Source organism: Rhizobium sp. G187, assembly GCF_051549525.1.
In the GTDB taxonomy this organism is placed as follows: domain Bacteria; phylum Pseudomonadota; class Alphaproteobacteria; order Rhizobiales; family Rhizobiaceae; genus Allorhizobium.
Genome location: NZ_JBPUGM010000002.1, coordinates 451,335 through 562,417, shown reverse-complemented (window position 1 = coordinate 562,417; position 111,083 = coordinate 451,335). Strand labels below are relative to the sequence as shown.

Annotated in this window: 110 protein-coding genes, 2 tRNA genes and 1 pseudogene (2 of these 113 cut by a window edge); 57 read left to right on the top strand and 56 right to left on the bottom strand. The window is 60.3% G+C overall.

Annotated features, from left to right (window positions below; genetic code table 11):
* Window positions 1-446: the 5' portion of a histidine kinase gene (locus ACSV9I_RS07545; protein WP_438328172.1), read on the bottom strand. 46 nt of this gene lie to the left of the window's left edge; the window shows 446 of its 492 coding nt (coding positions 1-446); the start codon lies at window positions 444-446; its stop codon lies off the left edge, out of view.
* A 443-nt stretch (window positions 447-889) separates the two neighbouring features.
* On the opposite strand from ACSV9I_RS07545, the gene ACSV9I_RS07540 reads away from it, so the two are divergent.
* The 3 genes from ACSV9I_RS07540 (at window position 890) to ACSV9I_RS07530 (ending at window position 1,896) form a co-directional block, all read left to right on the top strand.
* Window positions 890-1,099 (top strand): cold-shock protein, encoded by a 210-nt coding sequence (locus ACSV9I_RS07540; RefSeq protein WP_054156754.1) that lies wholly within the window; start codon window positions 890-892, stop codon window positions 1,097-1,099.
* Between the two features lie 207 nt (window positions 1,100-1,306).
* Window positions 1,307-1,546, top strand: coding sequence for a 30S ribosomal protein S21 (gene rpsU / locus ACSV9I_RS07535; protein ID WP_054156753.1), 240 nt, complete (start codon window positions 1,307-1,309; stop codon window positions 1,544-1,546).
* Between the two features lie 95 nt (window positions 1,547-1,641).
* Window positions 1,642-1,896, top strand: a complete 255-nt coding sequence (locus ACSV9I_RS07530; protein ID WP_438328171.1) for a hypothetical protein — start codon at window positions 1,642-1,644, stop codon at window positions 1,894-1,896.
* Window positions 1,897-2,110: 214 nt separating this feature from the next.
* Here the strand turns inward: ACSV9I_RS07530 and ACSV9I_RS07525 are convergent, their stop codons facing one another.
* The 4 genes from ACSV9I_RS07525 to ACSV9I_RS07510 form a co-directional block, all read right to left on the bottom strand.
* Window positions 2,111-2,893, bottom strand: coding sequence for a VOC family protein (locus tag ACSV9I_RS07525; RefSeq protein WP_438328170.1), 783 nt, complete (start codon window positions 2,891-2,893; stop codon window positions 2,111-2,113).
* Window positions 2,894-3,007: 114 nt separating this feature from the next.
* Window positions 3,008-3,784: a VOC family protein gene (locus tag ACSV9I_RS07520; RefSeq protein WP_438328168.1), complete on the bottom strand. Its 777-nt coding sequence runs from the start codon at window positions 3,782-3,784 to the stop codon at window positions 3,008-3,010.
* Between the two features lie 23 nt (window positions 3,785-3,807).
* Window positions 3,808-4,293 (bottom strand): DUF1579 domain-containing protein, encoded by a 486-nt coding sequence (locus ACSV9I_RS07515; RefSeq protein WP_438328167.1) that lies wholly within the window; start codon window positions 4,291-4,293, stop codon window positions 3,808-3,810.
* A 13-nt stretch (window positions 4,294-4,306) separates the two neighbouring features.
* Window positions 4,307-5,074, bottom strand: coding sequence for a DUF899 domain-containing protein (locus tag ACSV9I_RS07510; protein WP_438328166.1), 768 nt, complete (start codon window positions 5,072-5,074; stop codon window positions 4,307-4,309).
* A gap of 50 nt (window positions 5,075-5,124) precedes the next feature.
* On the opposite strand from ACSV9I_RS07510, the gene ACSV9I_RS07505 reads away from it, so the two are divergent.
* Complete coding sequence (locus ACSV9I_RS07505; RefSeq protein WP_438328165.1) at window positions 5,125-5,571, top strand: MarR family winged helix-turn-helix transcriptional regulator; 447 nt, start codon at window positions 5,125-5,127, stop codon at window positions 5,569-5,571.
* A 9-nt stretch (window positions 5,572-5,580) separates the two neighbouring features.
* Here the strand turns inward: ACSV9I_RS07505 and ACSV9I_RS07500 are convergent, their stop codons facing one another.
* Window positions 5,581-6,543 (bottom strand): helix-turn-helix domain-containing GNAT family N-acetyltransferase, encoded by a 963-nt coding sequence (locus ACSV9I_RS07500; protein ID WP_438328163.1) that lies wholly within the window; start codon window positions 6,541-6,543, stop codon window positions 5,581-5,583.
* A 289-nt stretch (window positions 6,544-6,832) separates the two neighbouring features.
* Between ACSV9I_RS07500 and ACSV9I_RS07495 the strand changes: the two genes are divergently transcribed.
* Together ACSV9I_RS07495 and ACSV9I_RS07490 are read left to right on the top strand one after the other, a co-directional pair.
* Window positions 6,833-7,486: a pyridoxamine 5'-phosphate oxidase family protein gene (locus ACSV9I_RS07495; protein WP_438328162.1), complete on the top strand. Its 654-nt coding sequence runs from the start codon at window positions 6,833-6,835 to the stop codon at window positions 7,484-7,486.
* 45 nt (window positions 7,487-7,531) lie between these two features.
* Window positions 7,532-7,675, top strand: a complete 144-nt coding sequence (locus tag ACSV9I_RS07490; protein ID WP_438328160.1) for a hypothetical protein — start codon at window positions 7,532-7,534, stop codon at window positions 7,673-7,675.
* A 41-nt stretch (window positions 7,676-7,716) separates the two neighbouring features.
* On the opposite strand, the gene ACSV9I_RS07485 is transcribed toward ACSV9I_RS07490, so the two are convergent.
* The 3 genes from ACSV9I_RS07485 to ACSV9I_RS07475 all read right to left on the bottom strand — a co-directional run bounded on the left by ACSV9I_RS07485 (window position 7,717) and on the right by ACSV9I_RS07475 (window position 9,434).
* Window positions 7,717-7,911, bottom strand: a complete 195-nt coding sequence (locus ACSV9I_RS07485) for a hypothetical protein (protein ID WP_438328159.1) — start codon at window positions 7,909-7,911, stop codon at window positions 7,717-7,719.
* Window positions 7,912-8,060: 149 nt separating this feature from the next.
* Window positions 8,061-8,831 carry a hypothetical protein gene (locus ACSV9I_RS07480; protein WP_438328158.1) on the bottom strand — a complete coding sequence of 257 codons (771 nt, stop codon included), beginning with the start codon at window positions 8,829-8,831 and terminating at the stop codon, window positions 8,061-8,063.
* A gap of 180 nt (window positions 8,832-9,011) precedes the next feature.
* Window positions 9,012-9,434, bottom strand: coding sequence for an organic hydroperoxide resistance protein (locus tag ACSV9I_RS07475; protein WP_054156743.1), 423 nt, complete (start codon window positions 9,432-9,434; stop codon window positions 9,012-9,014).
* Between the two features lie 144 nt (window positions 9,435-9,578).
* Here ACSV9I_RS07475 and ACSV9I_RS07470 point away from each other — a divergent pair, with 144 nt between their 5' ends.
* A complete protein-coding gene (locus tag ACSV9I_RS07470; RefSeq protein ID WP_054156821.1) occupies window positions 9,579-10,034 on the top strand; it encodes a MarR family winged helix-turn-helix transcriptional regulator in 456 nt (151 codons plus the stop codon).
* Window positions 10,035-10,080: 46 nt separating this feature from the next.
* Here the strand turns inward: ACSV9I_RS07470 and ACSV9I_RS07465 are convergent, their stop codons facing one another.
* Window positions 10,081-10,362 (bottom strand): hypothetical protein, encoded by a 282-nt coding sequence (locus ACSV9I_RS07465; protein WP_438328157.1) that lies wholly within the window; start codon window positions 10,360-10,362, stop codon window positions 10,081-10,083.
* A 190-nt stretch (window positions 10,363-10,552) separates the two neighbouring features.
* Here ACSV9I_RS07465 and bla point away from each other — a divergent pair, with 190 nt between their 5' ends.
* Window positions 10,553-11,416, top strand: a complete 864-nt coding sequence (gene bla / locus ACSV9I_RS07460) for a class A beta-lactamase (protein WP_438328156.1) — start codon at window positions 10,553-10,555, stop codon at window positions 11,414-11,416.
* A gap of 20 nt (window positions 11,417-11,436) precedes the next feature.
* Window positions 11,437-11,820, top strand: coding sequence for a hypothetical protein (locus ACSV9I_RS07455; RefSeq protein ID WP_438328155.1), 384 nt, complete (start codon window positions 11,437-11,439; stop codon window positions 11,818-11,820).
* Window positions 11,821-11,827: 7 nt separating this feature from the next.
* Here the strand turns inward: ACSV9I_RS07455 and ACSV9I_RS07450 are convergent, their stop codons facing one another.
* Both ACSV9I_RS07450 and ACSV9I_RS07445 read right to left on the bottom strand, forming a co-directional pair.
* Entirely contained in the window at window positions 11,828-12,508 is a 681-nt protein-coding gene (locus ACSV9I_RS07450) for a permease (RefSeq protein ID WP_438328153.1), read from the bottom strand.
* Between the two features lie 91 nt (window positions 12,509-12,599).
* Entirely contained in the window at window positions 12,600-13,613 is a 1,014-nt protein-coding gene (locus tag ACSV9I_RS07445; protein WP_054156739.1) for a sodium-dependent bicarbonate transport family permease, read from the bottom strand.
* A gap of 110 nt (window positions 13,614-13,723) precedes the next feature.
* Here ACSV9I_RS07445 and ACSV9I_RS07440 point away from each other — a divergent pair, with 110 nt between their 5' ends.
* Window positions 13,724-14,611 carry a LysR family transcriptional regulator gene (locus tag ACSV9I_RS07440; protein WP_438328152.1) on the top strand — a complete coding sequence of 296 codons (888 nt, stop codon included), beginning with the start codon at window positions 13,724-13,726 and terminating at the stop codon, window positions 14,609-14,611.
* A 159-nt stretch (window positions 14,612-14,770) separates the two neighbouring features.
* Window positions 14,771-15,175, top strand: a complete 405-nt coding sequence (locus tag ACSV9I_RS07435) for a host attachment family protein (protein WP_438328150.1) — start codon at window positions 14,771-14,773, stop codon at window positions 15,173-15,175.
* A gap of 101 nt (window positions 15,176-15,276) precedes the next feature.
* Here ACSV9I_RS07435 and ACSV9I_RS07430 read toward each other — a convergent pair whose 3' ends face one another.
* From ACSV9I_RS07430 to ACSV9I_RS07415, 4 genes are all read right to left on the bottom strand, one after another.
* Entirely contained in the window at window positions 15,277-15,993 is a 717-nt protein-coding gene (locus tag ACSV9I_RS07430; RefSeq protein WP_054156736.1) for a L,D-transpeptidase, read from the bottom strand.
* 161 nt (window positions 15,994-16,154) lie between these two features.
* Window positions 16,155-16,850: a L,D-transpeptidase gene (locus ACSV9I_RS07425; RefSeq protein ID WP_438328539.1), complete on the bottom strand. Its 696-nt coding sequence runs from the start codon at window positions 16,848-16,850 to the stop codon at window positions 16,155-16,157.
* A gap of 199 nt (window positions 16,851-17,049) precedes the next feature.
* Window positions 17,050-17,331 (bottom strand): cysteine rich repeat-containing protein, encoded by a 282-nt coding sequence (locus ACSV9I_RS07420; RefSeq protein ID WP_438328149.1) that lies wholly within the window; start codon window positions 17,329-17,331, stop codon window positions 17,050-17,052.
* Between the two features lie 64 nt (window positions 17,332-17,395).
* The gene (locus tag ACSV9I_RS07415) at window positions 17,396-17,698 is read right to left on the bottom strand and encodes a hypothetical protein (RefSeq protein WP_082352390.1); all 303 of its coding nucleotides are present in this window, start codon (window positions 17,696-17,698) and stop codon (window positions 17,396-17,398) included.
* A gap of 196 nt (window positions 17,699-17,894) precedes the next feature.
* Between ACSV9I_RS07415 and ACSV9I_RS07410 the strand changes: the two genes are divergently transcribed.
* Both ACSV9I_RS07410 and ACSV9I_RS07405 read left to right on the top strand, forming a co-directional pair.
* Window positions 17,895-18,602 carry a response regulator gene (locus tag ACSV9I_RS07410; RefSeq protein WP_438328148.1) on the top strand — a complete coding sequence of 236 codons (708 nt, stop codon included), beginning with the start codon at window positions 17,895-17,897 and terminating at the stop codon, window positions 18,600-18,602.
* Window positions 18,578-19,945 (top strand): sensor histidine kinase, encoded by a 1,368-nt coding sequence (locus ACSV9I_RS07405; protein WP_438328147.1) that lies wholly within the window; start codon window positions 18,578-18,580, stop codon window positions 19,943-19,945. The genes ACSV9I_RS07410 and ACSV9I_RS07405 overlap by 25 nt, the downstream gene beginning before the upstream one ends.
* Here ACSV9I_RS07405 and ACSV9I_RS07400 read toward each other — a convergent pair.
* On the bottom strand, window positions 19,920-21,521 hold the full coding sequence (locus ACSV9I_RS07400; RefSeq protein ID WP_438328146.1) for an MDR family MFS transporter: 1,602 nt from the start codon (window positions 21,519-21,521) through the stop codon (window positions 19,920-19,922). The two genes, ACSV9I_RS07405 and ACSV9I_RS07400, sit on opposite strands and share 26 nt — an antisense overlap.
* A 120-nt stretch (window positions 21,522-21,641) precedes the next feature.
* On the opposite strand from ACSV9I_RS07400, the gene ACSV9I_RS07395 reads away from it, so the two are divergent.
* Entirely contained in the window at window positions 21,642-22,208 is a 567-nt protein-coding gene (locus tag ACSV9I_RS07395) for a MarR family winged helix-turn-helix transcriptional regulator (RefSeq protein WP_438328145.1), read from the top strand.
* Window positions 22,209-22,387: 179 nt separating this feature from the next.
* Here the strand turns inward: ACSV9I_RS07395 and ACSV9I_RS07390 are convergent, their stop codons facing one another.
* Window positions 22,388-22,591 carry a hypothetical protein gene (locus ACSV9I_RS07390; protein ID WP_438328144.1) on the bottom strand — a complete coding sequence of 68 codons (204 nt, stop codon included), beginning with the start codon at window positions 22,589-22,591 and terminating at the stop codon, window positions 22,388-22,390.
* A 260-nt stretch (window positions 22,592-22,851) separates the two neighbouring features.
* On the opposite strand from ACSV9I_RS07390, the gene ACSV9I_RS07385 reads away from it, so the two are divergent.
* The gene (locus ACSV9I_RS07385) at window positions 22,852-24,687 is read left to right on the top strand and encodes a putative bifunctional diguanylate cyclase/phosphodiesterase (RefSeq protein WP_438328143.1); all 1,836 of its coding nucleotides are present in this window, start codon (window positions 22,852-22,854) and stop codon (window positions 24,685-24,687) included.
* 33 nt (window positions 24,688-24,720) lie between these two features.
* Here the strand turns inward: ACSV9I_RS07385 and ACSV9I_RS07380 are convergent, their stop codons facing one another.
* The gene (locus ACSV9I_RS07380) at window positions 24,721-25,272 is read right to left on the bottom strand and encodes a DUF2087 domain-containing protein (RefSeq protein WP_438328142.1); all 552 of its coding nucleotides are present in this window, start codon (window positions 25,270-25,272) and stop codon (window positions 24,721-24,723) included.
* Window positions 25,273-25,572: 300 nt separating this feature from the next.
* Here ACSV9I_RS07380 and ACSV9I_RS07375 point away from each other — a divergent pair, with 300 nt between their 5' ends.
* Entirely contained in the window at window positions 25,573-26,232 is a 660-nt protein-coding gene (locus ACSV9I_RS07375) for a glutathione S-transferase family protein (RefSeq protein WP_438328141.1), read from the top strand.
* 169 nt (window positions 26,233-26,401) lie between these two features.
* On the opposite strand, the pseudogene ACSV9I_RS07370 reads toward ACSV9I_RS07375, so the two are convergent.
* From ACSV9I_RS07370 to ACSV9I_RS07360, 3 genes and pseudogenes are all read right to left on the bottom strand, one after another.
* Window positions 26,402-26,593, bottom strand: a pseudogene (locus tag ACSV9I_RS07370) (DUF4160 domain-containing protein); the annotation flags it as partial.
* Window positions 26,594-26,676: 83 nt separating this feature from the next.
* Window positions 26,677-28,185: a lipopolysaccharide biosynthesis protein gene (locus ACSV9I_RS07365; protein WP_438328140.1), complete on the bottom strand. Its 1,509-nt coding sequence runs from the start codon at window positions 28,183-28,185 to the stop codon at window positions 26,677-26,679.
* A gap of 68 nt (window positions 28,186-28,253) precedes the next feature.
* The gene (locus tag ACSV9I_RS07360; protein ID WP_438328139.1) at window positions 28,254-29,261 is read right to left on the bottom strand and encodes an asparaginase; all 1,008 of its coding nucleotides are present in this window, start codon (window positions 29,259-29,261) and stop codon (window positions 28,254-28,256) included.
* Window positions 29,262-29,331: 70 nt separating this feature from the next.
* Between ACSV9I_RS07360 and ACSV9I_RS07355 the strand changes: the two genes are divergently transcribed.
* Complete coding sequence (locus tag ACSV9I_RS07355) at window positions 29,332-30,066, top strand: DUF3750 domain-containing protein (RefSeq protein ID WP_438328138.1); 735 nt, start codon at window positions 29,332-29,334, stop codon at window positions 30,064-30,066.
* A 1,390-nt stretch (window positions 30,067-31,456) separates the two neighbouring features.
* Here ACSV9I_RS07355 and ACSV9I_RS07350 read toward each other — a convergent pair.
* Together ACSV9I_RS07350 and ACSV9I_RS07345 are read right to left on the bottom strand one after the other, a co-directional pair.
* Window positions 31,457-32,482, bottom strand: a complete 1,026-nt coding sequence (locus ACSV9I_RS07350) for a hydroxyacid dehydrogenase (RefSeq protein WP_438328137.1) — start codon at window positions 32,480-32,482, stop codon at window positions 31,457-31,459.
* Window positions 32,483-32,656: 174 nt separating this feature from the next.
* A complete protein-coding gene (locus ACSV9I_RS07345; protein WP_054156722.1) occupies window positions 32,657-33,028 on the bottom strand; it encodes a hypothetical protein in 372 nt (123 codons plus the stop codon).
* 187 nt (window positions 33,029-33,215) lie between these two features.
* On the opposite strand from ACSV9I_RS07345, the gene ACSV9I_RS07340 reads away from it, so the two are divergent.
* On the top strand, window positions 33,216-33,521 hold the full coding sequence (locus ACSV9I_RS07340; protein WP_438328136.1) for a hypothetical protein: 306 nt from the start codon (window positions 33,216-33,218) through the stop codon (window positions 33,519-33,521).
* 77 nt (window positions 33,522-33,598) lie between these two features.
* Entirely contained in the window at window positions 33,599-33,979 is a 381-nt protein-coding gene (locus tag ACSV9I_RS07335) for a VOC family protein (RefSeq protein ID WP_438328135.1), read from the top strand.
* 31 nt (window positions 33,980-34,010) lie between these two features.
* On the opposite strand, the gene ACSV9I_RS07330 is transcribed toward ACSV9I_RS07335, so the two are convergent.
* The 6 genes from ACSV9I_RS07330 to ACSV9I_RS07305 all read right to left on the bottom strand — a co-directional run bounded on the left by ACSV9I_RS07330 (window position 34,011) and on the right by ACSV9I_RS07305 (window position 40,320).
* Window positions 34,011-34,808 (bottom strand): hypothetical protein, encoded by a 798-nt coding sequence (locus ACSV9I_RS07330; RefSeq protein WP_438328134.1) that lies wholly within the window; start codon window positions 34,806-34,808, stop codon window positions 34,011-34,013.
* Window positions 34,805-36,112 (bottom strand): hypothetical protein, encoded by a 1,308-nt coding sequence (locus tag ACSV9I_RS07325; RefSeq protein WP_054156718.1) that lies wholly within the window; start codon window positions 36,110-36,112, stop codon window positions 34,805-34,807. Before ACSV9I_RS07325 ends, ACSV9I_RS07330 begins: the two co-directional genes overlap by 4 nt.
* A 120-nt stretch (window positions 36,113-36,232) precedes the next feature.
* Window positions 36,233-37,234, bottom strand: a complete 1,002-nt coding sequence (locus ACSV9I_RS07320) for an NAD(P)H-quinone oxidoreductase (RefSeq protein WP_438328133.1) — start codon at window positions 37,232-37,234, stop codon at window positions 36,233-36,235.
* Window positions 37,235-37,387: 153 nt separating this feature from the next.
* Entirely contained in the window at window positions 37,388-37,777 is a 390-nt protein-coding gene (locus ACSV9I_RS07315) for a hypothetical protein (protein ID WP_054156716.1), read from the bottom strand.
* 202 nt (window positions 37,778-37,979) lie between these two features.
* Window positions 37,980-38,453: a GNAT family N-acetyltransferase gene (locus ACSV9I_RS07310; protein ID WP_438328132.1), complete on the bottom strand. Its 474-nt coding sequence runs from the start codon at window positions 38,451-38,453 to the stop codon at window positions 37,980-37,982.
* A 67-nt stretch (window positions 38,454-38,520) separates the two neighbouring features.
* Window positions 38,521-40,320 (bottom strand): bifunctional diguanylate cyclase/phosphodiesterase, encoded by a 1,800-nt coding sequence (locus ACSV9I_RS07305; RefSeq protein WP_438328131.1) that lies wholly within the window; start codon window positions 40,318-40,320, stop codon window positions 38,521-38,523.
* Window positions 40,321-40,508: 188 nt separating this feature from the next.
* Between ACSV9I_RS07305 and betI the strand changes: the two genes are divergently transcribed.
* Both betI and betB read left to right on the top strand, forming a co-directional pair.
* On the top strand, window positions 40,509-41,156 hold the full coding sequence (betI, locus tag ACSV9I_RS07300; RefSeq protein ID WP_438328129.1) for a transcriptional regulator BetI: 648 nt from the start codon (window positions 40,509-40,511) through the stop codon (window positions 41,154-41,156).
* A 106-nt stretch (window positions 41,157-41,262) separates the two neighbouring features.
* Window positions 41,263-42,726, top strand: coding sequence for a betaine-aldehyde dehydrogenase (betB, locus tag ACSV9I_RS07295; protein ID WP_438328128.1), 1,464 nt, complete (start codon window positions 41,263-41,265; stop codon window positions 42,724-42,726).
* A 104-nt stretch (window positions 42,727-42,830) separates the two neighbouring features.
* Here the strand turns inward: betB and ACSV9I_RS07290 are convergent, their stop codons facing one another.
* Window positions 42,831-43,202: a hypothetical protein gene (locus ACSV9I_RS07290; protein ID WP_438328127.1), complete on the bottom strand. Its 372-nt coding sequence runs from the start codon at window positions 43,200-43,202 to the stop codon at window positions 42,831-42,833.
* A 209-nt stretch (window positions 43,203-43,411) separates the two neighbouring features.
* Window positions 43,412-43,972, bottom strand: a complete 561-nt coding sequence (locus tag ACSV9I_RS07285) for a helix-turn-helix domain-containing protein (protein WP_438328126.1) — start codon at window positions 43,970-43,972, stop codon at window positions 43,412-43,414.
* A 90-nt stretch (window positions 43,973-44,062) separates the two neighbouring features.
* Here ACSV9I_RS07285 and betA point away from each other — a divergent pair, with 90 nt between their 5' ends.
* Window positions 44,063-45,712, top strand: a complete 1,650-nt coding sequence (betA, locus tag ACSV9I_RS07280; protein WP_438328125.1) for a choline dehydrogenase — start codon at window positions 44,063-44,065, stop codon at window positions 45,710-45,712.
* A gap of 3 nt (window positions 45,713-45,715) precedes the next feature.
* On the opposite strand, the gene ACSV9I_RS07275 is transcribed toward betA, so the two are convergent.
* From ACSV9I_RS07275 to ACSV9I_RS07250, 6 genes are all read right to left on the bottom strand, one after another.
* On the bottom strand, window positions 45,716-45,895 hold the full coding sequence (locus tag ACSV9I_RS07275) for a type II toxin-antitoxin system RelE/ParE family toxin (protein ID WP_438328124.1): 180 nt from the start codon (window positions 45,893-45,895) through the stop codon (window positions 45,716-45,718).
* Entirely contained in the window at window positions 45,892-46,014 is a 123-nt protein-coding gene (locus ACSV9I_RS07270) for a hypothetical protein (RefSeq protein ID WP_438328123.1), read from the bottom strand. Before ACSV9I_RS07270 ends, ACSV9I_RS07275 begins: the two co-directional genes overlap by 4 nt.
* Window positions 46,011-46,292: a prevent-host-death protein gene (locus ACSV9I_RS07265; protein WP_438328122.1), complete on the bottom strand. Its 282-nt coding sequence runs from the start codon at window positions 46,290-46,292 to the stop codon at window positions 46,011-46,013. Before ACSV9I_RS07265 ends, ACSV9I_RS07270 begins: the two co-directional genes overlap by 4 nt.
* A 64-nt stretch (window positions 46,293-46,356) precedes the next feature.
* Window positions 46,357-47,730 (bottom strand): virulence factor family protein, encoded by a 1,374-nt coding sequence (locus ACSV9I_RS07260; protein ID WP_438328120.1) that lies wholly within the window; start codon window positions 47,728-47,730, stop codon window positions 46,357-46,359.
* Window positions 47,731-47,759: 29 nt separating this feature from the next.
* On the bottom strand, window positions 47,760-49,100 hold the full coding sequence (locus ACSV9I_RS07255; protein ID WP_438328119.1) for a phosphatidylglycerol lysyltransferase domain-containing protein: 1,341 nt from the start codon (window positions 49,098-49,100) through the stop codon (window positions 47,760-47,762).
* Window positions 49,101-49,313: 213 nt separating this feature from the next.
* Window positions 49,314-50,459 (bottom strand): alpha/beta hydrolase, encoded by a 1,146-nt coding sequence (locus tag ACSV9I_RS07250; RefSeq protein ID WP_438328118.1) that lies wholly within the window; start codon window positions 50,457-50,459, stop codon window positions 49,314-49,316.
* 378 nt (window positions 50,460-50,837) lie between these two features.
* Here ACSV9I_RS07250 and ACSV9I_RS07245 point away from each other — a divergent pair, with 378 nt between their 5' ends.
* The 3 genes from ACSV9I_RS07245 to ACSV9I_RS07235 all read left to right on the top strand — a co-directional run bounded on the left by ACSV9I_RS07245 (window position 50,838) and on the right by ACSV9I_RS07235 (window position 53,797).
* Window positions 50,838-51,872 (top strand): TRAP transporter substrate-binding protein, encoded by a 1,035-nt coding sequence (locus tag ACSV9I_RS07245; RefSeq protein ID WP_438328117.1) that lies wholly within the window; start codon window positions 50,838-50,840, stop codon window positions 51,870-51,872.
* A gap of 72 nt (window positions 51,873-51,944) precedes the next feature.
* A complete protein-coding gene (locus ACSV9I_RS07240) occupies window positions 51,945-52,487 on the top strand; it encodes a TRAP transporter small permease (protein ID WP_438328116.1) in 543 nt (180 codons plus the stop codon).
* Complete coding sequence (locus ACSV9I_RS07235; protein ID WP_438328115.1) at window positions 52,487-53,797, top strand: TRAP transporter large permease; 1,311 nt, start codon at window positions 52,487-52,489, stop codon at window positions 53,795-53,797. The genes ACSV9I_RS07240 and ACSV9I_RS07235 overlap by 1 nt, the downstream gene beginning before the upstream one ends.
* Before the next feature lie 19 nt (window positions 53,798-53,816).
* Here the strand turns inward: ACSV9I_RS07235 and ACSV9I_RS07230 are convergent, their stop codons facing one another.
* Entirely contained in the window at window positions 53,817-54,059 is a 243-nt protein-coding gene (locus ACSV9I_RS07230; protein WP_438328114.1) for an Ada metal-binding domain-containing protein, read from the bottom strand.
* A 244-nt stretch (window positions 54,060-54,303) separates the two neighbouring features.
* Between ACSV9I_RS07230 and ACSV9I_RS07225 the strand changes: the two genes are divergently transcribed.
* Window positions 54,304-55,332: a hypothetical protein gene (locus ACSV9I_RS07225; protein ID WP_438328113.1), complete on the top strand. Its 1,029-nt coding sequence runs from the start codon at window positions 54,304-54,306 to the stop codon at window positions 55,330-55,332.
* A gap of 117 nt (window positions 55,333-55,449) precedes the next feature.
* On the top strand, window positions 55,450-56,127 hold the full coding sequence (locus tag ACSV9I_RS07220) for a DUF2161 domain-containing phosphodiesterase (protein WP_438328111.1): 678 nt from the start codon (window positions 55,450-55,452) through the stop codon (window positions 56,125-56,127).
* Here ACSV9I_RS07220 and ACSV9I_RS07215 read toward each other — a convergent pair.
* Complete coding sequence (locus tag ACSV9I_RS07215; RefSeq protein WP_438328110.1) at window positions 56,111-56,482, bottom strand: hypothetical protein; 372 nt, start codon at window positions 56,480-56,482, stop codon at window positions 56,111-56,113. The genes ACSV9I_RS07220 and ACSV9I_RS07215 overlap by 17 nt on opposite strands.
* A gap of 120 nt (window positions 56,483-56,602) precedes the next feature.
* Window positions 56,603-57,013, bottom strand: a complete 411-nt coding sequence (locus ACSV9I_RS07210) for an RrF2 family transcriptional regulator (RefSeq protein ID WP_438328109.1) — start codon at window positions 57,011-57,013, stop codon at window positions 56,603-56,605.
* A gap of 253 nt (window positions 57,014-57,266) precedes the next feature.
* Between ACSV9I_RS07210 and ACSV9I_RS07205 the strand changes: the two genes are divergently transcribed.
* The 5 genes from ACSV9I_RS07205 (at window position 57,267) to ACSV9I_RS07185 (ending at window position 63,604) form a co-directional block, all read left to right on the top strand.
* Window positions 57,267-58,013, top strand: a complete 747-nt coding sequence (locus ACSV9I_RS07205; protein WP_438328108.1) for a phosphoadenylyl-sulfate reductase — start codon at window positions 57,267-57,269, stop codon at window positions 58,011-58,013.
* A 209-nt stretch (window positions 58,014-58,222) separates the two neighbouring features.
* A complete protein-coding gene (gene cysD, locus ACSV9I_RS07200; protein WP_438328107.1) occupies window positions 58,223-59,179 on the top strand; it encodes a sulfate adenylyltransferase subunit CysD in 957 nt (318 codons plus the stop codon).
* 1 nt (window position 59,180) lies between these two features.
* Window positions 59,181-60,659, top strand: coding sequence for a sulfate adenylyltransferase subunit CysN (gene cysN / locus ACSV9I_RS07195; RefSeq protein ID WP_438328106.1), 1,479 nt, complete (start codon window positions 59,181-59,183; stop codon window positions 60,657-60,659).
* A gap of 153 nt (window positions 60,660-60,812) precedes the next feature.
* Window positions 60,813-61,721, top strand: coding sequence for a MerR family transcriptional regulator (locus ACSV9I_RS07190; protein WP_438328105.1), 909 nt, complete (start codon window positions 60,813-60,815; stop codon window positions 61,719-61,721).
* 197 nt (window positions 61,722-61,918) lie between these two features.
* Complete coding sequence (locus ACSV9I_RS07185) at window positions 61,919-63,604, top strand: methyl-accepting chemotaxis protein (protein WP_438328104.1); 1,686 nt, start codon at window positions 61,919-61,921, stop codon at window positions 63,602-63,604.
* Between the two features lie 97 nt (window positions 63,605-63,701).
* On the opposite strand, the gene ACSV9I_RS07180 is transcribed toward ACSV9I_RS07185, so the two are convergent.
* Both ACSV9I_RS07180 and ACSV9I_RS07175 read right to left on the bottom strand, forming a co-directional pair.
* The gene (locus tag ACSV9I_RS07180) at window positions 63,702-64,751 is read right to left on the bottom strand and encodes a LacI family DNA-binding transcriptional regulator (protein ID WP_438328103.1); all 1,050 of its coding nucleotides are present in this window, start codon (window positions 64,749-64,751) and stop codon (window positions 63,702-63,704) included.
* A 308-nt stretch (window positions 64,752-65,059) separates the two neighbouring features.
* Window positions 65,060-65,136 (bottom strand) — tRNA-Pro (locus tag ACSV9I_RS07175).
* A 313-nt stretch (window positions 65,137-65,449) separates the two neighbouring features.
* Between ACSV9I_RS07175 and ACSV9I_RS07170 the strand changes: the two genes are divergently transcribed.
* The 6 genes from ACSV9I_RS07170 (at window position 65,450) to ACSV9I_RS07145 (ending at window position 74,362) form a co-directional block, all read left to right on the top strand.
* Window positions 65,450-65,866, top strand: a complete 417-nt coding sequence (locus ACSV9I_RS07170) for a hypothetical protein (RefSeq protein WP_054156690.1) — start codon at window positions 65,450-65,452, stop codon at window positions 65,864-65,866.
* A 434-nt stretch (window positions 65,867-66,300) separates the two neighbouring features.
* Window positions 66,301-66,561, top strand: a complete 261-nt coding sequence (locus ACSV9I_RS07165; RefSeq protein WP_054156689.1) for a hypothetical protein — start codon at window positions 66,301-66,303, stop codon at window positions 66,559-66,561.
* 189 nt (window positions 66,562-66,750) lie between these two features.
* On the top strand, window positions 66,751-69,546 hold the full coding sequence (locus ACSV9I_RS07160; RefSeq protein WP_438328102.1) for an insulinase family protein: 2,796 nt from the start codon (window positions 66,751-66,753) through the stop codon (window positions 69,544-69,546).
* A gap of 85 nt (window positions 69,547-69,631) precedes the next feature.
* Entirely contained in the window at window positions 69,632-70,153 is a 522-nt protein-coding gene (locus tag ACSV9I_RS07155) for an RNA polymerase sigma factor (RefSeq protein ID WP_438328100.1), read from the top strand.
* A gap of 95 nt (window positions 70,154-70,248) precedes the next feature.
* The gene (locus ACSV9I_RS07150) at window positions 70,249-71,274 is read left to right on the top strand and encodes a FecR family protein (RefSeq protein ID WP_438328099.1); all 1,026 of its coding nucleotides are present in this window, start codon (window positions 70,249-70,251) and stop codon (window positions 71,272-71,274) included.
* Between the two features lie 124 nt (window positions 71,275-71,398).
* On the top strand, window positions 71,399-74,362 hold the full coding sequence (locus ACSV9I_RS07145) for a hypothetical protein (RefSeq protein ID WP_438328098.1): 2,964 nt from the start codon (window positions 71,399-71,401) through the stop codon (window positions 74,360-74,362).
* Between the two features lie 39 nt (window positions 74,363-74,401).
* Here the strand turns inward: ACSV9I_RS07145 and ACSV9I_RS07140 are convergent, their stop codons facing one another.
* A complete protein-coding gene (locus ACSV9I_RS07140; protein ID WP_438328097.1) occupies window positions 74,402-75,217 on the bottom strand; it encodes a phosphate/phosphite/phosphonate ABC transporter substrate-binding protein in 816 nt (271 codons plus the stop codon).
* Between the two features lie 56 nt (window positions 75,218-75,273).
* A complete protein-coding gene (locus tag ACSV9I_RS07135; RefSeq protein ID WP_438328096.1) occupies window positions 75,274-76,197 on the bottom strand; it encodes a fatty acid desaturase in 924 nt (307 codons plus the stop codon).
* 197 nt (window positions 76,198-76,394) lie between these two features.
* Here ACSV9I_RS07135 and ACSV9I_RS07130 point away from each other — a divergent pair, with 197 nt between their 5' ends.
* The 13 genes from ACSV9I_RS07130 to ACSV9I_RS07070 all read left to right on the top strand — a co-directional run bounded on the left by ACSV9I_RS07130 (window position 76,395) and on the right by ACSV9I_RS07070 (window position 93,318).
* Window positions 76,395-77,993, top strand: coding sequence for a site-specific integrase (locus ACSV9I_RS07130; RefSeq protein ID WP_438328095.1), 1,599 nt, complete (start codon window positions 76,395-76,397; stop codon window positions 77,991-77,993).
* A 254-nt stretch (window positions 77,994-78,247) separates the two neighbouring features.
* Window positions 78,248-79,234: a GDP-mannose 4,6-dehydratase gene (locus ACSV9I_RS07125; protein WP_438328094.1), complete on the top strand. Its 987-nt coding sequence runs from the start codon at window positions 78,248-78,250 to the stop codon at window positions 79,232-79,234.
* A 10-nt stretch (window positions 79,235-79,244) separates the two neighbouring features.
* The gene (locus tag ACSV9I_RS07120; RefSeq protein ID WP_438328093.1) at window positions 79,245-80,207 is read left to right on the top strand and encodes an NAD-dependent epimerase/dehydratase family protein; all 963 of its coding nucleotides are present in this window, start codon (window positions 79,245-79,247) and stop codon (window positions 80,205-80,207) included.
* 21 nt (window positions 80,208-80,228) lie between these two features.
* Window positions 80,229-81,014 carry an ABC transporter permease gene (locus tag ACSV9I_RS07115; protein ID WP_438328091.1) on the top strand — a complete coding sequence of 262 codons (786 nt, stop codon included), beginning with the start codon at window positions 80,229-80,231 and terminating at the stop codon, window positions 81,012-81,014.
* Window positions 81,015-82,253 carry an ABC transporter ATP-binding protein gene (locus tag ACSV9I_RS07110; protein WP_438328090.1) on the top strand — a complete coding sequence of 413 codons (1,239 nt, stop codon included), beginning with the start codon at window positions 81,015-81,017 and terminating at the stop codon, window positions 82,251-82,253.
* 2 nt (window positions 82,254-82,255) lie between these two features.
* Entirely contained in the window at window positions 82,256-83,116 is an 861-nt protein-coding gene (locus ACSV9I_RS07105) for an FkbM family methyltransferase (RefSeq protein ID WP_438328089.1), read from the top strand.
* Window positions 83,113-84,330 carry an FkbM family methyltransferase gene (locus ACSV9I_RS07100; protein ID WP_438328087.1) on the top strand — a complete coding sequence of 406 codons (1,218 nt, stop codon included), beginning with the start codon at window positions 83,113-83,115 and terminating at the stop codon, window positions 84,328-84,330. The genes ACSV9I_RS07105 and ACSV9I_RS07100 overlap by 4 nt, the downstream gene beginning before the upstream one ends.
* An 11-nt stretch (window positions 84,331-84,341) precedes the next feature.
* The gene (locus tag ACSV9I_RS07095) at window positions 84,342-87,260 is read left to right on the top strand and encodes a glycosyltransferase family 4 protein (RefSeq protein ID WP_438328086.1); all 2,919 of its coding nucleotides are present in this window, start codon (window positions 84,342-84,344) and stop codon (window positions 87,258-87,260) included.
* Entirely contained in the window at window positions 87,251-88,390 is a 1,140-nt protein-coding gene (locus tag ACSV9I_RS07090) for a glycosyltransferase family 4 protein (RefSeq protein ID WP_438328084.1), read from the top strand. The genes ACSV9I_RS07095 and ACSV9I_RS07090 overlap by 10 nt, the downstream gene beginning before the upstream one ends.
* A 95-nt stretch (window positions 88,391-88,485) precedes the next feature.
* Window positions 88,486-89,502, top strand: a complete 1,017-nt coding sequence (locus ACSV9I_RS07085; protein WP_438328083.1) for a glycosyltransferase family 2 protein — start codon at window positions 88,486-88,488, stop codon at window positions 89,500-89,502.
* Entirely contained in the window at window positions 89,489-90,112 is a 624-nt protein-coding gene (locus ACSV9I_RS07080) for a class I SAM-dependent methyltransferase (protein WP_438328081.1), read from the top strand. Before ACSV9I_RS07085 ends, ACSV9I_RS07080 begins: the two co-directional genes overlap by 14 nt.
* Window positions 90,105-91,043 carry a lysylphosphatidylglycerol synthase domain-containing protein gene (locus ACSV9I_RS07075; RefSeq protein WP_438328080.1) on the top strand — a complete coding sequence of 313 codons (939 nt, stop codon included), beginning with the start codon at window positions 90,105-90,107 and terminating at the stop codon, window positions 91,041-91,043. Before ACSV9I_RS07080 ends, ACSV9I_RS07075 begins: the two co-directional genes overlap by 8 nt.
* A gap of 55 nt (window positions 91,044-91,098) precedes the next feature.
* Window positions 91,099-93,318, top strand: a complete 2,220-nt coding sequence (locus tag ACSV9I_RS07070; protein WP_438328079.1) for a hypothetical protein — start codon at window positions 91,099-91,101, stop codon at window positions 93,316-93,318.
* Window positions 93,319-93,363: 45 nt separating this feature from the next.
* Here the strand turns inward: ACSV9I_RS07070 and ACSV9I_RS07065 are convergent, their stop codons facing one another.
* The 5 genes from ACSV9I_RS07065 to ACSV9I_RS07045 all read right to left on the bottom strand — a co-directional run bounded on the left by ACSV9I_RS07065 (window position 93,364) and on the right by ACSV9I_RS07045 (window position 99,717).
* Window positions 93,364-94,485 carry a glycosyltransferase gene (locus ACSV9I_RS07065; protein ID WP_438328078.1) on the bottom strand — a complete coding sequence of 374 codons (1,122 nt, stop codon included), beginning with the start codon at window positions 94,483-94,485 and terminating at the stop codon, window positions 93,364-93,366.
* A 74-nt stretch (window positions 94,486-94,559) separates the two neighbouring features.
* The gene (locus ACSV9I_RS07060) at window positions 94,560-95,987 is read right to left on the bottom strand and encodes a mannose-1-phosphate guanylyltransferase/mannose-6-phosphate isomerase (protein WP_438328077.1); all 1,428 of its coding nucleotides are present in this window, start codon (window positions 95,985-95,987) and stop codon (window positions 94,560-94,562) included.
* A 377-nt stretch (window positions 95,988-96,364) separates the two neighbouring features.
* A complete protein-coding gene (locus ACSV9I_RS07055; protein ID WP_438328076.1) occupies window positions 96,365-96,934 on the bottom strand; it encodes a hypothetical protein in 570 nt (189 codons plus the stop codon).
* A gap of 106 nt (window positions 96,935-97,040) precedes the next feature.
* Window positions 97,041-98,918, bottom strand: a complete 1,878-nt coding sequence (locus tag ACSV9I_RS07050) for a tyrosyl-tRNA deacylase (RefSeq protein WP_438328075.1) — start codon at window positions 98,916-98,918, stop codon at window positions 97,041-97,043.
* 40 nt (window positions 98,919-98,958) lie between these two features.
* Window positions 98,959-99,717 (bottom strand): hypothetical protein, encoded by a 759-nt coding sequence (locus ACSV9I_RS07045; RefSeq protein ID WP_438328074.1) that lies wholly within the window; start codon window positions 99,715-99,717, stop codon window positions 98,959-98,961.
* A gap of 785 nt (window positions 99,718-100,502) precedes the next feature.
* Between ACSV9I_RS07045 and ACSV9I_RS07040 the strand changes: the two genes are divergently transcribed.
* From ACSV9I_RS07040 to ACSV9I_RS07030, 3 genes are all read left to right on the top strand, one after another.
* Entirely contained in the window at window positions 100,503-101,315 is an 813-nt protein-coding gene (locus tag ACSV9I_RS07040; protein ID WP_438328073.1) for a hypothetical protein, read from the top strand.
* A gap of 246 nt (window positions 101,316-101,561) precedes the next feature.
* Window positions 101,562-102,458, top strand: coding sequence for a Ku protein (locus ACSV9I_RS07035; protein WP_438328072.1), 897 nt, complete (start codon window positions 101,562-101,564; stop codon window positions 102,456-102,458).
* Between the two features lie 16 nt (window positions 102,459-102,474).
* Window positions 102,475-103,290: a Ku protein gene (locus ACSV9I_RS07030; RefSeq protein WP_438328071.1), complete on the top strand. Its 816-nt coding sequence runs from the start codon at window positions 102,475-102,477 to the stop codon at window positions 103,288-103,290.
* A 29-nt stretch (window positions 103,291-103,319) separates the two neighbouring features.
* Here ACSV9I_RS07030 and ligD read toward each other — a convergent pair whose 3' ends face one another.
* From ligD to ACSV9I_RS07015, 3 genes are all read right to left on the bottom strand, one after another.
* Window positions 103,320-105,965, bottom strand: coding sequence for a DNA ligase D (gene ligD, locus ACSV9I_RS07025; RefSeq protein WP_438328070.1), 2,646 nt, complete (start codon window positions 105,963-105,965; stop codon window positions 103,320-103,322).
* A gap of 47 nt (window positions 105,966-106,012) precedes the next feature.
* Window positions 106,013-106,306, bottom strand: a complete 294-nt coding sequence (locus tag ACSV9I_RS07020) for a hypothetical protein (protein WP_438328069.1) — start codon at window positions 106,304-106,306, stop codon at window positions 106,013-106,015.
* A gap of 298 nt (window positions 106,307-106,604) precedes the next feature.
* Window positions 106,605-106,679: transfer RNA gene (locus ACSV9I_RS07015), tRNA-Gln, on the bottom strand.
* Window positions 106,680-106,849: 170 nt separating this feature from the next.
* On the opposite strand from ACSV9I_RS07015, the gene ACSV9I_RS07010 reads away from it, so the two are divergent.
* From ACSV9I_RS07010 to ACSV9I_RS07000, 3 genes are all read left to right on the top strand, one after another.
* Window positions 106,850-107,410: a type 1 glutamine amidotransferase domain-containing protein gene (locus ACSV9I_RS07010; RefSeq protein ID WP_054156664.1), complete on the top strand. Its 561-nt coding sequence runs from the start codon at window positions 106,850-106,852 to the stop codon at window positions 107,408-107,410.
* Between the two features lie 169 nt (window positions 107,411-107,579).
* The gene (locus ACSV9I_RS07005; protein ID WP_438328068.1) at window positions 107,580-108,611 is read left to right on the top strand and encodes a hypothetical protein; all 1,032 of its coding nucleotides are present in this window, start codon (window positions 107,580-107,582) and stop codon (window positions 108,609-108,611) included.
* 86 nt (window positions 108,612-108,697) lie between these two features.
* Window positions 108,698-109,687: a DUF1499 domain-containing protein gene (locus ACSV9I_RS07000; RefSeq protein ID WP_438328067.1), complete on the top strand. Its 990-nt coding sequence runs from the start codon at window positions 108,698-108,700 to the stop codon at window positions 109,685-109,687.
* A gap of 24 nt (window positions 109,688-109,711) precedes the next feature.
* Here ACSV9I_RS07000 and ACSV9I_RS06995 read toward each other — a convergent pair whose 3' ends face one another.
* From ACSV9I_RS06995 to ACSV9I_RS06985, 3 genes are all read right to left on the bottom strand, one after another.
* A complete protein-coding gene (locus ACSV9I_RS06995) occupies window positions 109,712-110,638 on the bottom strand; it encodes an MBL fold metallo-hydrolase (protein WP_438328066.1) in 927 nt (308 codons plus the stop codon).
* The gene (locus ACSV9I_RS06990; protein ID WP_438328065.1) at window positions 110,635-110,931 is read right to left on the bottom strand and encodes a cupin domain-containing protein; all 297 of its coding nucleotides are present in this window, start codon (window positions 110,929-110,931) and stop codon (window positions 110,635-110,637) included. The genes ACSV9I_RS06995 and ACSV9I_RS06990 overlap by 4 nt, the downstream gene beginning before the upstream one ends.
* A 90-nt stretch (window positions 110,932-111,021) precedes the next feature.
* Window positions 111,022-111,083, bottom strand: the 3' end of a protein-coding gene (locus ACSV9I_RS06985) for a helix-turn-helix domain-containing protein (RefSeq protein ID WP_438328064.1). The gene runs 802 nt beyond the window's last position; 62 of the gene's 864 nt are visible here — the last part of the coding sequence; its start codon lies off the right edge, out of view; its stop codon occupies window positions 111,022-111,024.

Here is a 111,083-nt window from a genome sequence, read left to right as displayed (position 1 = left end):
ATGTTGGCAGCTTCGGATTCCTTCGAGGCCCAGTAGGTGACGATGGCGACGTGTTCCGGCGACAGCGTGATGAAGCCGACGCCGATCGAGACCGGGCCGTCCTTGTCCGTGCCGCTCCAGTCGAGCGTTTCGAAGGGCATGCCGTTCAGCGTGTCCTTGGTTTCCTTCTGGCTGGCCGGATCCGGCACCACGCCATTTTCTTCGAGGAAAGCGAAGACCTGGGTCATGATGGCATCCATATCGCCTTCGCCGCCGACATCGAAGGAGATGTAGGTGCCGCCATCGGCAGAGGTGCCCTCGACGCCGTAGTCGGTTTCGGCAGGCTGCCAGCTGTCAGGGATATCGACCGTTGCGATCGGCGCATCCGGCGGGAAAGAGAAGTTGGCAGCGAAAGATGTAGAGGTGGCAGCGAGCAGGAGAGCGACGCCAGCGAGAAGCGATTTCATCGGAAGTAACCCATAACGTGCGTGAGTGTATCAGACCCGGCGACCCCTTGCCGCCCGGCACCGCGCCTTCTTATCAATTCAGACAGGGTCGTGCTGGACTGTTTTTGGTTCAACATCCAAGGAAAGGCCCTTAGCCATCGGATTCTACAATCCAGGACTGTAGACAGAATCATAGGGTATGAGCAAAAAACGGTCGCATACCTCATCCATTCGGATGATTATCGTTCCGCAGGCCCTTATTTTCCGGGGGTAGAGGCCATTGTTTTCGCAAAATCGAAAGCTGCAGCCTTGCCAATCCCTAGCCTCTTCATTATGTTGCGCCCATCGAAGATTGCGAGCGACTTTGCCTAAGCGCCTCTGGCGTACGACAGATTTCCTTCAACGACGATACACCGCCGGTCGAATGTCTCGCCGGCAAGCCCAACGATTGAAAGGAAATCGTTATGAACACAGGCACCGTAAAGTGGTTCAACAGCACCAAGGGTTTTGGCTTCATTCAGCCGGATGAAGGCTCTGCCGACGTTTTCGTTCACATCTCGGCCGTTCAGCGCGCCGGCATGCGTGACCTCGTCGAAGGCCAGAAGATCGCCTACGACATCGTCCAGGACAAGCGTTCGGGCAAGAGCTCGGCCGACAACCTGCGCGCCGCTTGATATCTGTCTCTCGCCCGACGACGGCACATGTGCTTTCGCGACGGGCTGAGTGATTTGGGAAGGTCGGGCCTTGCCCGGCCTTTTTCATTTGTCCCGACTCGTTCGGGAGTTTCGCCGGGTGCGGCGCGGTTTCTTCGCATCCACCCTCTCCGCAACAGCACATCATGGGTCCGGCCCGTTCAAGGCTGACACCCGAAAGGAGACGACTTGCAAGTACTCGTCCGCGACAACAATGTCGACCAGGCCCTCCGGGTCCTCAAGAAGAAGATGCAGCGCGAAGGCCTGTTTCGCGAAATGAAGGCCCGCAGCGCCTTTGAAAAGCCTTCCGAAAAGCGCGTGCGCGAAAAGGCTGAAGCCGTTCGCCGTCATCGCAAGCTGGCGCGCAAGAAGATGCAGCGCGAAGGCCTGCTGCCGGCACCGAAGCGCGCCGTGCGCCCCGCGCGCTGAACCGTCCGCTCAGAGAGTTTTCGTCCGCGTTTCGGCGCGGACGTCTCCTGCGGGGAAACCCGCATTGACAAGCCCCGTCCGGGAAAGCGCATATCATGACCGACACAGACGACATGACTGCCGAACCCGCATCCGAAACGCAGGCGCCAGTCAAGACACCCAAGGTTTCGCCGCAGGAACGCGCTGCCGCGACCGATGCCATTGCCCGCGAAACCATCGAATCCGAAGCCAAGGCCCGCATTCGCAAGACCGAAGCGCTGAAGGCGCTCCGGCTGGAACGTGAATTGCTGGAAGCGCAGGACGCCCCTGCCCCGAAGAAGAAGCGCGCGACCAAGCCCAAGATCGCCTGAGGCGATGGATAGCGCCTGTCCCTGGCCCTATCGGGCGCTCGGCCCCCATTCCCCACATCATGACCCATAACGCAGCGTGATTGATCGCTGAGACGAAGAGGCAGCCGCCGGCTTGCGCTTGATGCAACATCAACGCAGTGCAGGACGGATGCGGCCTCTCAACTCCGCGGGCATTCGCAGCGCCTCTCTGCGTGACTGAACGCCGCGTCCCGGCTTAGCGGGATTGAGACGTCAGATTGAAGTAGGCACCCTGCGGGTCTTGGCAGGCGGCGATCCAGGAGCCGCCGGGGACCGGGTGGGGCTCCATCAGGACCTGGCCGCCCAGCGCCTTCACCGTGTCGGCGGCGGCATCGATTGCCGGGACGACGAAGTAATAGGCCCAATGGGTCATGGGCATGGGCATGTCCGGCCGCCTGGTCATCATGCCGCCAATGGCTTGATTGCCGCATTTGAAGGTCTGGTAGATGCCCATGGCGTCCATATCGACCGCCATGTCCTTTTCCCAGCCAAAGCGCGCTGCGTAGAAATCCCAGACGGTCGCCCAGTCACCGGCCATCAGCTCGTTCCAGCCAACCGTGCCGGGGCTGCCGGGATCGGGCCATGTGGCCGATTGCCTGTCGTCCTTATCCGGGGTCATGATGCAGACAATCGCGCCCTGGGGATCGGCCACCACGGCGAAACGGGCGACGCCTGGGATATTGGCGGGGGGACGGCAGATCACGCCACCTTCCGCCTCAAAATCCCGCGCCATCGCATCGACATCATCAACCTCGATATAGCCTGTCCAGTGGGGCCGGACACCCCACCCTTTCATCTCGTCGGTCAGCCCCATGATGCCGGCCACGCCAAAGGGAAAGCCCGGCACGGCCATGGTGGTGTAGGTATACTCGCCCATGTTGATCGGGCTCGGCTCCCAGCCGAGCAGCGTGGCGTAAAATGCCTTGGCCGCAGATGTGTCCGGCGTGATGAGTTCATGCCAGATGAAAGCGCCGCGCATGCAAAACTCTCCGTTCAAAATCAATCAACAGGCATTGATATCAAGCGTCATTGCCGGCCACCGACCGGAAGGGTGGCAAATGCCCTCCCGGTCCATGCATTGTCCGGAAAGGCGTCAGCGGGCCGGAGCTGTCAGATTGAAGTAAGCGCCCTGCGGGTCCTGGCAGGCGGCAATCCACGAGCCGCCGGGGACCTGATGCGGGTCCATCAGAACCTGACCGCCGAGTTTTTTCACCTGCTCCGCCGCGGCATCAATGGCGGGCACGATGAAATAGAAGCCCCAATAGGGCATGGGGATTTGGGGAGGTTTGGTCATCATGCCACCAAGGCCGCGATCGCCGAGCTTGAACGTCTGGTAGATACCCATGGCATCCATATCGACGGCCATATCCTTTTCCCAGCCGAAACGGGCGGCATAGAAATCCCAGGCCTCCTGCCAATTGCCCGACATCAGCTCGTTCCAGCCGACTGTGCCCGGGCTGCCCGGGGTGGGCCAGGTGCCGGTTTCGCCATCCGGCATTTTCGGCGCCATGATGGAGAGCATCGCGCCATGCGGATCCGCGACCACGGCAAAGCGGCCAATGCCAGGAATGTCCTCGGGCGCGCGATGGATGGCGCCACCATTCTCGCCAAACTCGGCGGCGGTCTTGTCGACGTCATCGACCTGGACATAGCCCGTCCAGCCTGGAGGAATGCCCTGGTCCGCCATCTCCCTGGAGAGTTCCATCATGCCGGTCACACCAGAGGGAAAGCCGGGCACGGCAAAGGTTGTGTAGGTGAAGCCCGGACCGTCCATATCCGTCGGCTCCCAGCCCAGAAGCGCGCCGTAAAAGCTTTTGGCGGCAGCGGGGTCAGGCGTCATCAATTCATGCCAGAGAAATGTGCCATGCATGGAAAAGTCTCTCTCTTTTGAAATCAGCTGATGCGTTTCGAAACGCTGGTCATGAAGGTGTGAAAGCTGCCGTCGGATTTTTTCACGCTGCCGGAGAAACGCCGTGTGTCATCATCGATGAAGTGGATGACATCCCGATAAAGCTCGGTGCGGGAGGGGTCTTCCATGCTCGGACCTTCGGCTTCCAGCACCAGTGTCTGGCCGTCCTCCTCCAGCCAGCCCTTGTAGACCCAGAATTTATCCATCATCGAGCCGATCCAGCTGCCGACATACTGGCCGAGACGTGGATCGTAGCCGAGGGTGATGATCATCGTCTCGCGCGTATCGCCCATCATGCCCTCACTTTCAGCAATAACCCAAAGGCCGCCGATGGAGCGCACCTTCTCGGTCCAGCGCTTGAGAGGGTCCTCGGGATCATAGGCTTCATCGCCGGCAGTGCTGAGAAAGAGCCAGTCGCCGACCAGCCGGTCGAGAAAGCGGTGATGCTCCGTGGGCTTTGGCGTTTCCATCGACTGTCCTCCCTCAATGGCAGCAGTTTGCCTGCTTCACCGGCTGCACGGCATACTCATCCTTGCGCTTGACGAAGCTCAGCGTGCCGGTTTCGTTGCGGCCAAGCGGCGCGTGATCGAGGATCATCAGCGCCCCCAGCGCCTCCTCACCACCGCGGGCATATTGCGAATAGGTGTGGAAGATATCGCCACTCTCGTCAAGGTAGAAGGCAGACAGACCGGGCAGCTCGTCATGCGCCTGTTCGCGCGGGGTTTCCCGGAAGTTATAGATGACCGATCCGGAGGCCAGTTGCTCTGGCGTGAAGGAGACGTGGAAGTCGAAGTTGAAATCGCTGCCGAAGGACGAGACCCAGGGGAAATGCCAGTTCATCCGGCGCTTGTAGGCCTCGATCTTCTCAAGGGGCGCACGCGAGACGGTGACGAAGGTGACGTCGTGATTGTTGAGGTGCGGCAGCATGCCGTCGATGTGATCGGCGAAGAAGGAGCAGCCGGGGCAGCCCGCATCCCAGTCCGGCCCGAACATGAAATGGTTGATCATCAGCTGGCTGCGGCCATCGAAGAGATCGGCCAGCGTCTTTTCGCCGGACGCGGTGTGGAAGCGATAATCCTTGTCGACCTTGACCCAGGGCAGCGCCAGACGGGCGGCGTTGACCCGGTCCCGCTGGCGGGTGAGCTGCTTCTCCTCCAGCAGCAAAGCCTTGCGCGCCTCCAGCCATTCCTCACGCGAGACCGCGCGGGACGCCGGAGCGGATAGAGGTTGCGACTTAGCGGAATATTCCATTTTCCTGATCCTCCTCTTGACAATTAGGTTGATATCAACATATTAGATCCATGTCAATTCAGCCTGTGATTCCCTATTCCACCACCATCCACATCAAGGACACCTGCCTGTGCCTGCATGCCCAGCGCGCGGCCCGTGCGCTTGCCCGGCGCTTCGACATGGCGCTGAAACCGACTGGGCTGACCAATCAGCAGTTTTCCCTGATGATGGCGCTGAACCGGCCGGAGCCGCCGTCAATGGGGCCTGTTGCCAGGCTTCTGGCCATGGACCGCACGACATTGACAGCGGCCCTGAAGCCGCTTGCCGCGCGTGGCTGGGTGGCGATCGAACAGGATCCGAAGGACAAGCGGGGCAAGCTGCTGCGGCTGACCGAAAGCGGACAAGACGCGCTGTCGCAGGCGGTCCCGATCTGGCGGCAGGTTCACGGCGACATCGAGGCCGGCATGACCAGCGATCCGCTTGTGCTGCGACGCGGCTTGCTGGAGGTGAGCGCGTGACGAAGGGCCCTATGCCCGTTCGGAAGAGCCGCTTGCGCCGGCCCATCGCGTAAATCTCTGCTCCTGCACATCCCTGCCCCACTGATCGCCGGCATACTGCTCAGCCAGGACAAAACCATGCGCTTCGTAAAGATGGCGGGCGGCATGGAGGCCTTCGAAGGTCCAGAGATCGGTGCGTTCAAAGGGGCTGGCATCGACGAAGGCAAGCGCTTGCGCCATCAATCGCCGCCCGAAACCCAGGCCGCGCAGGCTGGCGTCAAGGATGAACCAGCGCAGATGCGCCACACCCGGCGCCAGATCCTGGCCGTCAATGGCGAGGGAGCCCAGGATGCGGCCACCCCGCATCACGGTCCAGACTTCATTCTCCGCATGGTCGAGGCGGCTGCAGAAGTCGGCGAGCCCGCTGGCAACCACAGCCTCGAAAGATCGGCCGAAGCCGGCTGTGTCGGCATAATAAGCGATGTGCATCCCGGTGATGCCGGCGATCAGACCCGGATGGTAGCCCGTGACAATCTCAATCGGGGTCGCCCGCTGATCTGCCTCGGGCATCAGGGCGTTTGCGTAAAGCGCGAGGCCATCGAGCACCGTGCGGTGTTGCTGCGGCTGTAGACGATCAAGCGCTGCAGCCACCTGGCACCGGGCGAAATCATGGATCGCCGATAGGCGGGCGCTGCCCTGCTGGGTGAGGCCAAGCCGCTTGATGCGCGCATCATCCGCATCTGACCAGGCATGCACATCGCCCGAGTGCTCGAGTTTATGCAGGAGGCGGCTGACGCTCGACTTGTCGAGCGCCAAGGTCTCGCTGAGCGTGGCAGCCGTGATGCCGGGCTCAGCCTCGATGTCGATCAGGGCATGCACCGATGATGGCGGCAGATCCGTGCCGGCAAAGGAGCCGCCCATGAAGCCGAGGGCACGGACGAGTTTTCGCGACTGGGCGCGGATGTCGTCAATCGGGATCGGATGATTTGACATGGCGCACCATTTTCGTTGCATCATGCAACCATATCGCCGTTCTGCTGAGCTGCCAAGCCCAGCTATGACGGAGGCGCCGCGGAAACAATTTTGTCTTGCTATGGAGAGACCCGCTCAGGTTACGGCCCCCTCCTTCCTTGCCTCTCCTCCCAACCCCCGTGGAGCCTTACCGCCAGGTAGCTCTCTCTACAGGGCACAACGACGCGCGGTTGAGTCGGCTGAAGTCACGTGATAAAACCCGATATGAGGTACGTACCTCATAGATATCGACAGAGGGAGGACGTGTCGGATGTCGAACAGGTATCAGGTGGATCCGGATCATGTGATCGGCGATGAGGCGCAGCTTCGGGCGCTGTTTGAGCCGACCCATGCGCTCGCCTTGCGCAAGTGCCAGTCGCAGCTTGGGGTGCATGCGCAGGCCTTTATCCGCCGCGCGCCCTTCCTCTGCATCGGGACGCAGAATCCCGAGGGCAAGGCCGATGTCAGCCCTCGCGGCGACCCGGCCGGCTTTGTGCAAATCCTCGATCCGCAGACTATCGCCATTCCCGACCGGCCGGGCAACAACAGACTCGATACGCTCTCCAATATCATCGCCAATCCGGCCGTCGGCCTGCTCTTCATCATTCCCGGTTTTGACGACACGCTGCGGCTAAACGGTCGGGCGCAGTTGAGCACGGATCCGGCACTTTTGCAGCGTATGGCGGTGGATGGTAAGGTCCCGAAGCTTGCGATCGTGGTTGTGGTCGACGAGGTGTTCCTGCACTGCGCCAAGGCGTTTCGCCGCTCGCATCTCTGGGATCCAGACTACCTGCAGGACCGCCGGGAGATGCCGTCGCTGATGAAGTTCATTCTCGATGAAACCAGCGGCGCGCCAAACGATGCAGACGAAATGCGCAAGCTCGATGATGACCTAGAGCAGGCCTATCAACGGACGATGTATTGAGGCCGAAATGGGCCGCTCAGTGGCTCCCGGTCTGCGCACAGGCCCGTGGCTTCGACCAGCGCATGGCTACATGCCGCGCGCAATGCGCTGGACGCCGCAAGCCTGCCACGATCAATCTTCACGGTCTCCGAGGGCAAGGCAGTCATTGCCAAGTGCTGGCTTGCCGGCAAGTGGATGCGCGGGCCGTAAGCTGGCGCAAGGCCGGCCCGCTTCACGCGCGTCGCCGCCTTTTAGCCGCCGAAGCCGAGCGGGAGAGCCGCCAGCGGTGCAAGCATCATGAATGCAGCCATTCCCAGCGCAATCCTGTCGCGCCCCTCAAACAGCGGTCCGCGAAAGGCGGCGGCTGGATAGAGGGGGGTCGGTACACTGGTCTCCTGCTGCGTGATCACGGGGGTGTTGGCAAGGGGTGTCTCAAGTGTTTGCATCTGGGGCTCCTGTTTCAGTGGACAGAAACAAAACCGTGGAACGGCCGTCGCGTTCCCCTGAAGCTGGCAACTGGTGGAGACCAAGCGCGACTGCCGCCCTGAATTGCGCCGCACACGCAGACACAACTTTATCGAATTGGTCAGAGCGCTCAATTCGAATGATCGTAGAGCGCCTGCCAGACGATTTTCCAAAGGGTCAGCAGCAGGCTGTTATGGCCGAAGTGCTGGATGTTTACGTTGACGACATGGGGCACTGCCTCGGTCGCCCAGTCGAGGATGAAAGCGCCCATCGGGGCGGCACCCACAACCGCGAGATCCGTGACGAAGACACCCGGTCCGATCTGCAAAACCCAGTTGCCTGAGGCTGTGCCTATGAAGGTGTTGATGATGAGCTTCAGATTGATCAGCCCGGGATGACCACCGACGTTGGAGTTGAGAAGCCGCACCAGCAGTTCGAGATTGTTGAAGACGTCTGCCGGCAGCGGATAGTTGAGGTTTACCGCGAGGTTGTAGCGACCGGCGGTCGGTGCGCCGAGAGGCAGGCCGAGCATCGAGAGCATGACCGTACAATGGGCGCAATGGGGCAGATTGGTTGCATAATTGCCGCCTCCAATCGGCAGGGCATTGAGCGCGACAGCCTGGCCATTGGCGTTCACCGTCCAGATGGGCGGCGGGGAAATGCTGGCGTCGAGGGCAACCATTTCCGAATGCATGTTTACGGCGGTCGCATACTGGGTCGCCGGGTTCGGCGCCCATGTCACTGTCGTCACTGCCTGCTGGGCACCGCCCGCATTGTAAGGGCCGAAGGGCTGAACCGCATCAATCGCTGTCTGAATGGCATCGATGGACGCACCGGCTGCGAGAATATGCGGATTGAGATCATGGCCGTTGACCACGGCCTTCCAACGTAAGCGCGCCATTCTGCGTCTCCCTTGAGGAATTAACACTCATTCCGAGCAAGACTATGGTGCTATCAATTCTTGGTTGTGTCAACACGCAAAATGCAACCCTGCGATCACCGGCTCCTCCGGAGGGAGTGCGCAGAACGCAAAAAGGCCGGCGCAAGGCCGGCCTTCAGGCGGTGGATCGGATGGTTGGGATTATCGAACCGAAACCGGTACCTCGGTGGAGGTGCGCAGCGCATGGCTGTAGGGGCAGACGATATGGGCGGCAGCGACCAGCTTTTCAGCCAGTTCACGCTCCATGCCGGGGATTTCGACGGAGATCTTCACATCGATGCCGAAGCCGGTGCCATCTTCACGCGGGCCGATACCGACATCAGTGAAGACCTTGGCGTCTTCCGGAATCTTCACCTTTTCCTTGCCGGCCACGAACTTCAGAGCGCCAAGGAAGCAAGCGGAATAACCGACCGCAAAGAGCTGTTCCGGATTGGTGCCCGTTGCGCCATCGCCGCCGAGTTCCTTCGGGGTGGTCAACGTCACGTCGAGCACGCCGTTGTCAGTGGCGCCATGACCGGAGCGGCCACCGGTGGCATGAGCATGGGCGGTGTAGAGGATAGCCATTACGATTTCTCCTTGTTCGGTTCGCGATGGTCACTATATAGAGCACAATTGAATTGCGCGCAATTGTTTTTTGCGCATTGCAAATTGGCTCTGTTTTGACCACAGTCGAAACAATTCGGCCCTTTGAGAGGTTCCCTAGAGATGATGGATGATCTCGACCTGGAAAAAGAGCTCACGCTCGACCGACAACTCTGTTTCGCGCTCTACGGAGCCGCGCATGCCTTCACGCGTGCCTATAAGCCGCTGCTGGCGCCACTTGGCCTCACCTATCCACAATATGTGGCGATGATGGCGCTGTGGGAGCAGGACAATATTCCCGTCAAGGTGCTGGGCGAAAAAGTCGGACTTGATTCCGGCACGCTCTCGCCCCTGCTGAAGCGGCTGGAGCAGATCGGCTATGTGACGCGTTCGCGCGACGCCGCCGACGAACGGCAGGTGTTTATCGCGCTGACCGAAGCGGGACGATCTCTGAAGGCGGAGGCGCTGAAGGTCTTTGCTGCAATCGGCGAGTCGACCGGCTGCGATCTGGCCGAGTTGCAAGTGCTGCGCGACAGCCTGAAGCGGCTGAAGCAGCAGCTGGAATTCCTGCCCGAGCCGTGATGCACTTGGAGCATCGCATGCCTGGGCTCCGTGCAGAGATGAACGATCAATCGCCGGAGCTGGCCATTTCATACCTCGCTCTGACGAGCGGGCCATAATCGGCCAGCACACGCGCAATCTCGGTGTTATCGCCCGGTCTGAGCTCGTATTGCTCGTCAAACAGCCGGTCAAACTCGGCTTGCCACTCGGCGATCTTTCCTGCGTCCGGGGCGTCTTTCTTCTGCTCCTCGTGGATGCAGTGCGTGCAATGCGCCATCAGGAGACCGATGGTATCCTGCGCGACCTCAAACCGGATCAGCCGCTCCTGGTAGGTCAGTTCCGTGCCCATTTGCATTCCTTTCACGGGTTCATCCTCAGGGGTGGCGGAGCGTTGTCTTGCAGCGCCAGCCTGCCGCTTTCGGCCGTGCAGAGGTAAGCGCCAATTCAAGCGGGAAGTTGGCGATGCCTTGCATCTTTGCCACGGCCTCGCTCCCGCCATGATTGCAACGGACCAGACAGGGGCATATCTGGAGGACATCATGCTTTTAGCGAAACGCTCCCTTGCCGCCCTCTCGACTGTCTTGCTCATCGCGCTTGGCGCGCCGGCTGCAGCATCCGCGGCGGATATCGCCCAGACGGCCGAACAGATCGAGGCGCGGCTGAACCTGCGGATCGGCCTGGCGGTGATCGACACCGGTGGCGGGCCCGGCACGTTTCGCAAGGCCGACGAGCGCTTTGCCATGGCCAGCACTTTCAAGGCTTGGGCCTGTGCTGCCGCTCTTGATGGAGGCGATGCGGTGCTCGACCGGCAATCTGCGATCGCCCAGGAAGACCTGCAGGCTTATTCGCCTGTGACGGACAAGCTGGTGGGCGCGCGGCGCACGACCCGGGACTTTTGCGCCATGACGCTCCGGACCAGCGACAACACTGCGGCCAACAAGGTGCTGGAGGCGATTGGCGGCCCGACGGCGCTCACCGCCTTCCTGCGGGCGAATGGCGACGAGGTGACACGGCTCGACCGTTTCGAACCCGATCTCAACCAGGCGACACCCGGAGATCCGCGCGATACGACGACGCCGCGCGCCATGGCCGAGACGATGGAGAAGCTTGTGTTTGGCGATGCGCTGGCAGTACCGGCCGCACGGCAGCTGGAAGCATGGATGGCCGCCAATAGCGTGGCGGGCGGCATGTTGCGCGCCAGCCTGCCGAAGGATTGGGCCATTGCCGACCGGGGCGGCGCGGGCGGCCATGGCACGCGCGGGATCGTGGCTGTGATCCGGCCACCCGCCCGCGCACCGCTGGTGGTGGCAATCTATCTTGACGGGACACAGCATCCGCTGAAGGTTCGGGATGCGGCCATGGCGGAACTGGGGGCTGCGATCGTGGCGGCTTATTCCCGATGAGGCGCGGTGATCGTTCGATCTTGCGGATATCTCGAACGCGGAGCGCCCGCCTTGGCGCGCTGCTGACAGCCGCAACCGCCCTGCCCTTGTCCCTTCCGGCGATGGAGACCAAGGCGCAGGAGGCCGGCACCACGATCGGAGAGCGCTCCGAATGGCAGGTTGAAAAATGCGCGGTGTTCGCCGCAGCGCTTGACCGGATCCTCAAACGCATGGGTGAAGAGGGTGTGACACCGGCCTTCATCGCCAACAACCGCGCTTACATCGATAGCGGCTGTCTGTCGGATGTCGACGCCTGCCCGGAAACGGCCAAGGACATCGAGATCGCCAATGGGCTGACCATTGCGACGATGAATGCCGGGGCCGCCTCGAGTTTCAGCCCGTTCCGCTGCCGGCCGAAGGGCTGAGCGTCCGTCAGGGTTTTCCCTGACCGAGGCCAAGGCCGATGGCAACCGTCAGCAGGAGCGTTGCAATCAGGGCAATGATCAGGGCCGCCACGACGAGGAGCGATGCGCGGACAGGGCCGATGGCAAGATCGCGCATGAACCAGCGGATCTGGGCCTGGCCATACCAGAGCGTGGCCAGCACCATGGCCGCGATGCCCACGCCATCCCAGCGGTCCGTTTTCAGCATCAGCATGTCTAAGCCAAGCGTGGCGACCATGACGAAGGGCGCTGCGACATAACACTGGCTGAAGAAGGGCGGACGCAGGCTGTTGCGGGTCAGCCGCTGGCCTTTCTTGCCAAGGAGCGTGACCGCCATGACCAGCGGGAAGACGCTGAAGATGACGCCCCGGGCGATCAGGAGGTTGGCGGTGGAGGACAGTTCTCCGCCGAGTGCCTCGGGCTTCACCGCAAGGGGCATCAAGCCCGCAACAGACTGGGCGATCATCAGCGTAATCAGGAGGAAGAGCGGCGGGCTCAGCGTGTCTTCATACTGATCTTCCGGGTTGTCGCCGAGTTCGATATCGGCATAGCGCATCATCTGCAGCGGCCGGGAGAGCGTGCGCCAGAAGGTGACGGGATAGAAGACGAGCCAGGACACCAGCTCGTAAAGCAACTCCTCCAGCGACTTCAGGAGTTTCATGAAGTCCATGCCGCAACCTCTTCCGCATCCAGCTTTCAGGAACCGGCATAGCCGAAATCTGCCGGATGCGGGAGGGGCGTTTGGAGCGGATGTCGTCTTATCAGCCGAGCGCCCGGGCAAGCGCCATGTAGGCCGGGATACCGACGAGGAGATTGAAGGGGAAGGTGACGGCCAGCGCCATGGTCAGCGGCAGGCCGAGATTGACCTGCGGCAGCGCGAGACGGACAGCGGCGGGGGCGGCGATATAGCTGGCGCTGCCGGCGAGGATGCCGAGCGCTGCGGCAGAGCCCGGCTGGAGCCCAAGTGCCGTGCCGACGAGCACGCCGACCGTGCCATTGAGAAGCGCCATGCCGATGGCCGAAGCGACGAGCGCCGGTGTGAGGCTCCGCGACTTCAACAGCTGGCGGGTGGCGAGCAGGCCCATGTCGAGCAGGAAGAGACAGAGCATGCCACGGAAACCGCCTTCGAACAGCGGCGCAACCTGGCTGAAGCCCTGCTTTCCGACCAGGAAGCCAATGAGCAGGCTGCCGGACAGAAGGACGATGGAGCCATTGGTGAAGGCTTCGGTGAGCGGCGCCTTGGCACCGGCATGGGCCACCCCCTGCCCCTGCGACTGGCCCTGAGCCTGGATTTTTACCTCTGCTGCGTGGTGCGTGGCACCGGCGAGCGACCCGGATCTGGCAAGCCAGAGGCCGACCAGGATCGCCGGGGCCTCCATCAGCGCCATGACCGCCACCATATAGCCATCCGCCGGCAGGCCCGCCACTTTCAGGACTTCGATGCCGGTGACGAAGGTGACGACCGAGACCGAGCCATAATGGGCGGCAATCGCCCCGGCATTCAGCCGGTCCAGTCGACCGACGGCGCGCGCGATCCAGAAGGCCGGCAGCGGCAAAAGCAGGCTGAGCGCCAGGCCCGCAAGCCCGGCCGAGAGGAGGTCGGTGTTGTAACCCGACTCAGAGAGCTGGACACCGCCCTTCAGGCCGATGGCCGCCATCAGATAGAGCGCCACCGCCTTGCTGATGGCTTCGGGGATGACGAGATCGCTGCGGATCAGGGCCGCCAGCGCGCCAAGCACGAAGAAGAGGATCATGGGAGAGAAGAGTGTGTCCATCGGATATCCCCGCCGGATGGGTTGCGCCTTTTGCTGCAGTGCGGTCTAGCGTCCGATGGTCGTTCTGAAAAATTCATTGTCTGTAACAAAACGTTCTGTAAAATGGAAGGATGGCTGCGCTCAACTACAATCATCTGCGCTATTTCTGGGAGGTCGCCCGCGAGGGCAACCTGACGCGGGCGGCGACCCGGCTGGCGGTGTCGCAATCGGCACTGTCCACCCAGATCAAGACATTGGAAGAGAGGCTCGGCCATCCGCTGTTCGAGCGGCTTGGCCGGCAGCTGGTCCTGACCGAGGCGGGGCGGCTGACGCTTGATCATGCCAATGCGATCTTTGCCGTGGGTGAGGATCTGGTAGCGACGCTGAAGGCCGGGACGGGCCAGCGACGTCTCTTGAAGGTCGGCGCGCTGGCAACGCTTTCGCGCAACTTCCAGATCGAGTTCCTCCGGCCCTGTCTCGGGCGGCCGGATCTTGAAATCGTTCTCTCCTCCGGCAGCCTTGAGGAGCTTGAGGGCCGGTTGCGGCGGCTCGATCTCGACGTGGTGCTGTGCAACCAGCCGCCGCGCGGGCCAGAGGCGATCGGCATTGTCGCGCATCGGCTGGCGGAGCAGACGATCAGCCTGATGGCCGCACCGCAGCTGGGCTGTCAGGCATCTTCGCCGCGGGAAGCGCTGATTGCCCATCCGGTGATTCTGCCGACCGGCGAGACCAGCATCCGCGCCGAATTCGATGCGCTGTGTCGACGGATCGGGGTGACGCCGAGCATTGTTGCGGAAGTGGACGACATGGCGATGCTGAGGCTGATGGCGCGGGAGGCGATCGGGCTTGCGCCGCTGCCAGCCATTGTGGTGCGTGACGAATTGCAGGCGGGCACGCTTTCGGAAATCGTGCCGCTGGACGGGATCAGCGAGACCTTTTTCGCGCTCACCGTCGAGCGGCAATTCCCCAACCGCGTCGTCGACGAGCTGATCGCAGCAGCCGGGCAGCGGCGGGTCTGAGCGGCAGCGCGTCGCAGCCATCCAGGCGCCACCCCGCAGGATGCACGGCCGGTAAAAAAGGAGGAACCGATGGGGCGCGAGCGGGTTGTGCCTTGGCCCCACACGCAGAAGCAGCCCATCTCTCGGTGGCACCTGCGCTGCACTTAAGAGGAGACCTCCATGCAACTTCCCCAGAACACGATCGTCGCTGTTGCCGATGGCGAAAAGCTGAGCCTGTTCCAGAACGAGGGCAATGTGCTCAGCATCAAGCTGAAGGCGCTGCCGGCGGAAGAGATCGACAGCTCGAAGATCACCTCGGGCGCGCGCCATGTGAGCAGTGCGGCCAATCCCGACGATGCCCAGCAGGAAGAAGACGGCTTTAGCAGCGGCGTGACCGACATGCTGAACCGGCAGGTGCTGGAGGGCAAGATCAAGGATCTCGTCATCGTGGCGGCCCCGCGCACCCTCGGTGAAATGCGCAAGGGCTATCACAAGGCGCTGTCGGCCGTGCTGATCGGCGAGCTGGACAAGGACCTGACCGGGCACAGCGTGCAGGACATTGAAAAAGCGCTCGAAGCGGCCTGATGCGCAGCGCAGATGGATGAAATGACGAAGGCCCCGTCAGCGATGACGGGGCCTTTTCTCTGTATCGGGTCAAACGGCCGAGCGGTCCGGCAAAGTTGCCTTTACTGCTTGACGATGATCCGCGCCTTGGTCGGCACGCGTTCGTAGAGATCGATGATGTCCTGGTTCATCAGGCGCACGCAGCCGGAGGAAACGGCCTTGCCGATCGAATTCCATTCCGGATTGCCGTGCAGGCGATAAAGCGTGTCTTCACCATTGCGGAAGATGTAGAGCGCGCGCGCGCCGAGCGGGTTATCGATGCCGCCGGGCTTGCCGCCATTGCGCGACGAGTAGATTTCGAGCTCCGGCTGGCGGGCGATCATTTCGTCCGGCGGGGTCCACTTCGGCCACTTCTGACGCCACTGGATGACGCCGGCGCCGCCCCAGGCAAAGCCGTCACGGCCAATGCCGACGCCGTAGCGCATGGCGGTGCCGCCGGGTTCGACGAGGTAGAGGAAGCGGTTCGGCGTATCGACGACAACGGTGCCGGGCGCTTCGCCTGTGGGATCAACGACCTGCTGGCGATAGAAGCGCGGCGGGATCTTCCAGTATGGCACGGCCGGGATGACGATGCCGCCATCATAGACCTCGCCATACATGGCATCGAGTTCAGGGGTGCGGCCACCTTCAGACGGGGCCATTGGGGTTACCGGACCTTCAAGGCGCACGCCGGGAGGCAGCGGACGCTGGGACGTGGTGCAGCTCGCCAGAAGGCTGGCGGCACCGAGCCCCGTCAATGACAGAAGGGAGCGGCGGGTCAAGACATTCGAAGAGGACATGGAATTTCAGGTTTCCTGTAAGCATAGCAGCGGAACCTAAGACGCGTGGGAGGCGCGCTCTGTTCCGCGAATGATGCGATGCAAACAGGAAAGGTCTCGTTAATGCAACCGCACGCGCCCTTCACGTTTTAGAGAGAGGGCTGCGTCGCATTCGAGTGTCGCTATATGACAACAATGGGTGTCATTTCGGGCACACGTTCAAAGAGATCGATGACGTCCTGATTGAACATGCGCACGCAGCCGGACGACGTGGCCTTGCCGACGGACTGCCAGTCGGGCGTGCCGTGGACGCGGTAGAGCGTATCCTTGCCGTTCTGGTAGATATAGAGCGCGCGGGCGCCGAGCGGGTTGTTGAGACCGGCGACGAGGCCGCCGCGATCGGCAGCCACAGGGCGCAGCGACGGATTGCGCTCGACCATCTCGTCGGACGGTGTCCAGTGCGGCCACTTGGCCTTGCGATGGATGACGCCCCTGCCCGACCAGGCAAAACCGTCGCGGCCGAGGCCGACGCCATAGCGGATCGCCTTGCCGCCCTTCTGGACGAGGTAGAGGTAATTAGCCTTGGTATCGACCACGATGGTGCCGGGCGCTTCCGCTGTCTGGTAGTCGACATCCTGGCGGAGAATATCGGAACGGACGCGGTCAAGCGGAATGGCGGAGAGCGTGTGGCCCTCGTCGACCATCGAGCCGTAAATGACCTTGTGCAGCGGATTGCTGACCGGAAGGCCATAGGTCTGGTGGAACTGCGTCTGGTAGAGGCTGCGCTTGACGGGGGCCGCCTGATCAGCGGCCGGCGGCGTGCGGGCCGGATCGTACCAGACGGGGGCCACCTCATCCTGGAAGACCTCGATGTTCATCCGGCTCGTATCCTGGATCAGGATGCAGCCCGAAAGCGAGGCGAGAAGCCCCACGCCAAGACCAAGCCGGGCGAGCCGGATGGCGAGGGAACGCGGCGTCTTCGTTTCTGAAGAGCTCAACTGATAAGGCATACTGCACCGATTCACGCTGACATCGTTTGAGACACCGTGTCAGGCGCGGCTGGCGCGAAGCTTATGCTCACGGCGCCCGAAGCGCCTGCATGGCCGAAACGCAATCGGGCGCAAGCTGCGACTGGTGCGCCTTCAGGCATTGCAGGATGCGGCCTTCGCCGCGCTCGACATTGGCGCAGTGGCGCTTCATGTCCGGCCGGCAGGCGCGGGCGGCCGTGATGAGTTTGGCGCGGGTTTCCGGCGTCAGCGCCGGGCGCTCTTGAGCGGCGAAGACAAGCCCGGAGGCAAGTCCCGCCGACAAGGCGATGAGGATGAAGAGAAGTGCGGGGCGTGCGGATTTGAACGTCATGGGTCGGTTCCATCAAGGATGCGGGATCCCGCCTTTGACGACGGGCTCCCTGAGCAAAAAGGGATCAGCGATGCGCTTCGCCGTGAACGGTGACGGAGCCGCCATTCGAACCCTGATAGGTCTTGGTGCGTGAGCAGTTCTGACGGCCGGCATCGCAGGTGATGCTGCCAGTGGCCGAGAGACTGTTGCCACGTGGGCCGGTGCGGGTGGCGCTGCGGGTGCAGGTGCCGGATGCGCAGGCGCCCGAGGCGCTGAAGCTCGACGTGCCACGCGGCGAGGTTACCGTGCGGTTGCGGCTCCAGGCGGCTGCTTCGGAGACCATGGCGAAGCTCGCAAGGGCTGCAAGCACAAAGGCAGTCTTTCTCATCTCAATTTCCTCGTGATCAAAGCGGGCGGATCGGATTGGGGCGGAGCCGATCCGGACGATCATCGCGTCGTCGAGGCCAAGAATGGGCGGCGGGCTTTTCCCGCTTATGAACGGTTTGTAGCATTTTGTATCAAGCGCCTGAGCCTGCTTGATTTTGTGCCCCTGGATGATCATCCTCAAGGTCATGACACACCAGATGCCGTCCATTCTTCTCGTCGATGATGATGCCGATATCCGCGACCTCGTATCAGCGTTGCTGGCCCGCGAAGGCTATGCCGTGACCGGGGCCGAGAATGGCGTCGCGATGGACCGGGCACTGACCCGGGGGCTGCCGGATCTCGTCATTCTCGATCTGATGATGCCGGGCGAGGACGGGCTGTCGATCTGCCGGAGGCTGCGGGCCTCCTCGACCGTGCCGATCCTGATGCTGACGGCGAAGAGCGACGAGATGGACAGGGTGGTGGGGCTGGAACTCGGGGCCGATGATTATCTGAGCAAGCCTTTCGGCCCGCGTGAACTGCTGGCGCGGGTGCGGGCGTTGCTGCGACGGGCCGGCATGGCGGAGGCGGCCCGCACGCCGCCTGCCCGGCGCTTCGTCTTTGATCGCTTCCAGATCGACCTCGATGCCCGCATGGTCAGCCATGATGACCAGCCGGCGGGGCTGACCAGCGCCGAATTCGACCTGCTCGCCTGTTTCGTCGAGCGCCCGCGCCGGGTGCTCTCGCGAGACCAGATCCTCGACTACACCCATGGCCGCAGCGCCGATCCGCTCGACCGGACCGTCGATATCCTGGTGTCGCGCCTGCGCCGCAAGCTTGAGACCTTAAGCCCCGGCAGCAACCTGATCAGCACGGTGCGCAATGGCGGCTATCTACTGACATGCAGCGTCCGGCAGGCCCCGTGATGGGCCGCCTCGGACTTTCCGCACGGATCGCGGCCATCGGCATCTGCGCGCTGCTGGTGTTGTGGCTGACCATTCTTTCGGCGCTTTATCGCAATCGGGCCGAGACAGAAACCGCGCCGGATCCCGCCCGTCTTGCCGCACTCGCGACCCTGCTTGATGGCGCGCCGGATGCGGCGCGAGAAACGGTGCTGGCTGCCGCCGGCTCGCCGACCCTATCGCTCTCGCTGGTCGATGCGGCGACCTTGGCGCCTTTGGCGACGGAAGACGACCTTAGCCTGCGGCCGGAATTTGCGGCCTATCATGCCGCGCTCGGCGATCGGCTCTTGAGCATCCGGACGGATGCCTCAGCGCTGCGCCGCAAGGCGCTGGCGCGGCGCGTCGGGACTGTTGCCGTACCATTGGAATTTCAGATCCGGATCGACGCGGCGACCGTGCTGGTGGCGCTCAGCCGCCCGCCTTATGCCGCCAATCTCTTCGGCATGCCGGTCGGGCTCGGGGCGGGTTTTCTTGGCACGCTGATTGCGCTTCTGATCCTGATCCTCGTGCAGATCGAGATCCGCCCGCTGACGCGGCTTGCCCAGGCGGCCGACCGGATGGATCTCTCCGGCCCGCCAATCCCGCTGCCCTCGGTCAAGGGCCGGACACCCGATGTGCGGGCGCTGATCGAGGCCTTCGGGCGGATGCAGGCGCGGCTGCAGGTGCTGATGGCGAGCCGGTTGACGCTGATTTCCGGCGTGCAGCACGACGTGCGCAGTTTTGCCACGCGGCTGAGGCTCAGGGTCGAGGCGATCCCGGGCGAGCGCGACCGCGAGCGGGCGATCAAGGATATCGAGGACATGATCCGGCTGCTGGACGATGCGCTTTTGAGCGCCCGCGCCGGCCATGGCAGTTTGGATCGGGAGCTGCTCGACCTTGGCGACTGGCTGAAGACCGATGTCGCCGACCTCCAGCGCGCCGGCCTGGCGGTGACGCTTGCCGATCCGGGTGCGGCCGAGGTTCCGGTGCTGGCGGATCGGCTGGCGCTGGCCCGCATCCTCGCCAATCTGGTCGAGAACGCGGTCAAATATGGCGACCGCGCCGAGGTGCGCCTGATGCGCCGAGGCGAGACGGCGGTGATTGCCGTCCGCGACCACGGCCCCGGCATTGCACCCGACCAGCGGCTCATGCTGCTGGAGCCGTTTACCCGCGGCGAACCCTCGCGGGCCCGCCAGACCGGCGGCGCGGGGCTCGGGCTTTCCATCGTCAAGGCCCTGGTCGAGGCGCATGACGGCGAGGTGGAGATCGCCGCCGCCGACGGTGGCGGCGCCGAGATCCTTGTTACTCTGCCCGTGTTTCAGCCTTGAGGGCCGGACGTTCCTCGGCCCGCGGCAGGCGGATATTGGGCAGGAAGAGTGCTGCGATGAGGCCGATCAACATGAAGCCCGATGCTGTCATGAACAGCGGCACGAAAGCATCCGAATAGGCTTGTGCGACAAGGGCCTGCGACGCCTCTGGCAGCGCGGCGAGGATCTGCGGGGTCAGCTCGCGGAAATCCACGCCGTCCGGCAGGGCAATCGAGACATGGGCGAGGCCTGAGGAGACGATGGCGCCGTAGATGGAGATCGCAATCGCCGCACCGCCCATGCGGGTCAGCGTCACCGTGCCGGTGGCGGCCCCGACGTCGCGCTTGGCGGCCGCATTCTGCACGCCGATGACCGGGACCTGCTGCCCAATGCCGATGCCGAAGCCCTGCAGCAGCATGACGAGCGCAAGGACGACGAGCGGCGTTCCGGCATGCAGGAAGGAGAAGATGCCGAGGCTTGTGACGCCAAGTGCCGTGGAGGCGATGGAGAAGGGCTTGTAGTAACCGGTCTTTGCAATGACCCGGCCGGCGGCAATGGAGCCGATGGCGATGCCGCCTGTCGTGGCGATGAAGAGCAGGCCGGCCATGGAAGGCGACAGGCCGGTCGTGGTTTGCAGGAAGAGCGCGATGTAATTGACCGAACCGATGCCGATGGCGCCCGAGACGATGGAGATGATCAGAAGCAGGCTGATGGTCGGCTTGGCAAAGAGCGACAGCGGCACGACGGGTTCGGGTGCGCGGCGTTCGACCAGCACCCAGCCGACAGCGCAGAGGATGCCAAAGGCGACGACGCCGAGGCTTTTCCAGGCGATGAGCGAGCCGAAGATCTGGCCGCTATCGGCCCAGAAGACGATGGAGGCAACGGCACCGGCCAAAAGCAGCGCGCCGGCATAATCGATCTCAGGGCGGCGATCCGGCTTGCGATAGGGCAGAAGCAGGCCAAGACCGAGCAGGACCGCAATGCCGATCGGCAGGTTGACGAGGAAGATCGAGCGCCAGCCGAAGAGATCCGACAAAGTGCCGCCCAGCACCGGACCAAGCGCGCCGGAGGCCATCAGCACCAGGCTCGAATAGCTCTGGTAGCGGGCGCGTTCGCGCGGGGCGAAGAGATCGGCATTGATCGAGAAGATCGAGACCATGATGCCACCGCCGCCGAGCGCCTGCAGCACGCGGGCTGCAATCAGGGTTTCCATGGAAACAGCCAGGCCGCAGATAAGGGAGCCCACGGTGAAGATCGCAATCGCCGCCATGATCACATATTTGCGGCCGAAGAGATCACCAAGCTTGCCGTAAAGCGGCATGACCGTGCTGGTGGTCAGCAGATAGGCCGAACCGACCCAGCCGAAGAGTTCAAGCTTGCCGAACTCCCCGACAATGGTCGGCAGCGCCGTCGAGACGATCTGGTTGTCCAGCGTCGCCATGAACATGGCCGACATCAGCAGAAGATAGACGAAAAGGCGCAGCCTCGGATCGGTGACCAGCGGGGCCGGCTCCACGGGCTTTGCGGCGATAGCTCCGGGATGGGGCTCAAAACGGGGTTCGGGGCCGGCTGGCGCGGCGCTGTGGGGCTTGCTCATGGATCGGGGGCTCCTGTGTGCCGCCAAAATGTGCCCCTTACATTTATATGTCAATAGCACACATTTGCTGACAGCATACATTCCCCTTGCTCCACGCGCCTGTTTTGCTAAGATGCGCCCATGCAGACCATGTCCAAGCACCCAACGCCGCAGGCGTCCTCGCAGGCCAAAGGCGAGACACCGAAACCCATGTCACCGCCAGCAGGCGGCGGCATCGCCCTTGCCGCAGTGGGCCAGGCGATGACGCGCATGCGGCTTTTGATCGGCCGGCGGTTCATAGGCCGCATGGCGCTGAAGCGCATGGGCACGGGGCTTGAACTCTCCGACATCGATGCCATCGGCGTCATCAAGCGGATCGGCAGCCAGGAGGAAGCGACCGTCGGGTTGATTGCCGAGCAGATGCGGATCGACCCCTCGCGCGGCAGCCGGATCGTGGCCGATCTGGTCCGGCAGGGGCTTCTGGAACGGGCAGCTTCTCAGCAGGATGGGCGACGCAGCCTGTTGCGGGTCACCGCTGCGGGGCGTGACGTGATGGAGCAGATCGAGGCGATCAAGCGGGAAACGATCACCGAAGCGACCGCCGGATGGAGCGAAGAGGAAATCGAGACCTTCGCACGGCTCTACATGCGCTTCACCGAAGGGCTGGAAGCCAAATTCGTCCGCTTTGAAGAGGACGAGACCCGCTAAAGCGGGGCGCCTGCGGCCCTGGCCAATCCCTTTTTGGTTGACTGGCGAGGTTGGGAATAAGACCCGGCCGGCACTCCCTCCCCCGAGAAAATGCCGGCCGGTCGTCACGGAACATCTTCAGCTCCCTCCTCCTCCGCCGAGACCGAGAGAATGGATTTGTCCCGCGCCGAAGCTTGGCTTCAGACCACTTTCGGTCCGTTGAGTTCGTTGTAGATCCTGCGTCCCAGCAGAGCCGCCACCGGGATCGCGACGACAAGGCCCGCACCAAAGGCGCTGCCGATCTGCCAGGCCTCGCGCAGATCAAGCGTCAGAACCGTGATGACCGCCGCACCGGCCAGGGCACTGGCGACAAGAATGTAGAGGACGGCTGTCAGGCGCAGCATGATCGTGTCTCCCAACTTCGCTTTAGTTGATGATCACAGTAGCCAAGGAGACGGCGCGTTCCTTGATCTGGCGCAAACCGGCCTCCGTCGAGGCGAAATTTCAGATGCACCAGGAGCTGACAAAAACGGGCAGCCACTGGAAAGGTGCGACGCCGCGCCTATGTGACCGCCAATCAACATTCGTTTTTTCGGATATTCGTAACCGATAATTCATACGAGTGGTGGTTCACTGAGTTACGCAACAACGCAGAATACCCACCATGCTGCTGACGCTGCAGAACAAAATCCTGGAAATGATCGCCAAGGGCCAGCCCCTGGCAGAGGTCGTCGATTTTCTCTGCCGTGCCGTCGAGGACATGGCCGACGACATTGTCTGCTCGGTTCTGCTCCTTGATGACGAGAAGCGCCTTCGCCATCTGTCGGGTCCGTCCCTGCCGCTCGAATATGCTCAGGCGATTGATGGAATCCAGATCGGCCACGGGGTGGGCTCCTGCGGCACAGCCGCCTACAATGGCGCGCCCGTGATTGTCACGGATATTGCAACACATGCATTCTGGGCGCCGTACAAGGGTCTCGTCCTGCCGCTCGGGCTCAAGGCCTGCTGGTCGACGCCGATCATCGGCTCCGGCAAGGTGCTCGGCACCTTCGGCTTCTACTATCGCAACACGCGCGGCCCCTCGGCCGTTGAGCACAATCTGGTTGCTGCCAGCGTGCATCTCTGCGCCATCGCCATCGAGCGCGACCAGCGTCTGGCGGAACGGCGCAAGCTTGCCGAGACGGATGGCCTGACCGGATTGCCCAACCGCAGCCGGTTCAACGAGACGATCACCGAAATTGCCCGGCGCGAGCAGAACTGGGCGCTGGTGCTGCTCGACCTCGACAATCTGAAAATGGTCAACGATACCTTCGGTCACGCGGCAGGCGACGACCTCATCCGTACCGCCGGGCTGCGCATCGCTGAACGCTGCGATCCCGGCATGGCGTTCCGCCTCGGCGGCGACGAATTCGCCATCATCGTGCCCAGTCTTGCCGAAACCGATCTTGATCGGCTGGCCGAAGATCTGATCGCTGCGATCAAAAGCCCGGCCGATTGCTCGGGACACCTGATCTATCCCAAGGCCACGCTTGGCGGGGCGCGGGCCGATCGGGAGCTCACCCCGGACCAGGTGCGCCAGAATGCGGATTACGCCCTTTACCACGCCAAGGAGAGCGCGCGCGGCCAGTTCGTTGAATATGTCCCAGGCCTTGGAAGCGCCATCTTCGAGCGTTTCCGCGCCGTGCGCGAGGTCGACCAGGCACTACGTGACGATCGGATCGATGCGCATTACCAGCCGGTGGTCGAACTCTCCACCGGCCGCATTCTGGGTTTTGAATCGCTCTGTCGAATGACGGCTCCGGACGGTCGCCTGATCGAGGCCGCACAATTCTATGAGGCGATGAAAGATGCGCATGTCGGAATTGAAATCACCAACCGGATGCTTGAGCGGATCACGCGCGATGGTGGACAATGGGCGCGCGAGGGGCTCGCATTTTCCCGGATCGGCTTCAACCTGACTGCCGCGGACTTCCATCGCGGGAGGCTGACGGAACGGATCGCCTCCGCCTGCAAAGACAATGGCATGGCGCCGTCCATGATCGTCGCCGAGGTAACCGAATCCGTCTACCTGACGCAAAAGGACGGGGTTGTCGCGGATGAAATCCGCCGCCTGCGCAATCTCGGCATCAAGGTGGCGCTCGACGACTTCGGCACCGGTTTCGCATCGCTGACGCATCTGTTGACGGTGCCGGTCGATATTCTCAAGATCGATCGCCGCTTTGTCCAACGTCTGTTCGATGCCGGTGGCGGCAGCGTCATCACGCAAGGTCTGCTCGACATTGCCGAAGGCCTCGGCATGTGGGTCATCGCCGAGGGCATTGAAGAAGAACAGCAGGCCGAACATCTGCTTGGGCTCGATTGCAAGGGAGGCCAGGGTTACTTCTTCTCCCGACCACTGCACCGCGACAGGGCACTCCAGCTTCTGCGCGAAGGCGGCGGCTATCATCCCGGCTGGAAGGATTTCGTCGAAAGCCGTTTCGGGCGTCGCTGCTACGGCTGAGGCCTGGCCGGGAATGCTCCCGGCCGGGCACAATCAGCGGCTGCTTGCGGCCTTGACGACGCGGATCAGTTCCCGCGCATCCGGCGGCGGCTTGCGCTCGACCCGTCGGTAGACCCGGCAATCCACGGTGCGGGTGACCAACCCCATATTTACCAGCTCCCGGCGCAGGAGAACGTGATCGCCGAAGCCGTTATGGCGGGCGAGTATCTCGTTCACCGCCTTTTCCGGCATGTCTTTACCAGCAGGCAGGAAAGACCACATGACCCAGATTGCCAATTGCTGCTGGTTGAGTTTGCCCGGCCAGCGGACCAGCACGTCTGTGCCGGCAAAGCAGCGGGCGGTGAGTTCCACCCGGCGGAAATCGACCACGGGCGCCGGCTCGGCCACCTGCGGATGCGACAACCGGTCTTCGGCAGCCCGGCTCGCCTTGAAGTGCTGGTAGTTGCGGTAGCCGACGGCCTTTGTCAGCATGTTCAAAAGCTCGACATGGCCGGGCCGTTCGGGCCGGGCCTCAAGCTCGCGTTTCAGGGTGCGGGCCAGCGCCGACAGATCGGGCGCTTGATAGGCGTGGAGTGTTCTCGACATCATCATTTTCTCCTGATGTGCCCTGGTGCGCATGGCAGCCAGCAAGGCCGGTGGTCACCGACTTCCGACGGGGCACGGGAAAACGAGCTTCGTCGACAAGAAAATGGCAGGTTTAGCTCCCCTTCTGGGGCGGTGACGCCTGGGTGGACTGCAGACCCTGGACCTTCTGCATAGGGCCCGGCGCATCCTTCTGTCAACCGCGCGACCATCAAGGAATTTCATGGCCGCTTCACGCAGATACGGCTTTTCGCACAGGCTCGCGGAGGCTAGCCTGCACATCTATCAATTGGGGAGAGGGGAATGCTGAAAATCTACGGCGTCTACAAGTCGCGTGCGACGCGCATTCTCTGGCTGCTCGAGGAGCTGGGCCTGCCTTTCGAACTCGTGCCGGTTCTCCAGGCCTACAAGCTTGACGATCCCAAGGCGCCGGGTGTGCGGCTCAACACCCATTCGCCGGAATTCCTCGCGATCAACCCGATGGGCAGCATCCCGACCATCGAGGACGACGGCTTCGTGCTCAACGAGTCGCTGGCGCAGACGATTTACGTGGCAAAGAAGTATGGCGGGCCGCTTGGGCCGCAGGATCTCAGCGAAGACGCTCAGATGCTGCAATGGACGCTGTTTGCCGCGACCTCGATCGAGAGCGATGCGCTGCGGATTTCCGTCTCCAATTCCAGCGGCCGGCTTTCCACCGATGCCGGACAGGCAGAGGCAAAAGCCGCAGCCCGGCTGCTTGCCCGCCCCTTCGGCGTTCTGGAGAAGCATTTCTCAGACCATGCCTATGCCGTGGGCGACCGTTTCACCGTGGCGGACATCAATCTCGCCGAGATCGTGCGCTATGCACAGCCCTGGCAGCCACTGCTCGACCAGCATCCGAAAACGGCAGAATGGCTTGCCCGCATGCAAGGCCGGCCCGCGTTCAAGGCGATGTGGGCCAAGCGGCTGGCGGAGGTGGAGTGAGGGGAGCGCCTCGATTGCCCGGACCGGCACCATGAAGGCGGCACCATTGCGGAATTCGACGATCAGCCGCTCGGTGGACACATCGACGCGCGCGGAAACGGGGATCGGCCTGGTTTCGTGCTCGGTCTCCCAGCGCTGTCGTGCGGCCGCCAGTTCGGCGTCCGTAACTTCAACCATGACAACGCCTCCATATATCGAGCAGCGTGGAGCGGTTCTCCTCAACGACAGTCAAGGCTCGCCGAACATCGCGGTCAGACTGCCCGCCCTGCGTGATGACCGTCAGTTCGACGATATCAATACGGGCTTCGCCATCACCATAGCCGTGCGCATGTGCAGGCTCATGATCCGCCGTGTAAACGACGAAGCGTGTGCCGGACTGGCGCTAAACCGCGATCATGCAGCAGGATGGCCCAACATGATGGGTAGGGCAAATTCGCGTACCCGTCACCCCCGCCGGAAGGGCCGGACCAGGACCCAGTAGCCGGTCTTGCGATAGATCAGCCAGGTGCCGAGGACGAGGCGCAGGAGCTGGACGAGGGCCATGGCGAGGGCGGCGCCGAGGATGCCGAGGACTGGGACCAGCAGGATGACGAAGACGACGGCAGCGGTGATCGAGCCAGCCGCCATCACGAAGTTGAGCCGGTAGCGGCCCTGCACCATCAGCAATTCGGCGGCCTGGCCGGTGGCGCCGCGCAGGATATAGGCAAGGCCCAGCAGCAGCAGGCAGGGATAGGCCGAGAGGAAGGCCGGGCCGAACAGCGACAGCAGCGGATAGCCGACGATCACCGTCAACAGCACCGAAGGGATGGTCAACCAGAAGGTGGCATTGGTGGCGCCGGTGATGCGCGCCTGCAGCTCGGCGCGATCCGCGGTCGCATGGGACAGCGAGAAGCCGCGGGCGGCGACGACCATGAAGCCATATTGCACGAAGGCGGCAAGCGACAGGGCGCGCTGGGCAGCGAAATAAAGCGAGGCCTGCTCCGGCGGCACAAGGAAGCCGAGCAGCAGCACATCGATCCAGACGAAGAGTTCGTCCGCTGCCATGGCCGGCATGAGGAGCAGCGAGGAGACGATCCAGAAGCGGCGGTGTCGGGTCAAAGCCGCCGGGGACAGGGCGGCCAGAAGCGGCGATGGTGGCGGAGCGTCGGCGTGATCGGCAAAACCGGTCTCGTCTGCCGGGCCTTCTGACTGGTCTGCGGTTCGGCCGCTGGCGAGCCGGCGGCGCAGGATGCCGGCCTGCAGGCTGAGCACGACAAGCGAGCAGAGAACGACCAGCGTCAGGACCTCGGTCGCATCAAGCGTGATGCCTATGGCGCGAGCGATGAGGAAGCCGGTGATAACGATGATCGGGCGCAGGATGAAGCCCGGCACGGTGGCCAGCATATACCAGCCGAAGCTGCGGGAGACACCGGTGAGATAGGTTTCCAGCGACAGGATGGGGAAACCGAGACTGAGCACGGTGAGCGGCAGGAGGAAGGCCGGATCGATCAAGGACCGGCCGAAGACAAGCACGGCAAGCGCCAGGGCCGACAGCAGGACCGACCCGAGAATGACCACGCGAAAGCCGGTGGCGAGGAAAGCGGAGACATGGCCCGGCCGGCCGCGTCGGCCATAACGCGGCACGAAGCGCATGCTGCTCGAATAAAAGCCGAAGACGCCGATCTGGCCAGCGACGCTGACCCAGGTCCAGAGGATGACATAGATGCCATAGTCTTGCAGCGCCATCAGGCGGGCAAGCGTCACCTGCAGAACAAGACCGACCACGGCCGCCACCAGGCGCACCGACGTTGTGACCAGCGCGCCGCGCAGATCCGGATTGCGCACAGCGCCTCGGAGCCGGTCGGTCAGCGTTGCAATCATGCCGATGGTCTTTCCTGCGGTCGCAGGCCCTGCCGTTGCTGGGCGAACGGCATCACCGTCATCGACATGTTCATCGCGTCTCGATCCGCTCATTCGTCCCGGAATGAGGCAATCATAGACCCTTAGTCGTTAAGCGACCCTTGAAGCTGCGCCGAACGCAATCAGGCAAACAGCACGTCCGTGACCCGCACCGTGCCGACCGAAAGGCCGTTCCAGTTCGTCATGCCGCAATTGGCAAGCGCCATCAGGGCCTGGCGCTCTTCGCTCTCGGCTTCGAAATGGCGGGCGAGAAGGGCGGCAATCATGGCTTCGGCGGCGCGGGTGGAGCCATCCTCGCATTTGACGGCAAAGGACAGGCCCTTTTCCGGCAGCAGCGCACAGAACACGCCTTCCGCACCGGTCTTGGCGAAGATCTTTCCCGGCGCCACCTGCATGAGTTTCGTGCAGAAGCGCTTCGTGCCGGCGACGTAAAAGGGTTCGGCCATGCAGGCATCGATCAGCCGGCGGGCGGCTGCGGCGCGGATCGGCTCAAGCCCCCTGCCCGTTGCCAGCTTGCCGAAACCGCGGGCAAGGCCTGACAGTGGCACGGCATAGGTCGGGATGGAGCAGCCATCGGTGCCGCAGCTATCCCGCGACAGCACGGCACCGGTCAGATCCGCCATGATGGCGCGGATCGCTTCCTGCAGCGGATGGTCATAGCCGGCATAGCCGCGCGGGTCTTCGCCCGTATGGGTGCAGGCGCAGATGAAGCCGGAATGTTTGCCGGAGCAATTGTTGTGCAGCGCTGTCGGCTGCTCGAAAGTGCGGACCTGGGCGATCAGAACCGGCTGCTGAAACGACCAATGCGCGCCGCATTCCAGAATGCGCTGGTCATGGCCGGCCGCCTTCAGCATGCCGGCCGCCGTCTCGACATGCTCCGGCTCGCCGGAATGCGACGAGCACGCCAATGCCAATTCCCGGTTGCCGAAACCATAGGCATCGGCAGCACCGCTCTCGACCAAAGGCAGGGCCTGCATGGCCTTGCAGGCCGAGCGCGGAAAGATCGCGGCATCGACATCACCGGCGGCATAGAGGATCTGCCCCTCGGCATCGACGACCACCGCCATACCGCGATGACGGCTCTCGACGAGTTTACCGCGGGTAACCTCAACGGTGATCGGATTGTCCATGACCTGCCCCAGAAATGTAAGATTTCGACCATACCTAACCTGAGTTGCTCACCTTTCGCGAGACCCCACCTTGAAAATTATCTGGCGCCTGCTGGCCGTGATCCTGGCCGTGTTCATTCTGCCGACGCTGGTTTCGGCCGGGCTCTGGGTGGCGCGGGATCATCCCAAAGGATGGCGCGACGCCGACTGGAGCTCGACCGGCCTGCTGCCAGAGGCGAGCACCGCGCCGGAACCTGCGATCTATGTCTTCTCCGCCATGACCGGCGGCCTGAAAGGCGCAGTGGCCAGCCATGCCTGGATCGTCACCAAGGCGAGGAACGGCGAATACAAGCGTTATGACAAGGTGGGCTGGGGCAATCCGATCCGGCTCAACAACTATCCGGCGGACGGGCGGTGGTATTCCAACATGCCGCGCCAGGTGCTGAAAATCGAAGGGGCGGACGCCGAGCGGCTGATCCCGAAGGTCGAAGCGGCAATCAAGAGCTACCCTTACGCCCGGCCCGGCGGCTACCGGATCTATCCGGGACCGAACTCCAACACGTTCGTGGCGCATGTGCTGCGCCAAGTGCCGGAGCTTGGCACGGTTCTGCCTTCGGATGCCGTCGGACGCGACTATCTGCCGGAGGGTGGTTTTTACGCGCTGGACGAGGACGGCCGCGATCTGCATTTGAGCCTTGGCGGCTATGCCGGCCTCTCGGTCGGTGCCCGCAGCGGCTTCGAGGTCAATTTCCTCGGCCTTGTTGCCGGGCTCGACTTTTCAAAGCCGGCGCTCAAAGTGCCGGGCTTTGGCCCGATCGGATTTTAAGCCAGACGGCCAACCCGGAATCAAAAGAGCCACCCGCGAGGGTGGCTCCCATGAGTTTGGTCCTTGATGGGGACCCGGACACCTTGCGGCGTCCGAAGGAAGGTTGGGTCAGGCCGAGGGCCGCCCCGTCAAAACCACACCCTTTCCAAAGTCACCTACGCAGACCGAAATCTCATTAGACATTGGATCACCTTCCTTTCGTTACGTTGCCGATGATCAAAAGGTAGGGCGAGCATGAGGATTCGACAAGGCACATTGTGTAACGTTTTGTCCGGATAATTGTGTTGCGTTGCAGCGAGTTTCGTTCACAATTCGCGCGCTGGTGATTTGGAACGCAGAGCACCCAAAGTCGCCCGGAGCCACCGCGCCTGTTGATGGGCCACCGGAGAAACTAGGCCAGCCTCAGCATGCTCGCGGGTTCGCGGCGGTGCGCAAGATCAACCTCACACTGCCGTCCAGCTGGCTGCCTTGCGCTGCATCAGAGACCATCACCGCCAGATGCTCGCCACCGATCTTGCTGAACCAAGGCGAAGACTATGCCCTTGCTTTGCGCATGGAGCGGCTGGACGGGAGAGCGGATGCCACCCTCTCTGGGTCGATAACCGCTGAGGCGGGTGATGTCGCCTTCCCGGGAGCTGGAAGCGGACAACGCCGATCAGGATGCCGGTGGCAAACTCCGCAGCGCATTCGAGGTAGGCCGAGCCAAGTGCAATCGCGCTCGCTCTTGCTCCCTTCACAGAGAAGCCTCAATCACCAATCATAGCGCCGAAACAACCTTGGCCGCACGAACAGTCGCGATCCGCCATGGCCGGTGAAAAGGGTTCCGATGGCGCGCGGCTCCCAATTGACGCGATCCAAAGTCAATTTGCACGCGGAGAGTCGCACACAACCGAGGCCACAGGATATCCTAGATAAATATAGATTTCCGCTCAACACACTAATGAAACATTCATTCAATCCATGAAATACAAATCAACAATATCCATAACAAACGTGTGTGGTTTATTTCTGCAATTAACATTCCTATGCGGATGGATTAATCACATCTATGTTTGCTACTCTGACAATCTTCCAGGATTTTTTGTTGTCGGCGCGATATTCTATCCAATTGGAATCGCCCACGGGATTGGGGTTTGGCTTTTAGAACTATGGGATCTCTTGTCTGCCATAGACATCTGACCGTGATTGAAAAATCTGCGGAGGCAAAATTAAAAGTTTAGCCTGCATATCGGCACGCTTTGACCGCCGCTTTGATCTCAGCGCTCGGTCATCTGCCGTAGTTGACCGCGCTGCTTTCCGTCACTCAGCCTAAGCCACATTTGTTGTCTCCGTGGCCCTCACCGCCGGTTCGTGGCTCTACATCTGGCGCACGGAGCCAGCATCTGCCCCCTCACGACACCGACACCGGCTTTGACCGCAGCATCCTCGCCGTTGCCGGGTCGGCACGGCGGCAGAGGCGTGGGGGCAGGCCCTTCATGATCAGTTCGGCATCGGCAACGGCCATGGAGCCAAGCGCATAAAAGGCGTCGCGCGTGCCGCCAGTGCGGTGCGCCGAGAGGAGAATGCCGGTGGCATTGCGGACAGGATCGTCTGCGGCGACGGGTTCTTCCGGAAACACATCGGTTGCGACCTTGATATGGCCGGACTGGGCAGCCTCGATCATGGCCGGGAAATCGACGACGGCGGCGCGGCTCATCAGCAGGAAGGCCGCTCCCTGTTTCATCATGGCGAATTCGCGCTTGCCGATAAAACCCTGGTTCTCGCTGGTGACGCTGGCAAAGACGAAGACCACCTGGCTTTCACGCAAGACCTCTTCAAGCGTGGCGGGCTGACAATCCTGGCGCTCGACGATTTCCTTCGGAAGCCAGGGATCGAAAACGCGGACCGTGTTCTTGAAGGGGCGGATGAGTTCGCGAAACTCCTGGCCAAGATCGCCAAAGCCGATCAGGCCGACCGGGGCGCCGGCAAAGCGGAAGGTGTTGGCATTGCCTTCCAGGCCATAGCGCTCGATACCCTGGCGAAAATCGCGGTCTGCCGCCGTGATGCCACGCGCCAGATCGAGCGCCATGGCGAGCGCCGCTTCGGCCACCGGCGAGGCGAAGGCCGAGGCCGGCGTGATCACCCAGATACCGCGCTCGACACAGGCCTGATAGTCGATATTGGGCAGGAAATTCGATTCGACATTGATGATCGCCTTCAGCTTCGGCGCCCGATCCAGACGCTCCTTCGGCATATCGGTCTGGCCGAAGATCAGCACCGTCTCGGGAAGATAGCGCTCGACCTCTTCGTCCGGCATCTGGCGATCTTCCGAGACGATCACCTCGCCCAGCGCCTCCAGCCGCGCCCTGACGGAGGGCTCCATGATCAGCTCCAGGGTCCTCGGCAGCGGATCGACCAGAATGATATTGCGGCTCATTTTTTCTCCCTTGAGACAGCCAGAGGCCGTGGATCACGGCATGTCTTCCACCCCGGGCGGAAAGCCGATCCTCAGGCGAGGACCGGCTTCAGCATCGGTGCTGTCTCGTTCTCTGTTTGGTGTTTTTGACTGTCCGGGCGCAATCCGCTCCCGCAGCTTTGCTGGACTGTGCTCTCAGGCGACCGCCTCCTCGCGGACGTCGTCGAGCAGCAGGTGGGCGATGATATATTTGATCTTGTAGGTGACGCCGCTATCGGCCTTGGCCTCTTCCGTGCCGCCATCGGCCGGGTGCCAGGCGTGGTAATGCGGATTGTTGACAACGAGGGTGACCGCCTTGCCGGCATATTTACCATCCAGCCGGTAGCGCTTTTCCGCGAGCGGCCAGATACGCTGATAGTCCTCCTCCGTCAGGCGGATTCGCAGGGCGGCCCGCTTGGTCTTGGCTGCGGATCCGGCGCCTTCGCGCTCGGATTCTGGAATATCCAGCAGGACCTCCTCGGCATTATCGAAGATCGTTTTCAGTTCTTCCGGCCATGCACGCCTCATGGATATTCCTCCCTTGTTCGGTTCCTCAACCGTTTATGAAGGTAGCGTGACCTTGGCCGCGACGCAAATGGCAGTTCCACCGTTTCCACGCATGCGTCCGCTCCGCTGGGAACGCATTTCCAGCAATACGAGTTGACCCCAGACGGCTGCGCGGCAACACTTGCGCCGAGGATTGGAGGAGGACACGATGGAAGAGGCAAACCGCTGGCGAAACATGCGAACGGCACCGCGAGACGGCAGCCGCATTCTCGTGACCATCCGCGCCTCCGAACAGGGACCGGGCGCTGTCGATCTCGTCTATTGGTCGAATGGCGACCGCTTCGGCCGCGAAGCCTGGCGCTCGTCAGATTCCGTGCCCGGCCTGATTGTCGAATATGCCGAGCCGGAGCTCAAATGCTGGATGCCCCTGCCCAGCGTCAATATGGACGCAATGGTCCGCCCGCCCGCCTGGGAGGGCGAGGATGAGCAGGAGCTGGATGGCTCGGGGATTTAAGGGGCGAAAAGCCTAAATTCGGTCCTTGCCCCGGGACACAAACATTTCAGCACCCATCGCTTTTTCTGGAGATTGCCATGTTCACGCATATCATGATCGGGAGCAACGATCTGGAGCGTTCCCGACGCTTCTACGACGCCACCTTCCATGCGCTGGGCGGCAAGCCGGGCCAGATGGATGCGCGGGGCAGGCTCATCTATCTGCACAATGGTGGCCGGCTGATGATTACGAAACCGATTGACGGGCATCCGGCCACGGCGGCCAATGGCGGGACGATCGGCATTCTCGCCGCGAGCCCGGCAGAGGTTCGAGCCTGGCATTCCGAAGGCACCCGGCATGGCGGCACGGCGATCGAAACGCCACCCTCCGAGCGGCCTGACGGCTCATTCGTGGCCTATCTGCGCGACCCCGACGACAACAAGCTGAGCGTGCGATCGCTGCCAACACCGGGTCAATGACCATCGGCGTCGCTCTGCCGTCCACGACACTCTAGTTGGTCTGCTTTGCCATCGGCACAGCTTCCGTCACCAGCTTAAACTCCGCCATTTCCTGCGGCGTCAGATAATAGAGCCGGTCCGGCGGTGTTTCGAGGGCGTGGATCCAGAGGCCATTGCCAATGCCCATGGTTTCCAGATGCCGGGCGATGCGCGCCGTGGTGCTCTGGGCACTCGACATGGCGCGCTCCGGCGAGGGACGCTCCTCTCCGGCATTGAAGACCTGATGGACGCCGACAATGGCGTCTTTTTCCGCTGCGCGCGCAACGCCGCCGGCCATGACCAGCGGGCAAGAGGACGCGCAGAGCGCCTTTGCCGCCACGTCAGTGTTCAGGCCCTTCTCGCGAATGAGCGTCGACATGGCGAGCGCGTCGGTGACCGATCCGCCGGGGGAATTGAGGGAGACGGCTTTTACATATTCGCCGCGCGCCTCAATCTCCTTGGCGAAACGATCGGCCGCCCCAAGATCGATGGAGCCTTCCGCCTTCAGCACTCCGCCGGGCAGAAGCTCGAAGCGCATGGGCTGGCGCAGCACTTCCGGTGTACTTTCCGGCTCTACGGGTGGCGCATTGGGGACGCCATCGGTCAAGGCTGGCGGAAGCACGGGCGCATCCGTCGTCATCGGGTCATGGCCGGGCAGGTCTTCTGATGCCAGGCTCAATTCCCTGAGGTCGACAAAGAGGAATGCGCCGGCTGCCGCCAGCAGGCCGTAGAAGGCACCCCGCATCAGGAGGCCGTCATCGGCGCTCAGAAATGCGTCTTTCAGACGCGAGGCGAGCGCTGACGGGCTCATGCGGGCGGCCCCTTTCGCGGTGTCTTGGCCGCCATATCGAGGCTGGTGATGTTGGAATCGGCGCGATCCCGCTCCTCGTCGTTTTCGAGGGCTTGCACGGCCTTTTCCACGTCGATCCCCTGGCGCCCCAAGGCACGCTGCACCTCGAGCGCCTGCAAAAGCTCGGCTGCCGTGATCCGCTCGGCAAACGGCAAGCGCTCGTCCTGCCGGCGGATCGCGCCATGCACGATGGCCAGAATGAAGACGAGGACTGCGGGGAGAAGGTCGATGGATATAGCGCCTGCCCAGGCCGGAATGAAATCGGCGGCATAGCGCAGAACGGCTTCGGCTGACGACAGCGGCACGAAGCGGCGCTCGGCCACCGGCTCACGTGCCAGAATATCATCCGCCGCCTGCGACAGCACTTGCGACTGGGCGGTGACCGAGGCGCGAATGGTCTGCATGACCTGGTCCTGGCGATCCACGAGTTCGGCCGCCTGGCCATCCGCGACCGGCGCGATGAAGCCCAAGGACAGGTCTTCCGCCGCCCGCTTGACGGACGGGGCAATCGAGGTCTGCTCCAGCGAGGTGATGACGCCGGAGAGCGCCACGACTTCCGCCGAAAAATCATCGCTGCGCGGGGCAATCGCGCCCGGTGCCGAGACCAGCTTGCGCATGGTTTCCAGATGGGTGCGCCCCTGATCGAACAGCGTGGTGACCCGCTCGCGGGACGCCGTGATGCCGGTCTCCAGCTCGTTCAGCTGCGAGGACATCTGCGACAGAAGCTGGACCACGCTGCCGGAGCCTGTGGTGCCGGTGAGCGCGCCATTCTGCCGTTCGTCTGCCGCAAGGCGGGCAAAGCGTTCCGAGGTGCGCTGGATATCCGGCAAGAGGCTTTGCGCGGCCAGCGCGTTCTGATGCGCCTTGTCGAGGTCTGCGGTATAGTCCTCGACGGTTTCGGCCAGATGCTGCTCAAGCGCTGCTGAGCCTGCAAGCGCTGCCGCATTCAGCCAGCTCGACATGGCAATGATCATGGCGCAGCCAAGCGCCATCACGCCGAGCATGGCGCCACGGGCGGCCGTGCCTGTGACATGCGGATAGAAGCGCGCCATGTAGGACCAGAAGGCATAGATCGCGACCGACACCGAGGCGGCATAGATGATGGCGGCAAAGAAGACGGCCGTTGCCGAGCCATCCAGGATGCTGCGCACACCGAGATAGGTATAGACGCCGGATGCGAGTGCGAGGACCGCAAGCGCAAAGCGTGTCATGGTTTCGACGGCGATCACGCCATCCTGCAAGCGATGCGATGCCCCAAGTGCCATGAAGACCTCCAGCCGGAATGATACGTTAACAAGCGGTCATGAAGGGGGCGGAATGAAGGCTAGAGCTTTGCTTCTTTTCCAGGCGGACTGGCCGCCCTGCCCCCGCTCCGTCCACCGCCTTCAGCCAAGCTTCAGCACGATCTTGCCGATATGCGCCGAGCTTTCCATCAGCCGGTGCGCCTCGACGACCTGATCGAAAGGCAGCACCGTGTGGATGACGGGCGCAACCTCGCCGGCTTCCAGCCGTGGCCAGACTTCGGCCTGGAGATCGTCGCGGATGGCGCGTTTCTCTTCGGCCGTGCGCGGGCGCATGGTGGAGCCGGTGACGGCGAGGCGCTTGACCATGATCGGGGCGAGATTGGCCTTTTCGACGGTGGAGCCGCCGAGGAAGGCGATGATGGACAGACAGCCGTCCTTGGCGAGAACCTGCAGGTTGCGGTCGAAATAGGCAGCCCCGATCATATCGAGCACGACATCAACGCCCGTTCCGCCAGTTTCCGCCTTGATGATCTCGACGAAGTCTTCCGTCTTGTAATTGATTGCCCTTGTCGCACCCAGCTCAACGCAGGCGGCGCATTTTTCCGCCGACCCTGCGGTGGTGTAGACGGTGGCGCCAAAGGCTTTTGCCAGCTGGATGGCGGTCGTGCCGATGCCGGAGGAGCCGCCGTGGATGAGCACGCTTTCGCCTTCCGTCAGCCCCGCCATCTGGAAGAGATTGGCCCAGACGGTGAAGAAGGTTTCCGGCAGCGCTGCCGCCTTTACCGCATCATAGCCTTGCGGCCATGCGAGCGCCTGGCCGGCCGGGACCGCGCAGTATTCGGCATAACCACCACCATTGGCGAGAGCCGCAACCTTGTCGCCCAGCTTGAAGCCGGACACGCCTTCCCCCAGCGCCACCACTTCGCCTGATATTTCGAGGCCGAGAATGGGGCTTGCATCCTTCGGCGGCGGATACGTGCCCTGGCGCTGGGCGACATCCGGCCGGTTGACGCCCGCTGCCTCGACCCGAACCAGAAGCTCACCCGCCCGCACACTGGGCACCGGGCCCTCGACAATGCGCATGACTTCGGGGCCACCCGGAGCAGAAAAATCGACATGGCGCATGGTGCTGGGAAGGGACATGGGCGGGGCTCCAGATTGTGAGTGGAGTGACATAGCTAGGGTGCCGGGCGGCCGATTGGAAGGAGACGCTTTGTCTGACGTGACAAATGGTATCGGGTGCGGCGGGCACGGCGGCGTGTTTAGAGCATGCCGCCAGCGCCGGCCGTCAGGGCTTCAATTCGTGCCCCGAACGGCGATCAGCTCCGGATAGGGATAGTAGCGCAGACGCTGGTCGCGGCAGCGGTAGTCGTTCGCCGTCGAGCCGAGGATCTGGCCGTTGCGGACCGAGAATCCGATAACGTCGGGCTGTCGCTGCCGCTGGGCGTGCCAGGCACGGACACAAAACGCATAGGTCTTGGTTTCCGGCTGCAGAAGCACCACGCTGGAAATTTCCGGCCGGACGAAATCGCCAATCTTTCCGCCATTGTTGTTTATGATGCGGACAAGCTGGTTGCGCACGGAAGCCGAAGGCGGAACCTGGGAGTCGGCGACGGACTGGGCCACGTCTGTCTGGCAGCCGGCGAGCAAGAACAGGCCGCCGAGCGAGGCAATCAATTTCTTCATGTGAGGATCCTGTTTCGAAATACCGCTCCATCTTGCGCATCTGCTGCGGGCATTCAAGACCCAGTTCAACCGCCCCCATCTCTTCAAGTGAGGATGCCGCACACCACAATCATGTCACTTCCCAGAGTGTTTGCGCCCTCTTTGGTCCGGGGCCCGTCGCTTCTGTGCAGGCAAGTTGCTTGAAGGATTTCGACGTCACACATCAACGGATTGGCAGTACAAGATCATATTGCATGAAGGTTGCGACCGGCGTCGGCTGATAGTTTCCGAAGGCGCCACGGTTGCGGAAGCCCAACTTTTCATAAAGCTGCCGGGCTTCGATATTGCGGATGCCCACCTCAAGCACGACTGTGCGGATATCCCGCCTGCGGCAGGCCTCAAGCATTGCGCAAACCAGGGCGCGGCCAATGCCTTGCCCCTGATGGTCGGGATCCACGATCAGACGCTTGAGTTCGACCGCCCCGTCGCCGAGCTCAAAGCAGGCGACACAGCCAATGGCTTTATCCTTCAGGCGCGCAACGAAGACCTCGATGCCCGCGCTATCCAGAACCTTGCCCGTGATCGGTTTGCGATATTCGCCCGGATAGAGGCGCGCTGCCACTGCATCGGAGAGCTGCAGCAAACGATCGACGTCGGATTGGTCTGCCGGCTCGACATGGATGGAAACCGGACCCAAGGCGAACTCCTGGCAGGTGCTGTTGTGCTGGACGAAAGGCTAACACGGGATAGCCAACGAGCAAGCCTCACATCCCCAGCGCCGCAATCTCCAACCCGCCCTCGCCTTCCTTGGCGCGCTTCTTTAGCTCGGCGATCTCGGTGCTGATCGCGTCGACATCGTCGATGAAGCGCCCCTTGGGGAGTTCGAGCACGCCGATCGAGCAGCGCATCAGGGGGAAATCACGCTCACGGCCAAGGCGGTCTTCGCCGCGGATGCGGCCGGCCTGGCGGTCGGCGGCGGAATAGAGGCCGATCACGTCGTCATGGAAATCCGAAAGCAAACGGTCGAGGATTTCGGTCAGGTCCTCGCGCGTCCAGTCGGTGACGCCGATGAAGAAATCGTCGCCGCCGACATGGCCGAGGAAATCGCCGTCGGAGAAGAAATAGCGGCGCATCAGGGCGGCAAAGAGCGAGATGGCATGATCGCCCTGGTGGAAGCCGTAGTGGTCGTTGAACGGCTTGAAGTGATCGAAATCGCAGTAGCAGAAGAAGCGTGTCGTATCGCCATCCAGCGCGCTGTCACGCATGAAGTCGCGGATGGCGCGATTGCCGGGAAGCCCGGTCAGCGGGTTCTGGTCCTGGGCGGTCTTCAGCTGCTTTTCGTTGATGATGCGGATCAGCGAGGCGGCCGAGACGATACCGGCATAGCGCATGTTTTCCGTCAGGATGACGCAGTCGGAGCCTTCCATATTCGCAAAGATCGTCATCAGCCGCTCGGCGTCAGCATCAAGGCCGACGATCGGGGCGCGGTCGACGAAATGCGAGATCGAGCGCTCGTAGAGCTTGTTCTTCAACAGGTCGCGGCCGAAGGGCTGGTAGATGTATTCCTTCAGATGGCGCTCGTTGATGATGCCGCGTGGCTCGCCATTGGCATTGAGCACGGGGAAGAAGCTCTGGCCGGGATTGCGGCGGAAGAGATCGAAGACGTGCTCGATGCTCTCATGCTCGAAAACGGTTGGCAGGGATTCGATCTGCTTGCGGATGAGGATCTCATCCAGCGACTGCCCGGCGCGGCGGGCCTTGCCAACATCCTGCAGATGCGGGAAAGCGCTTTTGAGTTCGGACATCAGCGTGGTCGGGCGGGCGATGAACCAGCCCTGGACCAGATCAACACCGAATTCGCGGCAGGCCAGGAATTCCGTCTCCGTCTCGATGCCCTCGGCAATGACGCGTACGCCGAGCACATGGCAGAAATTGACGATGTTCTTGACCAGGTGGCGCTTGCGCGGATTGTGGTCGAGGCCAGCGATGAAGTGGCGATCGATCTTCACATAATCGACCGGATAGTCGCAGAGCAGCTTCATCTCGCCATGGCCGACGCCGAAATCATCGATGGCAAGCTTGAAGCCGGAGCGGCGCAGACGCTCGACCAGACCCGCGAATTCCGGCACCTGGGTGTTGTCGAAGCGCTCGGAGAGCTCAAAGCAAATCGAGGACGGCGGCACCTGTGCCTTGCGCAGCTGATCGAGCAGCGTGTCGATCAGTGCATCGCCCTCGCGGATCAGCCGGACATCGAGATTGAGGAAGAGCGTGGCACCGGCGCGATCCGGCAGGGCAGCAAACTTGGCGACGGCGCGCGTTGCCACCATCTGCTCCAGCGCCAGAAGATGGCCTGTTTCGGCCGCGTGATCGATCAGGTCGAGCGGGCTCTGATAGCCGATCCTGTCATGGCCGCGCAGCAGGCTCTCATAGCCAAAGACCGCGCCCGTTCCGACCTCGACAATGGGCTGAAAGCCGTTTTCGACCACGAGTTTTGCCAGCGTCACGAGCTGATCCCCGGCGAAGCGCCGAACCGTTGGCGGGGCTTCCATCAGCTGCGGGACCATTAGAAACTCCTGGATTAACCTTATGATTTTACGAGCGAAATCTGCGTCACAACCATCAACAAATCCTTTCTCGAAAATGACAGTTCGATGAAGTTTGCCTGCCATTTGTCAAGGATTTTAGGCAGTGCAGATTTTTATTGATTGATCAGTCAATCAAAACTATGATCGGAACCTTCAAGGGGACCGCGATGCCGAAAATCGGAATGGAACCGATCCGCCGCAAGGCGCTTGTCGATGCCGCGTTGAAGGCCATTGGCCATCACGGTTCTCTCAGCGTGACCATGTCGGAGATTGCCCGCGAGGCTGGCGTTTCGGCAGCGCTCGCGCATCACTATTTCGGCTCCAAGGACCAGTTGCTGATCGAGACGATCCGCTCGCTGCTTCGCCATTTGCGCGCCGATGCGGGCCTGGCGCTGGCGAGGGCCGAAACGCCACGGGCGCGCGTTTCGGCTGTCATCCGGGTGTCGTTCCAGGCCGACCAGTTTGCACCCGAAGTGGTCGCGGCCTGGCTTGCCTTCTATTCCGAAGCCCAACGTTCCGAAGCCGTGCGGCGACTGCTTGCGCTCTATGCAAGGCGGCTGCATTCCAACCTGATGTCCGGCCTCACTCCCCTCTGCAGCCCCTTGGACGCGGGCCGGATTGCCGATGGCGCGGCCGCGATGATCGATGGGCTCTATATCCGGCAATCTCTGAAATCCGCACCCCTGTCGATCGAGGCTTCTGTGGCCCTGGTCGAGGATTATGTGACGGGGCAGTTGCAAGCCGTGACCGCCGAAACAATTGCCCCTCACCCGACCCTCTCCCCGCAGGCAGGGAGAGGGAGAGGCGACCGCTAGCGCCGGAGTATCCTTCTCCCCGCCTGCGGGGAGAAGGTGCCCGAAGGGCGGATGAGGGGCCCTTAGTAGCAAGATGCAAATTCGAACACCCGTCTGGAGACAGGACATGAAAGCCCAACCGCAAGCCTCGCATTTCATTGATGGCGAGTATGTCGAAGATACCGACGGCACTGTCATCGAGAGCATCTATCCCGCGACCGGCGAAGTGATCGCCCGGCTGCATGCGGCAACACCTGCTATCATCGAAAAGGCGATTGCCTCTGCCAAACGGGCGCAGAAGGAATGGGCTTCGTGGAGCCCGGCTGCGCGCGGCCGCGTCTTGAAGAAGGCGGCCGAGATCATGCGTGAGCGCAATCGCGAACTTTCCGAGCTCGAGACGCTCGACACCGGCAAGCCGATCCAGGAAACGATCGTGGCGGACCCGACCTCCGGTGCCGACAGCTTCGAATTCTTCGGCGGCATCATCGCGACCGCCATGAACGGCAGCCAGATCCCGCTGGGCGGTGACTGGGCCTATACCAAGCGTGTGCCGCTCGGCGTGGTCGTCGGCATCGGCGCCTGGAACTATCCGCAGCAGATCGCCTGCTGGAAGGGCGCGCCGGCGCTTGCTGCCGGCAATGCCATGGTGTTCAAGCCGTCGGAAGTGACGCCGCTTGGGGCACTCAAGATCGCAGAGATCCTGATCGAGGCGGGCGCTCCGAAGGGCGTTTACAATGTCATCCAAGGGGATCGCGAAACCGGGCCGCTGCTCGTGTCGCATCCGGATGTCGCCAAGGTGTCGCTGACCGGCTCGGTGCCGACAGGTCGCAAGGTGGCGGGGGCGGCTGCCGCGCAGCTCAAGCACGTCACCATGGAGCTCGGCGGCAAGTCGCCGATCGTCGTCTTCGACGATGCCGATATCGACAGCGCGATCTCCGGCGCCATGCTCGGCAATTTCTACTCGACCGGCCAGGTCTGCTCGAACGGCACGCGCGTCTTCGTCCATAAGGCCATCAAGGAAACCTTCCTGTCACGGCTGAAGGCCCGCACGGAAGCCATCCTGATCGGCGATCCGCAGGACGAGGCAACGCAGATGGGGCCGATGGTTTCGCTCGCGCAGCGCGAGAAGGTTCTCTCGTACATCGACAAGGGCAAGGCAGAGGGCGCGACGCTCGTCACCGGTGGCGGCATTCCCAATAGCGTCACCGGCGAAGGCTTCTACATCCAGCCGACCGTGTTTGCCGATGTCACCGACGACATGACCATCGCGCGTGAAGAGATTTTCGGGCCTGTTATGTGCGTGCTCGATTTCGAGGACGAGGCCGAGGTGATCGAACGGGCAAACGCCACCGAATTCGGCCTGTCGGCCGGTGTGTTCACGGCCGATTTCTCCCGCGCGCATCGCGTGGTGGATCAGCTGGAAGCCGGAACCCTCTGGATCAACACATACAATCTCTGCCCGGTGGAGATCCCGTTCGGCGGATCCAAGCAGTCCGGCTTCGGCCGCGAGAATTCGGCGGCGGCCTTGGAGCACTATTCCGAACTGAAGACGGTTTATGTCGGCATGGGCAAATGCGAGGCGCCGTATTGAGGGCCCTTGGTGCCTAGCCGAGGACTTTCGAAACACCGGGGAATTTCATGCACACGTGGGACTGCAGAGCAGCTAAGAACGAAGGGATCGCGCTCAACGCGCGGTCACTTACCGTTCTTCGACGTCAGCAGGGCGCGTGTCACTCTCCCGACCCAATCCAGCACGCTCCCGATTGTGTAGCCGAGCCAAGCGACGAGCGCCACGCACCACAGCAGAAGAAGGACAGGGGAGAGGCTCGCCGCCAGAAGTCCGAGAAGGATGAACACCACGCAGATACCCAGCGCCCTCAAATCTCTTGCGGCCCTCTCGCGCATCTGGCGCCCGGCATCCTGCAGATAAGTGCGCCAGAGATTGCGCGAAACAAGCGTGCGGGCACGCGCTTCTACGTCCTGCCGCCCCGCCTCGTTTCTGGCGCGCTCCTCGGTGGCAGCTTCCAATTTGCGTTGAAGCCTGTCCTGAAGGCGATCAGATCCCATGCGCTCTACCATTCCCTCAAGATGACCATGTCGGACATGTCACCATGGCCCCAGGCGTTTTCAACCCCTGCGGGCAATCCAGCGCAGATCTCTTTCATCATGCTTAGAAAAGGATGATGAATGTGACGATGGCACGCGCGAATGACGCCCCCACTGATCAGCGCTCCGGAAACCACGCCGTCTCCGGAGCTTCTCATATGCTGGCTCACTTACACCACGATATCGTCGAGATCGACCTTCAAGGCCGCCGCAATGCGCTTCAGCACGTCGACGGAACCAGTCTTCTTGCCGCTCTCGATCTCCGAGAGATAGGGCTGGGAAATACCGGCAGCCGTGGCAAGGTCGGAGACGGTCATCTTGCGATAATTGCGGAAGGTACGGATGCGGCTGCTGGTGTCGAACAATTCGTACACGAGTTCGGCCGGCCAAGTTTCTTCTCCGACCTCGATGCGCGCCATGATCTCCTTGGCCATGATGACGTCCATCATGTCCTCGAACTCTTCCTCGGGGACCAGAACAAACGGCTTTCCGTCGATGACAGTTCTGTTGAAACCACCCATGACCTGCTCCTTGTAGATGCCGCTCCGAGGGCCGGCATTGACCACGAGCACGAGGTTCGTCTGCTCATCGATGATGACACGATCGTCGCCGACCCGAATGCGGATGAGCGAACTGCCCGCCAGCTTCTTGAGGTCGACCCGCTCGCCGCGCGCGAACGCATTGACCTTTGCCTTGATCGCAGCCTGTCGCTTGGGCTGCATCCGGCTCATGCTTTTCTGTGCAGCGCTAGAATACTGAACCGGCTTCATTCCTTCAATATAGCGCAGAGCTATATTTGAAATCAACCCTGGATTGAGAAAATGCAAGCAGACTTCATCATCATCGGCTCCGGTTCCGCCGGCTCGGCCATGGCTTATCGGCTGTCGGAAGACGGAAAGCACACCGTCATGGTGCTTGAATATGGCGGGTCGGATGTCGGGCCGTTCATCCAGATGCCGGCGGCCCTTGCCTGGCCGATGAGCATGAAGCGTTACAACTGGGGTTATCTGTCCGAGCCGGAGCCGAACCTCAACAACCGGCGGATCACAGCTCCGCGTGGCAAGGTGATTGGCGGGTCGTCCTCGATCAACGGCATGGTCTATGTGCGCGGATCGGCCGAGGATTTCGACGGCTGGGCGGAGAGTGGAGCGACAGGCTGGGGTTACGCCGACGTGCTGCCCTACTTCAAGCGCATGGAAAATTCGCATGGCGGCCAGGAGGGCTGGCGCGGCACGGATGGGCCGTTGCATGTGCAGCGCGGGCCGGCGAAGAACCCCTTGGTGCGCGCCTTTGTCGAGGCGGGCCGCCAAGCCGGCTTCGAGACGACGGAAGACTATAACGGCGAGAAGCAGGAAGGCTTTGGCCTGATGGAGCAGACCATCTGGCGTTCGCGCCGCTGGTCTGCTGCCAATGCCTACCTCAAGCCGGCGATGAAGCGCGGCAATGTCGAACTGGTGCGCTGCTTTGCCCGCAGGGTCGTCATCGAGAACGGCCGCGCCGTCGGCGTCGAGATCGAGCGAAATGGCAAAATCGAGGTGGTGAAGGCCAATCGCGAGGTGATCGTCTCTGCCTCCTCGTTCAACTCGCCGAAGCTGCTCATGCTGTCCGGCATTGGACCGGCCGCACATCTGAAGGCGATGGGCATCGAGGTGAAGGTCGATCGCCCCGGCGTTGGCGCCAATCTGATGGACCATATGGAATTCTACTTCCAGCAGGTCTCGCTCAAACCCGTCTCGCTCTATTCCTGGCTGCCCTGGTTCTGGCAGGGTGTCGCGGGCGCGCAGTGGCTGTTTTCCGGCAAGGGGCTTGGTGCCTCAAACCAGTTCGAGAGTTGTGCCTTCGTGCGCTCGGCACCGGGCGTCAAGCAGCCGGATATCCAGTTCCACTTCCTGCCTGTTGCCATTTCCTATGATGGCAAGGCGGCGGCGAAGAGCCATGGCTTCCAGGTTCATGTCGGCTACAATCACTCGAAGTCGCGTGGCTCGGTAACCCTTGCCTCGCCCGATCCGATGGCGGATCCGGTGATCAAGTTCAACTATATGAGCCATGAGGAAGACTGGGTGAAGTTCCGCCACTGCGTGCGCCTCACCCGCGAGATCTTCGGCCAGAAGGCCTTCGATGCCTTCCGCGGCCCGGAGATCCAGCCGGGCGAAGGGGTGCAGACGGATGATCAGATCGACGCCTTCCTGCGCGAGCATCTGGAAAGCGCCTATCACCCTTGCGGCACATCGAAGATGGGATCGAAGGACGATCCCATGGCCGTCGTCGATCCGGAATGCCGGGTGATCGGGGTGGAGGGCCTGCGCGTCGCAGACTCCTCGATCTTCCCGAAGCTCACCTATGGCAACCTCAATGGCCCCTCGATCATGACCGGCGAAAAGGCCGCCGACCACATCCTCGGGCGAACGCCCCTGCCGCGCAGCAATCAGGAGCCGTGGATCAATCCACGCTGGGAGTCGAGTGACCGCTAAGGGTCAGCGGAAATCGTCCTCGCGCTGGTGGCGGATGGCGAGAACCGCGAGGGTCTCGTCATCAACGACTTCGAACAGGATGATGTAACCAGAAGAGCCGAAGGGCACAGTGAACTCCCTCAGTGCGGGATCATCACCAGAGGCACGCCGCGCCCTGAGAGGAAAATCCCTCAGGGAGATCAAGGCCTTCTGAATGGTGATGATTGCGGCTCTGCAAGGTGCGGGTCACGCTCGATCAGGAAGTCGGTGAGCCGCTCCAGATCGAGATAAAAGCCCGGCGTATAGGTGAGCCGGAAGCTCATTCGGAATGCGCCGCCTGACGGGCCTTTGCCTTCCCGAGTTGCGTCTCCAACATCCGGTGGACGTCTTCATCGCTGTAATAGATGCCCGTGCGCGCCATTTCTTCCCGCGCCGCCAAACCCCTTGCAATGAACGCCGCCTGTTCCCTTCGGCGCTCCACCTCCGCCCGGGCCGAACGGTCGATCAGGTCGGCTACGGTTTCGCCATCCCGCAGAACATCTTCCGCGGCGGCGAGAAATTCCGCATCGTCGATGACGGCAGGTTTGACCGTCTCGTCCATGTCGGGGCTCCCATGGGGTTCTCACCTATCATAACGCGAAAACGCAGGCCTGATAAGCCGGGGTTCAGCGTTGCCCGAGGCGCGCCAGGATCATCTCTGCCAACAGCTCGTAATTCTCATCAAAGTGGTGGCCGCCGGGGCGGGCTATGAGTTGCGCGCCTTGGGCGACGCGGGGGCCGAGCGCCGGGCAGGCCGTGTCTTCCTCCTCCAGGCCGTAGACGCACTGGATCTTCTGCGGCTCCACCGCGGCCAGATGGTCAACCGGATCGCCGTGTTTTCCCGTTCCGGCGACGCCCATCCAGCCGGTGACGGCGATCTCGAAATCGGCCTGATGCGAGAGGGCGAGCAGCGACAGGAGATCGATGGACTGGCGGTCCTCTTCGGGCAGCAGGCCGTAGACCTTGGGCAGGATATTGGCGCCGAAGGAATAGCCGATCAGCACCACGCGGGGGATGCCGAGGCGTTTGCGGTAGGTCTTGATGATGGCCGACAGGTCGCGGGCGGTCTCTTCCGGCGTCTTCTCGCTCCAGAAGTAGCGCAGCGCATCGACGCCGATCACTGGCACGCCGCCCTGATTGAGCCGGGCTGCGATGCGCTGGTCGATCTCGCGCCAGCCGCCATCGCCGGAATAGAAGATCGCCAGCGTGTCATGTTCGGGCGTGACGATATCCTCAACCAGCGGCAGATCGAGGGAGGCATCGTCGGGCTTCAGGCGCGTGACCAGAGCGGTTGCTTCCGTGGCCAGCACGCCGTCTAGCGTGCCGTCGCCCGAGGCGATCACGATATCGGGGTGGCCCTGCTGGAGCGTGGCTGCGTGGGCCTTCGCCGCAGCGTCTGCCACCGGCGAAAAAACAACGCGGATGGGATTGGGCAACGGACCGGGCGAGAGGCCATAAGCCGTTCCGCTTGCGGTTTCGCGCTTGGGCGCGGGCGTGCAGAGCGGCTTGGGCAAAGCCACGGCCTCGGTTGGATCGATGGCGACGGTTTCGCCGATCGTTTCGGCAAAGCTGCCATTCGGGGTCTGGGCGGCCATTGCGAGCGCCAAAGCTCCGCCTTCACCAAGCCCCAGAATCCGCGGCGGGCGATAGAAATCCGCCTTGTGGCGACGATGCAGCTCGCGGCTCAGGCGTTCGATGTCGGCGGGCAGGAAAAGGCAGTTGCGGTCGGCTTCCTTCGCGAGTGCCGAAAGCCATTGGCGCAGGTCGACGCCGACTGTGATGGCGCCAGCGCCGACGATTGCATCGCGTGCTGAGTCTTCCTCGGCATCCCAGCCATTGGCATTGGAGATGAGAACGACGACGCCGGACATGGTGCCATCATCGGGCGCAGCAATGCGGTCCTGCGGCAGGCTGACGATCTTGCTTTCCTCTGCTGTCACCGGGTGAATGACGGCGGAAAGCATCAGCGCTGCGGCTGTCAGCCTATGGCGCATCCGCATTTGGGCAACCTTCGCCCTGCCCTTGTCTCTCATTTCTTCAGCAGGCCCTTGATGCCGCCGCCAATCAGCAGCGTGACATCGAGGAGCGAGACGACCGGAAAACCCTGACCGGCGACGGCAAGATAACGCGGCTGCCAGTCCGGATCGAACTTTTCCTTGAAGGCACGCACGCCGCGGAAATTGTAGAACTCTTCGCCATGTTCGAAGATCTGCCGGCCGAGATGGTTCCAGACCGGCGCCCGCTGGTGGTCGGAAAGGCCGGCAAGCGGCGCCATGCCGAGGTTCAGCGTCAGAAGGCCACGGGCCTGCAGCGTCTCGATGATGCGGACGAAGAGCAGGTCCATCATGCCGCGATGCACGCCCGGCACATGGCGCATGAGATCGATGAAGGCATCGCCGGCATTGGAGGCGGTCATGACCGAGGCGAAGGCGACAATGCGACCTTCAAGGCGAATGACGGCAACGGGACCGGCGGCCACATAATCCCGGTCAAAGACGCCGAGCGAAAAACCTTTCTCGGCACTCTGATGGGCGGACAGCCAGATATTCGAGACATTTTCGAGTTCGTCGATCACGCCGGGGACGGCATCCTTTTCCAGCCATTCGAAGACAAGGCCGTCGCGCTCCGCCCGGTTGATCGAGCGGCGCAGCTTGACCCAGTCACCACCGGCCAGCGTGAAGCGGGCAAGGTCGACCACGGCCTGTTCACCGAGCTTCAGCGCCTGCAGGCGCAGGTCGATGGCGGTGGGCAGGAAATCGGGCGAGACCTGGTAGAAAACGGGGCGGCACTTCAGGCGGCGGGCTTCGTCGACAAATTTCATCGCAAGCTCTGGCCAGAGGCGCTTCGGGGCGACCGGATCGAAGAGCGCCACCAGCGAGCGGCCCTGGCGGGCATACATGACGAAGCCTTCACCGCATTCGGAAAACAAGAGGCGCTTGTCGCCGAGGCGCACGAGACCGGCACTGGCATTGGGCTGACCGGATAGGATCTCGCAGGCCTTTTCGAGGTCGCCCTCCCCCATCCCGTCCTTGCGGCGTCGCGGCAGGCGGATCAGGCCGCGCGAGGCAACCAGCCCAACGAGCATGGAGAGGCCGAGCGTGCCTTCCACAGCATCGATGCCATAGCGGGCGAGCGCCAGGCCGAGGCTGACCTTCAGGGCGCTATCCCCCAGCGCCACGACCGTGACGATGACACAGCCAGCAATCGCGCCGAGACCAAGCGCCAGGCGCGGCATGCGCAAGCCAAGCCGGAACAGGACGGAAGCGAGAATGACGGAGACCGCCTTGCCGCGCGGCACGGCCGGGGCCATCGAGGTCTGCGGGGCGGCGGGCGAAAGCGCAGACTCGACGTCTGACACGGTAGAAGCCATGGGTGAGAACCACTGTTGTAAAAGCTGGCGATTTATTAGCGCAAGCGCATGGACCGAAGCTTGTGACACTGACGGGTAAACAAGTCGGTAAACCGACGCATAAATTGCGCAAGACACCGATTCTTCCTGAAGGGTCAAGTTGACGGAACGCAAGGCAGCCATGCGGCCGACAGCATGTTCCCTGCCGTCGGCCGTCAGTCCATAGCGTTGATTTTACTGGCCGCGCAGGACAGTTGCGGCCAGAGAGAAGGGACTGGAAATCGTCTGGGCGGCGGCATCAAAGACGAAGGCTCCGGCATCGCCGAGCCTCGCGGCAGAGGCTGGCTGGCCCAGCGCATTGGCCAGAACCCGGGCGTCGACGAAGCGGTTGTGATTGGTCTGATCCGCTGCCGGCAAGGAGGAAATATCGATGATGACGACATTGGTCTCGCGGGCCACATCTGCCACGCTCTGGTTCGTCACATCCAGCGATCCGACGCGCTGGGTGCCGGCACCAAGAAAGCGCGAGACGAGCAGCGCCCGATCATCCGGGGCAACCAGCACGGTGATTGGCGTCTTCATCCGACCGACGACGCGCATCTGGGCGACGAAGACGTCCTCGTCGATATCGGGGGCGGCGAGAATGACGCGCAGCCGGTCGAGCACGTCCTGCCGGCCTTCCAGTTTCAGCTGGCGCAGCGCCTCGACCGTCAGCCAGCCACCCATGGAATGGGCGAAGACATCGACTTCGCCGCGCTCCGCAGCGACGAGATCGGACAGCAGCGAAACCAGCGCATCACGCGAATAGGTGGCGGCATCCTTGTCGGCCACATAGGCCGGGATCGCGGCGAAGGACGGCCAGGAGAAAAGGACCGGCGTACCGTCGATATTGGCGTCCGTCTTCAACTGGGCGAGACGATAGAGCGCCTCCTGGAAATTGTAGTTGTAGCCATGGACGAAGACACCGGGTCGCTTGCCTTTCGAGGAGCGGGACCGCACCTCGTCGATGAAGCTCTTGCGCTCGAGTGCGGCCTGCGACAGCACGGCGAAATCCGTGCGCGGATCGACCTTGCTTCCCTTCGGCCATTCGATCGCAGTCGGCTTGTGGTTCGGCGGGATTGAGATGTCGAAACGGGCATAGTTCGACACGCTGGATTTCTCCGCCGTGAAGACGTTCTTGCCCGGTTCCGCCCGGTTGCGGGTGGTCACGGTCAACACGGTTTCGACCTTGGCCGGCTTGAAATCCTCAGCCGGCACCGTGGCCAGCGTTTCCGGGCCGGGGCGACCGGCACAGCCGGCGAGCATGAAGGAGACCGTCGCCATGGCCAGAAGACCGGAACGGCCAGAATTGCACAGAAGGCCGAGGGGGAAGAAGGGCATGTCGGCCAGTCCTTGTCGTCGATGATCATTCGATCCGGAGGGCGACCGGCATCCTGCCGGACGGTTCGGCCGGATCTATAATGTGTTGCGCATGTTTCGCCAAGCAAGATGCGTGCAACAGGCCGTGAACGGTCCGCATGCCGGCGGGGCGGCACATGAGGGCGCCGCCCATGTCGATATGGTTATGCATTCGGCCAAGATTGTTATTTGCGACGCTCAGGAACTTCTGCAACCATAACCAATGAGGGAGAGGTCCGCTGGAGGAGCCAAGGGTTGCAAGCGGAGTGCATTGTCGAGACTTATGATCCGGTTGTGAAATGCAACGCATGCGCGTAGCAATTATGCCCATTCGATCGAACACTTCATGGGAGGAAATTCATGTTGCGTCCAATCTTTCTTGTAGCGCTTTCCGGAGCCGCATTCACGGTGTCCGGGGCTGGGGCCTTGGCGGCCGAAGTCACCCTGAAACTGCATCAGTTTCTGCCACCGCAGGCGACGATACCGTCCAAGGTGCTCCAGCCCTGGGCCGAGAAGATCAAGGCCGATTCGGGCGGCCGGATCGAAGTCGAGCTCTATCCGGCGATGCAGCTGGGCGGCAAGCCGGCCGACCTGATCGACCAGGTGAAGGACGGCGTGGTGGATCTCAGCTGGACGCTGCTTGGCTATACGCCGGGTCGCTTTCCGAAATCGGAAGCCTTCGAGCTGCCTTTCATGGTGACAACGGGTGAAGCCACCTCGCTCGCCTTCCAGGATTACTACGAGAAACACCTGAAAGACGAGCTTGCCGACTACCATGTGCTGGCCGTGCATACGCATGGGCCAGGCTTGATCCACACCATTGCCGCCAAGCCGGTGCAGAAGCTGGAGGATATGCAGGGCCTCAAACTGCGCGGCACCTCAAAGGTGATCAACCAGATGCTGGAAGCCATGGGCGCTTCGCCGGTCGGCATGCCGGTGACGGCCGTTCCCGAGAGCTTGTCGAAAAGCGTGATCGATGGCTCGGTGGTGCCGTGGGAAGTGACGCCGGCAATCAAGATCGCCGAGCTTGCGCCCAACCATACCGGCTTTTCCGGCAAGAGCGGGCTCTATACCGGCACCTTCATCTTTGCGATGAACAAGGACAGTTATGACGCACTGCCGGATGACCTGAAAAAGGTGATCGACGCCAATTCCGGCAAGGAACTCGCCCGCCTCTTTGGCAAGGCAATGGACGAAGGCGACATTCGCGGCAAGGACTTTGCCGACAAGGCCGGCAACACCACCTTCATTCTGGACGACACGGAGACGGCGCGCTGGAAAACCGCCGGCGAGGCTGTGACCAAGGCGTGGATCGCCGAGATGGACGGCAAGGGTCTTGACGGTACGACACTGCACAAGGATGCGCTGGCGCTGATCGAACAGCATAGCCAATAATCTCTCCGCCTTTGTCCGGGGGCCCGCCGAGGGTTCCCGGACAGCCTCCCTTGCCCACCGGAGATCGCCGCCATGGACAGCCCCCCTTCCACCACCAGCCTTGACCAGTGGGCGCGCCGCATTGATGCGCTCGCCAGCGCCCTCGTTTTCTTTGGCGGCGTCTGTCTAGTGCTTGCCTGCGGACTGACGGCGGCCTCGATCATCGGCGGTCTTGCGCTCAAACCCCTGCCGGGCGAGATCGAGCTTGTCGAGGCCTTGTGCGGTCTTGCTGTCTTTGCTTTTCTGCCCTTCTGCCAGCTGAAACGCGGCCATGTCGGCGTCGACATTCTGATATCTGCCTTCGGGCCAAAGGCCATGAACCTGTCACAGCTGATCGGCGACGTGATTATCGCCATCCTGATTGCGCTGATCACCTGGCGGCATGCAATCGGCACGCTCGACAAGTTCGGCAATGGCGAAACGACACCATTGCTGCTGCTTCCCGTGTGGTGGGGCTTTGCCATTGCGCTGGCGCTTCTTCTCGCCAACCTCGCAGTCAGTCTCTTCGTCGTCTTCGCCGACTTCAACGACATCCGGAATGGTCGCAGGATCACGGCCGTGATGGGAGCGCATTGATGAGCAGCATTGAAATCGGTCTCTGGTCCTTCCCTGTTCTGATCCTCCTGATTTTCCTGCGTGTTCCCATCGGTGCTGCGATGCTCGGCACCGGCGTCATCGGCACGTATCTCGTGCTGGGCAAATGGACGCCGATCCTTGCCCAGATGAAGGTTCTGGCCTGGAACACCAATGCGAATTACTCGCTGTCGATCATCCCGCTCTTTCTGCTGATGGGCCAGTTTGCCGCGCGCGGCGGCATGAGCCAGTCGCTGTTCAACGCGGCGGCCGCCTTTCTCGGGCATCGCAAGGGCGGCGTGGCCATGGCGGCCGTTGGCGCCTGTGCCGGCTTCGGCTCGATCTGCGGCTCATCGCTGGCAACGGCGGCGACCATGGCGCAGGTGGCGCTGCCGGAGCTGAAACGCAACGGCTATGCCGGCGGGCTTGCCACGGCGACGCTTGCCGCAGGCGGCACGCTTGGCATTCTCATTCCGCCCTCTGTCGTGCTGGTCATCTATGCGATCCTCGCCGAGCAGAACATCGCCAAACTCTTCCTCGCCGCCTTCGTGCCCGGCATCATCGCGGCGATTTCCTACCTCCTCGTGATCGCCATCTATGTCCGGCTCAACCCCGGATCGGCAGGACAGGCGGCCCGCATGCCCTGGCGCGATCGCCTGCCGGCGGTAATTGCGGTCTGGCCGGTGGTGGCGATCTTCTTCCTTGTGGTGGGCGGCATCTATCTCGGCTGGTTCACGCCGACCCAGGCTGCCGCCATCGGGGCGGCGGGTGCCGGCCTCGTGGCCTTCGTCAATGGCGGGCTCGACCGAAAGGCGCTCGGAGACTGCTTCAAGGAGACGGCGGTCTCGACTGGCATGATCTTCTTCATCATCCTCGGCGCCTCCGTGTTCAACTCGTTCCTGGCCTTTTCCCGCCTGCCGCAGGTGGGGGCTGAATGGGTGACGGCGCAAGGGTTTGCGCCGATGACCGTGCTGATCATCATCCTCGTGCTCTACATCATCTTCGGCTGCATCATGGATTCGCTCTCCATGATCGTGCTCACCATCCCGATCTTCTTCCCGATCGTGACGGCGATGGATTTCGGCATGAGCCCGGAGCACTTTGCCATCTGGTTCGGCATTCTCGTGCTGATGGTCGCCGAGATCGGCATGATCACGCCGCCGGTGGGCTTAAACCTCTTCATCATATCCGCCATGGCGCGCGACGTGCCGATCCGCGAGACCTACAAGGCGATCGTGCCCTTCGTCACCGCCGACCTCTTGCGCATCGTGCTTCTCACGGCCTTTCCGGTGATCTCGATCTTCCTGGTGTGAGGCGGAAGATATCCTCGTCTCACCAGGTGGCTGGCTGGTCAGGACGGCAGCGCAGGCAGGCGCGGAAACCTTGCGCTTTCGCCTGGGCCACCGTTTCACAACAGACGACGCTTTCGGGCCGCGCCGGGCGTGAAGCGCAGGACGGCCGGCAGACAATGCGGGTGGACAAGACGCCGTAGAAGAACAGGCCATCCCGCTTTGCATCGCGGGCGTGGATCGCTTGCCATTGTGCCGGCGTCGGAGGCGATGTTTCGGGGCGCATGCAGTCCTCCATTCGGTTGATCGCAGGAAGGATGCACTTCAGGCCGCTGGTTGCGCCACCCGATTGTTGCGAGACAATTTCCCGGTCTGCGCATGGCGTAAAACTCCGCAGCCTCAATCTCTGCACACAGACGCTCATCCACAGAGTTTCCCCATCCAAGCAAGATTGCGGAGGCTCGCGTATAAGTCCCCTTAATCTTTGAGGGCGATCATCCAGAAGTTGAATTCTGCCTTTTGGATCGTTTATGGCTTTCGGACGACGTCATACCCCCAGCGGAACCTATTTGCGTTTTCACCTGCCTGCCACCGAGAAACGAGATCTGCCGAGGGCGCTCCGGTTTCTGGCTGTTGCTGGCGTGATATTCTGGCTGCAATTCGTTCCCTTCCTCAATACGATCCTCCTGTTCCTGGCCATTCCCTTTTTGCCAATCCTGCTGATCAATGTCTGCATGATCGGCATCGTGGGAGAGGTTCTGACAGGTCAGGTCGCCAAGGGCTGGGTGGTCGTCCCCCTGTTCTACATCCTGGCCTATCTGGCCCTGGCAACGATCAGCCATGTCGACATGGCACGGCTGGACAGCGCGATCCAGCAGCACAATGCGAACCAGTTTATCGATTTCACCGCCACCGATGTTCTACTTGTCCGAAATGGTGCATCGGATGCGACGGTGAGCAACCTTCTGCAAGATCATGATCTGTCGATCATTTACGAAGGGAGTCCCAACCGCCGTGACCGCAGTCTCAAATCTCATCGCCTGGCCGTCGGCGCGGATTGCGATCGCGAACGACAAAAAACCTCAGATGTCTCCATCACCTGGTTCGATGAACCGAAAACAGCACGGCCGGGACGAAAGTCAAGAGGCGAACTCGTGAAGGACATGTGCATGATCCGACAACCGAGCTCGGTCCCTCCGGATGCCGTAACGGTCGAGATCAAGACGGGGGAGTTGGATGGCAGCAACTTCTTCCTCTACACGCAACAGGGCTCCATCAAGATCACGGGCAAGGACGGCAAGACGGCGAATCTGATCTTTGCCGAGACCTATCCGCTGACCTGGATCCCCATGCCCTTCTTTTTCTGCGCGCGAGAACCGCAGGCGCCGAAGGATAACTGCTTCGGGCCCTTCCTGCGCATCTTTCCAACCATGCTAGGCGGCGAGGACGGCAAGCCGGCCACTTTGATCGCCACAAGCCTTGGTATTCGAAAAGCTTCGGCCAGCAGCCGAAGAGATGCGATCAGAGCAAGACAGGAACTTCAAGCCGAACAGCCTTAAGCGGCGCGCGGCCTCTTGTCGCCGCGCCACCCGATTGTTGCGAGCGGCGATTTTGGCTGTCACCGACAGACAAACCGCTGTAACGCTCTGTCGATCCGCAATCGCATCCCGAGACCCATGGAAACCTCGCTCTATCTGCCCGTCAAAACCTTCCTTGAGGAGGCAGGCTACACCGTCAAGGGCGAGATCGGCGGTTGTGATCTCGTCGGATTGAGCGACGAAGATCCGCCGGTGGTGGTCATCTGCGAGCTGAAGCTGACCTTCAATCTCGAACTCATTCTGCAGGCGGTCGACCGCGCGGCAGTCGCGGACGAGGTGTGGATTGCGGCGCGCGTTTCGGCCAGGGGCCGGGGCCGCGAGGGCGACAAGCGCTACCGCGATCTCTGCCGCAGGCTCGGGATCGGCATGCTTTCCGTTTCCGATCAGGGCATCGTCAGCGTCCTCGTCGGATCGGTCACGCCGATGCCCAGGACCAATCCGAAACGGCGCTCCCGGCTGATGCGCGAGCATCAGAAGCGCAAGGGCGATCCGGCCGTCGGGGGCAGCACGCGGACACCGCTGATGACGGCTTACCGGCAGCAGGCGCTGGGCTGCGCTTCGGCGCTGGCCTCGGGTCCGCTCAAGGTCAAGGAGATCAGGGCACACGTTCCCGATGCTGCGAAGATCTTGCAGGGCAATGTCTATGGCTGGTTTGAACGCGTGGAACGGGGTGTCTATGCGCTGACGCCGGCGGGGCACGAGGCGCTGGGGCGATGGCAGTTCCCCGCCCCTCTCCCCATCACGCCTTCCGCGTAAACAGGATCACCGCAAACAGCAGCACGCCGGCGAAGGTGACCAGCGAAGAGATCGCAACGACGGGTTCAAGCGCCGGGTTGCCGGTCAGCATCAGGAAGAGCGAGGGGCCCATCACCAGAATGCCCAGCGTATAGAGCATGTACTGGATCTTCGCGATGCGGCTTGCGGCCTGGACCGGGTTTAGCGCGTAATAGATGCCGAAGATCGCCATGGTGACCCAGCCGAGCAAATTGATATGGGCGTGCGCGCCGGTGGCCTCGAACTGATGCGTGATCGACATGTAGAGGCCGACGCAGATGCCGGCGATCAGAAACAGGATGGCGGTTCGGAAATACCAGACGGATAGCTGCGGCATGTTGGTCTCCCCCCAATAGCTGGAGGAAGATTAGCATCGCAGGTGCGCGGCGCAAGTCATGCGGTGATCGTCGAACCGGACCGTCTTCGCCATTTCCTTGTTGATGGAGGTGCCGACGCTTCAGTCCATCGCATCCGCCAAACTCGTCGACAGGAGCACGGCCCGGGTCTCATCGGCAACACGGGAAAAGACGCGGCGGACTTCGCAATCGGTCTCGCCGTCGCAATCCTCGCAGGCGCGGTAGGCGGTTAGCGAGAGGCAGGGCAAGGGGGCGACCGGGCCATCGATCAGGCGCAGCACCTCGCCATAGGTGATGTCACCGGCCGGGCGGGCCAGCAGATAGCCGCCCTGCTTGCCACGACGGCTTTCGACCATGCCGGCTCGCTTGAGGTCGAGCATGATCTGTTCGAGGAATTTCTTCGGGATCTTCTGCCGCTCGGCGATCTCGGGAATCTGCACCGTCAGGCCCGGTTCGGCACGGGCAAGAAGGCTGAGCGCCCGCAGCGCATATTTGGCTTTCTGCGTGATCATCGATTTCACCGTCCCGGCGACGGAGCCTGCATGATAGCCCCTGATCAGGCTAGCATCCGGCATTCCGCGCGGCTTTGGCCATAACGCAGATCGGCCGGGTGTTCAAACGCGCTTGGGCAACACGCGGCAGGAATTGCCGCGTTTTTTACCGGTGAGAGAGATATTTGCTCAGAGCGCGCGTCTCAGTGAAAGCTGATTGCTGTCTTCGCAGCCCGCCTTGCCCGATAATGACGAAAAGCAGCAGGAAGACCCGATGACCCTCCACAGCCCAGAGCAATTTGCCAGCGCGCTTGACGCGCGGCTCGCATCCGCGAATTTGAGCGAACGTCTGCGTATCGTCGCCGCCGAAGAGGGCCGCGCCGTGTTTACCACCTCGCTCGGTATCGAAGACCAGGTGATTACAGCAGCGATCGGGCTTGCCGGTCTGCCGATCGATGTCTCGACGCTGGAGACCGGCCGCCTGTTCAAGGAAACGGTCGATCTCATCGCCGAGACCGAGGAGCGCTTTGGAATCACGATCCAGCGTTTTCATCCACGCCAGGACGACATCGACGCCTATGCGGCGAAGTATGGCCTGAACGGTTTTTACGAAAGCGTCGAAGCGCGCCATGCCTGCTGTCATGTGCGCAAGCTTGTTCCTCTGGCGGAGGCGCTCACCGGCGCCCGCTTCTGGATCACGGGCTTGCGCCGCTCCCAGTCCGGCAACCGCGCTGCCACGCCGTTTGCCGAATATGATGCCGAGCGCAACCTGATCAAGGTGAACCCGCTGGCCGACTGGTCGATCGAGGACATCAACAGCTTTGTCGAGGCGGAAAGCGTGCCGACCAATCCGCTGCACAAGCGCGGATACCCCTCGATCGGTTGCGAACCCTGCACACGCGCCATCAAGCCGGGCGAGCCCGAGCGCGCCGGCCGCTGGTGGTGGGAGAATGACGAGAAGCGGGAATGCGGATTGCATGTGCCGGAGGCGGCCAGTTCCGCGATCCCGACACCGGCCTGAGTTGAGACTTTAGAATTCACCCCCCTCTGTCACTTCGTGACATCTCCCCCACAAGGGGGGAGAGCGGGACGCCAGCCACTCGCCTCCCTGCCTGGACTGGGCGCTCGGGAAGCGGATTTCGGTCTCCCCCCGTGTGGGGGAGATGCCGGCAGGCAGAGGGGGGTGCCACGAAATGCCATCGTCGATGGCCATCAAGGCAGACAGAGACCATGCACACACACACATCCGAATTCGATCCGCATTCCAAGGATCCCGTCACCAAGCCGCCGCTCGATCCGCATCTCAAGGCGCTCGAGAACGAGGCGATCTATATCTTCCGCGAAGTGGCTGCCGAGTTTGAAAAGCCGGTGATGCTCTATTCGATCGGCAAGGACTCGTCCGTCCTGCTGCATTTGGCGCGCAAGGCCTTCTTCCCCGGTCGCGTGCCCTTCCCGCTGCTGCACATCGACACGGGCTGGAAGTTCCCGGAAATGATCGCGTTTCGCGATGCGACGGCGGAGAAGTTCGATCTCGATCTGATCGTGCACACCAATCCGCGCGGCAAGGAAGAGGGCATCGGCCCGTTCAGCCACGGTTCGGCCTATCATACCGACGTAATGAAGACCGAAGCGCTGCGCCAGGCGCTCGATGCCGGCAAGTATGACGCTGCCTTTGGCGGTGCGCGTCGCGACGAGGAGGCCTCCCGCGCCAAGGAGCGCATCTACTCCTTCCGCACGCCCGACCACAAATGGGACCCGCGCAACCAGCGCCCGGAACTGTGGAACATCTATAACGGCATGATCCGTCGCGGCGAGAGCGTGCGCGCCTTCCCGCTGTCGAACTGGACCGAAGTCGACATCTGGCGCTACATCCAGGCCGAAAACATCGAGCTGCCGCCACTCTACTATGCGAAGAAGCAGAAGTATGTGGAGCGCGACGGCATGCTGATGTGGGCCGAAGACCCGCGCTTCGAGGCCTTGCCCGGCGAACAGATCCAGGAAGGCATGCTGCGCTTCCGTACACTCGGTTGCTGGCCGCTGACCGGCGGCATCCGCTCCAATGCGACGACCCTCGACGAGGTGATCGCCGAACTCGAAATCGCCACCGTCTCCGAACGCCAGGGTCGCGCCATCGACCGCGACCAGGCCGGATCGATGGAAAAGAAGAAGCGCGAAGGATATTTCTGAGATGACCGCAGCTGCCAATACCGCCCTCGTCTCCGAGGCACCGCACACCGAAGCCGCCCCCGTCATCCGCGACTCGCGTCCGCTGCGCCTGATCACCTGCGGCTCCGTCGATGACGGCAAGTCGACGCTGATCGGCCGCCTGCTCTGGGATACCAAGGCCGTCAAGGAAGACCAGGCCGCGACCCTGCGCCGCGATAGCGGTCAGCAGAACGATCTCGGCCTGCCGGATTTCGCGCTTTTGCTCGACGGTCTCCAGGCGGAGCGCGAACAGGGCATCACCATCGATGTCGCCTATCGCTATTTCGCCACCGATCGCCGCTCCTTCATCGTTGCCGACACGCCCGGCCACGAGCAGTATACCCGCAACATGGCGACCGGCGCCTCGACGGCGGATCTCGCCGTACTTCTGGTCGATGCCCGCACCGGCCTGCTCGAACAGACCCGCCGCCACGCGACCATCGCATCGCTGATGGGCATCAAGCAGTTTGTGCTGGCAGTGAACAAGTTCGATCTCGTGGGCTATGACCGCGCCGTCTTCGATCAGATCAGCCATGATTTCAAGGAACTGGCGCTGACACTGGGCGTGCGCCAGGTCACCGCCATCCCGATGTCGGCACTGAAGGGCGAGAACGTCGTTTATTCCGGCAAGGTCGAAATGCCTTGGTATGAAGGCCCGACGCTGGTCGAGACGCTGGAGCTTGCAACTTTGCGCTCTGGCCAGTCGACCGGCTTCCGCCTGCCAGTGCAGCGCGTGTCGCGTCCGGGCGAAAGCTTCCGCGGCTATCAGGGCACGGTTGCCGGTGGGGCGGTGAAGCCAGGCGACAGCGTCGCCATCCTGCCGTCCGGCCAGATCGCCAACGTCAAGCAGATCGTCACCTTCGACCTCGTGCGCAACGCAGCCGTTTCCGGCGATGCGATCACGCTGGTGCTTGACCGCCAGGTGGATGTGGCGCGCGGCGACATGATCGTCTCGCTCGATGCCCAGCCGCAGACGGGCCTGGCCTTCGACGCCCAGCTCGTGGCGCTGCAGCCTGATGGCATCGTGCCGGGCAAGCGCTACTGGCTGAAGGCCGGCTCGCGCCGCCAGCGCGTGCAGGTGGAGCCGGTGCAGCAGCTGGACCTCAAGACCGGCAAGTGGCAGCCGAGCGAAATGCTGCAGATGAATGCCATCGGCAAGGTGCATCTCTCCTTCGATGAGACGGCGATCTTTGATCCTTACGAGCTGAACCGCGGCACCGGCGCCTTCATCCTGATCGATCCGGACACCAATAATACGGTGGCCGGCGGCATGATCTCGGCCAAGCGCACGGAGATTGGCGGGCTGAACAGCCATGACGGACGGGTCATCCTGTCCTTGCCGGCCGATCTCGCCGAGCAGTTGCTGGCAACCGAGCTTCTCGCCAGCCGCCGCGACGAAGTGGAAACCCGCCGCGTGACGACAGCGGCGGCCCGCCAGTTGCTGGACGAGATCGACGGCTGAACGCTGTTACCGCACCATCCAGCCCCGCGTTGAACATCAACCGCCCGTTTCCCGACGGGCGGTTGACTGTTTTCATGTCACCAGAGAAACTTTCTCCTTAACTACATCAATTTTTGCTAATATCCTGCCAAAGGAGTCTTTCGGGAGAATCGGGTGGCGGTTGATCGTCCAGATCCGGACAGGTCCTTGCTGGGTCTTTCAGAGGTGCTGGCCATTGCGGGCATAAGCAAGCTTGTGCTGCATGCCTGGGAGCGCCGCTATGGACTTGCTCCGGCAGGTCGAAGCGACACCGGGCTTCGCTTTTACACACGCGCTCAGGCCGAACATTTACGCTTGCTGAAGGCCTGCTGCGACGCAGGCTATCGGATCGGAACACTGATATCACTGTCATCGGACGAATTGATGCGGATCGAAGAGGATCATGCTGCGAAGCTGAGCCTCGTCACCCTTCTCGAAGCGATACAGGCGCTGGATGGCGAAGCATTGCAGGAGGCACTGTCGGCACGGGCGGCAAGCGAAGGGCCAGACCGCTTCGTGCGGCGCACGGCATTGCCCCTCTTGAGAGAGGTCGGCCTGCTCTGGTCCATAGGGTCTGTGACGGCAGCGGCCGAACATCTCGCGACATTCAAGATCAAACGCATTCTCGGCCGGATGCTGGATGACTGCCCACCCCCTTTGGCCGATGCGCCACGGCTGATCGCAACCACGCCGGAAGGCCAGCAGCATGAAGTCGGCGCACTCGTTGCGGCCCTGATGGCACGCATGGAAGGCTGCAATGTTCTTTATCTGGGGCCGGACCTTCCCGTTGAAGACATTGCCTTCGCTGTCCGCACCCGACAGGCGGACATCGTCTGTCTCAGTGCGCTGACCGGAAAGCGTCGCGTGCTTGAAAGCCAATTGCGCGACCTGCTTTCAGCTCTGCCACCAAAGACGGAAATCTGGCTTGGCGGGCCGGCCTATTCCACCATGCCGTCGATGGACCGCCTGCGCGTTTTTGCCGATCTCGACACGTTTGTCACCGCGCTTCGGATGGCAAAAAAGCCCGCCGCCCAGATCGGTTGATCTCCGAAGCCCCTCCCCCAGGCCTCTTTTCCGCACATCCGCGACGGCGCCCGTCTGGCATGGTGCGGGCATGGCCACCCCGTATACAAGACCACGCTATTTTAGGGGTTTATTTATTTCTTGTCGATATTTCTTGTTTTTCTAATTCACGCGCGCAGCCATGAAAACTGCCGTGGTTTTCTTTCTGGGGGGATAGAATGGGACTCGCCGACTTCGTGAACGCCAAAGCCGCCGCCAAGACACTTGCGCTTGAAGCGCTTCAGGCCAATGTGATGGTTGCGGACGCCAAACTGAACATCACCTACATGAATCCGGCGGTGATCGATCTGCTGAAAGAGGCCGAATCCGACCTCAAGAAGGAATTGCCGAAGTTCAGTGTGGCGAGCCTGATCGGCAGCAATATCGACGTGTTCCACAAGAATCCTTCGCATCAGCGCAACATGCTGGCAGCGCTCAAGAACCGCCACAGCGCGACGATCACCGTCGGCAATCGTGTCTTCGATCTGCTCGTCACGCCGCTCAAGCAGGGGGCAAAGACCGTCGGTTTCGTCGTGGAATGGGCCGATGCAAAAGCCAGACTTCTCAATGTCGACTATGCCGCCCAGATTGCCGCCATCAGCCGCTCGCAAGCCATCATCGAGTTCGATATCAATGGACAGATCATGGGCGCCAACGACAACTTCCTCGCGCTGATGGAATATGACAACAGCGAAATCGTCGGCCGGCACCACAGTATGTTCGTCGACAAGGCATTTGCGTCTTCCGAGGAATACAAGGCGTTCTGGACCGCGCTCCGCGAAGGTCGCTACCAGGCCGCCGAGTTCAAACGGCTGACAAAAACCGGTCGCGAGGTGATCATCTCGGCATCCTATAATCCGATCCTCGACATTCACGGCAAGGTGGTCAAAGTCGTCAAGTTCGCCACCGATGTGACCGCACGCGTCAACACGGTGTCGTCGTTGGGCGACGCGCTGAAGCGGCTTTGTTCAGGGGACTTCAGCTTCCAGCTCACCGTTCCCTTTGCCCAGGAATTCGAATTCCTCCGGCATGATCTCAACCGCTCGGTCACACAGTTGCGCGACACCTTCCGCGAGATATCGAGCAGTGTCGACATTATCAGCCAGGGCACGCGCGAGATCAGCCAGGGGATTGGCGACCTGTCTCAACGTACCGAAAGCCAGGCAGCAAGTCTGGAGGAAACGGCGGCGGCGCTTGAAGAGATCACCGCCAATGTTACCTCTTCCGCCCAGCGCGCGCAGGAAGCGCGTACCGTCGCCGGTTCCGCCAAGGCAAACGCCGAGCAGTCCGGAGATGTTGTCGCTCACGCTGTCGAGGCCATGAGCCGCATCGAGGATTCGTCTTCGAAGATCTCTAACATCATCGGCGTGATCGATGAAATCGCGTTCCAGACCAACCTTCTGGCGCTGAACGCCGGTGTTGAGGCGGCCCGAGCAGGCGAAGCCGGGCGGGGATTTGCCGTGGTCGCGCAGGAAGTTCGAGAACTGGCGCAGCGCTCGGCCAAGGCGGCGAAGGAGATCAAGGATCTGATCCAGAATTCGGCAACCGAGGTTTCGACGGGGGTCAAACTGGTCAGCGATACCGGGGGCGCCTTGCGCAAGATCAGCGCGTTTATCGTCGAGATCAATGACCATGTCGTCTCGATTTCCACGGCGGCGCGCGAACAATCGACCGGTCTTCTTGAAGTCAACACCTCGGTAAACGGCATGGATCAGACCACCCAGCAGAATGCCGCCATGGTCGAGGAAAGCAGTGCGGCAGCGTCCACCCTCTCCTCGGAAACGCAGAAGCTGCTGGGCATGATCGGGCAGTTCAACCTTGGCAGCCAAAGCATGACAACCGATTGGCGGAGCCGGGCTGCGTGAGGATAGCGGATTGTCTTGTCGCGATGGCGCGACAGGCCTTGCGGCAGGCTCTCTGGACGAGCGCGCGCCGATGGAGATGCGCGGCACCTGCCGAAAGTCAATCTGCGCGGGGCGTCCGCGCGGTTGACTGCCGCTCGACGAGCTGGAAGCCGAGATCGACCTTGGCCGGCGGCGGATTGGTCGATCCGCCGGCACGAATGAGCATATCGATGGCGCGGTAGCCGATCTCGTAGCGCGGCAGGCGAACGGAGGTGATCGACGGAAAGGCGGCACCGGCGAGATCCAGATCGTTGAAGCCACAAATGCCGAATTGCTCCGGCACGGCTATGCCGCGCCGCTGGCATTCGAACAGCACGCCGAGCGCCAGATCATCATTGTGACAGAAGGCGGCGTCGGCATCCGGATGTTCGGCAAGCAGCCGGGCAAGCAGCTGTGTGCCGAGCGAGACGCTGGTGTGGCCGTCAACCGCCAGCACCAGGGCGGGGTCAAACAGACCGGCCTCCGTCAAAACGCTGCGATAGCCTTCAAGACGACGGCGCGCACGCACATCCCAACGGCCACCGACCATGGCGATCCGGCGATAGCCCTTGGCGACCAGATGGCGCGTGGCCACTTCGGCCGCCTTGCGATGGTCGATACCGATGGCCATATCGGCCGGCTCATCGCCGAGATCCATGACTTCGACCAGCGGACAGGGCGCGTTGGCCAGCAATTGGCTGACGGCCTCACCATGTTCGGTGCCGACATAGATGATGCCCGCCGGATTTTGCGAATAGAAGTAACGCAGCTGCCGAGCCTCATCGGCACTGTCATGGCCGGGATTGGCATACTGGATGCGCAGGTCGGTGGAACGCACCCGATCCTCGATGCCGCGCATCAGCGCCATGAAGGCATAATTGGTTAGTCCCGGTGACATCACGCCGACGAAGCCGCTGTTCTTGCTGGCCAGCGCGCGGGCGGCAAGATCGGGAACGTAGCCCAGTCGCTCGACCGTTTCGAGGATTGTTTCGCGCAGATGCGGCGAGACCTTTTCAGGTTCACGCAGAGCCCGCGAGACCGTGATCGCGCTGACACCGGCTGCTGCAGCAACATCCGACAGCGTTATCTTTTCCTGGCGCTGGCGCCGGCGTCGCGTTCCGGATTTCATGGCTGCCCCACTGCCTCATCACAACCAGAAATAGCGGCATTGAACGCAATGGAGCCGCTATCCCTATGTGTCCCCCAGAGAATTTCTAGACCAAATTCACATTGAACGCAACGATTTACCAGAAGCGACTATCGTCGAACACAAATGCGCAGAGCCGTTATAGTTAACGATTATATGCAATATGTGCAACCTATAAGGTATTGAGCTCAATGGGCTTTCGCCCCGAAACCCAAGTCATTATGAGCCGTGTAACGGCGTTTGGCGAACCAATTATAAGTTGGGGATAGCGTCGGGATCGCTTTATTAGCTGGTCGGAGTGGCAAGATTCGAACTTGCGACCCCCACGTCCCGAACGTGGTGCGCTACCAGACTGCGCTACACTCCGTGACCAGCGGCGCCTCTATAGACCAGTGATTTTCTGAGCACAAGCAGGCATGTGCAAATTCATCGCAGAAATTTGATGAAATCATGACACCCCCAGTCAGGCCAGGGGATTGCGGATGGGAGGCCGAGATCGGCCGCATGGATGCGGCCGTTGCTGAGAAGCACCATGGCAAAAAATTCGCACCCGCAGTCACACCGGTGATACCGCCCGTTTCAAATTGAGTCTATTGCAGTGCGCAGCAGCGCTACCGGCGGCGCGCGTCAGATGGTGGAGCCGGATGAGCATTTTGAAGACTGTAAGGGGCAGTGTGACAATGAATATGCGTTTTGGCATGGCCGTATCGCTGGCAGCCGCATTGGGGCTGGCACTTGCCGGCTGCACGACGACCGCATCGCCGAAGAACGAAATCGAGACCCGCTGGGTGGGACAACAGGCCGGCGCCTTCTTCGCCAAGTTCGGCCCGCCCGCCAGCGACACGGCTGCTGGAAACTCGACCAATTATGTCTGGCGTGGCGGCAACAAGACGCGCGTCGTGCCGGCGACCTATGAGGAGCTGGAAGGCGGCAAGCGCGGCAAGCTTTTGACCCAGGCGCGTACGGTCTATCTGCGTTGTGAAGTGCAGCTGACGGTATCTTCCGACTACGTCATCCGTGGGATCCGGACGATCGTCGACCGCCCCGGCGTTGACGGTGGCAAGAGCTACTGCGCGGAATTCCTGGCCGGCGCTTGATTGCCGACACACAGATGCGATCATTGGGCCTTCGCTCCTTCGGGTGCGGAGGCCTTTTCATAAGGTGCTGCAGCCGCGAGGCGGGCCCAAAATCCGGATGACAGATCAAAAGGGAAAACGGCTTTCCAGTCATGCGGAGGGAGGCCGCCGTGGATGACGTCCTCCCTGGTACGCAAAACTGAAACCGGTGCGCTTCTCGACGCGAGACCTTGATGGAAGCCGCTCTGTTATAAGGACATCGCGGTTAACAGATGCCTTACGAGCGCAGGATTTTATGCTTAATTTTCAGTTACCTGCGCATAAATGTCAAAATCACATTACAGGCATCGGCAAGGCTGGAAAACCCATATTTTCCGGGGATTCCGAGGGCAGCTTCCGCTCGCGCGCTGCTTGAGCACTTGACGATGTTCTTTCTTTGTTCTTATTGTCCTAGCATGACCCAGACGATCGATACGCTTGGCAAGGCGCTGCGCCACAACATGCTGGTGATCGCCACCTGTCGCGATTGCCAGCGTCAGGCGCGATTTCTGGCGAGTGACCTTGCCACCTTTTATGGTCATGGCCGCGACCCCCGGAGCCTGAAATTCCGCTGCACTGATTGCGACCAGCGAAACTGCAAGGTGACGCTGATGGAGAACCCTTATGATCGCACGCCGGAAACGGTGATCTGGCGGCCGGTCAAGGTGAAGCTGTAGTCAGGCACCGTGCCCGGTCCATAAGATTTGCAGGGCTGAGCAGAGGCACCTGGAAGTCCTATCTCCCTGGCTGCCGGTAGGTTGCCCCCATCTAAAAAAGTTGATAGGCGCGTTCATCTTTGAACTTCGCGCAGCAAGTCGACCTCGATCGAGCTTGCTCCCGCGCGAACGGCATGCGGTATTTTCAAGATGTTTCGACGCCTCCTTGTTGCGATCCCCCTCCTCCTTCTGACAACGCCCGCGCCTGCCGCAGATCCCGGCTGGGATCCGCGCATTGCGACGGGACGACTGGACAACGGGCTTCGCTACTTTCTGCATGACAGTGGCAAAGACAATGATCCTTTCAACATCCGGCTGATCGTGCATGCCGGATCGATCGACGAGGCGGTGCCGAGCGGCGTTGCGCATATTCTCGAGCATATGGTGTTCCAGTCGAACACGGCGCGTGGCCGATCGATGCATGCGGAGATCGAGGCGCTGGGCTGGCGCACTGGTGTGCAGGTCAATGCGGTGACGCGCGAAACGGAGACGCAATTCATGCTGCGAACTCGTCCCGATGATGCGCTCGACCTTGCCGCCTCGCTGAAATTTACCGCGGATCTCGTGCTTCAGCCCTCGCTTCGTGCCGAGGACTGGGACAAGGAACGTTTCGTCATCCTGGAGGAATTACGCCAGACGGAAAGCCTGCCAGACCGCGTCAGCCGCCTGAAGAAGGCAGCACTGCGGCCCGGTTCGCGTTATGTCGATCGCCCGACCATCGGCACCGCAGCCGGGATTTCAAAGACCTCGATCGCGGATATCCGGAGCTTCTATCAGACCTTCTACCGTGCCTCGAACATGACGCTGATCGTTTCCGGCCGCTTCGACACGGAGGCCGCGCGACGGGCTGTGGAACAGGCCTTTGGCGCGGCACCAGCGCGTGAGGCACCGCTTCGCGACTATCGCGTCCTGCCCCTGAAACAGGGGCTGAATGTGGCACTTGTGCAAGACCCCAATGGTTCCAGCTCGCAGGTGACCTATGCTTTTCGCGTTGCCATGCCGGACCGGCTGACGGAGGCGGGTCAGCTTGCCTATCTGCAGCAGTATTTCCTCACCCGGCTGATCCGTGATGCCGTGGAAGCCGAGGCGCCGCACCACAAGGACGTTGCGGAGGCCCTGACATTCGTGACGCAGGAGCCGACGGAAGAGCGGCTCATCCTGGCCTTCAATGCCCGCACCGAGACGCATGGCGCGGCGACATCGGCCATTCTCGAAACGGTGGAGCGTCTGCGCCGGGAGGGTCTGTCCCGCACCGGCTTCGAGGCGCTGCTCAGCCGCGCCCGCCAGGTGAACGAGAATAACCGCGAAGCCGCCGAAAGCCGGAGTTATGCGGATTGGGAGGACCGGATTGCCTCGGCCGTGCTGACCGGCTCCGTGGTCGATAACCCGGCGACACGGACGCAACGCACAGCCGCCCTGTTCGACCGCATCACGCTGGAGAGCCTGAACGCGCGCCTGCGCGAGCTCTTAGCGGCCGAGGACCAGGTTCTGTTCTACCAGGTGCCGGGCGGACGCAATGACGTGGCGCTTCCCGCCGTGGAGGCGGTGACGGCCGAGCGCGACCGGCTGGCGGCCATGGATACGCTTCCCGCACACGCGCCGCTGGCCGAGGCCCCGCCGGCGGAAATCGCACCAACTTGGCCGGCCGACCTGACGGTGGAGACCTCCGGGCACATCGTCAGCGAAACACGCGCCACTGATCCTGATGTCATCGAATGGCAGCTTTCAAATGGCGACACGGTGGTCTGGCTCGTTCGGGATACGCCTGATGGTAAGGTCTATCTGTCCGGGCAATCGCTGCCCGGCTTCCGCAACAGCGAATTCGGCAGCATCGCCTCGCAAGCGGCGCTGCAGCTTTTCACCCAGAGCGGTTTCCGCTTCTGGAACCAGACGCAATATGATCTCTGGGTCGATGCCCAGACGCAGCGCTGGAGCTTCGCGCTGAAGGATGGGCACCTGGATGCGGGTATTGCTGCCGCCCCCGCCGACCTGCCGGCGCGGCTGCGGACCTATGCCGCGACCCTTGCCTATGGCGCGGTGCGGCCCGAGGCGGTGGAGGCCATGCGCGAGCAGATGGGCCATGACGACAATGGCAGCGCTGATGACAGTGACGACAAGGCATCCGCGATCCGTGAGCAGCTGCTGTATGGCAGCGCATACGAGGATAGCGGCAACCTTGATACGCTCGCGGCCCTCGCCCCGACGGAGATGACGCGGATTGCGGATGCCCATCTCGGCCAGCCGGTGACCTGGTATGCGGTCGGTGCGGCACCGGATACGGCCATTCGGACAGCCTTCGCGAGCGTGATCGGTGCCGTGCCACGCAAGGCCACGCTGACGCCGGATATTGCCCTTCAGCAACCGGGGCGGCATGCAGTGAAAACGCAGGTCTTTGCCGAGAACCGGGCCCGCGTCGAGATCTCCTTCTATGCGCCCCTGGACTGGACCCCGGAGGCGAGCTTCATCGTGTCTTCGCTGACGCCGCTTGCACAGCAGGGCCTGAAGAAGGAATTGCGCAATGTGCTCGGCGGCATTTACAGCCTCGAGTTCGAACTGGCGCTGGAACCGGATCAGGACCGGGCGATCGGCACGCTCGGATTCTATTGCGATCCTGATCGCGCCGACGAACTGACACAGGCGGCATTGGCCGTGCTTGACCGCATGCCGGAAATCGCCCGCGCCGCAGATACGGACAAGATGCGTGCCGACATCGCCTTTGCCGAAGGCAGCCGTTTGACAGACCCGAACACCTGGCTCAGGCGGCTGGCGCTGAGCTATCGCCGCTATGGCGATGCGGGTTATCTCAAGCGCATGCAGGGGCTGGGCGAGAAGATCACGCCGCAGCGGCTGGAGGCGCATGCGAAGCACATTTTCCGGACCGAGAATGTGGCCGTGCTGACCAAGCTTCCACTCGCCCCCATAACCGGCAAGACCGAGGTCGAATGATCCTTTTCGCCGTGGTCCGAAACGCTTTGCCGCCATCTTCATCCGTGCCGGGGCTCCTCCCCCGGCGGGCCTTGAGGATGCGCGGATGAGCACGGACACACAGCGCCTGGACGACGCCTATCTCGGCATGCGGCAATCGCTCTACCGGGTGATCCTGCGGATCGTGCGCGACAAGGCCGAGGCCGAGGAGCTGACCCAGGATGCCTATCTTCGGGCAAGGCGGGCGCTGGATCAGGGCAGCCCGACCAATATCGAAGCCTTTCTCTGGCAGACCGCCCGCAACCTGGCGCTTGACCACATCCGCCGCCGCAAGGTGCGCGCACTGCATGAGCCCGCCGATTTCGGGGCTGTGGAGGCCGCCGTGGTGGCCGACCCGCAGCCCAGCATCGAGGACCAGACGATCCAGAAAGATCTCGTCATGGCCTTCAATCGCGCCCTTTTGAAACTGCCGCCCAGGGCGCGCTCTGTCTGGTGCCTCAGCCGGATCGATGGGCTTGCCTATCCGGACATTGCCAGGCGGCTCGGGGTTTCGCCGAATACCGTGTTCAACGACATGAAGATGGCGATGGCCGTTCTCCTCGAAATCAAGGAGCGGCTCGACCGATGATGCGCGGGTGGAGGATGGTGCGACTACAATTTTTAGGAGAAATTTCATGTTGAAACGTCATTGCATGTATCGGGACATTTTTTCGGAAGGCCGTCATGTTTCCATCCACTGACGAGGAGCGGGGTTCAGGCTACCGGCATGCCGATCCCGTCATGGATCAGGCGCTGGACTGGTTCTTGAAGCTGCGGGCGGAGGATGCCGACCCTGAGGCCTTCGAGGCCTGGATTGCCGGACACCCCGACCGGGCAGCGGCACTCTCGCGCGTGACGGCTCTGTGGGACTGTCCGGAACTGGCCGCAGCAACGGCGGAGGTGGCGCGCAAGGGCCAGACCGCACAGACCGCGGCTGCCGCTCCGCCAGAGCCTTTGCGCCCAAGGCGGCGTGTTGGGTATATCTCCGGTTTTAGCCGCATCTCACCGGTCGCCCTTGCCGCGTCGCTTCTGGCAGCCGTGGCGCTGACGACCGTGGATCGCGACTGGTTTTTCGCGTTTCGCGCCGATCATCGCACAGGTGCGGGCGAGATTGCCACGATCACCCTGCCCGATGGCTCACGCATGCAATTGAACAGCCGCACATCCGTCATGCTCGATTTTGAAGACGGCCGCCGTGCTGTACGGATCATCGAGGGCGAGGCCTGGTTCGAGGTGGCGCATGACACGGCCCACCCCTTCACCGTGACTGGCGGTTTCGGCACCGTGGAGGTGACCGGCACGCGGTTCGACGTGGCGCGCGGAGACGAGGCGGATGTGGTGCATCTGGAAAGCGGCGGGGTTCGCCTCACCCGCGACGACGATGGCGGCCAGACGCTTGCGATGACGCCAGGGCAGACCGCAGCCGTCAGCCGTTCGGCAATATCCATGCTGCCGGATGACGACAGCGACATCAGGCTTTCATGGCGCGAAGGCTGGATCCAGCTGTCCGGCATGCCGCTTCGCCAGGCGCTGGCCGAGATCGGCCGTCACACCGGCGACCGCATCGTGACACTGCCGGGTGCCGCCCTCGACACGCCGGTCAGCGGCAGTTTCCGGATCGAGGCGGCAGAGGCGGCAATCGAGGCGGTGACGACCGCCGCCGGCGCCACACTCGACCGACTTCCCGGCGGAATTCTAATCATTCGCTAAATCATCAAGTTTTTTTGTGAGATCCGCTCCCCTCACACGTCATCCCGTTCAGAGCCGTTGCACATGAGGTGCGGCGGCGGGGTGACAACAGGGTGACAAGGCCTTGTCAGAGGCCGGGATTCAGATGGCAGAGCGTAGAGTATCTTCCGGCAAGCGCAGGCTTGCCATGTTCATGGTGTCGACGGCACTGGTTTCCGCAATGACTGGCACGGCAAGGGCACAGGCGCAGGACGCCGCCCCGAAACCGGCCGAAACAACGCCCACACGACCCGCCGCCTCTGCCACTGCCATATCCATTCCGCCACAGGCGCTTGACGCCGCCTTGCGGGCCTTCACCCGCCAGACCGGCTGGCAGGTCGGTTATGTCACGGCGCTTGTTGCCGGCCGCAGCTCCAGTGCCGTTTCCGGCGAAAGTGATCCGCTGGCAGCCCTGAAGACCCTGATCTCCGGCTCCGGCCTCGACATTCGCATCACCGGCGCACGCACGGTTTCGCTGATCGCCGCAAACCCGGCCGATGCGGCCGGTATCGACGCCGGTGGCACGACGGTTCTCGAGGAAATCACGGTGACATCGTCCGGCGGCGGAGTGAAGCTTGGCACGGAGAGCGCGGGCGATACGGGGACGACGGTGATGGATGCCACCCAGATCGGCATCCGCAGCGACGGCAGCGGCGACGCAAACAGCTTCCTGCGCGGATTGCCGAATGTGCAGTATCAGAACGACACGAATGACGATGCAGGTGTCGAAAGCCAGGCGATCCTCAATACCAAACCGCAGGAATTGTCGATTTCCGGTGGGCGGACCTACGAGAACAATTTCATTCTGAACGGCATCGGGATCAACACGGTCACGGGGACGGAAGAGCCCTATGATCAGGGGAACCAAGGCGAGTTGTCGGACGCGAACAACAGATACGATGCCGACCGAATTTATGGCCTGCATTCGCAGACGCTCTTCGTCCCGACGGAGTTTGTCGAATCTGCCACCGTGATCGACAGCAACGCCTCGGCCCGGTACGGCTCGTTCCAGGGGGGGGTCGTTGAATACAAGCTCAAGTCGCCCGCGACCGACCGGCTGAGGGCGACAGCCTCGGTGGAATATGAGAGCGACGCGCTTGTTGAATATAATCTGGCGACCAAGGATGGGCTTAATCCCAACAATGTGAAAGAGCCGGAATTCTACAAGAAAAAGAAGGCCATCTCGGTCTCAGGTCCGATCACCGACAATATCGCCGTGATCGGCCAGTACAGCGTCACGGATGCGTGGACCAACAAGGCCAAAGACTACATATACGGCGACGAATACGTTGAATCCGAATCGAAAAACGAGTTCTATCGCTTGCAGGCCAATGCGGAGACAGATTTCGGCGCATTCAAGCTGGAGGGCCTCCACACCGATTACGCTCAGGATTTCGAGTCGGCCAGCTACCGGGACCTGGAGATCGATACCGCGACCCAAAGCTATGCCGGAAAGCTGGAACACAGCTATGACTTCGAGGATTTCTCGCTTGGCGGCATTGCCCTTTCCAATGTTTCGCTGACCAGCAAACTCACCGCATCGAAATCCGACGCGCTGAATCTCGGTGGCGATGACACTGTGCGCAATTGGCAATCCACCTATTTCCGCAGTATTTCCGGCGTCCCGACAAACGTGTTCACATCGACCATGCTGGACGACTGGTGCCGGGTCGATCCGACTTCGACGACCACCACCTCCTGCCGCGAAGGCGGAATGGGGTCCGAACGCGGTCAGGGACAAGAGCGCTACACCTGGTCACAGGATGTGGCCGGCGATGTCTGGAACGGCACGTTCCGCGCCGGATATGAATTCGGCTTTACCGAAGCGCATCGCTGGCGCGCCAAGGACTATGTCAACTACACCTACCGCGTCGCAGCGTCCTATACGAGCAATCCCAATCTCTGGCAGAATGGCAACGGCGTCAAAACCTTCACCTGCAACACCACCGAGGAATGCTACACGGAGCAGTTCGCGGCAACGAAGGGCGTCTGGAAGGCCTATAACATCAAGGCCCAGATGATGCAGGCCAACTCCTATCTGGAACTCGACCAGACTTTTGGCTGGCTGAACATTCGCCCCGGCATGCGCCTCGACTATGACGACTATCAGGGCAACCTAAACATCGCGCCGCGTCTGGTTGCAACCGTGACGCCGATCGAGGATTTCAGCATTTCCGCTGGCTACAACCGCTACTATGATGCGGCAAATCTTGCCTACGCCATTCGCGACCAGCAGCCACGCACGATCAATTACAGTCGAGCACCGAGTGCAACCGGTGTCGTCGGCGATTTCACCACCACGCCGACGCAGACCTATTACTCCCTCGATGCTTCAGATCTGGAGACGCCCTATACGGACGAGTTCACGGCCGCGATCAATTTTGTCGATCCGCTGACCGAGGGGGACTGGCGCTTGCGCTACATGCACCGCAGCTCGCGCGACCAGTATGCGTCGTCAACGCCGACCTCGACCTCCTACGTGCTGACCAACAACGCCGAAGGATCCTATGATTCCTTTACGGCGGAATATGCCAAGCAATTGCCGACGGCAGCCTGGAACCCGGCGGACAACTCCGTACTTTCCGCATCGATTACCTGGGCGGACAACAATGTCTCGGCCGACAGCTATTTCGTCGACGAGGACGATCTGGAGGACCGCATCTCCTATAAGGGCATGTCGTACACCAAAGCCGGCTTCAACGCCATTACCGGCAATATGGACATTCCGCTTCGCGCGCAGGTCGGGCTTTCCGGCAGCTTCTTCGAAGAACGACTGAACCTTGGCGTCAGCGCCAACTACAACTTCGCCTATGACGGCGTGGCCGAGACCGGCGACACGGAAGACATTGACGGTATCCAGCACGACATCTGGGACGACAAGGCCTTTGCCGCAGTTCTGACCGTCGATCTCAGCGGTTCCTACAAGGTGGCCGATGTCGATGAGCATGGCCTGACCCTCAACTTCAAGGTGGCCAATGTGTTCAACGAAATGGGCAATGCCACCACCAAATCCGGCCAGCCCTGGGTAATCGGCCGCACTCTTTGGGTCGGCGCTTCGGCTGAGTTCTGACGCCAGTACTCTGGCCCGGGTCAGCCCCGGGCCAGCCCCTCACCACACTTGGTCATACCCCAAGGCGACCGCCTTCGCTTCCAGAGCGAGAAGCGCATCGTAATCCGCCTCACCCAGCACGGCCATACCTGTGAGGCCGAGGATCTCCCGGGCCTCTGCCAGCTCTGGCGCGGTGACGGCGTCCGTGAGCGCTTGGCGCAGGGCGGCAAGTTCGCTGTCGGATGTCTCCAGCCGGGTGATGAAGGGGAGCGACGGGCCGGAGGGTGTGTGCGCAAGGATCTTCAGACCGTCGATCCCGTCCGGCGCATGGCGCTTCAGAAGATCATAGGTGATGCAGTCGATCGCGGCGAGATCGGCGGCGCCTTTGCGCACCGCCTCCAGGCTGGCCAGATGACCACCGGTTTCAACGACACCTGAGAAGAACGGCTTGCCGTGTGCATGCGGTGCCACGGCGGCGCGCAGGAGATTATAGCCGGAATTGCTGATCGGCTCATTGATCGCCGCGACCAGGCCGGCGCAGCCGGACAGATCCGTGGGGCCGGCATCGGCCCGCATGACGATGACACTGGACATGGACGGCCCATCGCAGCCCGGCGCATCATAAACCGGCGTTGCAACGAGGTGAACCCGGCCGCGCAGGCGCTTGACGTATGGGAAGCCGCAGGCCTGGGCGAGCAAAAGCCGGGGATCGAGCCAGGCCGCGTCATGGGAGAGCGTGGCGTCGAGATGCTCCGGCACATCGACGAGCCCCGCTTCGCGCAATCGGGTGGCCAGAAAGGCCCAGAGGTTCTGCTGTGCCTCCACGACCACGGATGGAGCGATATACATCGCAAGGCTTGCCAGCAGCTCGGCCAACGCTTCTTTTCCCTTTGAGCCCTGGTGTGGGCCCGGTTGCGCGCTCAGGTGCGCGCTCACGGATATCTCGGATGGGTCGGATCGTCGTGCATGCGCAACAGAAAACGGCGGGCGACGTCGAAATAGCCGCGATAGACGAGGCCGCCATTCAGCCGCACGAGGAAGTCCCGGTGCTTTTCATAGACACGCGGCAGCATGTACCAGGGCAGGCCCGGAACGCGGTGATGCAGCACATGCAGGTTGTTGTAGAGAAAGAGCAGGCCGAAAACGGGGCTTTTCTCGACGATGGCCGTGCGCTCTTCATGATTGTCGGCAAAGCGGTGCTCGGCATAGGAGCGCAGGCGGCCAAGCCCTGTGCCGGCATAGATGAAGCCGAAGAAGAACAGAAGAAAGGGCATGTCGCAGACGGAAAGCACCCACCACAAGACGATGGCGACCCCGACGGCATGTTCGGCCCAGAGGCGGCGGCGATCGCCCTCGCCGCGGATCACCATCAGGCCTTCGTGCCAGAGGAAGGAACCGAGAATGATCGCCGGCCCCACCGTCAACCGGCCGGCCAGCGTCAGGTTGAACTCGCGAAGCCCCCGGCCGAACCAGCCGAACCGCTCCCAATCTTCCCGGGTGAAATAATAGGATTCCGGATCCTCGATCGGATCAGTCAGATGCTCATCGCGATGATGGGCGAGATGGCTTTGCTTGTAGACCCTGTAGGGCAGCCAGAGCGAGATCGGCACAAGGCCGATCGCATCGTTGATAAACGTGTGGCGGGTCGGGTGATTGTGGATCACCTCATGCTGCAGCGAGCCATGCCAGGCAATCAGCCAGGCGCCAAGCGGCACCAGAATATAGAGTGGGATCTCCCGCCAGAACCAGGTGAGCGCCAGAAAGCCCCCATAGATGACAAGGGCCAGCACCACCGTCGGCCATTCGATCCGCGCGATGCGCGGTAGTACGATCTCACCATCGGCAAGATGTGCCATGCAATCCCCACAAACGAGTCCCCTACAAAACACAGGGTATCCGGCTCTTTGCGAAGATAAAGAAAAAATCGCGGCGTTCGACGGCGCAGACAGAGAATTTTATTGGCTGGGGCGCCCGTGCCTGCTGACCTGGAAGACCATTTTCCAAGCTTGGAAGATGGGATACCCTGTTTGAAGAGATCCAACCGAGGCGAGAGTTGAGCCTACACGAGGAGGCGGTCGCCGTATGGAAGTATTATAAGGCGACGCTTCAAAATTACGAGGAAACGCAGCGGGCGATGCCGACGCCACAACAGATCGATGGGGAACTGCAGCAGCTGCATCGTCGAATGCAAATGGGAGAAATCAATTGCGACGATTTTGTTGGCATGATCACTGCATATATAGATTACTACCTCATGCTGCAGGCCCGATCCGACGACGCAAATCTTCGCACAAGACGTTTGACCTTCTTAAAAAGAGCGCTGAGTTCCGGAGATATCAAACTGGTTCCTGCGACGGCGACAGATTTCATGTCCCGTCATCAGATAGTGACAGACGAGAGGTCCGCCCAATATCGAGACCTCTGCAGCGCAATCCTTCGTGCCGAGATAGAAGCTCTTCAGCGCACAACTGAGCGCGACAACGGTGACTTTACAGGCGTTCCCAAGGATCCCATTGTGAAGCCCGCTAAGGCGACTGTGCGGGAGGTTGCAGCTCCTGGCGAGAGCATCATGGAGCTATTTGAAGTTTACGCCAAGGAGAACCCCAGGAACATCACTGTCGACACGATCAACCAAGCCCGACGCGATATCGGCATATTTGTCCAGCATGTCGGCGCGACCTGCCCCGCAACCAAGATTGATAAGAAAGCCGTACGCGAGTGGAAGGCGCTATTGATGCTCTATCCGGTGAAGGCGACCGAGACCAAGGCGTTCGCGGGCATGAAAATCGCCCAGATCGTCGAGCACAACAAAACCGTGGGGAAGCCTTTGCTCACCCCTCGCACTGTCAACCGCTACCTGTCGAGCCTGGGCGCCTTCTGTAGCTGGTTGGTGGCACACGGCTACATCGACAGCAATCCGACAGACGGGATGTCGCTAGCCAAGGACAAAAGAAAGAAGGTCTTCCCGTTCACGGTCGAGCAGATGAACGCGCTCTTCAAATCGCCGCTTTTTACTGGCTGCAAGAGCGATGAAGCGCCTCGCTTCTGGAGCAAGCCAGGCACCGTGCTTATCCGCGATCACCGCTACTGGGTGCCGCTGATCATGCTCTATTCCGGCGCGCGCCCTGCAGAGATTGCCCAGCTCGCCGTGAAGGACATTCGTCTGGATCAGGAAACCTGGATCATGGACATTACGGAGACGTCAGATGAAGGCGAGGAAGATCTCAAGAGCCTCAAGACACTCGGCTCCCGCCGCGTCGTGCCGATCCATCCAGAATTGGTGCGGTTAGGCTTTCTGGACTACCTGAACGAGGCAAAGAAGGCTGGACACAGCCGCGTGTTTCCATTCGCCACGCGCAATGCACGCGGACAGATGATCGCCGACTTCAGCCGGGAGTTCGGTCGCTATCTCACCAAGATTGGATTGAAGAATGGCCGCGGCATTTCTCTCTATTCTTTCCGTCACGGTGCCGTTGATGCTCTCAGGCGAGCCGGCTATCTCGATGACCAGTTCAACTTCATTTTTGGCCATGGCAATGGCAATCTCGTCACGCGCGGTTACGGCGTTCTGGTTCAGGGTGTGCTGGCGCAGCGTGTGGAGTTGGTGAATGCTATTGAGTATTCGGGGTTACGGTTAGAGCATCTGGCATAAGAGAGGGTCGAAAGATGTAATTGCCGGCCGCCAAAGCTTTTTTGGGCGGCTCTTTTATGAAACGCGACAAAACGCGCACTCTGCGAAACAGCTTGCAACAGCAATGAGCACCGACGAACACCAGTGGTAAAACCAGAACTGAGATTGTGTTTTTAGCCAGAAGCACCTATTGCCATCATGAAACCTGAAGCTGTGGCCCACGAAGGCGACTAGCAATACCTGCGATTCGGCGGGTGTCGATTACGGAGAGATATGTGACGAAAAAAGCGTTGATTACCGGCATCACAGGCCAGGACGGTGCCTACCTCGCCGCTTTTCTGCTGGAAAAGGGCTACGAAGTTCACGGACTTGCGCGGCGCTCCAGCAGCTCGGACGTAAACTTGAGCCGTCTTGACTGGCTTGGCATCACCAGGGATGTCAGTATCGTTGACGGTAATCTGCTAGACCTGTCTGGATTGATCCGTACCTTCCGTGATTTGCAGCCAGATGAGGTTTACAATCTTGGTGCCCAGTCTTTCGTTAAGTCGTCCTGGCAGCAACCCATCCTAACCGGTCAGGTGACAGGTCTTGGCGTTGCAAACGTTCTTGAGGCCGTGCGCCTCGAACTGCCTCATGCTCGCTTCTATCAGGCATCGTCTTCCGAAATGTACGGTCTGATCCAGGAGCCGATGCAGTCGGAAATCACGCCCTTTTACCCCCGCTCGCCCTATGCCGTAGCCAAACTCTATGGCCATTGGCTGACGGTGAACTACCGCGAAAGCTTCGGCCTGCATGCATCAAGCGGCATCCTGTTCAACCATGAATCACCGCTTCGTGGCATTGAGTTTGTTACCCGTAAAGTCACCGACGGCGTTGCCCGCATCAAACTCGGGCTTGCTACAGAACTCCGCCTTGGCAATATCGACGCAAAGCGCGACTGGGGGCACTCCAAGGATTACGTCCGCGCCATGTGGATGATGCTGCAGCAGGACGTCGCGGACGACTACGTGATCGCGACCGGCCGCACCACAACTGTGCGCGACATGTGCAAAATCGCCTTCGAACATGCCGGTCTAGACATCGACAAACACTTGGTTATCGACCCAGACCTTTTCCGGCCAGCCGAAGTCGACGTCCTGCTTGGCAATCCACAGAAGGCAAAAGACGCTTTCGGCTGGGAAGCAACGATCACCCTTGAAGAGATGATTGTCGAGATGGTCGACGCCGACCTGAGGCGTCTGGCCCACCTGAAGTCCGTATAAAGGAGGCGTAATGCCCGCACAGCACAGGATCCTTGTCACCGGCGCTTCCGGTTTTGTCGGCACATGGCTGATGAGGACCCTGCGTGATTTCCCGGTGGATTCCAGCGTGGAAGTGCTATCTGCGGGTCGCGACCCTGGCTGCGATTGCGAACTCGACGTCACTGATAAAGCAGTGATTACAGCGGCGCTTCGGGACTTTCGTCCAACAGCAGTCGTCCACCTTGCGGCCATCGCAGCCCCTCAGGAGGCTCGTAAGGATCCGTCACAGGCGTGGCACGTCAATTTTCAGGGCACAATGAATCTGGCGTCAGCAGTTCTCCACGATGCGCCCGACTGCCGCTTTATCTTCGCCGGTAGCTCGGAGGCCTATGGGCAATCCTTCGCCGAGATTAGCGGCGGAGCGGTCAGTGAAGATTGCGCGCTGAAACCGATGACCATCTATGGTGCAACGAAGGCAGCCGCTGACATCGCAGTCGGACAGATGTATTTCGATGGGCTGCGCTCCATTCGCTTCCGCCCCTTCAACCATACCGGCCCGGGGCAGACAGAAGCGTATGTCATTCCCGCGTTTGCCAGTCAGATCGCCCGTATTGAGGCTGGGGTCGCGCCACCAGTGATCGAAGTTGGCAATCTGGGGGCGCATCGTGATTTCCTCGATGTGCGCGACGTAGTACGGGCCTATGCGCTCGCGGCACTCGGTGACGATATTGAAGTCGAGGGCAAAGTGTTCAACCTGGCTTCCGGCAAGGCCGTTGAAATCCGGAGCATTCTGAATACCCTCATTCGGCTATCCGGTCGAGAGATCGAGGTTGTCGTATCGCCTGAGCGGGTTCGGCCCGTCGATATCCCCATGGCGCGCGGTGACGCCGGGGCCGCTCTTAGCATCCTTGGCTGGGAACCCCAATTTGCGCTTGAGGACACGATAGCTGCGGTCCTTTCCGACTGGAGAGCCCGCGTTGATGCAACCGCTTAAGCCCAACTGGAGTTGTGCATCGTGCTGAGAAGCCTTTGGCAATATCGATATTTTATGCTGTCATCCATTCGAGGAGAGTTGAAAGGACGTTTCGCGCGTTCCTACCTCGGCGGCTTCTGGTTCATTCTGCACCCATTGGCGCAATCCCTGATATTTTCGATCGTGCTGGCGGAGGTAATGCAGGCGCGCATTCCAAACATGGATAACAGCGCAGCCTATCCGATTTACCTGTTGTCTGGCATGGCAGCATGGGGGCTCTTTGCCGAGATATTGAATCGCAGCATGACGATATTCATCGAGCAGGCACCGGCCCTTAAAAAGATAGCGTTTCCAAGGCTCTGTCTTCCGGTGATCGTCTGGGGAGGGGCGATCATCAATCATCTGCTGCTGCTCTTAGCGATCGCCATCATCTTCATCTTTTTCGGGCATTATCCGGGCAGAGCTTGGATTTATGTGCCTGTCGGCATCGTACTGATTTCAGCTTTGGCATTTGGTCTCGGCGTTTTCCTGGGTATTCTTAACGTCTTTGCGCGGGATGTCGGGCAGATAATGACGGTTATCCTGCAGCTATGGTTCTGGCTGACCCCGATCGTCTATTTGAAGGCTGTCATGCCACAAAAGGTCCAAGCTTACATTAACCTCAATCCGATGACCGGATTGGTGGCGATTTATCAGGACGCCCTCCTTCTCAACCAGGCGCCGAATATCGCCACCCTCATTCCGTCAGTTATCGTAGCGGGGATTGCCGTTGCGGCATCATTTATCCTGTTCCGACGCGCAAGTCCCGAACTGGTGGATGCCCTCTAAATGACCAGCGTGTTGACCGTTTCTGCCGTAAGCAAACGCTATGCGGCCTACAAAAGCAACCTACACCGCTTTGCAAGCTGGTTCGGGGCAAATGTCACCCCTGTTTCAGAGTACTGGGCAAACCGAGAGATTTCATTCGACGTCAAGGCAGGAGAGGCGCTCGCCCTGATCGGCCAGAATGGTGCTGGAAAAAGCACGTTGTTAAAAATGATCACCGGCACCGTACGACCGACACACGGTCAAATCACGGTATCCGGCCATATCAGCGCCATCCTTGAGCTTGGACTGGGCTTTAATCCCGAATTCACAGGTCGGCAAAACATCTATCATGCGGGCGGCCTTATGGGCTTCTCCCAGGAAGAGCTTTCCGGGCTGATGCCATCGATTGAGGCCTTTGCCGAGATCGGCGAATTCTTCGATCAGCCAATCCGCGTCTATTCAAGCGGCATGCAAGCCCGCCTCGCCTTTGCTCTGGCGACAGCCAGGCGCCCGGATGTCTTGATCGTCGACGAGGTACTGTCCGTTGGCGACAGTTATTTCCAGCACAAGAGCTTTGATAAGATCCGTCAATTCAAGGACCAGGGAACTTCGATCATCCTTGTCACCCACAGCCTGGGTGACGTCCGCGCGCTTTGCGACAGGGTCATCTTGTTGGACAAGGGCCACGTGCTGAAGGACGGACTGCCAGATGAGGTGGTCGACTTTTACAACGCGATGATTGCTGATCGCGAGAATGCAAACGCAGGTGGAGGCATAAAACAAGTTCGCGGCGAGGACGGCTGGATGAGGACCAGATCGGGAACCGCCGAAGCAAAGCTAACCGCCATTCAACTTTTGGATAGAGGAACGGAACAGCCTATAGAGTTGGCTTCAACCGGCCAGAACCTATTACTAAGGGTTGAGGCTCGAATTACAGGAGAGCTATCAGCTCTCGTACTCGGCCTCATGCTGCGCGATCGAACGGGCCACATCGTATGGGGCACGAACACCGCTCACACCAAACAAGTTATTCGCTTTCCCGCTACAAACTGCGTCTATCGCTTCGACGTCGATTTCCCTTGTATGCTCGGACCCGGCTCCTATGGCATCACTGCGGCTTTGACTGCGACAGAAAACCACACTTTGGGTAATTATGAATGGACTGACAACGCTCTTGTTTTCGATGTCGCGAACATGTCGCAGCCAACGTTTGTTGGGACAACAGCCCTACCTGCATCATTCAGCATATCAAGGATTTAGTCATGGATAGCCTCGGACGCACCCTCATGACAATCGGATGCGGCGACTGCGATGGGATACCAAAGGTCTCGAACGCTGGGCGCATTCTGCCGAGCGACGACGGCAATGTTCAAATCATGCACAATGGACTGAAGGTCGTCGCTGGTGGCTATCACGGCGACTGGATGGCGCATGTGATCCGAGCACTAGGCGGTCACCACGAGCCTCAGGAAGAAGCCATTTTCCATGCGCTGCTTCGTGCATGCCGACATAATTCACTTTTCGTGGAGTTGGGCTCCTTTTGGGCCTACTATAGTCTCTGGTATCTTCATGAAATTCCGGGATCGAGAAGCCTGTGCATCGAGCCTGACCCGAATAACAAGGCTATCGGTGAAAAAAATGCCCGCCTGAACCTCCTTCAGGATCGCATGACTTTTCTTCAAGGTTTCGTTGGAGGCACACGACAGCAAGCGTTACAGGGTACGGTTGAAACGGTCAGTGAACCGGTTGTTTTGCCTTGCTATGACGTTGACGCCATCCTCGAACTCAGCGGACAGGATGTAATTGAGATCCTGCATGCCGATGTCCAGGGGGCTGAGCTGCCTCTGCTGATGTCCGCTAAAAAAGCAATCGAGCAAAAACGAATTCGTTTTATAGTTGTATCGACCCATCATCGCTCGATCTCCGGTTCGGTAACCACACATGAGGACTGCCTGGCGCATATTCTGGCTCTCGGCGGGCGCATATTGGCCGAACACAACGTGCAAGAATCATTCAGCGGCGACGGACTCATCGTCGCGAGCTTCTTCTCCGGCGACGAGCGCGTTACTATCCCGCATATTAGCCGCAATGCTTCTCAGCTGTCTCTTTTTCCGGAGAAATGATGTTCATCTCCTACGCCCAAAATTTCGAAGACGTAATGTTGTGGCGTGCCCTGAAGCACATTAAAAGCGGTTTCTATCTGGATATCGGCGCGCAGGATCCGGTTATCGATTCTGTCAGCCGGAGCTTTTATGAAAAGGGCTGGCGCGGCGTCCACCTGGAGCCCACATCTGAATACGCTCAAAAATTACGAGAAAACCGGCCCGACGAAACCATTCTGCAGAATGCGGTTAGCTTAGGCAAAGGCAATATCCAGTTTTTCGAATTTCCAGAAACGGGCTTAAGCACTGGCAATCCCGACATAGCGCGACAACACAAAGAAAGAGGTTTTCTTTGTCGTGAAACATTTGTTGAGCAAGTCCTTTTATCTGAAATTCTCGATCGTTATTCTGATCGTGACATCCATTGGATGAAGATTGATGTTGAAGGTATGGAAGGTGCTGTCCTCGAAAGCTGGGGTTCTTCCGCATCTCGCCCTTGGATTGTGGTGATTGAAGCGACAGCCCCCACGAAAGAAAATCGTGTTGACTGGGCTTGGCATCATCAACTCTTTGATCGTGGATATGAGCTTTGCTATTTCGATGGCTTAAATTGCTACTTTGTTAGCTCTGAACACCTCGACTTGAAGGCTTCGTTTCAAGTTCCGCCAAACGTTTTTGACGAGTTCGCTGTATCAGGAATGGCGAACTCCCGAATCGCTGAGTTACTTAACAACCGGATCGACACCCTGTCCACCCAGCATGAAAATTTGAAGATTAAACTTGTTGAGGCACTTTTACAAAAAGACAAATTAGTCCATTCCTCCAAGGAGCTAGAGAAGTCGCACCGAGAGCTAGAGTGTGTGATCCAAGAGCTGTACAACTCTACCTCTTGGAAAATCACTTCACCTTTACGCGCAATCCGTCTAAGGGCGCGCTGGCTTCAAGATGGCATGGCTGCTTGGGCAACGCTTCGACCGGGTACGCGTCCTCGACGCATCATGCAATGTCTCCTGACGCATTCTATGCTCTGGATAAGAAGCCGTCCGAGACTGGCACGCTTTCTGTTGAAAATCTTGCGGCTTTCGCCTGTTTTGCAACAACGCCTGATATTGGCCGCGCAGGCCCGAGGAATGGCGCTGTCGCTTCGCCCTACAATCCCCCCAGGAATGACGGCGTGGAACCTAGATGTTGAGCCCGAATTGATTAAGAGATTTGAAGATCTCGATAAGGAATAGCAGGAAGTCAAATGTCTGAAACACTTCGGCTATGGCTGGATGGCCAATGCCTGCAAACTGCCAGTCGCATGCGCGGAATTGGCCGCTATGTTGAAGGGCTCATTCGCGGCATTGTGGACCAAGGCCAGACGGTCGACCTTCACGTGTCTTTGAACGCAGGGATGCCTCAGGAGGCTGTTGCTGCGCGTGACTTCTTGTCCAGATGGATCAAACCCGACAACATTCACGTCTGGCATGGCGTTGCGGAACAAGGAGAAGCAATTGAAGGACTAACTGATAGGCGTCGGTTGAGTGAGACCGCCCTAGCCTATCACGTCTCATGCATCGCACCCGACGTTGCGCTTTCTACAAGCCCTTTTGAGGGCGCTTATGACAAGGCCGTTCCGCTGCTGCCTGACGAAATAAGTGGCGTCCCAATCGCGTCGATATTCTACGATGCGATCCCCTATCGATTTCCCGATCGTTATCTCTCGGACAATTCAGCAAGCCAATATTACCGGCGCAGGCTTGAAGCCTTCAGCAACTTTCAATGGAATATGTGCATATCGGATTTCGCCAAGCAGGAACTGGCAGATCTTATCGGCGTGGATCGCTCAGTAAATATTGGGGCAGGTGTATCCGATCATTTCATGAACTTGCGACCGCCTCTCGCCCAGCACCAGCGAGAACGAAACACGCTTCTTTATGTCGGCGGTTTTGACTGGCGCAAAAACGTGCCAGCCGTCATTGAAGCGATCGGAACGCTGGAAGAGGCTCAAAAAAACGTTGTCAGATTCCTGGTTGTCGGTGACCTCAATGTTCACGCGGAAGCCTCGCTGAAACGCAGCTGGTCGGATCTTCAACTTCCCGCAGACAATCTGCAGCTCATCGGGCACGTCTCGGATGACGTGCTGTTGAGTTACTATCGCAATGTATCAGCGCTGATCCAACCTTCATTTATGGAGGGATTTGGGCTAACCGCCCTCGAGGCCATTTTATGCGGAACCCCCGTCATAGCGGCAAATGCGGGCGCTCTTCCCGAGGTCATCATCGATAAAACCCACCTTTTCGATCCCCACGACCGCGCCGACATCGCTCGCCATATTTCTCATGCTCTGAGCATGGAGGGAAAATCCACCCTGTCGACTGAAGCCGTTGATCACGCTCGTCAATTTTCATGGAAACGCACGGCGGAAATTACGATTGAAGCGCTGAAGCGTATCGCACAGCGGCAAACCGGTTCGCTTTCAATAAAAGAGGACGGTGTTGTCGCAAGCAAAGCATTTCGCGCCGCGAAAGAATTAAGGTTGCGACGAGACTTGATCCTTGGTTGTCTCGCTCGGTCCGAAATCAGGGAGGCAGGAACGCAACGCCTTATCCTGGATGCGACGTCGACGGTGATTACAGATGGCGGCAGCGGCATCCAAAGAGTCGTCAAAAAAATCTGCGACGCAATGCCCTCGGGTGCGGATACAGCCGTGATTGTCGGTTTCAGCGACAATAGCGACGAATGGTTCGAGGTTAAGGGACGGCGTATCAGTATCGGCGTTGAGGAAACCAAACGAACAGGCGAGCGGATATTTTTCACGCAACGCGATCATATTTTGATGCTCGACAGTTCGTGGACTTTCCATGCAGAACATGCACGAAGCCTGATGAATGCCCGACTTCGCGGCGCCAAAGTCACCACCTGCCTGTACGACACGGTGCCTCTGCGAGCCTCAGGTTTCAGCCACATTGGGATGCCACCGGTATTTTCTCAATGGCTCCAGGCGGCACTTTCCTATTCGACGGGTTTCGTGTGCATTTCTAAGGCTGTCGCGGATGAATTCCTGGAAATCCTGAAGCAGATTCGTTTTCCTCGTCCTCTCGACGTTGGCTTCTGGCCTCTTGGTGCCGATTTCGTTCCAATCCATGAAGCGGCACCGCGAGAGGCTGTTTATACGACTGTTCCCGGCTTTCTCATGGTTGGCACAATCGAACCGCGAAAGGGTTACCGCGTCGCACTCGATGCTTTCGACAAACTTTGGAAGGCAAATATAGATGTAAAGCTTACCATAGTTGGCAAAAAGGGGTGGAACGTCGAACATTTTGTGCGGATGCTGCAAAACCATCCGCAGTTCGACAAAAGGCTTTTTTGGCGCAGCAGCGCAACCGACATCGAACTCGGCGAGGAATATGCCGCCGCAGATTGCCTTATTGCATCCTCTTTTGCCGAAGGTTTTGGGCTACCAATCGTCGAGGCTGGCTACTTCGGCAAACCGATTATCGCGAGTGATATCCCGGTTTTTCGCGAGGTTTCGGCCAAATCGGTTGGTAGCAGCTTCTTTGAAGTCGGCAACTCCGAGGCACTAGCTGGCTGCATTGAGACCTATATTTCAAATCCTCGCAAGCAGGACTTTAAAGCTGTGAAACCGTGGGAAAACTGGACGCAGAGTGCAGAGAAACTGAGGCAAGTCGTCATGGATGGTGGGTGGTACCATCGCTACACGCCCGAAGATGCCGCTGCCTTTGTCCATCCTGCGGAAATCGGAAAATTCGAGATGACAGACGCCCTGGATCCTCCCCAGAGCCGCCACGCACTGCGTCTGATTGATGGGCCAATGAACGCTGACATCAACGATGCTCAAAAGTACATCGTTGAGATTGCCAATCAATCTGATGCATTGTGGTCAAGCAAAGGCGCCAAAGATAGAGTGCTTGGTGTTTTCCTCGGGTGTCGCCTTTTTGACCTGCACGGACGCCTTCTATACGAAGGTTACCGCACAGAGATACCTTTGATAATCGCCCCGAAAGATACAGTATTTATGCCGGTTGAAGTTCCTAACGATTGGCTAAAACGCACAGATGCCGTTGTCCGTATTGAGATGGTACAAGAAGGCGTACGCTGGTGGGGCAGTCCGCTTGTCTTGCGGATTGAGGATATCGCGAGGAATATGGCGTGCGCGTAGGCGTCGACGCCCGAAACCTTGTGCCCAGCCTCAGCGGTATTGGGCGCTACGTGCTCGAAATGTGTCGGGCACTGGGGGAGCAGGGGCACGCACTGATCTTGTATCTGCCGGAGGCGCCCCACACACCCCTCCCGCCATTGCGCGGCTGCGAGCTTCGTATAGGGACGTTTAAAGGTCCTTGGCGGCGCGCAGTTTGGAGCATGACGGCCCTTCCGAAGGCAGCCAAGCAAGACCAACTCGACCTCTTCTGGGGACCGGCACATCGGCTGCCGCCCGGCCTGCCCGTCGATCTCCCAACAATCGTAACCATTCACGATCTCGTGTGGCTCAAGGCTCCCGAGACCATGCGTTGGCAGACTTGGCTGGGAGAACGGGCATTTATGGTGGCCTCTCTGAAGCGTGCCCGCCATATTGTCGCAGACTCGGAAGCGACGGCGGAAGACATTACCGCATTTTATCCGGACGCGGCAGGTCGAGTTGATGTCATTTACCCAGGCCTTACCACCCTTCCCCCGCCAGGCGGTCGACCTCTGATACCCATGGACGATCAGGGGCAAAAGGAACGCTACGCCTTATTCGTCGGCACACTGGAGCCGCGGAAGAACCTTGCGCAACTGCTTCAGGCCTTCGCCTCCATCCCATCTTCCAGCCTGTCCGGCCTGAAGCTGGTCATTGCCGGCGGCCAGGGCTGGCGAATGGGTGATCTATCGGCGTTGATCAGCCATCATGGTATTCAAGACCGCGTCGTCCTCACCGGCTTCGTGTCAGATGCTGAACTGGCGCAACTTTATGCCTCGGCCGACTTTTTGCTCATGCCTTCCCTTTATGAGGGGTTCGGCTTTCCGATCATCGAAGCGCAGAGCTTCGGCGTGCCTGTGATCACGTCAAACCGCTCCTCCATGCCGGAAGTGGCGGGAGATGGGGCAGTTTTCGTTAATCCGGATGATTCAGCAGCGATTGCAGATGCGATCCAGCGCCTGCATAGCGATCGTGAATTGCGGGAACAGCTGGGCGAGTTAGGACGATTAAATACCGCGCGCTTCCCATGGGAAATGGCAGCAACGGCGCTGATACAGCTTGCGGTCACGCAAGACACGTCGGCCCGGCTTCAGACCAGAGACGTCCACTAACGATCCCCGTACCAAAATATCAACCATGTTTAATCTTATCTAGACAATAACGCTGCGGGCAGTACCATCAAATTTTGGTCAGCGGAGCGTAGCATATGCATAGGCTGATTATACAAATTCCGTGCCTCAACGAAGAAGAAGCCCTCCCAGTTGCTTTGGCGCGCTTGCCTCGCAAGGTCGCAGGGTTCGACGTGGTCGAGTGGCTCGTTATAGATGATGGATCAACCGACCGGACGGTCGAGGTTGCCCATAGACATGGCGTAGACCATGTGATTTCTCTGCCACATAATCAAGGGCTTGCCAAAGCCTTTGTGGCCGGTCTGGAGCATGCTTTGCGCTTGGGGGCTGATGTTATAGTCAACACGGATGCGGACAATCAGTACAACGCAGACTGCATCCCCGACTTAGTTGCACCCATCCTCGCCCGAGAAGCACAAATCGTCATTGGCGCTCGGCCCATTGCGGATATTGAGCATTTCAGCCCGGTCAAGAAATTTCTGCAACGGTTCGGAAGCTGGGTCGTCAAAGTTGCAAGCGATACGATTGTCGCCGACGCACCTAGTGGCTTCCGCGCCATCCATCGCGACGCGGCGATGCGGCTGAACGTCTTCAATCCCTATACCTATACGCTCGAAACGATCATTCAGGCCGGCCGCAAAAACATACCGATAATGTCAGTACCTGTCTCCGTAAACGGCTATCTGCGTCCCTCGCGCCTTGTCAAAAGCATTCCAGACTATGTGATGCGCTCCGTTGTAACAGTGCTGCGCATTTTCATGGTCTATGCTCCCCTCCGCTTCTTCAGCTGGGCCGCACTGATTGCTGTGACGCCCGGAGTTCTCGCCGTTCTCCGTTTTCTATATTACTACAGCATAGGCGATGGCCAAGGAAACATTCAGTCTCTGGTCCTTTCGACCGTATTTTTTGCGATCGGCGGCATTCTGGTCATGGCCGGCCTGTTGGCCGAGCTGATTGCCGTCAACCGCACTTTGCTCGAAGACATTAGACTTCGGCTCATCAAAATCGATCTTGGCAATGCGACCGGCACCGCTCAAAAACCGAATACCGGCGGGAATACGTTGATTTCGGAGCTCGACAATGCGGATAGATGAAGCCACATACGAAAACGTTCCGGGCAATTATTACGATAAGTATAACACTAAGAACCCGATTGCTCGCTATTTGATGGATGGATTTCTACGGTCATTTGATGAATTGACCGCTTTGAGTAGGAGCAAGCGCTCTTATGAAGTGGGATGCGGGGAAGGAAATCTCTCACTTCGTTTGCGCGAGCGGGGCTGGGAGGTAAGAGGTAGCGATCTGGAAACCGTGAGCGTCGATGAGGCCAACATGGCCTGCGCGGCCAGAAACTACCCTCCCCTGTTTTACCAACGCTCTCTGTTCGACCTCACACCAGAGGAGGCCGCTTGCGAACTGGTTATCTGCTGCGAGGTGCTCGAGCACGTGCCTGACACACATCGCGCACTTGAGACTTTGCGAAACCTGGCCACCCCCTACCTCCTTGTCAGCGTGCCAAGGGAGCCGGTCTGGCGGGTTCTCAATATGGCCCGCGGAAAATACCTTCAAGACCTCGGCAATACTCCGGGCCATATCCATCATTGGTCATCACGAACGTTTATTAAGGAAATCGAAAAAATCGGGGATATCGTGTCGATCAAACAACCGCTGCCGTGGACGATGGTGCTGTGCCGTTGTGACTGAGACGGATAGGAGGCAGGACGCGAAGCAGACTAAGCTCACTCTCGCAAAGACGGCTTGGCGCATTGTTAGCATTCTCCTTACCGCGCTCGCATTTGCATATATTGCCTATGCTCTTGTGCTTTCCGGCGCCTCGGTCGCGGCTTATTTCACATCCTCCAAACTGATTTTTTCCATTTTGCTCGGCGGATTTCTGTACGCGCTAACACTCCAATTTGTCGGTGCGGGGTGGTGGCAAGTGTTGGTCAGCCTTGGTGATAGAGCCCTTGACCTCAACACTGCATTGGCGATTTTTGGCCGCACGCAGATTTACAAATATCTCCCGACGAACGTATTCCATATGGCAGGTCGGATAGCAGAAGCGCGCCTGCACGGCGTCTCAACGACAATCCTGATTATTGCACAATTCGTCGAGTTTTTCCTATTGGCAAGCGCCGCCGCACTGGTTTCAGGCGCTTTCGGTTGGCACTTGATTAAGGAGCAGGGTCACCAATTAAACATCTCTCCGATGACGATATTCTGGGCGACCGCACTCATCGGAGTTGTCGGTGTTGTCGCCGTGAGATGGGCGCGGCATCGAAACCCAATCAACAAGATTCGGCTATCACAGGCTAATGGCTCGCTGGCGCTCCTCTGCTATTCCCTTTTCTTTGTGTTGAATGGAGTTTTGTTGAAAATCCTGAGTGTCGCAGTCAACGGTTTGGATATCAGTGTTATTCAACTGATGGGAATTGGTGCGGCGGCCTGGTTAATCGGGTTCATCGTACCTGGTGCACCGGGCGGCCTAGGCGTTAGAGAGGCCGCGATGATTGCAGCTCTGAGTAAGCTTGGAGTAAACGAGCCCGCGGCTTTGGCTCTGGCGTTATCTCATCGGCTTTCGACCGTCCTTGGTGATGCAGTCGTAGCGGTCGTCTTTCTTTTCCGGGAAAGATGAAACATACCGCATATCAGAATTCATTTATTCACAGTAAGCGCTGGAGATACCAAGCATGCCGTACAATGATATTCTTGGTCTGACCTGTCGCAAGATTAGCGTTGCGGCTCTGTGCATCATATTCGCGCTGAGTGTAAATGGTTCAATTCCATTTTTTACCGCTCCCACGCTTGGGCAAGCCATCTGGATCGCGGGTTTCGGATATTCATTTTCAAATGAATCAATCTTGGCTATCCATGCGAATAACATGGGTTACCCGCTTCCATCCCCGATCGCATTTGGCCTAAGCGGTGCCTATCCGTCAGGCCTCCTGATTGCCGCTGGCCTAAACGCGATTGATGCCTACACTCTGGTCGTCACGGGCTGGCTCATCATAGCTTTCATAGGGGCAGCAGCACTTGCTCGAATAGCTGGCACCTCGCTCATTACTGGATTCTTAATGGCGACGATGTGGCTTTGCTTGCCTGCGGTGTGGGATCACGCAAGCTATTCCATGACAGCTGTTGGCATGGCCTTAATGCCATTCTATCTTTGGTCAGTAGTTCGGATTCTCAATTCACCATTTCAAAATAAAATAAGGTTTGCACTAGATTCTCTTTTATTTGCAGCCGTCTGTCTTCTTTCGGCTTTTACAGATGGATACACCTTTGTCATGTTCGCCGTAGCGTCATCTACATGCATCGGCTCTGTAATTGCATCAAAGAAGGGCCCGCGTTCCGTAGCGCTCCGGCTTTTTCCCGTACATATTGCTTCCTTCGGCATCGCATACATTCTATATAAATCATACTTTCCTTATGTGGACTCTAACCTCTCAACGCTAGATTTCTTCCGCGGATGGGGAGCGGATATCACATATTTCTTCGTCCCAACTTGTGGCGTATCGTCGTTTTTTGACTATTTCGGAGCATGCTCGGAACGAATTTCAAAATTACATTACGGAGATGCCTCCGTATGGAGGACTACATTTATATCTCCAATTCTATTTGCATCAATGTTATTTTTTTTCTGGAAACGTCCCCAAGGTTGGCTGCCATTTGCTTGCCTTGCATTCGGGCTTTTTGCTCTATACATGTCGCTCGGGCCGACAGTAAAACTCTTCACGGTCAAGCAACCTGATCACCTTTTAGACGGGCCATTTATGAGTGCGTCGCAAGGCTGGTTTGAGACTGGCAGCGGATGGATCTCAGAAAGAATCCCCGGCTTTGCAAGTATGAGGGCCAGCTATCGCTGGGTGGTCCTCGCCCTCTTGGGGGTCTGGTTGCTGCTTGCTTCGTGCATGACTGAAATGAAAGCCGGAAGGGCGGTCACATTAGCTGTGCCCGGCTTGGTCATCTTGCTTTTAATACCAGGCCCTGCCAACTTCGCATCAGCACGCTCGAACAGAGAGAATTTTGGGGAACTCGAAAAAGGCCTCGTCTCAGCCTTGGACTCGGATCTTAAACCCGGTGAAAGAGTTGCTTTCCTTCCATTTCGAAATGATTTTCTTGTAAATTACCTCGCCCCACGCATTGGAATCCGCGCTTTTAACATTGGCGGCGATAAGAATTTAGCCGCTGCCATGCTTAACTGGCCGCAACCTCTTTTGGATCCAAAGGCGCAGCAAACAGACATGGGACTAGCTGAGGCCGCATTAAAATTTTTGGCGAAGAGAGATGGAGATGTTGTTATATTTCCTTACTTTGACATGTTGGACACAGCTCACAAAGGTAAAATTGAGAATGTCTATCAGCCAGCACTATCAATGGTTACACGACAGCTCGAAAAAAGCACCTTAGTCGACGTTAGTTTTAGAAATGACTACGCTGTAGCCAGACTTTCGAAAATCGCTAATGACTTCGACGCGGACGACATTGTCGAGCGCTTCTTGGAGCAGCAATGCATTGGTACTCTATGTTTGACGGCGGAGAGTTTGCATCCCAGCAATAGCGCCACTCAGGTCGGCGAGTATAAGGGAGGCGCTATCTTCTCTACAAACAAGAAGGGCTTCCTTCTCTACGGCCCCTATGTAGCGATGAATCCAGGTGAATATAGACTGACAATCAGGGGCAAAGCGAACGGAACGGCATGGTCTGACGTGACATCAGCCAATGGACAAACTGTACTAACCAGCGCAGCTTTATGCACAGAGAATTGTCCGTACGATAAGATCTTTGATCAAAAATTCAATATCGCTACCAAGGTTGAGCGATTGGAAATCAGAGTGTTTGTTGATGCGGGTGACAATGTGCGCGTTGACAGCTACGAACTCGTACCATCACCCCATGATCAAAGATAGGTTCTCGAAGAAAGGTTTCGACTGCTCCATTGGAAATGATATTGCTCAGTTCCACAGTTCTTGACCGCGTAGCTTTTCGAATAGCGCGACATAGCGCTGGATCATTAGAGTTGCTCGTAATTGGATACGATAGTGATCTATCGAATGGTTGGCATAAGTACGGCCGGCATTGGCAGTAAGCATCAATTCCATTCCGGATCCCAACGCGCCCGCATCCTCAGGCGGCACCACAATTCCCGTTTCGCCATGCTTATTGACGAAGCTTGTCCCCGTCCCAATCTCGCAGCTGATCATCGGCTTGCCGAACATCGCCGCCTCGACCAGCGACAGCCCGTAGGCCTCCGACCGCATATGAGACGGAAACACAAAGGCTGTACAAAGCTCGAGCAATGCCGCCTTGTCGAGGTCACTGACGGCGCCGAGGAAATGCACATTGGTAAGGCCCGCACTTGTCGCTTGCGCCTTCAGTTGCCCTTCCATGGGCCCCTTCCCCGCAATGAGGATGTCGGCATCCACCTTCTTCGCCGCCTCAATCAGCGTATGCAGGCCCTTGTAGTAGCGTAGCACGCCAACAAACAGGAAGAAGGGCTTGGGAAAGCGTGACCTCCAGTGATCCTTGAGCTTCTGCGGTGCGCGGGGGTAATCCGCCTCGTCGAGGCCGATCGGGATGACGTCTGTCTTGTCGCGATATCGCTGCAGCACCTCGCTGCTCTCCAGGTAGTTCGGCGAGGTCGCAACAATCCGCGTCACGCTCGACAGGAAGCGATGCATCAACGGCTTGTAGAGCTGCAGCAGCAGCTTCTGCTTCACGATGTCGGAATGATAGGTGACGATGGTCGGCTTTCCCGGCGGATGCAGGAGATGCAGCAGATCCATGAACGGCCAGGGAAAGTGGTAGTGTACGACATCGGCTTTTGCGCTCAGATCTCTGAACTTTGAAAAAGCCTCGCGCGAAAAGCCGGTGGAGGCGAATTCAAGATCGAGTTTCGCTTTGTACGCCATGTGACCATCGAACTCGACGGTGTTGGCAGCCGGATCGCGGCTGAGCGACAGCACATCGGACTGGATACCGTGCGCCAATGCCCCTTTTGCGATTGCGTGGATTGTCCGCTCGACACCGCCGAATGTATCCGGATGATAGGTCTTGAAGACATGAAGAACGCGCATTTCAAGATCCTCGAATTCAATCCGCCTGTGGCGCCATCTGCCTGAGCGATGGCGCCATTGTCAGGAAGCAGCAGCTAGCCGCGTCCGAACTCGTCGGACACCCGGACGATATCATCTTCGCCGAGATAAGACCCAGTCTGCACCTCGATCATCTCCAGCATGATCTTGCCGGGGTTATAGAGCCGGTGCAGATCGCCTTGCGGGATGTAGACGGATTCGTTTTCGCGCACGAACATCACCTTATCGCCGACAGTCACTTCGGCCGTGCCCTTAACGCAGATCCAGTGTTCCGAGCGGTGGAAGTGCTTCTGCAGCGAAAGCTTCTTGCCCGGCAGAACGAACAGACGCTTCACCTGGAAGCGGTCGCCATTCAACAGCGAGGTATAGCCACCCCATGGGCGATAGGCGGTCGGATGGGTCTCCGTCAGACGTGACGTTTCCTTCGACAGTGCTAGCACCTTGACGAGCTTGCCGACTTCCTGCGCCTCATCCAGCCGGCCGACATAAACGGCGTCTTCGCTTGCAATGACGGCCACGTCCTTCAATCCCTGGACCGCAACATGCGACGCGCGCGACAGGACCAGAGAATTTTCCGTGTTCATGACCGTGGCCTGCCCGATGACAACGTTGCCATTGGCATCCTTATCGCCGAGCTTCCATACGGCATCCCAGCTCCCCAGATCAGACCAGGCAAATGCTGACGTAACGACGGCTGCATTCTGCGTCTTTTCCATCACGGCGTAGTCGATGGAGATGTCTGGGCTACTCTGGAAGCTCTCCTCATCGAGACGAACAAAATCCAGATCGACTGCTGCCGCAGCCACTGCAGCCGCGGCAGCCTCATGAACGGCTGGCGCGAAGGCTTCGAGTTCGCTCAGCAGCAGATCGACGCGCGACATGAAGATGCCTGAGTTCCAGAAGAACCCGCCGGCTGCCAGCATCTCTTCTGCGGCGGCGAGCTGCGGCTTTTCGACAAAACGTTTGACCTTATGAACGCCCGTTGAGAGCACCTCACCCTCTTCAATATAGCCATAACCGATCGCCGGCTCGCTCGGTTTGATGCCAAAGGTTACGATTTTGCCGGAAGCTGCTGTGTCGCGCGCGGTGACGACAGCATCGCTCCACTCGCGGCCAGCATCGATCTCGTGATCAGAGGCCAGAAGCAGAAGGATCGCGTCCTCGTTAAACGTCTGCCTGAGATGAAACGCAGCAGCCGCGATGGCAGCAGCCGTATTGCGCGCAACCGGCTCGAGGATAATGGCAGAGAGATCGATGCCCACTTCACGGGCCTGCTCAGCCACGGTAAAGCGGAAATCCTGGTTGGTAATGACGACAGGCGCTTCGTAGACGGAGGCGTCCGCAACGCGTTCCAGGGTTTCCTGGAAGAGGGTCTTTTCATCGATCAACTGGATGAACTGTTTCGGCGCGCTGGAGCGCGACAAGGGCCAGAGCCGCGTGCCTTTGCCGCCGGCCATGATAACAGGAATGATTTTTTGGGTCACAACACTCTCTCCGCTGGTCGACGGCTTGAGGTTGTATGGGCACACCTTAGGATTGGCAAACCAGTTATGTCTTATTACTCAGGTCTGATGTGGAAAAGTGGCACCTGTGCGTAAGACAAGCTGAGCGAGGCGTCTCAACCAGGAGCGGACAATCCGCAGACACCTTCATCCCATAGGGCTCACCACCCTCATCTAGGACTTCGCATGTTGCCTGCACCTTCGATGACTGCGGCGGCTGTCGAACGGGGAGTGAACGTTGCGATGCGAGATCAACCATTACGGTATAGGGAGCACCAATTAAGTCCATCACCAGTTTAAATAAAGGCCGGTGCCCCCTGTGCTCACCGGCCTTCGTATTTCCGGACGCCTACCGCCGGCTAGTCGATGGAGATATCCATCGAATCCGGTGCTTCCTGGTCCCTGGTGATACGTTCATAGGCTTCAGCTGACCCAGCCTCCTGGACCTCGCAAAGAATTTGCAGATCGTCGAAATTAGGGGGATTGTTTCCGTAAAGCGCGTTCATCTTTTCGGGAAACTGATGCGAAGGATAGGCATCATTCGCCCAGGGATCGCAGACAACTTCATGGTCTCCGTTCCCTATGACAAGGAAGCAGTGATCGCCCTTGTCGATCGGAAAGCAGTAAGCCCGCAAGGGGTAAACGCCATGTCGGAATAGAAGCGCCAGAGCCACAGCTTGCATTTCAAAGCAGTTTCCGCTTTTGCCACCAACGGCGACTTTTGCCGCCTTCAGATAAAGCTCAAGCGGCGTGCTGTATCGAATTTCAGTATTCCGGACGATCATCAGCATTTCCGTCGAGAAATCTCGATTGGGAGTGCGCAGGGCCGAAATGTGGACGTTGTTCGAGCCATTTGCCAGAAGCTGTCTTGTCCTGCCCTTCGCCCAGTCGGCCCACTGCAGTGGTGTCCAAGTATGCGGCATTGTCATTCTCCTTCTTTCAAGGCAACCGACATCCGCCCGGCCCCTTGCCGAGGCGGATGCGATCTTGGGTTCACGGGGTTAGGTTGGGGTTTGCGGGGAATTCTGCCCCGTTTCAGGCACTCTTGGAGATCTGTTCGCGATAGGATTGCAGCGTTGCAATCTTCTCGTCCGCTGCTGCCTGGCGCTCGGCAACGATTTCGCTCACGCGCTGAGAGGCGTCGCGAATGTAGGCCTTCAGCCGCTCGCCCGTGATGTAGTCGCCGGACAGCTTGTTCAGCTTGGACCAGCCATCGGCGAAGCTCTGGACGAAACGGTCGCAGACGATGCTGGTGGCATGGAACTGAGCCGTCTGGCGGATGAAGAATTCGTCGACCGAACGGATCAGCTGGGCAAACCGGTGCTTGCGGATCACCTCAAGTTTCGAGACATCCTCGACCGACTTGATCTGATCGCCGGCTTCATCGGCAACAGCCTGCATGAAATCGGCAAAGGACTTGAAGAAGAAGGCCATTTCTTCGACGATTTCCTTCATGCGCTTCAGAGCCGTCACACTCATTTCCAGGCATCGGATCGAGACTTCAAGTTCCTCCTCCCGCTGCACGCCGCCTGCCAGCATAGCATTGAGCCGCACAAGGTCTGCTGCCTGGGTGCGTCGCTCGCGCTCCAACGCCTCGGCCCGGTCAATCATCTTCATCTGCATGGCACGCAGATTGTCACCTTGCTGCTGCTGTTCGGCAGACATCTGCTGAAGCCCCTTGTCGAAGGCATCGACGGTCGATTGCAGGCTGGAGATCAGAGTATTGTGTTGGGTAATCGACTGTTCCTGCTCCTGCAGCTTGCTCTGCTGTGCTGCGATGCGCTTGTCCATTTCGGCGAGCTGCACTGCCTTTGGAGAGGCGGGATCGTCCGTGCCTTCTGAAGTCTCCAGCTTCTTGCGCGCCTCGGTCAGTTCGCCAATCTGCGCCTTGATCCGGTCACGGTCGGCCTCGCTGGTCTTGAGTGCAGCTTGTTGCTCGGAAAGCTTGGTTTTTGCTCCCGCGGCGCCTGCCGGATCGCCAGCTCCCTGCTGCGCGACTGGCTTTTGCCCATCGGTCTGGCCGTCTCCCGCATCAGCGCCGGTCGCCTTGCCCTGCCCGCCCATCATCCCGCCAAGCATCGGTGCCAGCATGCCGGCCGGGCCGGCGGCTGCCATCGCAATTGCCGGAATGGCATTGGAGATCATCTGGGCGCCGGTGCGGATGATCGACATGATGAAGGCGCGCTCTTCCGCCGTATTGGCCTTTTCTTCGTATTCCCGCGCCTTCTTCTCAAACTCCGCGACCTCATCGGTCAGGTCGGTGACCAGCGATTCCACCTGAGCCCGCTTGGCGCGGGTTTCCGTCAACTCGCGCTTCAGCTCAGCTTGGCGCTCAAGCTCCTCACCCATGGCAATTTCATTGGTGTTGATGGTCTTGACCGTGGCTGCAATAACCTCGTCATAGCCCTTGGCGATGACAAGAAGAGCATCTCGGATCTTCAACGAACGATCGCGGATATCCTTGGCGAGTGCCAGGAGGTCGCTGGACACGAATTGCTTGATCTCACTCTGATCGGCACTGTCCTTGATATCGAGCCAATCGGGATAGACTTCGCCGAGCTGCTTCACGATGGTTTGAGCGGTCCCCATTGCCCCGCGCATGGTGCTTTCGCTGCGCTGCTGCAGACTGATCAGCTTGTTCATGATGGTGGAAATACTGACGCGGCTGTCGCCGAACCTCTGCGGTGTCGTGTTGTAAGCGATGTAGAGAAGATCAACCGCATTGTCGGTATCGCGCTTGGCGCGCTCGACATTGTAGGACCCTTCGATCTTGCGGACAAAGGTCTGCACGATACCGGCATCCACAGGCGGCAGGGGAGCGCTGGGGGTGTCGAGGATTGTCTGAACATCGGCCGCTATGGCTTTGTTCAGCTGCGCCTCACGACTTTCGAAATTGCTGACAGTATTGGTCACGATATTTTCCTTTCAGTACGGTTTCGGGTGGTGTTTCTGCTCACAGAGAGCAGCTCCGTTGCGCCTCTTCAGGCAGCGCGGATTGGGTGGCTCGAACGAATTCAGGCAGTGAGGCGGCAAGAGCGCTTGTCTCTGAAGAGACCCGCCTCAAGGTGCGCCAGCGGGCCTCGTCGAGATTGAGATCAGCGGCCTCATCGAGGCTTGTCGAGAACTCGGCAATGAGCGTGTTGAAAGGCTGGATCTGCTCGCGAACCTGCGAGGCGACAAGCTTGGTGCTGGCGATCGCGCTTTCTGTCCGGGCGACAGCATTCTGCGCCTCGGCCAATTGCTGCTGCGCGTTTGATGCCTGTTGGGTGCTGGCATCCAGACGTTGCCGCGCCTGCTCCCACGCGCCGATCGCTTCCTGCAAGCGAGGCTCGGCCGCATTGAGGTCGGCCTGGGCATCGTTCATCCAGTTCAACTGCTTGACGACGTCTTCGCCAGCATTGCAGATATCGGGAAACAGGAAGAAGACGTCACGGCAGACTTTGAGACGCTCAGCCTGTTCATCACGCTCCCGCGCCGCCCGCTCGACATTGGCGCGGTGCTCCTCCATCTTGTTGCGCTCTCTTTCCGCTTCCGCCGCAAAGCCCTCGACCTCCTGCCGGAATCGTGCGAGCTCGGCCTCGCTGTCGCGCTGGCGCTGGATGGAATCGCCCAAGGCGCGTTCCTGATCGGCCGTGATCGCTTCAAGCTTGCCGACGTAATCGACCAGGCAGCTCGCATGCCGTTCGAGCGTATTGCGCGCCTCCACAGCCATCTGGAGGCTCTGTTTAAAAGCCTGCAGCTCACCATCGTCGATCTGTCGAGCTATGGCTTGGTCAGCATAGGGGAAGCTTGAGCCCAGAAGAGGCCCTACGGCTAACGACAGGCATAGGCAGCCCGATGCCAGTAGTCTGGAGTAACGCATGTGCATTGTGCATCTCCTCATTGACGAGGCGCCTCTCCGCCAGGCGCTGGGCGCAGGGGCGCGGGCGCTGCGGCCGTACCGGTCGAAGCGCGCTCTGGTTGATGTGGTTAAAGTCCAGCGGCAGACCGCCGGGTTCGCATTTGGATGGCTGGCATCTGAGCGCTGCTTGAGCTGGCTTTACACCCTCATAGATTTCGCCGCAGCTCCGATGCCGAATGCAATCCATGAGGGTGTTTTGCCGTGTGCCCGCGTTCCGCGCCAGTGCAACAAAATGCACGCTCTTCGCTTCAGGTTGTACGGAGCTTCCGTGCGGAATCGTAAAATTGAGAAAGCGTGATAGCGGATCTCCGCACACGAAGGCGCGCGCTGTTCGCGGCAGAAAAGATCTGCCAACGAGGTCAAGAGATCTGACTAAATCCCTAAATATGAAGGGTAATTCTGCACGCTTCGGAAGGCGTCGGTATCATAGTGGTTCGTCCCTGACGCCAGGCTGGCTTACTTAAATGCCCGAAAACAGCTAAGCGCTCGCAAGCAGGTGCTAGCGCCTCATCTTTTCCAAATGCGCCCAGCTTTGTTTATTGACAACCAAAAATAGCACAACCTATGCAGATCATCTGTATTGCGTCGAGGCATTGATGGTGCAACTGGAACTGGACGTTTTGGCGCGTGAAATCCTCACGCATCAGTCCTTCATGCGGTCAGTGGCTGCCCTGTGCATCCATTTACCGGAACTCTTCAAGGCCGATACGCGACTGGTCCGTGCCATCGGAGATTTCGGCGCCTTCTCCATCGTCATGCGAGCGACCGCCATCGCGACCAGCGAGAACGGCACCTTCACGCTTGCCGCAGTTCAGGCCGGAATCGTCCGTCTCGGCTGGGCTTCGCAGCGACGTGTCCGGGCACTCGTCGAATGGCTAGAATGGGCGGGGTGCGCCAGGCAGGTCTTGCCGTCCGCGGATTTGCGCAAACGTCCTTGGTCGATTACGGGTTGGCTAGAGACTGGAATACACAAGCTGGCGGAAATCTACCTCGCCGTCACGTATCCCTGGCGCGGCGACAGGGTTCCTGCAACCGTCGCAACCGAACTTTCGATGTTCGTTGGCAGCTTTGACCAGTTGATGCACTCGGCGGGACGGCGCCTGTTGTTCAGTGCCGAAATCCGATTGTTCTCAAACCACGCGGCAGGTTTCCCCATTCTACTCGATCTTCTGCGCGCGTGCATGGAGGCAAACTGGCCAAGCGCTGGCGTCTTGTTTTCGCGCAAGGCCTTGGCCAAGGCCTACAACATCAGCCGCGCACATGTGACGAAAATCCTGGCGAAGGCCGAGCGGCTCGGCATGGTGCATCGGCAGGACGCCTTTGTGGCGATTGCCAGGTCGGCCAAATCCAATGTCCTTAGAGACATCGCCTACCAGTTCGCTCTGGTCACAACTGCCATGACGACTTGAGGCGTCGTCGACGGCAGAACTTTGCGCGGCAGGAAGAATGCTGCAGAGGTTTCGTAGGCCGCATTTGGCCCCAAAGTTATTCGTGCAGCACTTCCGGGACCTCTTCTCGAACTGTCTCTTCTTCCATCAAATGCGGCTCGATTAGAGCGACCCCAAACGCCCGGCACCTCAAATCGCGGTCACCATCTGGAACGATCTCGCTGATGCGCAGTTGAACCTGCAATTCTGGTCAGGAGAGTTGGCGCAATGGCATCCCCGAGAGCAAGTTGGAAGGGTTACATCAAGTTCGGGGAAGTGTCCTGTCCCGTGGCGCTCTATACGGCGACCTCCTCGTCAGAGCGCATCGCGTTTAACACCCTCAATCGCAAAACCGGAAACCGCGTCAGCCGCGAATTTATCGATAGTGAAACCGGGGAGGTGGTCGAGCGTGACGATCAGGTGAAAGGCTATGAGGTTGAGGATGGCCGGTATGTCATCTTCGAGCCGGAGGAAGTCGCAGCCATCGTCCCCGAGAGCGACAAGACGCTCAAGATCGGCAGTTTCATTTCCTGCGCGCAGATCGACACAACCTATTTTGACAAGCCCTATTATCTCACGCCGGACAAGATGGGGCTGGAAGCGTTTGTCATCCTGCGTGATGGCATGAAACAGGCGAAGGTCGCAGCACTTGCAACAACAGTCCTGTTCAGGCGGCTGCGCACGGTGCTCATTCGCCCGCATGGCAAAGGCTTGATCGCATCCACGCTCAATTTCGACTATGAGGTCCGCTCGGCGGCCGAAGCCTTCGAGGATCTGCCGGATCTCAAGATCGAGGGCGAAATGCTTGAACTTGCCCAGCACATCATCGGCACCAAGAAAGGCAGCTTCGACGCCAGCACATTCGATGATCGCTATGAGGATGCCGTAGCCGAGCTCGTGAAAGCCAAGATCGAAGGACGCACCCTGCCGAAGAAGAAAAAGGTGAAGGTCGCCAAAGCCGTTGACCTCTTGCAGGCGCTGCGGGAAAGCGCCGGCGTCAAGTCGAAGAGCAAGACCTCAACGCGCAAAGCGGCAAATGCAAACAGCAGCGCCAGTCGCGCCAAACCGAGCAAGAGCGCGTCCAAATCGAAGAGTGCGAAAGCACCCTCGCGGCGCGCAGGTTAAGGGGGGGGGGGCATTCATGGCGGTTCGACCCTATTGGAAAGGTTATCTGAAGCTCTCCCTGGTCACATGCTCGGTGCAGATGATGCCGGCAACTTCCGAAGGCGAGAAGGTCCGGTTTCACACGTTGAACCGCCAGACGAAAAATCGCGTGGTCAGCCAATATGTTGATACCGTCACCGGCAAGGAGGTGGCAGATGACGATGAGGTGAAGGGATATCCGCGCGGCGACGACGACTACGTCATTCTCGAGGACGAGGAGCTGGAGACTGTCGCGCTGGAAAGCACGAAAACCATCGACATATCCATGTTTACGCCGCGCGATCATATCGAGTGGATCTGGCTGGATACGCCCTACTACCTGTCCCCCAATGATGCCGTGGGTGAGGAAGCATTTCTCGTCATTCGCGATGCCATGAGGGCCCAGAACATGGTTGGCATTTCACGGCTCGTGATCTCCCGGCGAGAGCGGGCCGTCATGCTTGAGCCTCGCGACAAGGGCATTGTGCTCTGGACGCTGCGCTTTGGCGACGAAGTGCGCGATGAGAAGAGCTATTTCGACGCGATCGGCGATGAGAAGGCAGATGACGAGCTGATGCCGCTCATCCAGAAGCTCATCAAGCAGCAGACACGCGACTGGTCGCCCGAGATGGTCTCGGACCCGGTCCAGGACAATTTGTTGCAGCTGATCAAATCCAAGAAAAAGGCGTTGAAGACGCCCTCCCAAGGGAAAGCCAAGGCGCCGGAGACCCCACAGGAACCCAGCAACGTCATCAACATCATGGATGCGCTGAAGAAGTCGCTGAAGGGCCAATCCAGATCCCCGAAGTCATAAGTGTGGCCTGGCCCTCCTGTGGGCCAGACTTACTTTCCCAGCCGCTTTATCGCCTGGTCAAGCGAGCGCTCTCCATCGCAATAGTCCTGCCATGCGGGGGATTTGGAGAGAAGCGCCGGAACGGTCCGGATGGTGAACCGCTTGGGATCGAGATCCTTCTTCACCTGCGCCCAGGTCAGCGGCATGGAAACAGGCGCGCCAGGCCTTGCACGCGGGGAAAGCGGGGCTACTGCGGTCGCCATGCGATCATTGCGGAGGTAGTCGAGGAAAATCCGACCTTTTCGCAGGCTCTTGGTCATCTTGATCAGATAGCGGTCTGGATTTTCCGCAGCCATTTGCTGGCAGACGTCTCGCGCAAACCCTTTGGCCTCGTCCCACGAGAGCGGCTTCTTCTTGTTGACGGCGAGGGGCGAGACAACATGAAGTCCCTTGCCGCCGGTCGTCTTGCAGAAGCTGATCAGTCCAAGCTCCTCCAGGCGATCACGCATTTCCCGAGCGGCTTCGACGACGGCAGTGAACGGAACATCCGGGGCCGGATCAAGATCGAACACCAGTCGACCGGGAACCTCGGGCTGTCCGGGCGCGCAGTTCCAGGGATGAAGCTCCAGACCACCGATCTGGGCGATGGCGATCAGGCCTTCGACGCGATTCACCTCCAGATAGGGCTTTTTATCGCCCGAGACTTTGACGAGATCCACGAGGTTCGACATGCCTGACATGGCATGGCGCTGGAAAAACTGTTCGCCTCCGATGCCGTCGGGTGCGCGAATGATCGAACAGGGACGGCCGCGGATATGGTCGATAAGCCAGGATCCGACGGCTTCGTGATACCGGGCCAGATCTTCCTTGGTCACGGGCTCGCCATCACCTGCGTCTGGCCAGAGCGCTTTGTCGGGGCTCGAGATCATCACACCCATCACCTGCGCCTTCGCACCCTTGCGCCGTACCTTCCTGGAGGCGATCGGGCGGGCGGGATTTGGGGCGTCGGTCACCTCCGGCGATACCGGGCGTTCAGCTTCGACTTCATCCGCCGGTTTATCCTCGCGCAAACCCTTGAAGGCGGCCTGACGTACCTGTCCATCACCCGTCCATCCCGCAAACTCGATCTCTGCCACGAGTTCCGGTTTAAGCCAGGTGATGTCGGAGGACGTCTTCGGCGCACCAATCCCGGTGAATGGAGATTTCGAGCTCTCGTGCTCCTGCAGCTTGGGCAGGAGCTGAGACACGACCCTGGCACCATACCCTGTGCCGACCCGACCGACATAAACGAAGTGATTGCCGCGGTTGACCCCGACCAGCAAGGAGCGAAATTTGCCGTTGGTCGTGGCATAGGCGCCGATCACGACCTCATGGCCCGCCCGGCATTTCGATTTCGCCCAACTGTCACTGCGGCCCGACCGATACGGTGCGTCGGCCTTTTTCGAAACGATGCCTTCCAACGACAAGCGGCAGGCGGATTTGAGCACGGCATCGCCACCTGTCTCGAAGTGTTCGGCGAATCGCAAACGTGGATCCTCTCCAGCTTCAATCAACAGGGTTTCCAGGCGCGCCTTGCGCTCGAGCAGGGGAAGCGCACGCAGATCCTCCTCTCCGCTGAAGAGCAGGTCGAAGGCAAAGAAGACGAGATCGTCGGTTTTCCCTTCCGAAAGGGCGGCCTGCAGCGCTGCAAAATCGGGCGCGCCGTTTTCATCGAGCGCACAGATCTCGCCGTCGATCAGACAGTCGGGAAGGACTGAAGCCGACGCCGCGATTGCCGGCCACTTCTCCGTCCAGTCCAAACCTTTGCGGGTTTTAAGCGTCACCTTGCCGCCTTCCACCCGCATCTGAGTCCGGTAGCCGTCGAACTTGATCTCGTGAACCCAACCGGTGCCGGAAGGTGGCCGGTTGAGCGACTGGCAGAGTTGCGGTGCGACAAAGGCCGGCATTGCCGACGTCGGTGCACTCTTGGCGGCTCTCGTCCTCTTGCGCTTCGGCTTCAAATTCATGCCGGCCTTGCGTTCTTCGGCAGCCAGGCCTTCGCTGCTGTCCCAGATGGCATCAGCGTCAACAGCGGCTGCATTCAACAGGAAAGGCTTCGGTTTACGACCCTTGCCGGAGGCGATGGCCTCCATGGTCCGGCCTGAGGCAACCGATGTCAGATTGTCTTCAAGGATCGCCGCGCCGTCCTCGGTCACTGAATGCGCGTCTTGGTGCTTGATCAAAAGCCAGTTGGTGCGTTTCCCACCCTCACGATCGTTGCGCATTCTGACCAGCACGAAGCTGCCATGCAGGCGCTCTCCGTCGAGCGTGAATTTGAAGTCGCCCTTTTCGAGCGCTTCCTCCGGCGTCCTGTTGCCTTCCGGTTCCCAATAGCCTCGGTCCCAGAGCATGACGGTTCCGCCACCATATTGCCCTTTCGGAATCGTGCCTTCGAAATCACCATAGTCCAGCGGGTGATCCTCGACCTCGACCGCGAGGCGCTTGTCCTGCGGATCAAGCGATGGGCCGCGGGTCACCGCCCAGGATTTGAACACACCATCGAGTTCAAGCCGCAGGTCATAGTGCAGGCGTGTCGCATCGTGCTTCTGGATCACAAACCGCTTGCGGTCGGAGGATTTTACCGCAACCTCTCCACTCGGCTCCCTGGTTTTCTTGAAGTCCCGCTTGGCCCGGTATGTTTTGAGATTGTCTGCCATGACAGCACCTCTAAGCAATCAACAGGAAGGTCGGTGCCTGATGGGTATCACCAGCCAGATACGCGAATGGCGCCAACCTCGCCGAAACTGCGCTGGACAGTCGAAATGAGATCGCTCGCAATATCAACCGACACCTCGATCTCGCCTTCGTGCGGGGCATCGCTGCGGTCCGCATCCCCTCTTGAGGACCTGGTCCCAGAGGTATTCTGACCAGAGGTCGACTGGATGAAGATATCGGGACGAGGAATTCCATGCTGCTGGACCAGATGCTCAACGGCGAGATCCGCTGCCTCACGCGTTTCAAAGGTCGCCCGCAGGGTCCTTGTTGCATTGTCTGCCATGCTGAGGCTCCTTGCCGATTTTCGCTGAAGGCAGCAACGCCTTTAGGGTCAAGGAGTTTCACCCCGAAAAAGATTTAGGAGGCGGCAGGGCTCGGCAGCTGCAGCGAACCGATCGCGCACGGCCGGAATCTTCAAGCTGCATGCAGTCTCAACGGGGTCGGAGGGAACGCGCCGCAGAGCGTGTTCCGCTGGGTCTTTGCCCTGCCCCTGACTTGACCGGAAACATGCGCCGCTAAACTGTTCCGGTAGCTAATTATATCAACTCGCAAACCATTGAAAAATAACGATTTTGGGAAGTTGGCTGGGGCGCCAGGATTCGAACCTGGGAATGTCGGTACCAAAAACCGATGCCTTACCGCTTGGCGACGCCCCAGCAGGGCTTCGAAGCGCGTTTGCGCTCCGCAAGCGAGGCCTGATTAGCAAAGCGAAAGGCGGGCGGCAACTCTTCTTGTCGGGTGGTTTGCAGTTTTTCCGGGGAACGATGGGGCGGTTTCGGTGTTTTCCTTTCATCCCTTGCCAAAATGACAGACGAAAGGACATCCCATGCCTTCCATTCAATCCGCCCGCATCCTCATTCTTGCCACCCATGGTTATGAGCGCTCGGAACTGCGCGTGCCGCTGGACCAACTCACGGCCCGCGGCGCCAAGGTGTCCATCGCCTCCCTCACGAAGGAGCCGATCAAGAGCTGGGACGAGAAGAACTGGGGTGACACGGTTGCCGTCGACCTGACGCTCGAAGAGGTCTCGATCAATGATTTTGACGCGCTGGTCATTCCCGGCGGCCAGATCAATCCCGATCTCCTGCGCAAGGAGCAGAAGGCGGTCGACCTGGTCAAAACCTTCGTGAACTCCGGTAAGCCCGTCGCCGCGATCTGCCATGGGCCTTGGCTTCTGGTCGAGGCCGGTGCCGTCAAGGGCCGCAAAGTGACCTCTTATGATTCCATCCGGACCGACCTCATCAATGCGGGCGCCGACTGGCGCGACGAAGCCGTGGTCACCGACCAGGGCATTGTCACTTCGCGCAACCCCGGCGATCTCGATGCCTTCGTGGCCAAGATCGTCGAGGAGGTCGAGGAAGGCCGTCACGAGCGCCGCGCCGCCTGACAGGCGAAGTGCACGCCGCTCCTGATACGATGCCTCTGATATGGTAAGAGAAGACCCCGGTCATTGCGGCCGGGGTCTTGTCGCGTCCGGGCCTGTGTCCGATCCCCGGTGACAAAACGGGCCTGTTGTGGAATAGGCTCTGGCGAGAACGGGATCGCAGGCGGTTGAGATGAAGAAGCAAAAGCAGCAGCGCGGCCAGGCCAAACCACGGCCCTCCATGCCCCAGGCATCTGCGGCTCACGCGGCAAGCCATGCGAACGCCCCTTCCCAGCCCCTGCCCGCTGCTGCCGGCGGGTCCGGAGCCGCCGTGGCACGGCTGAAGGCAGGCGCGCGGACGACGGGTTTCAAGGCCGCCTTCGCCGTCTTTCTCGCCGGCGTGGCGATGGTTGCCACCTCGCTCAGCATTCAGCACGACTTTGCCTTTTTTGAACTCGGCTACCTGTTCACGCTGTCGATCTATGATCTCGTGCTTGCCATGCTCGGTCTGTCGATCGCCATCGGCATGGCCGGCACGATACGGCAGGTCCAGGCGATCACGCTCGGCTTTCTTGCGCCCCTGGTGCCGATGCTCGCCTTTTTCGATCCAGTCTTCAGCGTCATTCTAGCAAGCCCGCTGGGTCACGAACTCTTTCTGATTGCGCCAGCCGCGGTGATGCTCTCGGGGGCCGTTCTCTGGCTTCCGGAAGGCCTTCGCCGATACGGCGCGCCGCTCGCAGCCGCTGTCGTCGGCTTTTCATTGTCGCTGTTCATCGGGCTCGATGACTTCGGCATCGGCATCAAGGACTTCATGGTTTCCGCCGTGCTTGGCGCCCTGTGGATCCTGATCGTGCCCGGAATGATGCTGCGGCCGTTTCGGGGCGAGTGGCTCACCATTCCCGCCCGCATCATCGGTTCGTGGCTCGTGGTGATCGGCATCATCGTGACCGTGTCGCTTTATGTGCCGCTTGCGCCCAACGCCCCACCGCCACCCTTGCCGACCGGGAGCCAGCCGGATGCGCCCGCCTTCCCACCGCTTGATCCGGCCATGGAGGAGGGCCTGATCGTGGCGCCGGACCTGTTCAGCGACGAAGCGCTTCAGGCCGATCAGCCGCCATTGCCTGAAGAGCCCAATATGCCGAATGAGGGGGAGAACCCGCTTTTCAACAGCCGCCCCGAGGCGCCCAGCTTTGCGCCATCCATCACACCGCCTGCCCTGCCGTGATTGGAGGGGTGTGCGGCCTTGTCGACGCCCCGCCCGCCAGCGGTTACAAACGCTTCCGACCTGCTTCCTGATTCCGGTGATGCCGCATGATGATCCGCTATGACCGCCCCGTATCGCGATCCGCATTCCTTGCGCGTCGGTTGGGTTTGCTGTCGCTGGGGCTTTTGACCGTCGTTCTGCTCCTGCATCGGTTCGGGCCGCTGAAAACGCCGGAATTTGTGCTTCTGGTGTTGTTCTGCGCGATCCCGGCCGCCCTGGCCCTGCCGCTTGCCCTGGTTGCCTTTGTTCGGCTCTGGCAAATCGGGGCGCTGGGCGGACTGGCTGCGGTCTCGGCGGTCGTCTATGCGGCCCTGCCGCTCGCCCTGCCGGGCTATGCTGCCTATCTGTACAAGACCAAGCCGCAACTCACCGAGGTCTCGACGGACCTAGCCGACCCGCCGGCCTGGGTTTCTGACCCGGCCACCGATCAGCGTTTTCTGCCGCGTGCCGTAAAGGCCGCCGAGGGGGCGGGTGCTCAGGGCCGCGCCTATCCCGGCCTCAACGGACGCCGCTATGAGGGTGCAATCGACCGCGTCTACGAAGCGGTGCGCAAGGTGGCCGCTGACAGTCGCCTTGTGGTGACGGCCACTCGCGGCGAGGAATATGGACTGCCTGACCTTTCGCTGCGGACCGGGACCGACGACGGCGTTGCGGCCACCGGGGCCGAGACGGGCGCCGGCCCCACAGATACGGACCCTGCCGGAGAGCCGGACGTCATCCCGGATGAGGCCCTGCCGGAAACCGGGCCGCTGCCGGTGGCCCGCCCGCTGCCGGAGATCCTGGCGATGGAGGCCGAGCGGGCACGGGCGGATGGCGAACCGGAAGGTACGGCCCGCCTGCAGCTTTCGACACGCACGCTTCTCCTCGGCCTGCCCTTCGATGCCGTGATCCGGCTGCGCGAAGAGGCGGAAATGACGCTGGTCGATATGCGCGTTGCCGCCCGCTATGGGCCGCATGACCTTGGGATCAGCGACCAGATCGCTGAAGACTTCCTGCATGCGCTCGATGCCGAGCTCCTGGGTATTGCCGGCAACTGAGCTGCGGGATCGCCGGAACACCTGTCATGTCGGGAGAAAGACGCCGGTCAGACGCGGCGGGCCGTCGGTAGCGACAAGGCCCTTATCGACCAGATCCTCGATATGGGCGAGCACAGAGAGGGCCGCGGCCCCATGCAGCCGAGGATCGGTGCCGGCATAGATTGCCCGGACCATATCCGCGATCTTCCGGTCGCCCTTGCCGATGCGCTCCAGAATGGCGCGTTCGCGCATGCGGCGATGGGTGCGCAAGCCGCGGACAAAAGACTGAGGTTCCGTGACCGGGCCGCCATGGCCGGGCAGGTAGAGGCGGTCCTCGCGCTCCAGAAGCCTTTCCAGCGAGGCCATGTAGTCGCCCATGGCGCCATCGGGAGGCGCCACGATCGAGGTGGCCCATGCCATCACATGATCGGCGGAAAAGAGAATGCCGGTGCCATCAAGCGCAAAGGCTGCGTGATTGGCGGTGTGACCAGGCGTATGGATCGCCGTCAGCGACCAGCCGTCGCCCGCGATCGCCTCTCCATTGCCAAGCGCGATATCGGGCATAAAATCCGTGTCCGAACTCTCGGCAAACGGGTTGACCTCACCTTCGAACAGGGGCCGCGACGGTCGATGCGGTCCCTCGGCCACCACGATCGCACCGGTCTTTTCCTTCAGGCGGCGGGCGAGCGGAGAGTGATCGCGGTGGGTGTGGCTGACCGCGATATGGGTCACCTCCCTGCCCTCAAGCGCCGTCATCAGGGCCACGAAGTGCGCATCATCCTCCGGGCCGGGATCGATGACGCAGACGGACTTACGCCCGACAATATAAGTATTGGTGCCGTGGAAGGTGAAGGGACCGGGATTGTTGACCGTTACCCGCTGCACATCCTGGGCGACCGGAACCGCCTGCCCATGATGCGGTTCGAATTCACTGGTGAAGACCGGCGGGCGATCCTGATCGGCAGGCTTCATTTGTATTCGATCTCGATGAAACTCATTGGCTGATCGCCACCATTGACGACATTGTGCTCGACACCGGCATCCCGGCGATAGGCCTCGCCAGCGCGGCTGGTGACCCGGCGCTCGCCGGCCGCGTCTTCGATCAGGAAGTGGCAATCGGTGAGCGGCACGACGACGTATCCGAGGCCATGGGTGTGATGACCGGTCGCGGCACCGGGCTCGAAGTCCCAGCGGGTAATGCGGGTGACGGCATCGTCGAGAACCACGGTCGGGATGGCGGGCGGGCGGGCAGAGTAACCGGGCATGGGGGCTCCTCGGGGGAATGAGCGCGCTGGATGCGACGCGACCCGATTTATACTGCGCCCGGTGCCTGCGGCAACCGCCCCGAGCAGTAATCAGGCCTGTCGACGGAATCGGTGACGATAGTCGCGCGGGGCCATGCCCCGCAGGGCGCGGA

What these genes read in the sequence shown, in the direction of transcription:
- ACSV9I_RS07540 (WP_054156754.1), top strand. Translation starts at nt 890, where the DNA reads ATGAACACAGGCACCGTAAAGTGGTTCAACAGCACCAAGGGTTTTGGC.
- ACSV9I_RS07530 (WP_438328171.1), top strand. Translation starts at nt 1,642, where the DNA reads ATGACCGACACAGACGACATGACTGCCGAACCCGCATCCGAAACGCAG.
- ACSV9I_RS07525 (WP_438328170.1), bottom strand. Translation starts at nt 2,893, where the DNA reads ATGCGCGGCGCTTTCATCTGGCATGAACTCATCACGCCGGACACATCT.
- ACSV9I_RS07520 (WP_438328168.1), bottom strand. Translation starts at nt 3,784, where the DNA reads ATGCATGGCACATTTCTCTGGCATGAATTGATGACGCCTGACCCCGCT.
- ACSV9I_RS07515 (WP_438328167.1), bottom strand. Translation starts at nt 4,293, where the DNA reads ATGGAAACGCCAAAGCCCACGGAGCATCACCGCTTTCTCGACCGGCTG.
- ACSV9I_RS07510 (WP_438328166.1), bottom strand. Translation starts at nt 5,074, where the DNA reads ATGGAATATTCCGCTAAGTCGCAACCTCTATCCGCTCCGGCGTCCCGC.
- ACSV9I_RS07505 (WP_438328165.1), top strand. Translation starts at nt 5,125, where the DNA reads ATGTCAATTCAGCCTGTGATTCCCTATTCCACCACCATCCACATCAAG.
- ACSV9I_RS07500 (WP_438328163.1), bottom strand. Translation starts at nt 6,543, where the DNA reads ATGTCAAATCATCCGATCCCGATTGACGACATCCGCGCCCAGTCGCGA.
- ACSV9I_RS07495 (WP_438328162.1), top strand. Translation starts at nt 6,833, where the DNA reads ATGTCGAACAGGTATCAGGTGGATCCGGATCATGTGATCGGCGATGAG.
- ACSV9I_RS07485 (WP_438328159.1), bottom strand. Translation starts at nt 7,911, where the DNA reads ATGCAAACACTTGAGACACCCCTTGCCAACACCCCCGTGATCACGCAG.
- ACSV9I_RS07480 (WP_438328158.1), bottom strand. Translation starts at nt 8,831, where the DNA reads ATGGCGCGCTTACGTTGGAAGGCCGTGGTCAACGGCCATGATCTCAAT.
- ACSV9I_RS07475 (WP_054156743.1), bottom strand. Translation starts at nt 9,434, where the DNA reads ATGGCTATCCTCTACACCGCCCATGCTCATGCCACCGGTGGCCGCTCC.
- ACSV9I_RS07470 (WP_054156821.1), top strand. Translation starts at nt 9,579, where the DNA reads ATGGATGATCTCGACCTGGAAAAAGAGCTCACGCTCGACCGACAACTC.
- ACSV9I_RS07465 (WP_438328157.1), bottom strand. Translation starts at nt 10,362, where the DNA reads ATGGGCACGGAACTGACCTACCAGGAGCGGCTGATCCGGTTTGAGGTC.
- bla (WP_438328156.1), top strand. Translation starts at nt 10,553, where the DNA reads ATGCTTTTAGCGAAACGCTCCCTTGCCGCCCTCTCGACTGTCTTGCTC.
- ACSV9I_RS07450 (WP_438328153.1), bottom strand. Translation starts at nt 12,508, where the DNA reads ATGGACTTCATGAAACTCCTGAAGTCGCTGGAGGAGTTGCTTTACGAG.
- ACSV9I_RS07445 (WP_054156739.1), bottom strand. Translation starts at nt 13,613, where the DNA reads ATGGACACACTCTTCTCTCCCATGATCCTCTTCTTCGTGCTTGGCGCG.
- ACSV9I_RS07440 (WP_438328152.1), top strand. Translation starts at nt 13,724, where the DNA reads ATGGCTGCGCTCAACTACAATCATCTGCGCTATTTCTGGGAGGTCGCC.
- ACSV9I_RS07435 (WP_438328150.1), top strand. Translation starts at nt 14,771, where the DNA reads ATGCAACTTCCCCAGAACACGATCGTCGCTGTTGCCGATGGCGAAAAG.
- ACSV9I_RS07430 (WP_054156736.1), bottom strand. Translation starts at nt 15,993, where the DNA reads ATGTCCTCTTCGAATGTCTTGACCCGCCGCTCCCTTCTGTCATTGACG.
- ACSV9I_RS07425 (WP_438328539.1), bottom strand. Translation starts at nt 16,850, where the DNA reads ATGAACATCGAGGTCTTCCAGGATGAGGTGGCCCCCGTCTGGTACGAT.
- ACSV9I_RS07420 (WP_438328149.1), bottom strand. Translation starts at nt 17,331, where the DNA reads ATGACGTTCAAATCCGCACGCCCCGCACTTCTCTTCATCCTCATCGCC.
- ACSV9I_RS07415 (WP_082352390.1), bottom strand. Translation starts at nt 17,698, where the DNA reads ATGAGAAAGACTGCCTTTGTGCTTGCAGCCCTTGCGAGCTTCGCCATG.
- ACSV9I_RS07410 (WP_438328148.1), top strand. Translation starts at nt 17,895, where the DNA reads ATGCCGTCCATTCTTCTCGTCGATGATGATGCCGATATCCGCGACCTC.
- ACSV9I_RS07405 (WP_438328147.1), top strand. Translation starts at nt 18,578, where the DNA reads ATGCAGCGTCCGGCAGGCCCCGTGATGGGCCGCCTCGGACTTTCCGCA.
- ACSV9I_RS07400 (WP_438328146.1), bottom strand. Translation starts at nt 21,521, where the DNA reads ATGAGCAAGCCCCACAGCGCCGCGCCAGCCGGCCCCGAACCCCGTTTT.
- ACSV9I_RS07395 (WP_438328145.1), top strand. Translation starts at nt 21,642, where the DNA reads ATGCAGACCATGTCCAAGCACCCAACGCCGCAGGCGTCCTCGCAGGCC.
- ACSV9I_RS07390 (WP_438328144.1), bottom strand. Translation starts at nt 22,591, where the DNA reads ATGCTGCGCCTGACAGCCGTCCTCTACATTCTTGTCGCCAGTGCCCTG.
- ACSV9I_RS07385 (WP_438328143.1), top strand. Translation starts at nt 22,852, where the DNA reads ATGCTGCTGACGCTGCAGAACAAAATCCTGGAAATGATCGCCAAGGGC.
- ACSV9I_RS07380 (WP_438328142.1), bottom strand. Translation starts at nt 25,272, where the DNA reads ATGTCGAGAACACTCCACGCCTATCAAGCGCCCGATCTGTCGGCGCTG.
- ACSV9I_RS07375 (WP_438328141.1), top strand. Translation starts at nt 25,573, where the DNA reads ATGCTGAAAATCTACGGCGTCTACAAGTCGCGTGCGACGCGCATTCTC.
- ACSV9I_RS07365 (WP_438328140.1), bottom strand. Translation starts at nt 28,185, where the DNA reads ATGAGCGGATCGAGACGCGATGAACATGTCGATGACGGTGATGCCGTT.
- ACSV9I_RS07360 (WP_438328139.1), bottom strand. Translation starts at nt 29,261, where the DNA reads ATGGACAATCCGATCACCGTTGAGGTTACCCGCGGTAAACTCGTCGAG.
- ACSV9I_RS07350 (WP_438328137.1), bottom strand. Translation starts at nt 32,482, where the DNA reads ATGAGCCGCAATATCATTCTGGTCGATCCGCTGCCGAGGACCCTGGAG.
- ACSV9I_RS07345 (WP_054156722.1), bottom strand. Translation starts at nt 33,028, where the DNA reads ATGAGGCGTGCATGGCCGGAAGAACTGAAAACGATCTTCGATAATGCC.
- ACSV9I_RS07340 (WP_438328136.1), top strand. Translation starts at nt 33,216, where the DNA reads ATGGAAGAGGCAAACCGCTGGCGAAACATGCGAACGGCACCGCGAGAC.
- ACSV9I_RS07335 (WP_438328135.1), top strand. Translation starts at nt 33,599, where the DNA reads ATGTTCACGCATATCATGATCGGGAGCAACGATCTGGAGCGTTCCCGA.
- ACSV9I_RS07330 (WP_438328134.1), bottom strand. Translation starts at nt 34,808, where the DNA reads ATGAGCCCGTCAGCGCTCGCCTCGCGTCTGAAAGACGCATTTCTGAGC.
- ACSV9I_RS07325 (WP_054156718.1), bottom strand. Translation starts at nt 36,112, where the DNA reads ATGGCACTTGGGGCATCGCATCGCTTGCAGGATGGCGTGATCGCCGTC.
- ACSV9I_RS07320 (WP_438328133.1), bottom strand. Translation starts at nt 37,234, where the DNA reads ATGTCCCTTCCCAGCACCATGCGCCATGTCGATTTTTCTGCTCCGGGT.
- ACSV9I_RS07315 (WP_054156716.1), bottom strand. Translation starts at nt 37,777, where the DNA reads ATGAAGAAATTGATTGCCTCGCTCGGCGGCCTGTTCTTGCTCGCCGGC.
- ACSV9I_RS07305 (WP_438328131.1), bottom strand. Translation starts at nt 40,320, where the DNA reads ATGGTCCCGCAGCTGATGGAAGCCCCGCCAACGGTTCGGCGCTTCGCC.
- betI (WP_438328129.1), top strand. Translation starts at nt 40,509, where the DNA reads ATGCCGAAAATCGGAATGGAACCGATCCGCCGCAAGGCGCTTGTCGAT.
- betB (WP_438328128.1), top strand. Translation starts at nt 41,263, where the DNA reads ATGAAAGCCCAACCGCAAGCCTCGCATTTCATTGATGGCGAGTATGTC.
- ACSV9I_RS07290 (WP_438328127.1), bottom strand. Translation starts at nt 43,202, where the DNA reads ATGGGATCTGATCGCCTTCAGGACAGGCTTCAACGCAAATTGGAAGCT.
- ACSV9I_RS07285 (WP_438328126.1), bottom strand. Translation starts at nt 43,972, where the DNA reads ATGAGCCGGATGCAGCCCAAGCGACAGGCTGCGATCAAGGCAAAGGTC.
- betA (WP_438328125.1), top strand. Translation starts at nt 44,063, where the DNA reads ATGCAAGCAGACTTCATCATCATCGGCTCCGGTTCCGCCGGCTCGGCC.
- ACSV9I_RS07270 (WP_438328123.1), bottom strand. Translation starts at nt 46,014, where the DNA reads ATGAGCTTCCGGCTCACCTATACGCCGGGCTTTTATCTCGATCTGGAG.
- ACSV9I_RS07265 (WP_438328122.1), bottom strand. Translation starts at nt 46,292, where the DNA reads ATGGACGAGACGGTCAAACCTGCCGTCATCGACGATGCGGAATTTCTC.
- ACSV9I_RS07260 (WP_438328120.1), bottom strand. Translation starts at nt 47,730, where the DNA reads ATGCGGATGCGCCATAGGCTGACAGCCGCAGCGCTGATGCTTTCCGCC.
- ACSV9I_RS07255 (WP_438328119.1), bottom strand. Translation starts at nt 49,100, where the DNA reads ATGGCTTCTACCGTGTCAGACGTCGAGTCTGCGCTTTCGCCCGCCGCC.
- ACSV9I_RS07250 (WP_438328118.1), bottom strand. Translation starts at nt 50,459, where the DNA reads ATGCCCTTCTTCCCCCTCGGCCTTCTGTGCAATTCTGGCCGTTCCGGT.
- ACSV9I_RS07245 (WP_438328117.1), top strand. Translation starts at nt 50,838, where the DNA reads ATGTTGCGTCCAATCTTTCTTGTAGCGCTTTCCGGAGCCGCATTCACG.
- ACSV9I_RS07240 (WP_438328116.1), top strand. Translation starts at nt 51,945, where the DNA reads ATGGACAGCCCCCCTTCCACCACCAGCCTTGACCAGTGGGCGCGCCGC.
- ACSV9I_RS07235 (WP_438328115.1), top strand. Translation starts at nt 52,487, where the DNA reads ATGAGCAGCATTGAAATCGGTCTCTGGTCCTTCCCTGTTCTGATCCTC.
- ACSV9I_RS07230 (WP_438328114.1), bottom strand. Translation starts at nt 54,059, where the DNA reads ATGCGCCCCGAAACATCGCCTCCGACGCCGGCACAATGGCAAGCGATC.
- ACSV9I_RS07225 (WP_438328113.1), top strand. Translation starts at nt 54,304, where the DNA reads ATGGCTTTCGGACGACGTCATACCCCCAGCGGAACCTATTTGCGTTTT.
- ACSV9I_RS07220 (WP_438328111.1), top strand. Translation starts at nt 55,450, where the DNA reads ATGGAAACCTCGCTCTATCTGCCCGTCAAAACCTTCCTTGAGGAGGCA.
- ACSV9I_RS07215 (WP_438328110.1), bottom strand. Translation starts at nt 56,482, where the DNA reads ATGCCGCAGCTATCCGTCTGGTATTTCCGAACCGCCATCCTGTTTCTG.
- ACSV9I_RS07210 (WP_438328109.1), bottom strand. Translation starts at nt 57,013, where the DNA reads ATGATCACGCAGAAAGCCAAATATGCGCTGCGGGCGCTCAGCCTTCTT.
- ACSV9I_RS07205 (WP_438328108.1), top strand. Translation starts at nt 57,267, where the DNA reads ATGACCCTCCACAGCCCAGAGCAATTTGCCAGCGCGCTTGACGCGCGG.
- cysD (WP_438328107.1), top strand. Translation starts at nt 58,223, where the DNA reads ATGCACACACACACATCCGAATTCGATCCGCATTCCAAGGATCCCGTC.
- cysN (WP_438328106.1), top strand. Translation starts at nt 59,181, where the DNA reads ATGACCGCAGCTGCCAATACCGCCCTCGTCTCCGAGGCACCGCACACC.
- ACSV9I_RS07185 (WP_438328104.1), top strand. Translation starts at nt 61,919, where the DNA reads ATGGGACTCGCCGACTTCGTGAACGCCAAAGCCGCCGCCAAGACACTT.
- ACSV9I_RS07180 (WP_438328103.1), bottom strand. Translation starts at nt 64,751, where the DNA reads ATGAAATCCGGAACGCGACGCCGGCGCCAGCGCCAGGAAAAGATAACG.
- ACSV9I_RS07170 (WP_054156690.1), top strand. Translation starts at nt 65,450, where the DNA reads ATGAATATGCGTTTTGGCATGGCCGTATCGCTGGCAGCCGCATTGGGG.
- ACSV9I_RS07165 (WP_054156689.1), top strand. Translation starts at nt 66,301, where the DNA reads ATGACCCAGACGATCGATACGCTTGGCAAGGCGCTGCGCCACAACATG.
- ACSV9I_RS07160 (WP_438328102.1), top strand. Translation starts at nt 66,751, where the DNA reads ATGTTTCGACGCCTCCTTGTTGCGATCCCCCTCCTCCTTCTGACAACG.
- ACSV9I_RS07155 (WP_438328100.1), top strand. Translation starts at nt 69,632, where the DNA reads ATGAGCACGGACACACAGCGCCTGGACGACGCCTATCTCGGCATGCGG.
- ACSV9I_RS07150 (WP_438328099.1), top strand. Translation starts at nt 70,249, where the DNA reads ATGTTTCCATCCACTGACGAGGAGCGGGGTTCAGGCTACCGGCATGCC.
- ACSV9I_RS07145 (WP_438328098.1), top strand. Translation starts at nt 71,399, where the DNA reads ATGGCAGAGCGTAGAGTATCTTCCGGCAAGCGCAGGCTTGCCATGTTC.
- ACSV9I_RS07135 (WP_438328096.1), bottom strand. Translation starts at nt 76,197, where the DNA reads ATGGCACATCTTGCCGATGGTGAGATCGTACTACCGCGCATCGCGCGG.
- ACSV9I_RS07120 (WP_438328093.1), top strand. Translation starts at nt 79,245, where the DNA reads ATGCCCGCACAGCACAGGATCCTTGTCACCGGCGCTTCCGGTTTTGTC.
- ACSV9I_RS07110 (WP_438328090.1), top strand. Translation starts at nt 81,015, where the DNA reads ATGACCAGCGTGTTGACCGTTTCTGCCGTAAGCAAACGCTATGCGGCC.
- ACSV9I_RS07105 (WP_438328089.1), top strand. Translation starts at nt 82,256, where the DNA reads ATGGATAGCCTCGGACGCACCCTCATGACAATCGGATGCGGCGACTGC.
- ACSV9I_RS07100 (WP_438328087.1), top strand. Translation starts at nt 83,113, where the DNA reads ATGATGTTCATCTCCTACGCCCAAAATTTCGAAGACGTAATGTTGTGG.
- ACSV9I_RS07095 (WP_438328086.1), top strand. Translation starts at nt 84,342, where the DNA reads ATGTCTGAAACACTTCGGCTATGGCTGGATGGCCAATGCCTGCAAACT.
- ACSV9I_RS07085 (WP_438328083.1), top strand. Translation starts at nt 88,486, where the DNA reads ATGCATAGGCTGATTATACAAATTCCGTGCCTCAACGAAGAAGAAGCC.
- ACSV9I_RS07080 (WP_438328081.1), top strand. Translation starts at nt 89,489, where the DNA reads ATGCGGATAGATGAAGCCACATACGAAAACGTTCCGGGCAATTATTAC.
- ACSV9I_RS07070 (WP_438328079.1), top strand. Translation starts at nt 91,099, where the DNA reads ATGCCGTACAATGATATTCTTGGTCTGACCTGTCGCAAGATTAGCGTT.
- ACSV9I_RS07065 (WP_438328078.1), bottom strand. Translation starts at nt 94,485, where the DNA reads ATGCGCGTTCTTCATGTCTTCAAGACCTATCATCCGGATACATTCGGC.
- ACSV9I_RS07055 (WP_438328076.1), bottom strand. Translation starts at nt 96,934, where the DNA reads ATGACAATGCCGCATACTTGGACACCACTGCAGTGGGCCGACTGGGCG.
- ACSV9I_RS07045 (WP_438328074.1), bottom strand. Translation starts at nt 99,717, where the DNA reads ATGGCTGTGGAGGCGCGCAATACGCTCGAACGGCATGCGAGCTGCCTG.
- ACSV9I_RS07040 (WP_438328073.1), top strand. Translation starts at nt 100,503, where the DNA reads ATGGTGCAACTGGAACTGGACGTTTTGGCGCGTGAAATCCTCACGCAT.
- ACSV9I_RS07035 (WP_438328072.1), top strand. Translation starts at nt 101,562, where the DNA reads ATGGCATCCCCGAGAGCAAGTTGGAAGGGTTACATCAAGTTCGGGGAA.
- ACSV9I_RS07030 (WP_438328071.1), top strand. Translation starts at nt 102,475, where the DNA reads ATGGCGGTTCGACCCTATTGGAAAGGTTATCTGAAGCTCTCCCTGGTC.
- ligD (WP_438328070.1), bottom strand. Translation starts at nt 105,965, where the DNA reads ATGGCAGACAATCTCAAAACATACCGGGCCAAGCGGGACTTCAAGAAA.
- ACSV9I_RS07020 (WP_438328069.1), bottom strand. Translation starts at nt 106,306, where the DNA reads ATGGCAGACAATGCAACAAGGACCCTGCGGGCGACCTTTGAAACGCGT.
- ACSV9I_RS07010 (WP_054156664.1), top strand. Translation starts at nt 106,850, where the DNA reads ATGCCTTCCATTCAATCCGCCCGCATCCTCATTCTTGCCACCCATGGT.
- ACSV9I_RS07005 (WP_438328068.1), top strand. Translation starts at nt 107,580, where the DNA reads ATGAAGAAGCAAAAGCAGCAGCGCGGCCAGGCCAAACCACGGCCCTCC.
- ACSV9I_RS07000 (WP_438328067.1), top strand. Translation starts at nt 108,698, where the DNA reads ATGATGATCCGCTATGACCGCCCCGTATCGCGATCCGCATTCCTTGCG.
- ACSV9I_RS06995 (WP_438328066.1), bottom strand. Translation starts at nt 110,638, where the DNA reads ATGAAGCCTGCCGATCAGGATCGCCCGCCGGTCTTCACCAGTGAATTC.
- ACSV9I_RS06990 (WP_438328065.1), bottom strand. Translation starts at nt 110,931, where the DNA reads ATGCCCGGTTACTCTGCCCGCCCGCCCGCCATCCCGACCGTGGTTCTC.